Annotated in this window: 86 protein-coding genes, 1 tRNA gene and 1 pseudogene (1 of these 88 cut by a window edge); 53 read left to right on the forward strand and 35 right to left on the reverse strand. The window is 44.3% G+C overall.

All coding sequences use genetic code 11. From position 1 onward, the window contains the following. The 3 genes in view from DB520_RS02500 to DB520_RS02510 are tightly spaced (at most 12 nt apart) and all read left to right on the forward strand, a layout consistent with a single transcriptional unit that may run on beyond the window. A protein-coding gene (locus DB520_RS02500; RefSeq protein WP_114748067.1) for an amylo-alpha-1,6-glucosidase crosses the window boundary here: on the forward strand, positions 1-1,863 show its 3' portion. The gene continues 54 nt to the left of window position 1, outside the view; 1,863 of the gene's 1,917 nt are visible here — the last part of the coding sequence; the start codon falls outside the window, past its left edge; the stop codon is at positions 1,861-1,863. A gap of 12 nt (positions 1,864-1,875) precedes the next feature. Beyond that, entirely contained in the window at positions 1,876-3,156 is a 1,281-nt protein-coding gene (locus tag DB520_RS02505; RefSeq protein ID WP_114748068.1) for a glycosyltransferase family 4 protein, read from the forward strand. Between the two features lie 3 nt (positions 3,157-3,159). Then, positions 3,160-4,350 carry a glycoside hydrolase family 57 protein gene (locus DB520_RS02510; RefSeq protein ID WP_114748069.1) on the forward strand — a complete coding sequence of 397 codons (1,191 nt, stop codon included), beginning with the start codon at positions 3,160-3,162 and terminating at the stop codon, positions 4,348-4,350. Between the two features lie 53 nt (positions 4,351-4,403). Here the strand turns inward: DB520_RS02510 and chrA are convergent, their stop codons facing one another. Together chrA and DB520_RS02520 are read right to left on the reverse strand one after the other, a co-directional pair. Continuing rightward, entirely contained in the window at positions 4,404-5,615 is a 1,212-nt protein-coding gene (gene chrA, locus DB520_RS02515) for a chromate efflux transporter (RefSeq protein ID WP_114748070.1), read from the reverse strand. Between the two features lie 45 nt (positions 5,616-5,660). Further along, entirely contained in the window at positions 5,661-6,641 is a 981-nt protein-coding gene (locus DB520_RS02520; RefSeq protein WP_114748071.1) for an isopenicillin N synthase family dioxygenase, read from the reverse strand. Between the two features lie 154 nt (positions 6,642-6,795). Here DB520_RS02520 and DB520_RS02525 point away from each other — a divergent pair, with 154 nt between their 5' ends. Continuing rightward, entirely contained in the window at positions 6,796-7,476 is a 681-nt protein-coding gene (locus DB520_RS02525; protein WP_232834804.1) for a hypothetical protein, read from the forward strand. A 58-nt stretch (positions 7,477-7,534) separates the two neighbouring features. Continuing rightward, positions 7,535-8,215 carry a DUF2461 domain-containing protein gene (locus tag DB520_RS02530; protein WP_114748072.1) on the forward strand — a complete coding sequence of 227 codons (681 nt, stop codon included), beginning with the start codon at positions 7,535-7,537 and terminating at the stop codon, positions 8,213-8,215. A gap of 77 nt (positions 8,216-8,292) precedes the next feature. Here the strand turns inward: DB520_RS02530 and DB520_RS02535 are convergent, their stop codons facing one another. From DB520_RS02535 to DB520_RS02555, 5 genes are all read right to left on the reverse strand, one after another. Beyond that, the gene (locus DB520_RS02535; RefSeq protein ID WP_114748073.1) at positions 8,293-8,529 is read right to left on the reverse strand and encodes a Kazal-type serine protease inhibitor family protein; all 237 of its coding nucleotides are present in this window, start codon (positions 8,527-8,529) and stop codon (positions 8,293-8,295) included. A 379-nt stretch (positions 8,530-8,908) separates the two neighbouring features. Then, a complete protein-coding gene (locus DB520_RS02540) occupies positions 8,909-10,117 on the reverse strand; it encodes a redoxin domain-containing protein (RefSeq protein WP_114748750.1) in 1,209 nt (402 codons plus the stop codon). A gap of 62 nt (positions 10,118-10,179) precedes the next feature. Then, on the reverse strand, positions 10,180-11,217 hold the full coding sequence (locus DB520_RS02545; protein WP_114748074.1) for an ABC transporter ATP-binding protein: 1,038 nt from the start codon (positions 11,215-11,217) through the stop codon (positions 10,180-10,182). Further along, entirely contained in the window at positions 11,214-12,872 is a 1,659-nt protein-coding gene (locus tag DB520_RS02550) for an ABC transporter permease (protein ID WP_114748075.1), read from the reverse strand. The genes DB520_RS02545 and DB520_RS02550 overlap by 4 nt, the downstream gene beginning before the upstream one ends. A 43-nt stretch (positions 12,873-12,915) precedes the next feature. After that, a complete protein-coding gene (locus tag DB520_RS02555; protein WP_114748076.1) occupies positions 12,916-13,950 on the reverse strand; it encodes a Fe(3+) ABC transporter substrate-binding protein in 1,035 nt (344 codons plus the stop codon). 135 nt (positions 13,951-14,085) lie between these two features. Here DB520_RS02555 and DB520_RS02560 point away from each other — a divergent pair, with 135 nt between their 5' ends. The 4 genes from DB520_RS02560 (at position 14,086) to DB520_RS02575 (ending at position 19,905) form a co-directional block, all read left to right on the forward strand. Beyond that, positions 14,086-15,018, forward strand: a complete 933-nt coding sequence (locus DB520_RS02560; RefSeq protein WP_114748077.1) for a hydrogen peroxide-inducible genes activator — start codon at positions 14,086-14,088, stop codon at positions 15,016-15,018. 52 nt (positions 15,019-15,070) lie between these two features. Further along, positions 15,071-16,471: a dipeptidase gene (locus DB520_RS02565; RefSeq protein ID WP_114748078.1), complete on the forward strand. Its 1,401-nt coding sequence runs from the start codon at positions 15,071-15,073 to the stop codon at positions 16,469-16,471. An 89-nt stretch (positions 16,472-16,560) separates the two neighbouring features. Further along, entirely contained in the window at positions 16,561-18,567 is a 2,007-nt protein-coding gene (locus DB520_RS02570; protein WP_114748079.1) for a protein-disulfide reductase DsbD family protein, read from the forward strand. A gap of 3 nt (positions 18,568-18,570) precedes the next feature. Next, positions 18,571-19,905 carry an apiosidase-like domain-containing protein gene (locus DB520_RS02575; RefSeq protein WP_114748080.1) on the forward strand — a complete coding sequence of 445 codons (1,335 nt, stop codon included), beginning with the start codon at positions 18,571-18,573 and terminating at the stop codon, positions 19,903-19,905. Between the two features lie 61 nt (positions 19,906-19,966). On the opposite strand, the gene DB520_RS02580 is transcribed toward DB520_RS02575, so the two are convergent. Continuing rightward, the gene (locus DB520_RS02580) at positions 19,967-20,395 is read right to left on the reverse strand and encodes a secondary thiamine-phosphate synthase enzyme YjbQ (RefSeq protein WP_114748751.1); all 429 of its coding nucleotides are present in this window, start codon (positions 20,393-20,395) and stop codon (positions 19,967-19,969) included. 107 nt (positions 20,396-20,502) lie between these two features. Here DB520_RS02580 and DB520_RS02585 point away from each other — a divergent pair, with 107 nt between their 5' ends. Together DB520_RS02585 and DB520_RS02590 are read left to right on the forward strand one after the other, a co-directional pair. After that, entirely contained in the window at positions 20,503-20,976 is a 474-nt protein-coding gene (locus tag DB520_RS02585) for a GlcG/HbpS family heme-binding protein (RefSeq protein WP_114748081.1), read from the forward strand. 83 nt (positions 20,977-21,059) lie between these two features. Further along, positions 21,060-22,196, forward strand: a complete 1,137-nt coding sequence (locus DB520_RS02590) for a methionine aminotransferase (RefSeq protein WP_114748082.1) — start codon at positions 21,060-21,062, stop codon at positions 22,194-22,196. Between the two features lie 85 nt (positions 22,197-22,281). On the opposite strand, the gene DB520_RS02595 is transcribed toward DB520_RS02590, so the two are convergent. The 4 genes from DB520_RS02595 to DB520_RS02610 form a co-directional block, all read right to left on the reverse strand. Continuing rightward, on the reverse strand, positions 22,282-22,854 hold the full coding sequence (locus DB520_RS02595; protein ID WP_114748083.1) for a pyridoxamine 5'-phosphate oxidase family protein: 573 nt from the start codon (positions 22,852-22,854) through the stop codon (positions 22,282-22,284). Between the two features lie 89 nt (positions 22,855-22,943). Further along, the gene (locus DB520_RS02600; protein ID WP_114748084.1) at positions 22,944-23,561 is read right to left on the reverse strand and encodes a thioredoxin family protein; all 618 of its coding nucleotides are present in this window, start codon (positions 23,559-23,561) and stop codon (positions 22,944-22,946) included. A 4-nt stretch (positions 23,562-23,565) separates the two neighbouring features. Then, positions 23,566-24,051 carry a TlpA family protein disulfide reductase gene (locus DB520_RS02605; RefSeq protein WP_114748085.1) on the reverse strand — a complete coding sequence of 162 codons (486 nt, stop codon included), beginning with the start codon at positions 24,049-24,051 and terminating at the stop codon, positions 23,566-23,568. A 158-nt stretch (positions 24,052-24,209) separates the two neighbouring features. Continuing rightward, positions 24,210-25,067: a sugar phosphate isomerase/epimerase family protein gene (locus DB520_RS02610; protein WP_232834805.1), complete on the reverse strand. Its 858-nt coding sequence runs from the start codon at positions 25,065-25,067 to the stop codon at positions 24,210-24,212. 126 nt (positions 25,068-25,193) lie between these two features. On the opposite strand from DB520_RS02610, the gene DB520_RS02615 reads away from it, so the two are divergent. After that, positions 25,194-25,934 carry a 1-(5-phosphoribosyl)-5-[(5-phosphoribosylamino)methylideneamino]imidazole-4-carboxamide isomerase gene (locus tag DB520_RS02615; RefSeq protein WP_114748086.1) on the forward strand — a complete coding sequence of 247 codons (741 nt, stop codon included), beginning with the start codon at positions 25,194-25,196 and terminating at the stop codon, positions 25,932-25,934. On the opposite strand, the gene DB520_RS02620 is transcribed toward DB520_RS02615, so the two are convergent. After that, positions 25,935-26,306: a hypothetical protein gene (locus tag DB520_RS02620; RefSeq protein ID WP_114748087.1), complete on the reverse strand. Its 372-nt coding sequence runs from the start codon at positions 26,304-26,306 to the stop codon at positions 25,935-25,937. Between the two features lie 190 nt (positions 26,307-26,496). On the opposite strand from DB520_RS02620, the gene DB520_RS02625 reads away from it, so the two are divergent. From DB520_RS02625 to DB520_RS02635, 3 genes are all read left to right on the forward strand, one after another. Then, positions 26,497-28,971: a bifunctional UDP-N-acetylmuramoyl-tripeptide:D-alanyl-D-alanine ligase/alanine racemase gene (locus tag DB520_RS02625; protein WP_114748088.1), complete on the forward strand. Its 2,475-nt coding sequence runs from the start codon at positions 26,497-26,499 to the stop codon at positions 28,969-28,971. Positions 28,972-29,108: 137 nt separating this feature from the next. After that, complete coding sequence (locus tag DB520_RS02630) at positions 29,109-29,777, forward strand: hypothetical protein (RefSeq protein WP_114748753.1); 669 nt, start codon at positions 29,109-29,111, stop codon at positions 29,775-29,777. Continuing rightward, positions 29,774-31,492: a capsule assembly Wzi family protein gene (locus DB520_RS02635; protein WP_114748089.1), complete on the forward strand. Its 1,719-nt coding sequence runs from the start codon at positions 29,774-29,776 to the stop codon at positions 31,490-31,492. The genes DB520_RS02630 and DB520_RS02635 overlap by 4 nt, the downstream gene beginning before the upstream one ends. Here DB520_RS02635 and DB520_RS02640 read toward each other — a convergent pair whose 3' ends face one another. Beyond that, positions 31,493-32,392, reverse strand: coding sequence for a M28 family peptidase (locus tag DB520_RS02640; RefSeq protein WP_114748090.1), 900 nt, complete (start codon positions 32,390-32,392; stop codon positions 31,493-31,495). Between the two features lie 73 nt (positions 32,393-32,465). On the opposite strand from DB520_RS02640, the gene DB520_RS02645 reads away from it, so the two are divergent. Then, entirely contained in the window at positions 32,466-33,461 is a 996-nt protein-coding gene (locus DB520_RS02645; RefSeq protein ID WP_114748091.1) for an NTPase, read from the forward strand. Positions 33,462-33,819: 358 nt separating this feature from the next. Here the strand turns inward: DB520_RS02645 and DB520_RS02650 are convergent, their stop codons facing one another. The 5 genes from DB520_RS02650 to DB520_RS02670 all read right to left on the reverse strand — a co-directional run bounded on the left by DB520_RS02650 (position 33,820) and on the right by DB520_RS02670 (position 37,624). Further along, positions 33,820-34,077: a DUF6952 family protein gene (locus tag DB520_RS02650; RefSeq protein WP_114748092.1), complete on the reverse strand. Its 258-nt coding sequence runs from the start codon at positions 34,075-34,077 to the stop codon at positions 33,820-33,822. Next, entirely contained in the window at positions 34,058-34,372 is a 315-nt protein-coding gene (locus DB520_RS02655) for a thioredoxin family protein (protein ID WP_114748093.1), read from the reverse strand. The genes DB520_RS02650 and DB520_RS02655 overlap by 20 nt, the downstream gene beginning before the upstream one ends. Before the next feature lie 87 nt (positions 34,373-34,459). Beyond that, the gene (yjjX, locus tag DB520_RS02660; protein WP_114748094.1) at positions 34,460-35,029 is read right to left on the reverse strand and encodes an inosine/xanthosine triphosphatase; all 570 of its coding nucleotides are present in this window, start codon (positions 35,027-35,029) and stop codon (positions 34,460-34,462) included. Between the two features lie 24 nt (positions 35,030-35,053). Beyond that, complete coding sequence (locus DB520_RS02665; RefSeq protein WP_114748095.1) at positions 35,054-35,761, reverse strand: YebC/PmpR family DNA-binding transcriptional regulator; 708 nt, start codon at positions 35,759-35,761, stop codon at positions 35,054-35,056. A 120-nt stretch (positions 35,762-35,881) separates the two neighbouring features. Beyond that, positions 35,882-37,624 carry a GMC family oxidoreductase gene (locus DB520_RS02670; protein ID WP_114748096.1) on the reverse strand — a complete coding sequence of 581 codons (1,743 nt, stop codon included), beginning with the start codon at positions 37,622-37,624 and terminating at the stop codon, positions 35,882-35,884. 376 nt (positions 37,625-38,000) lie between these two features. Between DB520_RS02670 and DB520_RS02675 the strand changes: the two genes are divergently transcribed. The 6 genes from DB520_RS02675 (at position 38,001) to DB520_RS02700 (ending at position 46,427) form a co-directional block, all read left to right on the forward strand. After that, on the forward strand, positions 38,001-39,716 hold the full coding sequence (locus DB520_RS02675) for an IlvD/Edd family dehydratase (protein WP_114748097.1): 1,716 nt from the start codon (positions 38,001-38,003) through the stop codon (positions 39,714-39,716). Between the two features lie 11 nt (positions 39,717-39,727). Further along, positions 39,728-40,513 carry an SDR family NAD(P)-dependent oxidoreductase gene (locus DB520_RS02680; protein ID WP_114748098.1) on the forward strand — a complete coding sequence of 262 codons (786 nt, stop codon included), beginning with the start codon at positions 39,728-39,730 and terminating at the stop codon, positions 40,511-40,513. 193 nt (positions 40,514-40,706) lie between these two features. Further along, entirely contained in the window at positions 40,707-42,815 is a 2,109-nt protein-coding gene (locus DB520_RS02685; protein ID WP_114748099.1) for a bifunctional aldolase/short-chain dehydrogenase, read from the forward strand. An 8-nt stretch (positions 42,816-42,823) separates the two neighbouring features. Continuing rightward, positions 42,824-44,107 (forward strand): TIM barrel protein, encoded by a 1,284-nt coding sequence (locus tag DB520_RS02690; protein WP_114748100.1) that lies wholly within the window; start codon positions 42,824-42,826, stop codon positions 44,105-44,107. A gap of 47 nt (positions 44,108-44,154) precedes the next feature. After that, complete coding sequence (locus DB520_RS02695) at positions 44,155-45,507, forward strand: FGGY-family carbohydrate kinase (protein WP_114748754.1); 1,353 nt, start codon at positions 44,155-44,157, stop codon at positions 45,505-45,507. Further along, complete coding sequence (locus DB520_RS02700) at positions 45,504-46,427, forward strand: alpha/beta hydrolase (protein ID WP_114748101.1); 924 nt, start codon at positions 45,504-45,506, stop codon at positions 46,425-46,427. Before DB520_RS02695 ends, DB520_RS02700 begins: the two co-directional genes overlap by 4 nt. Position 46,428: 1 nt before the next feature. Here DB520_RS02700 and DB520_RS02705 read toward each other — a convergent pair whose 3' ends face one another. Beyond that, positions 46,429-48,117, reverse strand: coding sequence for a cation:proton antiporter (locus DB520_RS02705; protein ID WP_114748102.1), 1,689 nt, complete (start codon positions 48,115-48,117; stop codon positions 46,429-46,431). A 427-nt stretch (positions 48,118-48,544) separates the two neighbouring features. Between DB520_RS02705 and DB520_RS02710 the strand changes: the two genes are divergently transcribed. Then, positions 48,545-49,306: an alpha/beta fold hydrolase gene (locus DB520_RS02710; protein ID WP_317047736.1), complete on the forward strand. Its 762-nt coding sequence runs from the start codon at positions 48,545-48,547 to the stop codon at positions 49,304-49,306. Here DB520_RS02710 and DB520_RS02715 read toward each other — a convergent pair. Next, a complete protein-coding gene (locus DB520_RS02715) occupies positions 49,269-50,483 on the reverse strand; it encodes a Na/Pi symporter (protein ID WP_114748104.1) in 1,215 nt (404 codons plus the stop codon). The genes DB520_RS02710 and DB520_RS02715 overlap by 38 nt on opposite strands. Before the next feature lie 313 nt (positions 50,484-50,796). On the opposite strand from DB520_RS02715, the gene DB520_RS02720 reads away from it, so the two are divergent. The 12 genes from DB520_RS02720 to DB520_RS02785 all read left to right on the forward strand — a co-directional run bounded on the left by DB520_RS02720 (position 50,797) and on the right by DB520_RS02785 (position 67,817). Beyond that, positions 50,797-51,927 carry a hypothetical protein gene (locus DB520_RS02720; protein ID WP_114748755.1) on the forward strand — a complete coding sequence of 377 codons (1,131 nt, stop codon included), beginning with the start codon at positions 50,797-50,799 and terminating at the stop codon, positions 51,925-51,927. Positions 51,928-51,959: 32 nt separating this feature from the next. Further along, entirely contained in the window at positions 51,960-52,403 is a 444-nt protein-coding gene (locus DB520_RS02725) for a nucleoside deaminase (RefSeq protein WP_114748105.1), read from the forward strand. A gap of 115 nt (positions 52,404-52,518) precedes the next feature. After that, positions 52,519-53,124, forward strand: a complete 606-nt coding sequence (locus DB520_RS02730; RefSeq protein WP_114748106.1) for a superoxide dismutase — start codon at positions 52,519-52,521, stop codon at positions 53,122-53,124. Between the two features lie 222 nt (positions 53,125-53,346). Further along, positions 53,347-55,773 (forward strand): outer membrane beta-barrel family protein, encoded by a 2,427-nt coding sequence (locus tag DB520_RS02735; protein ID WP_114748107.1) that lies wholly within the window; start codon positions 53,347-53,349, stop codon positions 55,771-55,773. A gap of 160 nt (positions 55,774-55,933) precedes the next feature. Then, entirely contained in the window at positions 55,934-56,734 is an 801-nt protein-coding gene (locus DB520_RS02740) for an alpha/beta fold hydrolase (protein ID WP_114748108.1), read from the forward strand. Further along, on the forward strand, positions 56,731-57,864 hold the full coding sequence (locus DB520_RS02745; RefSeq protein WP_114748109.1) for a sensor histidine kinase: 1,134 nt from the start codon (positions 56,731-56,733) through the stop codon (positions 57,862-57,864). The genes DB520_RS02740 and DB520_RS02745 overlap by 4 nt, the downstream gene beginning before the upstream one ends. Positions 57,865-57,926: 62 nt before the next feature. After that, a complete protein-coding gene (locus DB520_RS02750) occupies positions 57,927-59,003 on the forward strand; it encodes a Gfo/Idh/MocA family protein (RefSeq protein WP_114748110.1) in 1,077 nt (358 codons plus the stop codon). Between the two features lie 477 nt (positions 59,004-59,480). Continuing rightward, the gene (locus tag DB520_RS02755; protein ID WP_114748111.1) at positions 59,481-60,323 is read left to right on the forward strand and encodes a sugar phosphate isomerase/epimerase family protein; all 843 of its coding nucleotides are present in this window, start codon (positions 59,481-59,483) and stop codon (positions 60,321-60,323) included. A 1,010-nt stretch (positions 60,324-61,333) separates the two neighbouring features. Next, entirely contained in the window at positions 61,334-63,301 is a 1,968-nt protein-coding gene (locus DB520_RS02770; protein WP_114748113.1) for a CASTOR/POLLUX-related putative ion channel, read from the forward strand. Between the two features lie 17 nt (positions 63,302-63,318). After that, a complete protein-coding gene (locus DB520_RS02775) occupies positions 63,319-64,029 on the forward strand; it encodes a hypothetical protein (protein ID WP_114748114.1) in 711 nt (236 codons plus the stop codon). A 464-nt stretch (positions 64,030-64,493) separates the two neighbouring features. Beyond that, positions 64,494-65,579 (forward strand): helix-turn-helix domain-containing protein, encoded by a 1,086-nt coding sequence (locus DB520_RS02780; RefSeq protein ID WP_114748115.1) that lies wholly within the window; start codon positions 64,494-64,496, stop codon positions 65,577-65,579. A gap of 153 nt (positions 65,580-65,732) precedes the next feature. After that, entirely contained in the window at positions 65,733-67,817 is a 2,085-nt protein-coding gene (locus tag DB520_RS02785) for a glycoside hydrolase family 3 protein (protein WP_232834806.1), read from the forward strand. 55 nt (positions 67,818-67,872) lie between these two features. On the opposite strand, the gene DB520_RS02790 is transcribed toward DB520_RS02785, so the two are convergent. The 4 genes from DB520_RS02790 to DB520_RS02805 form a co-directional block, all read right to left on the reverse strand. Then, on the reverse strand, positions 67,873-68,670 hold the full coding sequence (locus DB520_RS02790; RefSeq protein ID WP_114748116.1) for an alpha/beta hydrolase: 798 nt from the start codon (positions 68,668-68,670) through the stop codon (positions 67,873-67,875). 282 nt (positions 68,671-68,952) lie between these two features. After that, positions 68,953-71,952: a PVC-type heme-binding CxxCH protein gene (locus tag DB520_RS02795; protein WP_198675221.1), complete on the reverse strand. Its 3,000-nt coding sequence runs from the start codon at positions 71,950-71,952 to the stop codon at positions 68,953-68,955. A 31-nt stretch (positions 71,953-71,983) separates the two neighbouring features. Continuing rightward, a complete protein-coding gene (locus DB520_RS02800) occupies positions 71,984-73,510 on the reverse strand; it encodes a neutral/alkaline non-lysosomal ceramidase N-terminal domain-containing protein (protein WP_114748118.1) in 1,527 nt (508 codons plus the stop codon). Further along, positions 73,503-75,092, reverse strand: a complete 1,590-nt coding sequence (locus DB520_RS02805) for a hypothetical protein (RefSeq protein WP_114748119.1) — start codon at positions 75,090-75,092, stop codon at positions 73,503-73,505. Before DB520_RS02805 ends, DB520_RS02800 begins: the two co-directional genes overlap by 8 nt. A gap of 133 nt (positions 75,093-75,225) precedes the next feature. Between DB520_RS02805 and DB520_RS02810 the strand changes: the two genes are divergently transcribed. The 6 genes from DB520_RS02810 (at position 75,226) to DB520_RS02835 (ending at position 83,642) form a co-directional block, all read left to right on the forward strand. Further along, positions 75,226-79,347 (forward strand): hybrid sensor histidine kinase/response regulator transcription factor, encoded by a 4,122-nt coding sequence (locus DB520_RS02810; RefSeq protein WP_114748120.1) that lies wholly within the window; start codon positions 75,226-75,228, stop codon positions 79,345-79,347. Between the two features lie 436 nt (positions 79,348-79,783). Further along, a complete protein-coding gene (locus DB520_RS02815; protein WP_114748121.1) occupies positions 79,784-81,193 on the forward strand; it encodes a hypothetical protein in 1,410 nt (469 codons plus the stop codon). Positions 81,194-81,422: 229 nt separating this feature from the next. Then, positions 81,423-82,613: an ATP-binding protein gene (locus DB520_RS02820; protein ID WP_114748122.1), complete on the forward strand. Its 1,191-nt coding sequence runs from the start codon at positions 81,423-81,425 to the stop codon at positions 82,611-82,613. 3 nt (positions 82,614-82,616) lie between these two features. Then, positions 82,617-82,862 carry a Dna2/Cas4 domain-containing protein gene (locus tag DB520_RS02825; RefSeq protein WP_114748123.1) on the forward strand — a complete coding sequence of 82 codons (246 nt, stop codon included), beginning with the start codon at positions 82,617-82,619 and terminating at the stop codon, positions 82,860-82,862. 191 nt (positions 82,863-83,053) lie between these two features. Further along, positions 83,054-83,278: a DUF2191 domain-containing protein gene (locus DB520_RS02830; RefSeq protein ID WP_114748124.1), complete on the forward strand. Its 225-nt coding sequence runs from the start codon at positions 83,054-83,056 to the stop codon at positions 83,276-83,278. Then, positions 83,265-83,642: a PIN domain-containing protein gene (locus tag DB520_RS02835; protein ID WP_114748125.1), complete on the forward strand. Its 378-nt coding sequence runs from the start codon at positions 83,265-83,267 to the stop codon at positions 83,640-83,642. Before DB520_RS02830 ends, DB520_RS02835 begins: the two co-directional genes overlap by 14 nt. 357 nt (positions 83,643-83,999) lie before the next feature. Here DB520_RS02835 and panB read toward each other — a convergent pair whose 3' ends face one another. The 4 genes from panB to DB520_RS02855 form a co-directional block, all read right to left on the reverse strand. Continuing rightward, positions 84,000-84,821 (reverse strand): 3-methyl-2-oxobutanoate hydroxymethyltransferase, encoded by an 822-nt coding sequence (panB, locus tag DB520_RS02840; RefSeq protein ID WP_114748126.1) that lies wholly within the window; start codon positions 84,819-84,821, stop codon positions 84,000-84,002. 11 nt (positions 84,822-84,832) lie between these two features. Further along, positions 84,833-85,336 (reverse strand): phosphoribosyltransferase family protein, encoded by a 504-nt coding sequence (locus DB520_RS02845; protein WP_114748127.1) that lies wholly within the window; start codon positions 85,334-85,336, stop codon positions 84,833-84,835. Positions 85,337-85,404: 68 nt separating this feature from the next. After that, positions 85,405-86,328, reverse strand: coding sequence for a ribosome small subunit-dependent GTPase A (gene rsgA / locus DB520_RS02850; RefSeq protein ID WP_114748757.1), 924 nt, complete (start codon positions 86,326-86,328; stop codon positions 85,405-85,407). Continuing rightward, on the reverse strand, positions 86,328-87,575 hold the full coding sequence (locus DB520_RS02855; protein ID WP_114748128.1) for a 3-deoxy-D-manno-octulosonic acid transferase: 1,248 nt from the start codon (positions 87,573-87,575) through the stop codon (positions 86,328-86,330). Before DB520_RS02855 ends, rsgA begins: the two co-directional genes overlap by 1 nt. 197 nt (positions 87,576-87,772) lie before the next feature. On the opposite strand from DB520_RS02855, the gene DB520_RS02860 reads away from it, so the two are divergent. From DB520_RS02860 to DB520_RS02870, 3 genes are all read left to right on the forward strand, one after another. Beyond that, entirely contained in the window at positions 87,773-90,940 is a 3,168-nt protein-coding gene (locus DB520_RS02860) for a DUF1553 domain-containing protein (RefSeq protein ID WP_232834807.1), read from the forward strand. A gap of 6 nt (positions 90,941-90,946) precedes the next feature. Next, complete coding sequence (locus tag DB520_RS02865) at positions 90,947-92,434, forward strand: DUF1501 domain-containing protein (protein ID WP_114748129.1); 1,488 nt, start codon at positions 90,947-90,949, stop codon at positions 92,432-92,434. Positions 92,435-92,790: 356 nt separating this feature from the next. Further along, a tRNA-Pro gene (locus tag DB520_RS02870) sits at positions 92,791-92,865 on the forward strand. 44 nt (positions 92,866-92,909) lie between these two features. Here DB520_RS02870 and DB520_RS27160 read toward each other — a convergent pair. Next, positions 92,910-93,143, reverse strand: a pseudogene (locus DB520_RS27160) (hypothetical protein); the annotation flags it as partial. 667 nt (positions 93,144-93,810) lie between these two features. Between DB520_RS27160 and DB520_RS27165 the strand changes: the two are divergent. The 4 genes from DB520_RS27165 to DB520_RS02890 all read left to right on the forward strand — a co-directional run bounded on the left by DB520_RS27165 (position 93,811) and on the right by DB520_RS02890 (position 99,002). Further along, complete coding sequence (locus DB520_RS27165) at positions 93,811-94,338, forward strand: carboxypeptidase-like regulatory domain-containing protein (RefSeq protein ID WP_232834808.1); 528 nt, start codon at positions 93,811-93,813, stop codon at positions 94,336-94,338. Further along, the gene (locus DB520_RS02880) at positions 94,314-96,875 is read left to right on the forward strand and encodes a SusC/RagA family TonB-linked outer membrane protein (RefSeq protein ID WP_232834809.1); all 2,562 of its coding nucleotides are present in this window, start codon (positions 94,314-94,316) and stop codon (positions 96,873-96,875) included. Before DB520_RS27165 ends, DB520_RS02880 begins: the two co-directional genes overlap by 25 nt. Positions 96,876-96,894: 19 nt before the next feature. Next, positions 96,895-98,397 carry a RagB/SusD family nutrient uptake outer membrane protein gene (locus DB520_RS02885; RefSeq protein ID WP_114748130.1) on the forward strand — a complete coding sequence of 501 codons (1,503 nt, stop codon included), beginning with the start codon at positions 96,895-96,897 and terminating at the stop codon, positions 98,395-98,397. 113 nt (positions 98,398-98,510) lie between these two features. Continuing rightward, complete coding sequence (locus DB520_RS02890; RefSeq protein WP_157971908.1) at positions 98,511-99,002, forward strand: hypothetical protein; 492 nt, start codon at positions 98,511-98,513, stop codon at positions 99,000-99,002. A gap of 21 nt (positions 99,003-99,023) precedes the next feature. On the opposite strand, the gene DB520_RS02895 is transcribed toward DB520_RS02890, so the two are convergent. The 5 genes from DB520_RS02895 to DB520_RS02915 form a co-directional block, all read right to left on the reverse strand. Next, positions 99,024-99,515, reverse strand: coding sequence for a VOC family protein (locus DB520_RS02895; RefSeq protein ID WP_114748132.1), 492 nt, complete (start codon positions 99,513-99,515; stop codon positions 99,024-99,026). Positions 99,516-99,552: 37 nt separating this feature from the next. Further along, positions 99,553-102,324, reverse strand: coding sequence for an alpha-L-rhamnosidase (locus tag DB520_RS02900; protein WP_114748133.1), 2,772 nt, complete (start codon positions 102,322-102,324; stop codon positions 99,553-99,555). Continuing rightward, the gene (locus tag DB520_RS02905; protein ID WP_232834810.1) at positions 102,321-103,925 is read right to left on the reverse strand and encodes an MGH1-like glycoside hydrolase domain-containing protein; all 1,605 of its coding nucleotides are present in this window, start codon (positions 103,923-103,925) and stop codon (positions 102,321-102,323) included. The genes DB520_RS02900 and DB520_RS02905 overlap by 4 nt, the downstream gene beginning before the upstream one ends. Then, positions 103,903-106,386 carry a glycoside hydrolase family 95 protein gene (locus DB520_RS02910; protein WP_114748134.1) on the reverse strand — a complete coding sequence of 828 codons (2,484 nt, stop codon included), beginning with the start codon at positions 106,384-106,386 and terminating at the stop codon, positions 103,903-103,905. Before DB520_RS02910 ends, DB520_RS02905 begins: the two co-directional genes overlap by 23 nt. 108 nt (positions 106,387-106,494) lie before the next feature. Then, entirely contained in the window at positions 106,495-107,355 is an 861-nt protein-coding gene (locus tag DB520_RS02915; RefSeq protein ID WP_157971910.1) for a PKD domain-containing protein, read from the reverse strand. Between the two features lie 379 nt (positions 107,356-107,734). Between DB520_RS02915 and DB520_RS02920 the strand changes: the two genes are divergently transcribed. The 5 genes from DB520_RS02920 to DB520_RS02940 are packed head-to-tail and all read left to right on the forward strand — an operon-like array spanning position 107,735 to position 115,341. Continuing rightward, positions 107,735-108,406, forward strand: a complete 672-nt coding sequence (locus tag DB520_RS02920; RefSeq protein ID WP_114748136.1) for an aspartate/glutamate racemase family protein — start codon at positions 107,735-107,737, stop codon at positions 108,404-108,406. Further along, complete coding sequence (locus DB520_RS02925; RefSeq protein WP_114748137.1) at positions 108,403-109,542, forward strand: glycoside hydrolase family protein; 1,140 nt, start codon at positions 108,403-108,405, stop codon at positions 109,540-109,542. The genes DB520_RS02920 and DB520_RS02925 overlap by 4 nt, the downstream gene beginning before the upstream one ends. Then, a complete protein-coding gene (locus DB520_RS02930) occupies positions 109,539-111,887 on the forward strand; it encodes a DUF5703 domain-containing protein (RefSeq protein WP_198675223.1) in 2,349 nt (782 codons plus the stop codon). The genes DB520_RS02925 and DB520_RS02930 overlap by 4 nt, the downstream gene beginning before the upstream one ends. Before the next feature lie 6 nt (positions 111,888-111,893). After that, on the forward strand, positions 111,894-113,924 hold the full coding sequence (locus tag DB520_RS02935) for an aceric acid hydrolase (RefSeq protein WP_114748138.1): 2,031 nt from the start codon (positions 111,894-111,896) through the stop codon (positions 113,922-113,924). A 7-nt stretch (positions 113,925-113,931) separates the two neighbouring features. Beyond that, the gene (locus DB520_RS02940) at positions 113,932-115,341 is read left to right on the forward strand and encodes a hypothetical protein (RefSeq protein WP_157971911.1); all 1,410 of its coding nucleotides are present in this window, start codon (positions 113,932-113,934) and stop codon (positions 115,339-115,341) included. The last annotated feature ends 2 nt before the right edge of the window (positions 115,342-115,343 follow it).

The raw sequence follows: 115,343 nt of genomic DNA on the forward strand, positions 1-115,343 counted from the left end.
GAGAAGGAAATTATTCGGTCTAACAGGTCCGGATCCTATACCAGCACCACTATAATAGGCTGCAACACTCGAAAATATCATGGCTTATTAGTCACCCCCCAGCCTCAAATTGACACCCAATTGCATGTGTTGCTTTCCAACGTACACGAAACCGTTGTACAAAAAGGAGCCAGTTTCAACCTGGGTATTGCCAAATACCCGGGTAACTATTCTCCAAGGGGGCATAAATACATAGAGGATTTTGATTCCGAGCCTATCCCCAAACTTACCTACAGGGTAGGAAACGTGGTATTGGAGAAGGAAATTATTCTGGACACCCATGTGGATAGGGTAAAGATTAAATATACCATGGTGGATGTTTATGTGCCCACGAAAATCCGTATCAATCCTTTTTTGGCCTTTAGAAGCTACCATTCCCTATCCAAGGCAAATGACAGAATCAACAAGGAGGCTGTAAAGGTTAAGCAGGGGATGCAGTTTAAGCTGTATGAGGAATATTACCCGCTTTCGATACAACTGTCGAAACCCAACGAGTTTCATGCCTCCCCGGACTGGTATTATAACATAGAATATATACGGGAAATCGAAAGGGGATACGAATATCAGGAGGATCTATTTGTTCCCGGGTATTTCGAATTCGAAATGGAAAAAGGGGAATCCGTAATATTGTCGGCAGGATTGGAAGACACAGAGCCGGAAAAGCTGATGGAATCCTTCCAAAAAGAAATTGCGCGGAGGATACCCAGGGACAATTTTGAGAATTGCTTGAAGAATTCCGCGGGACAGTTTATCAGCCGCAGAGGAGGGGAAGCCAGGTTGATTGCCGGATATCCCTGGTTCGGATGGTGGGGAAGGGATACTTTTATTGCCCTTCCTGGACTTACCTTGACCATGGGAGACACCCAATCCTTCTTAGAGGTAATGGACACCATGTCCAAGGACCTTATAGGCGGACTCTTCCCCAATGTGGGTAGCGGTGTTATGACCAACATGAACTCCATTGATGCCCCATTATGGTATTTTTGGTCTGTTCAGCAATATTTGATTTATACCGGGGATGAACAGACCATCAAAGAGCGGTACCTGGCCAAACTCAAGGGTATAATTGATGACTTCATCCAAGGTACTGAATTTAACATACATGTACTCGAAAACGGGTTACTCTATGGTGGGCAGGAGGGGGTAGCATTGACATGGATGGATGCGGTAACCCATGATGGCCCTGTGACCCAACGAAAAGGCTGCCCTGTTGAGATCAATGCCCTATGGTACAACGCCTTGTGCTTTTATAATCAACTTACCGGTGATGAGGAGGTAAAGGCCCTCTCGGAGAAATTAAAGTCCGCATTTGTGAAAGAGTTTTGGGACGATAAAAAAAGGTACCTGGCCGACGTGGTGGATGGAGAGGAAAAGGATTGGGCCATAAGGCCAAATATGGTTTTTAGTACCTCATTGCCTTACAGCCCACTAAATGATGAGCAAAAGTCTGAGGTACTGGAAATGGTACAGAGCCACCTGCTAACCCCTAGGGGGCTGAGGACATTGGCTCCTGACGATCCAGGTTACAAGGGTTATTATATGGGAAACCAATATGAAAGGGATAATGCATATCACCAAGGAACAGTCTGGCCTTGGCTGATGGGGCATTTTGCAGAAGGGTACCTGAAGCTGCATGGCAAATCAGGGAAAAAGTTCGTGGAAAATATGATCAGTAATTTCGATGGAGTGATGACTCAATATGGAGTGGGGACAGTTGCTGAGATATATGACGGTGAACCACCGCATAGGCCTAAAGGAGCCATTTCGCAAGCTTGGAGTGTGGGTGAGCTATTAAGGATGAAATATTTAGTGAGCAAAATTTAAATTGGATTTTTCATGAAAGTATTAATGTTTGGTTGGGAGTTCCCACCCCACATCTCTGGAGGTTTAGGTACAGCTTGCTACGGCTTGGTAAAGGGCATGGCCCATCACAACCAGGAGCTGATTTTTGTGGTTCCAAAACTTTGGGGCGATGAGGATCCCTTAGCGGAATTTGTAAATGCCAGTGATGTGGAAATTGACTACAGAGAAAGGCGGTTTCGCCAAATCTGGAAAAACCTGACCTACCTGGAAGTTAGCTCCTTTCTCATCCCCTACCTGGATCCCGAAGAATACCGGAAGTACACCCAGCGTCTGAAAGAAGACAATGAAGGCCTTGATGAAAGTGTGCTCTCCAACAAGTTTAGCTTTAGCGGAAAATACGGGAAAGATCTCATCATGGAGGTGTCCAGGTATGCTTTAGTGGCTGGGCAAATCGCAAAAAACAAGGACCATGACCTTATTCATGCTCACGATTGGCTTTCTTTTCCTGCCGGCATAGCAGCAAAAAGCATAAGTGGAAAACCATTGATTGCCCATGTTCACGCCACCGAGTTTGACCGATCTGGCCAAACGGTAAACCAACAGGTGTTTGATATAGAAAAAGCTGGTATGGAGGCCGCTGACAAGATCATTGCGGTGAGCCAGCTCACCAAGAATACGATTGTGCAAAAATACGGTATCCCAGAAAGTAAGGTGGTAGTGGTTCACAATGCGGTTTTGGATACCAGTATAATAAAGAGTAAAGAAGAAAAGAAGGTGCCCGAAAAAATTGTCACATTTTTGGGTAGGATAACTTTCCAAAAGGGACCGGAATATTTTGTGGAGGCTGCCTCCAAAGTCCTAGGGAAGGACGAAAACGTACGGTTTGTGATGGCAGGATCGGGAGATCTGCTCAACAGGATGGTGCAGAGGGTGGCAGAGCTGAGGATTGGTACAAAATTCCATTTCACCGGTTTTTTGAAGGGCGATGATGTGGACAAAATGTTTGCCCTCAGCGATGTGTATGTGATGCCCTCCGTGTCGGAGCCCTTTGGGATCTCCCCTTTGGAAGCCGTGAGGCACAATACCCCCGTAATCATATCCAAGCAATCCGGAGTGGCAGAAGTGCTTCAAAACGCTGTGAAGATAGATTTTTGGGACATTGATGCCATGGCAGATGCCATTTTCGCCCTACTTCATTATGAAGGGATATCTAGGATGTTTAAAGAAATGGGAAGGGAAGAATTGAAAAGACTGAAGTGGGAGCATGTGGCAGAAAGAGTAATCAAAATTTATAAGGAAACCATTAAAAAATAACTTATGAGGACCATTTGTTTTTACTTTCAGGTGCATCAGCCTTTCAGGTTAAAGCCTTATCGTTTTTTTGAAATCGGGGATGACCACTATTACTGGGATGACTTTTCGAACAAAAGCATCATTAGAAAAGTGGCGGAAAAATGCTACCTCCCTATGAACAACCTCCTTTTAGAACTAATTGAAAAGCATCAGGGAAGATTTAAAGTGAGTTTTTCATTGTCAGGAACCTTATTGGAACAATTGGAGGTTTACGCACCGGATGTATTGGAGAGTTTCCAGCGGTTGGTGGCAACAGGAAAGGTGGAATTACTTAATGAAACCTATGCCCATTCCCTTTGCTCACTAAAAAGCAAGTCGGAATTTGAAAGCATGGTAAATAAGCATCAGCAAAAGATCAAAGATCTATTTAATGGCTATACCCCTAAGGTTTTCCGGAATACAGAACTGATCTATTCGGATGGTATCGGTAAGATGGTCCATGAAATGGGATTTGATGCTATCCTTACGGAAGGAGCCAAACATATCCTGGGCTGGAAAAGCCCAAACTACCTTTATGAAAATGCATTGGAGCCGAAGCTGAAGGTTTTGCTCAAGAATTTTCGGCTTAGCGACGATATAGCCTTCCGTTTTGGGGAGAAAAAGTGGTCCGATTACCCCCTTACCACGGATAAGTTTGTGAAATGGATAAATCAGATTCCTCACGAGGAAGAAGTGTTGAACCTCTTTATGGACTATGAAACCTTTGGGGAGCACCAATGGGCGGAAACCGGGATTTTCGAATTTATGAGGCACCTTCCGGAAGCCGTATTTTCTAAAACCAATTTTGGGTTCAATACTCCTTCGGAGGTAGTGGCACATGCATCCCCGGTAGGCAATATAAACGTACCTACCCCCATCTCTTGGGCAGATGAAGAAAGGGACCTCACTGCTTGGTTGGGCAATGACCTTCAGGATGAGGCTTTTGACCGCTTATATGAGTTGGAAAATAAAGTAAAAAAATCAAAAGACCCTGAAATTCAGAGAGATTGGAATTACCTACAGACCAGTGACCATTTCTATTACATGTGTACCAAGTTTTTCTCAGATGGGGATATTCATGCCTACTTTAGTCCTTATGAGAGCCCCTACGATGCATTTATCAATTATATGAATGTGCTTAGTGATTTCATTTTGAGATTAAAAAATGAGAAATAGGAAAATTTAGGTGCATAAATAGGAATCGAGTACCTTCTTCAGCAATTGTTTTATTAGGATCCAACTAGATTGGCTACCCACTGATATCCAATACCTGCTATTACACCAATCACAATAATAAGCGGTGATGGTATCTTGCTAAACCTTAAAAAGGCATAGGTAGTGATGATGGCGAGTATATTGAACAGGCTGCTCTCCAGAGGCTCGAATAGCAAATAGGCGGCTGCCATTAGCATGCCACAGCTCACCGCATTTATTCCCTCCAATGCCGCCCGTACAGGTCGGTATTTTTTTAATCCATCCCAAAAACGAATCACAAAAAATATCAAAAATGTTCCAGGAAGAAATATCCCCGCTGCAGCCACCAACCCTCCTATAAGGAACCCACTAAGGCCCCATTCCCGCATAGATAGTGCTCCTATATAGGAACTGATACTAAAAGTAGGCCCAGGAATTCCCTGCTGAATGGCATACCCTGTAAGAAACTCCTCAGAAGTAAGATAGCCCTTGAATTCCACAAATTCCGTGTAGAGATAGGGGATAAGAACCTGTCCACCTCCAAATATCAGGCTCCCATTTCTGTAGAAATTCTCAAAAAGACGTATAGGAAGTGCCCTGGTATAATGTCCCAATATCGCTGCAACCACTAGCACCCCTGCCCAAAGGATAAAGTTCCCCCAGTCAATGTTAATGCCCGGTTGGTCTTCTATTTTAGGTTGTTTATGATAATTATGGGTGGTGATAAGCCCACCAACAATCAACATAACCGGAAAAATAAACGGTGAATTGTAAAAGAAGGCTACAAATGCCGCAATCATCATCAGCACTGCCGCTTCCATAGTCTTGATCATTTTGCCTATGGTAACCTGAGCAGCATACAGCAAATATCCTATGGCCATGGGTTGGATGAATTTGGAAAAACCCAATGCCCCAGGAGTATTGTCCTGCAAGTAATCAATTAATATGGCAGTACTAATCATAAGAATAGTGGCCGGCATTACCCACACCAACAGGGACAGGTAGGCCAGCATAGGCCCACCTACCCTAAACCCGATGGCTGAAATTGTCTGGGTGGAGGTGGGGCCGGGCAATACAAGACATAAGGCATTTAGCTCAAGGAGGTCTTTTTCATTAATATAACCCCTACGCTTCACCATCATATCAATCACCATGGCCAAAAATACCTGTGGCCCTCCGAAAGCAGTTAAGGACAACAGCAACACATCCTTGAGATACAGGTAATATCTTACTGTCCTTACTGTCATATCATCTTATTAATTGCCACAAGGCAAAGTGGACGGAAGAGAAAATCATTTCCTTAGGCCCAGTTCCTTAAGTCTTTCTTCCAGAAACTCTCCTGCCGTAATATCCTCGAACAGTTTAGGATTTTGCTCATCCACACAACTATCCAAGCAGGACAAATTCATGCCGGATCTTGGATGCATGAAAAAAGGAACAGAGAAACGGCTGCTGTTCATGTATTCCTTGGGAGGGTTCACCACCCGATGTATAGTGGATTTCAACTTTTTGTTTGTAAACCTTTCCAACATGTCTCCTACATTTACCACCAACTGGTCAGGCAGGGCAGTAATGGGAATCCATTTGCCGTCTCTACGGAGAACTTGTAGCCCATCCGCACTTGCCCCCATTAAAAGAGTAATAAGATTAATATCACCATGTTCCGCTGCGCGAACCGCATCTGCTGGAACTTCATCTGGATTTTCTATTGGAAAGTAATGTATGGGTCTTAATATAGAGTTTCCTTTCTTGACCTTGTCTTCGAAATAATGCTCCTTGAGTCCCAGATATAACGCGATTGCCTTTAGCATGTCCTTACCTGCCTGTTCTATGGTACGAAAAACTTCCAAAGCCACAGGTTTGAAGTCAGGAACTTCGGAAGGCCATACGTTTGGGGGATAGTTCTCCTTTACCGTATCGTCTGAAGAAATCCCGTCTAAATCTTGGCCTACATGATAAAATTCCTTCAGATCTCCCGTATTTCTGCCTTTGGCATGTTCCTTTCCCTTGCCAGTATACCCTCTTTGGTAACCTATATCCGGTCTTTCATATTTTGATTTTATGGAGTCATCCAAACTAAAAAACTCCTTTATGACATCATAAAGTTTATCACATAATTCCTGACTCAACCCATGATTTTTAATAGCCACAAATCCGATATTTTGGTAGGCATCCCCCAACGCGGCAACAAATGCAGCCTTCCTTTGGGAATCCTTGGAATTGAAATCGGCCAGATCTAGTGAAGGAACTTCTTGATATAATATTTCGCTCATTTCCAATTAGTATTTTTGCTGCAAGGTAATTTTTTTTGGCTTAATTTTGAAATACCTTTGTCCGCAAACTCCTAATAATATACCTATGCGAATTGGTCTTCTCGCTTTAACGACTGTCTTTTTGTTATTTTCTTGCGAACGTAGTACCAGTAAGATGGAAGACGAGGTCGACAAAGAAACCGAAGACCCACTTGTTCCTGAAACAGAAAAGGTGTTGAAAGTGGGAACCCTAACTGTGGATTCATCGCCGGATGCCAGCCTAGAATTGTACCGTCCATTGGGAAATGAGCAATTTGAGCCCGGTAAGGTGCCTTTTGAATTCAACATAAAAAACTACCGATTCGGAAAGGAAAATCCGATAAGTATGGTGGTGAACAGCGGCAACCCGGTTTCCTACAGTCAAGCCATATTCTCAAAAGAATTTAATACTGGCACATACAGGGCTGTGGCTTTTTTGACAGATAGAAGAGGCCTTGCCCTAAAGGAATATGGAAATTACGTGGATCGCGACTTCTTGGTAGGTAATTCTCGTCCTATCCCCGCCGGGGATGAGCCTTATATCATGCTTAATTTACCAAGGGATGGCCAAGAACTGGCAAAGGACGAGCAGTTAATAGTGGATTTTCTAGTGATAGGTGGAGAAATGGAGGCCGACCAACTTGAAATTGAAATAGAAATCGGTGACTTTAAACACAAGACCAGCCAAATGGAAACCCTTACTATCGAAGGGCTTAATGAAGGTGAACATGTTCTATATGTACATTTGCTTCGCAAGGACGGAAAATCACTGGTAAACATATTCTCCTCAGTGCGAAGGCTTGTGATTGTAAAATAAGTGCAAGTAGTGGTCAAACAAAGAAGATTGAAGCCAGTTCTAAAGTAAATTATCAATCATGTCGCGAAACACACTGCAATTTTTGAAGGAGCTCTCCGCAAACAACCATAAACCATGGATGGATGCCAATCGAGAATGGTATGATGAGGTAAGGCAAGATTTCTTGTCGGAAGTGGAAGGACTTTTAAAAATGCTATCCTTAGTGGATCCTTCACTTGGAATTTTAAAACCAAAGGATTGCGTTTTTCGGCAAAACAGGGATATCCGGTTCAGTAAGGACAAACGACCCTACAAGGAAAATATGGCAGCCTATTTCTCTCCTAAAGGCAAAAAATCTGCTGGTCCCGGTTTTTACCTCCATATACAACCTCAAGGAAGCTTTTTAGCTGGAGGGGTTTGGATGCCCCCAAGTGAAGAACTAAAAAAAATAAGGCAAGAAATTGATTATGCAGGAAAGGAACTCCATAAGATTTTAAGTGAGCCTACTTTTTCCGGCTACTTTGGTGGTCTGGAAGGCGAGCAGCTAAAGACCAGTCCCAGGGACTACGAACCTGATCATCCCTATATTGATTTACTGAATTTTAAAAGTTTCATCGTTTCAAAGAAGTTGGAGGATAAAGAAGTCAATTCCGGGGCTTACATACGAATGGCTGAAGAGGCTTTTGTCAAAATGCAGCCTTTCCTTGAATTTTTATCCAGGGCATTGGAAGATGTAGAAGATGGGTCAGGTACCCTATAAAAAACCCACCCCGGCACACTAAAAAGTAAGGATGGTGCCGGGATGGGAGCCTGAAAACACACTACCAGTCCGCTACCTCATGGACACTCTCCCTCAGTCCAGCTAGTTAGGCCTGCATTAGTGGCGGCACAGGCATTACCATAGGTTTTCCCGTCACATCCGCATACAGGCCTATAGTCCATGGTGCATACCCCTTCAGGATTAATTTTCTCACTATCAATACAACCGTCCCTGACGATTTCCCTGGGGCTGTGGTCCTCTGCGCAAGTGAAGGACATCAATACGATCAAATAGGCAAAAACATATCTTTTCATGTGTTTATAATTGATTTTTATTTGCCACATGGAACCTCGCAATCTTAATCATCCCTCCGTGCGTCGCTTGCGTCATGCCCTGACTGCCGTCAGGACAGGCTCGATTTCATGTGTTTATAATTGTTTCTTAATGGTCACATAGCCTGCCCCGAACTTGCTTCGAGGAACTCGTTTCGGGGGAATCCCGCAATCTTAATCATCTCTATATGAGATGTCCTGCCCATGCTCGATTTCATGGTGTTTTTCTTCTTACTTCAATACCAAGACGAAAAGTGAAGAAAAAGTGCTACAACAGCTACAGGATTTTTTTAACTTTTTGGACAAAAAAAAACCGGAAACAAATTTCCGGTCTTCCTTTATGTGCGCTTATTTATTATGGTTAGTAATATCTGCCTATCATTGGATGGTCCACAATAGTACGTCTCAAGGCATAGGGTTCAATGGTACCGGGAACCTTATGGTAAACCTTGCCTCCTGGCTCTATCAAAAGCGTAAGTGGTAGGCTCCCATCCCAATCGTTTCCTACAATTTCAATGGAGGCATATTTATCATCACTGTCCACTAGGTAATTTGGAGTGGCACTGTTTTTCCCTTTAAGGAACTTCAAGACTTTTTCCTCGGCATCTGGGCTGTCCAAGCTCACGGATACAAACTCGAAATCCCTTCCACTGTACATACGGTGTAACTCCACAAATTCTGGGTATTCCACTATGCAGGGTCCACACCAAGTGGCCCAGAAATTTACCAGCCTAAGGTTATCGCTATCATTTGCCAATAGCTCCTCCAATTCCCCAGGCTCGATTTTTTCCAAGGTAACCTCCTTTTCTTTCCATTCTGCATTCACCTTTATCGTGAATTCGTTTTTCCAGGCCCACTTTATAGAACAACCAAAGGCAGGTGTGGTGGCTCTATCCTCTGCCAAGGCCTGACCCTGCAAGGTTTGCTCTATAGCATGCGTTAAGTCCTCTGCTTGGGCTGTTCCTGGTTTCTCCGATTTATCTATCCTGCCCTGATAGGTGAGCTTTCTGTCCTTATCGAATACAAAAACATGAGGGGTTGCAGTGGGACCATAGGCAGTGGAATAGTGGTGCTCATCCCCATCATAAAGATAAGGGTAGTTGTAGTTCTTGTCCTCGGCACGGATCACCATGCTCTTAAAATCGTCGTTGAGATCAGAATATCCCAATTCCTCCGGCAATACAGCGATCGGGCTGTTTGGGGATATTGCAACAAAATCCACTCCTTTGTCACTGTACTTTTCTACCACATCATAGAATCGATCTTCGTATGCCTGAGCAGTAGGGCAGTGGTTGCATGTAAAGTTGATCACCAGAACCTCCCCATCAAAGTCCTCCAGAGTATAATTCCTTCCATCTATTCCAGGAAGGTCAAATGGAGGAGCCTCTTCTCCGATTTTTAGGGTTTCGGTTGGTTTTTCCGCCACCACTTTCGGGTTGGGTTTGAAGCCTTCTGACGCGACCTCCTCATCTTCGGATTTGTCCGTTTCTTGAGGGCCACATGACATAGTCAAGGAGAGAAATAGAAGGGATGGTATAAGGATAAAGCCCTTTACATTTCTGATTTTCATCTGCATAGGTTTTTGGTTTAAGTTCAAAATTAAGAAAAAATTGGTAGAAAATGGGGCTTCAATCAGAAAGCTTCCTCCACCCCGAACTTCTTCACAGTAAAAAACACGCGTTCCTGCTCCGTGAATTCTTTGTAGGGATTGGCTCTAACATAAATGAATTTCCCCTCATCATCACAAATATGCAAAAGCTGATGGTCCCCAAAATAAACTCTTTTCACAAGCCTTCCGCTCATTGGTTGGAGGGGATTTTTTTTCGCCTGAGCCTGTTCCGGTCGGAATAGGAGCTTTACCTTTCCTGAAAAGTTCTTTGACCTTTCGTCAGGAATAAAACCGAAATTGGAATAAAAGCCATCATTAGTAGGGGTGGCAAGCACTTCATTTCTTCTTCCAAAAAAATTGGCAACGTAGCCATTGGAGGGTTTTTCATACAGGGCTTTTGGCGTGTCTATTTGCTGTAGGTATCCCTTGTGCAATATGGCTATTCTATCGGAGGTGGACAGAGCGTCCCTGGTGTCGTGTGTCACGAAAATAGCAGTGACCCCGGTAGTTTTGATGATTTGTCTAACCTCTTCCCTCACCTGGTCCTTTAGCATGGCATCCAAGTTACTGAACGGCTCATCCATGAGCAATATGGAAGGACTGGGGGCTATGGCCCTGGCCAAGGCCACACGTTGTTGTTGACCGCCGGATAACTGATGAGGATATTTTTGGTAATTTTCAATAAGCCCTACCAGATGTAAGGTTTCCTTGGCTTTTTTTTCCGGGTTGTTTTCCTTGCCTTTGAGCCCAAATTTTACGTTGTCAAGAATGCTCAGATGGGGAAACAAGGCATAGTCTTGGAATACCATCCCTACGTTTCGTTTATTGGCAGGAACGGACTTTTTACCTTCTACAATGATTTGTCCACCCAGCTTAATATGACCTGCATCCGGATGTTCTAACCCGGCAATCAGCCTAAGGAGTGTTGTTTTGCCTGAGCCACTTTCTCCAACTAGGGAAAGGATTTCCCCTTGATTTACTTCAAAGGAAACATCTTTTACAGCATATTGCTCAGCTTCAGAATATTTTTTATCGATGCAGTGAAGTGCTAAAATCGTCATTCAGAATTACCCACTTTTCCTAATAATCCTCGCTTACGGATCAACCTGTTTAGGAAAATAATTGGTATTATTCCCGTTAAAATTATGATCAGCGAGGCATTTGCCGACTCAGCTATCATTTCATTTGTGGCCATATCAAAAGCTTTGGTGGCCAGTGTCTGATAGTTGAACGGACGAAGGATCAAAGTTAATGGTAATTCTTTTAAAACATCTACAAAAACAAGCAATATACCACTAAGAACACTTGTTTTTATCAAGGGCAGATCCACTTTAGCAAGGGTTTTGCAAGTTCCCCGGCCTAGAAGCCTGCTAGCTTCATTCACATGTATACCGATTTTTTGGAAACCCGCCTCTATGGGATTGTAGCCTACTGCCATAAACCGCACCACATAAGCAAAAGCCAGGGCCAATAAAGTACCTGATAGAATAAGCCTCCCAGTACCTACCGGAAAACTGTCTATGATCCAATGGTCCAGGCTCAGCAAAGGAATCATGATACCTACTGCAATCACCGCACCGGGTACAGCATATCCTAGGGTGGAAACCTTGGTAATGTTTTTTAGCCATTTGAATGGGCTAAGACGCAAGCTATACAATAAAATTACGGATAAAAAGGCAATGATTAAGCCGACCCCAGCAGCAAGCCCGAAGCTTCTTCCTACTAAAAGAAAGAAATGCTGGTCAATCACTTTCTCATAGGTAAGCCCAACCCACTGGCAGATTTGTAGGAAAGGAACAAAAAAACTCAACAAAAATATGCCTGTACAGATTAAGGTCAAGGTCCACCTTTTACCCAAGCTAAGCTTTGCTCTTACCAAAGGTTTTGTCATTGAGTTATTGGCGGAAAAACGACGGTTTCCCCTTTGAAGCCCTTCTAAGTATAGAATCACGAAAACTAATACCATGAGGATGGCCGCTAAATATATGGCAGTGGCCGCATCACCCATGGAAAACCATGCCCTGAAAATTCCTGTGGTAAAGGTATTCACCCCAAAATACTTTACCGTACCATAATCATTAAGAACCTCCATGGATGCCAATGCAATTCCCCCCACGATCGCGGGTCTGGCCATAGGTAATGCCACTTTAAAGAAAGTATTCCAACTGTTTTTCCCAAGTAAGGAGGAGGCCTCCTGCAAGGTTTTGGACTGTTGCAAAAAAGAGGCTCTTGCCAATAAAAACACATAAGGGAATAGGGTGATAGAAAGTATGAAAATTGCGCCGGGGATATTCATGATGTCCACGAGCGACCCCTTAACCTGAATACCAAAGCTGTTTCTCAAAAAAGTTTGGATAGGCCCGGTATAATCCAACAGCCCCACATAGGTGTAAGCCATTATATAGGCTGGAAAGCCCAATGGCAAAATAAGCAACCATTCAAAATATCTTCTGCCTGGAAATTGGTAATTGGTCACCATCCAGGCGGTACTAACACCAAGGAGGAAAGTAAAAAAAGATACTCCAGCAAGAATGAATAGGGTGTTTTTGAAATATCCAAAGAGTAGGTTTTCTGCCAGGTGTGCCCAACTGGCTCCGGGGGCTTCGAATATCTTGAAGAAAATGGTGAGCAGTGGAGTGGCAACCAAAATCAATATGAGTATGGTTCCGGTCATCCAGTGGTTCCACCAATAATATTGTTGCTTAGTAAGTTGCAAGCTCTTTGAGTTTATGTTAAGACCTTAAGTATTGTACTTTAATTTATTTCCAGCCTACCCTATCGAAAATGACGACTGCATCTCTGTTGTTTTCTCCCAATAAGGATAAATTAATGCGGTCAGCCTTAAAATCCCCCCAAGATTGCAAAAGGGATGATGGGGAAACTTTTTCATTCACTGGATATTCATAATTAGTTTCAGATAGGAATTTTTGGGCCTCTTCCCCGGAGAGAAACTCCAATAGTTTGACAGCATTTTCTTTATTTGGAGAATATTTGGTAACACCGGCTCCCGAAATATTGATATGGGTTCCCCTGCCATCTTGATTAGGGAAAAACAACCCAACCTGCTCTGCCGCCTTCACCTCTTCGTTGTTGCTGTCGTTAAGCATTAATCCTATATAATAACTGTTGACAATAGCGATGTCACCTTCACCTGAGGCAACAGCTTTCACCTGATCCCTGTCGCTCCCCTTTGGACTTCTCCCCATATTGGCAAGTAGTTTTGCGGCCCATTCCTGGGCACCGTCACGCCCATTGGCAACAATGATAGAAGCAAGAAGAGATTGGTTGTAAATGTTCTCTGAAGAACGGGTGAGCACCCTTCCATTCCATTTTTCATCCGCGAGGGATTCATATGAATCAAGTTCATCAGGACTTACCCTTTCCTTATGATAGGCTAAAATCCTCGCCCTGTAGGTAAGCCCAAACCAGTGACCTTCTGGCTCTCTCAAATGCGCAGGTATGTTTTGATCCAGCACCTCTGATTGTATGGGTTGCAATAGGTTTTTTTCCTGTGCACGATGTAGCCTTCCTGCATCTACAGTTATCAAGACGTCAGCTGGTGATCCCTGCCCTTCTAGTTCAAGTTTCTGTATCAACTCATCCGCAGAGGCATTGACCACATTCACTTTTATACCTGTTTTTTCCGTGAAGGTGTTAAACAATTGCTGATCTGCCTCATAATGTCTATGGGTATAAATATTGACCACTTCCGACCCTCCTCCCTCACAGGAAAAAAGGCCAAATGCCAATAACACGCTAAAACTTACTAAAAACAGTTGACTGATTCGATCCATTACCTTCACTTTAGTTAGTATTGTAGAGGCAAAATTAACTATTATTTAAATCAAATCTAAATAAAAAGAAAAAGATTTTTACCTTTGTATTGAATTTCCCAAACAAGAAAAAAATATGGGGAAAAACGCTTAACCATGACCATTCAGCAATTGGAGTACATTATCGCTGTGGACAAATTCCGCCATTTTGGACATGCCGCAGAAGCCTGCTTCGTTACTCAGCCTACGCTTAGTGCCCAAGTCAGCAAGTTGGAAAAGGAGCTGGACGTGGTTATTTTTGACAGGAGCAAAATGCCGGTGATTCCTACGGAGCTGGGGAGCCTACTCATCGCCCAAGCAAAACGGGTAGTGGCAGAAAGCAAGGCCATTTACGAAACGGTTGCACATCTGAAAGGGGAGGTAGGTGGCGTTTTGAAACTGGGAATTATACCCACATTAGCTCCTTATTTGCTTCCCCTGTTTATCCGTGGTTTCATACAAAAATACCCCAGCGTAAAACTTCAGGTGGATGAGATGGTCACAGAAGAGGTGCTCAAAAAACTCAAGAACGATGAGTTGGACCTGGGAATCGTGGTTACCCCACTGGAAGAGGCAGGCATCTTAGAAAAACCTATATTCTATGAAAAATTTTACGCCTATCTTTCCAAGAGTCATGCTTTGCTGAAAAGGAAGGAAGTTAAGGTGGAGGAGATCATAAGCGAAGACCTCTGGGTACTTCAACAGGGGCATTGCTTTAGGGATCAGGTATTGGCCTTGTGTGACCAAAACAAATTTGACAGGATAAACTTCCACTACGAAAGTGGATCCCTGGAAGGCTTAAAAAATCTTGTAAACCGCTATCAGGGAATCACTCTTTTGCCAGAATTGGCAACTATGGAATTAAGTGAGGAAGAAAAAAGCCGTATTCGTCCCTTTAGTGGGACACCTCCTACACGGGAAGTTAGCCTGGTCTTGACTAGGGGTTTCTTAAAAAAGAGGCTTGTGGAGCTTTTGTTCGCAGAAATCGCAAATGCGATACCCAAAGAAATGACCTCCAGGGAGCATGGCGTGGTAGTAAAGTTCAGGTAAGGGGGAATTCTGGTTAAAATGACTTAATTTTGGGGAAAACTAAAAAGTTCCCATGAGTTCAGTTCAAGACTATATCACTTCCAATAAAGAAAGGTTTTTGGAAGAATTGATGGATTTATTAAGGATTCCTTCCGTTAGTGCAGACCCTTCCTTTAAACAAGATGTACACAGGGCGGCAGATTATGTCAAATCCCAGCTAGAAAAGTCAGGGGTTGATTATGCAGAAATTTGCCCCACAGATGGGTATCCTATTGTATATGCAGAAAAAATCATAGACCCCAAGGCCCCCACCGTTTTAATTTATGGCCATTATGATGTGCAGCCAGCCGACCCCTATGAGTTATGGGAATCCCCCCCTTTTGAACCGGTAATAAAAACAACAGACATTCATCCAGATGGTGCCATCTTCGCCCGTGGGTCTGCCGATGATAAAGGGCAGTTTTATATGCATATTAAGGCATTGGAAGCCATGACATCCCTGGGGGACCTATCTTGCAATGTGAAGTTTATGATAGAGGGTGAGGAAGAAGTGGGCTCCGAAAACCTGGACAGGTTTGTACGTTCCAATAAGGAGAAGTTAAAAGCGGATGTGGTGTTGATTTCCGATACCAGTATGATAGCTATGGAACATCCTTCCGTGACCGTGGGTCTTAGAGGACTTGCTTACTTGCAGGTAGAAGTAACCGGCCCCAATAGGGATTTGCACAGCGGAACCTATGGTGGTGCGGTGGCCAACCCCATCAATATCCTTTGTAAGATGATTGCTTCCCTGCAAGATGAAGATAACCGTATTAGTATTCCTGGCTTTTATGATAAGGTGGAAAATTATGACAAGGAATACAGAGAGGAATTAAATAAGGCTCCATTCGAGGAGAAGGATTATCGCAAAAAGCTGGAAATAGCAGAGACTTGGGGTGAAAAGGGATTTACTACTATAGAAAGAGTGGGAATAAGGCCAACCTTGGATGTGAACGGCATTTGGGGTGGGTATATAGGTGAAGGGGCCAAAACTGTTCTCCCCTCAAAAGCTTATGCAAAGATTTCAATGCGTCTGGTTCCCCATCAAGACCACAAGGAAATCGCCAAACTTTTTGAGCAACACTTTATTAGCTTGGCACCTCCGGCCGTGAAAGTCAAGGTTATTCCCCATCATGGAGGACAGCCTGCCGTGGTGCCCACAGACAGTGCCGGATATTTTGCAGCCGAGGCGGCCATTGAGGAGGCTTTTGGAAAAAAGGCCATCCCCACCCGTGAAGGTGGATCCATCCCAATCACTTCTCTGTTTCAACAGGAATTGAAGCTAGACCCCATACTAATGGGATTTGGGCTTGACACAGACTCCATTCATTCCCCAAATGAACACTATGGAGTAAAGAACTACCTGCTGGGTATAGAAACCATTGCACTGTTTTTCAAGCACTTCAAAAATCAATTTGAGAAAGCAAACTCGTAAAACCAAAGTACCGCAAATGTAAACCTTGGTCATGAAGGAACTTATATGTACTAAGGTGTCTTACTAAATAGTTGAAAAATAAAACTACTATGGCTTCAAGGTTTCGCAGCATTTTGCTGTTCACATCCCTTTTATTCTTTCCTTATCTTTTATTCTCCCAGGTTGTAAATCCACCGAAATGGGATATAACCCTATCAAATGCAAACCTTCAGCCAGGAGAGGAAGTGGAGCTGGTTTTCAAGGCAGAAATACCCAGGGATTGGTATATTTATACCAATGACTTTGATCCAGACCTTGGTCCCCTCCTAATGCTTTTGATAATGGAAGAGGCGGAAGGTGTAGAAACTGAGGGGGAATTGAAGGCAATAGACCATAAGACAAAATATGATGAAATTTGGGAAGGAGAGGTAAATTATTTCGATGGAACAGGAGAATTCAGGCAAACTTTGCGGGTTATAGAGGAAAGCCCTTTGATTCGTGGAAGCCTGGAATACCAGATGTGTTCTGATATTACCAATCAGTGTATCAATTTTGAGGAGGAGTTTGAAATAAGGCTAGCTGGGGATAATCAGGAGGATGTAGAGAAAACAGCGCCTGAACCAGAAGAGGAATCCGAGGAAGCCACATTCATACCTACCGACGATGAGGCCAAGGAATCGGTGATCACTTTTATGATATTGGCTTTCCTTGCAGGGTTGGCAGCCCTGCTTACTCCCTGTGTTTTTCCTATGATACCCATGACAGTCTCTTTCTTTACCGGGAGATCCAGCTCTCGGGCACATGGGATAAAAAATGCCCTGATTTATGGGTTTTCCATTATTGCCATTTATACCATTGCGGGAACCATTGTGGCAGCCGTTCAGGGGCCTGAATTTGCAAACTGGCTTTCCACCCATTGGGCACCGAATATTTTCTTTTCGGCGGTTTTTTTGTTCTTCGCCTTGGCCTTCCTTGGGTTGTTTGAGATTACCCTACCAAGTGGTTTAGTAAACAAAATTGATGCTAAGGCCGACCAAGGGGGCTTAGCGGGTATTTTCTTTATGGCCTTTACCCTGGTTTTGGTGTCTTTTTCTTGTACTGGACCGATTGTAGGTTCCATTTTGATCAGCTCTGCGGGGGGTGAGCTGATCAAGCCCATTGCGGGGATGTTTGCCTTCTCCCTAGCATTTGCCTTGCCTTTCGCCTTGTTTGCGGTTTTTCCGGAGTGGCTCAATTCCCTCCCAAAATCCGGCGGATGGCTTAATTCTGTTAAGGTAGTACTTGGGTTTTTGGAATTGGCCCTAGCCTTTAAGTTTTTAAGTATAGCAGATCAAGTATATCACTGGCATATTTTGGACAGGGAAATTTACATTGCTGTATGGATTGTCATTTTCGGCCTACTGGGTCTTTACCTCCTTGGCAAAATCAAACTCCCCCATGACAGTCCCTTGGAATACATAGGTGTACCAAGGTTAATGTTGGCCATTACTACCTTTGTGTTTGTGGTCTATCTTATCCCCGGTATGTGGGGAGCTCCACTGAAAGCGCTAAGCGGATACCTTCCTCCCATGTCTTCTCATGATTTTGACCTGGTGAGAATGACCCGGGAAGGTGGGGGGACTAGTGGGGAAGAAAACACCATGGACGAGCCACCTATGTTTGGGGAGTTCCTACACTTCCCGCACGGGATTCAGGGATACTTTGACTTTGATCAGGCCCTTGCCGTAGCCAAAAGAAATAACAAGCCCCTTTTCATTGACTTTACTGGCCACGGGTGTGTGAATTGCAGGGAAATGGAAGCAAGGGTTTGGTCAGATCCCAGGGTACTTCAGAGGCTCAAAGAAGATTTTGTGGTAGTGGCACTTTATATTGACGAGCGCTTTACATTGCCTGAATCCGAATGGTATACCTCTACTTATGATGGGAAGGTGAAGAAAACCATAGGCAAGCAAAATGCTGACTTTCAAATTACCAGATTCAACAACAATGCCCAACCCTACTATGTGATCTTGGACCACAATGAAGAATTGCTTGTTAAACCAAAGGCCTATGATACCAATATTCAAAATTTCGTCGAATTTTTAGATGCTGCCAAGGCGGAGTTTGCAAAAAGATAGGATATGGAGCCCAAAAAACTTCCCTTACTGAAAATTAGTGATGACAAACGTTACCTGGTGGGAGAAGCGGGTCGCACTCCATTTTTTTGGCTTGGGGATACCGCTTGGGAGCTGCTACACCGATTAAACATAGAGGAGGTAAAAAGCTATTTTGAAGACAGGTCGAAAAAGGGTTTCACAGTGATTCAGACCGTGATATTGGCTGAATTAGATGGCCTTCAGACCCCAAATGCCAATGGAGAAATACCCCTCCATGATCAAGACCCAGATTCCCCCAATGAAAAGTATTTCTCCTACGTGGATAAGGTACTTGAAGAAGCTGCAAGGCTTGGTTTATATGTGGCTCTTTTACCGACCTGGGGAGACAAATACCAAAAAGCTTGGGGAGTGGGTCCTGAAATTTTCACCCCTGAAAATGCCAGAAAGTACGGAGCTTATCTGGGGAAGCGGTATGGGTCCTTTTCGAATATTATATGGGTTTTGGGAGGAGATAGGGTGCCCAAAAACAAGACCGAATACCAAATAAATGAAAAACTCGCAAAGGGAATTAAAGAGGCGGGTGCCGTCCAACTAATAACAGTGCACCCAAAAGGGGGCAACATTGCCAGTGATATTTTTGGCAAAGAAACCTGGTTGGATATAGATATGTTTCAATCCAAACACCTGAAGGGGTGTCTGGAGTACAAATTTACCCAAAGGGCTATGAGAAACCTACCTGTACGACCTGTGATCGATGGAGAACCCGGTTATGAAAACATCCCTAATTATTTAAATAAGTGGGGCAAAGACCGATTAGATGCTTATGATGTAAGACGTTCTGCTTACTGGAATATGCTGAGTGGGGCAGCAGGGCATACGTATGGATGCAATGAAATATGGCAGATGTACTCCCCTGGAAGGTCACCGCTTCACGGGGCGCACCTTACTTGGACTGAGGCCATGAGCTTGCCCGGTGCTTTCCAGATGGGAATAATGCGGCGTTTATTCGAACAGTTTCCTTGGCAGCGTTTGAGGGCTATAAAAGGATTCGTGAGAGGAATAAATTGGCGGAATTCAGCCCACACTGTAGGGATGGTGGATGTAGAGGGACAATTCGCCCTTGCCTATTCCCCTTCTAGAAAAAGGGTGAGATTAGACCTTAGCTTATTAAAATCCCAACACCTGTCCGGGTATTTTCTGGATCCTGAAAAAGAAATAACCTATCCAATCCCCTCTAAATTGTATCCTAAAAAAACAACTTTTAAATTCCCCCGGGTTCCAGATACGGAAAAAACTTCAAAAGACTGGTTGATCGTTCTTTTGGACGAAACGTTTGGAAGTGGCTTAAGGGAGTCTTGAGGCCTAGGGGGGGTGGAAAATTTGTGGATAAGCAAAAAAATCCCGTTCCTCACCTAAATATTTAACTGCCAGTACCAAAAGCCGTAAGCACGAGCTTTCTACTTCCTCCATGATTTCTGAATTCGCAAAGATAGATCCCTTGCCAGGTACCAAGATTTAGTTTTCCATCGGTGATTGGGATTTTCAGATCAAAGCCCAACAAACTTCCCTTTAAATGGGCTGGCATATCATCTGGGCCTTCATAGGTATGAATAAAGTTAGGATAGTCCTCTGGGACCAGGTCGTCAATAAAGGCTCCAAAATCCCTGCGCACACTTGGGTCTGCATTTTCATTGATGGTGAGCCCTGCGGAAGTGTGCTGGATAAAAACCTGTAGCAACCCTACGTTCAATTTCTTGATTTCCGGAATGTTGTCCACAATTTCATTGGTTATGAGGTGAAATCCCCGCGGATAAGGAGAGAGTTGTATGGTTTTTTGGAATAACTGCATGAACATAAATTTAGGTACAACTTAAAACAAATAGGTTCTGCTTTCGTCCAAATTTATTTATCTTTAAGGAATTACCATAAATCATTTAACCCTAAAATCTTTCGAAGATGGAACAGATAAGCTTGATATTCCTTATGACTGTACTTGGTCTAGGATTTTTTTCCACCACCCAGGCCCAGGGCCTTAGTGCAAAAATAATTTCCCTTGAAGAAGCCCAAAAGATTTCCGATGCTGCAGAGGCCAAAGCCAGGGCTGAAAATTGGAATGTTGTCATTGCCATTTTAGATGCCGGGGGTCACTTGATTGCCCTTAGGAAAATGGATGGCACACAAGTGGGCAGTGTGGAAGTCGCCCAGAAGAAGGCAGAAACTGCCTTGAAATTTAAAAGGCCTACCAAGGTGTTTGAGGAGGCCGTAAAAGGCGGCAACGTTCACATCATGAGCTTGCCCAACGTGGTGGCAGTGGAAGGTGGCTTGCCAATCGAACATGATGGGATGGTCATAGGTTCTATTGGAGTCAGTGGAGTCACCTCTGCCCAAGACGGTATAATTGCTGAGGCTGGGCTTAAGGCTTTCCCCTAATTCTCAACCTATAAACGTTAATGAAGGCCCTGGGGAGCAATGCGCTACCCAGGGACTTTTTCCAATAATGCCAAAATAAAGATATGCCCTCCAAATTACCTTACGCAGGTACTACCATCTTCACCGTTATGTCCAAATTGGCAGCAGACGAAGGTGCATTTAACCTTTCCCAGGGATACCCGAGTTTTGATTGCTCACCCAAACTCACAGAATTGGTTAACCACTACATGAAACACGGCTTCAACCAATATGCCCCTATGAGTGGTATTCCTGAACTAAGAGAAAGCCTTTCCGAAAAAACTTCCAGGGTTTACAACGTACACTATCATCCCGAGGAGGAGGTCACCATCGTTTCTGGAGCCACAGAGGCCATCTTTTGTGCGGTAACAGCCGTGGTTTACCCCGGAGATGAGGTAATCCTACTTGAGCCTGCATACGATAGCTACAGACCCGCCGTGGACTTGAATGGAGGAAAACCGGTTTATGTGACCCTTAATGCTCCCGATTTTAAAATCAATTGGGACAAAGTAAAGGAAAAAATAACTCCCAAAACCAAGGCCATCATGATCAATTCTCCTCATAACCCCGTGGGTACAGTCCTGAGCTCACAGGATTTGGAGGAACTGGCGGCCATCGTACGGGATAAGGATATTTATATTATCAGTGATGAAGTTTATGAGCACATCGTATTTGATGGGGAAAAGCACCATTCTATGATGACTCACCCAGTGCTTAGAGAGCGTTCCTTTGTCTGTGGTTCCTTTGGAAAAACCTATCACATGACCGGGTGGAAAATTGGCTATTGCCTAGCACCCAAGGCACTTACTGCTTCCTTTAGGCAAATCCATCAATTTATTACCTTCAGTACCGTTACACCTATGCAACATGCATTGGCTGACTTTCTTAAGGAACCGGAACATTATGAGAACCTAAGCCAATATTATCAACAGAAGAGAGACCGGTTCATTAGGGCCATCAAGTCCTCCAGGTTCAAGTTCCACCCTTCCAAGGGTTCATTCTTTCAAATTGTTTCCTACAAGGAGATTACGGATGAGCATGATTATGATTTAGCCGTTAGGCTCACTAAGGAAATAAAAGTAGCATCGATCCCCGTATCTGTTTTTTATAAGGACAAAATAGATAATAAGTTGCTTAGGTTTTGTTTTGCCAAGGACGATGAAATGTTGGACAGGGCTGGGGAAATCCTGTGCAGCCTATAACCCGAAGGAATCCGGCATTTGAGCATCCAAGAACTGGGAATCCTTTTAAAAACGTAACCACTTGGGTTATTCTGGACCTCTTTGGTTAAGGAGCCAACCAGGAAAATTCCCAGCCCCCATTTTTTTTGTTAAAAACCGCCCTTAAATGCTCTACACCATTAAGTTGAAGCAACTCCACACTTCTGGGGTTGATGGCCAGGATAGAAAAATACCTGGCATCTAGATTTTCAGACCATTGATGTGCTTGTTCGGGAGAATCGATTTTGGTTCCGGGTTTATGAATCGAGCAATAGGCTTTTCTTGCTTCCCCCTTCACCTTTTTCCAATGGTAGGCCGTGATCTCATCCATGGTATGAACAGAAGCCTTACCCAATATTTTGGCTTGGACCTTCTTTTCCGGGTGATATAAATGTAAGGAGACGGCTGGGTTTTTTTGAATTTCAGCAATTTTCTGACTTCTTGAATCGGTATAAAAATAAACTTTAAAGTCTTGGTTTATCGCTCGTAACACCACATAACGGCTATTTGGAAATTCAGTCCCGAAAGTACTTAGGGTAATGAACCGGAATGGGTGGTTGGGATCAATTACTGCCTTGGAACATTCAGCCTGGAATAGCTCAAAAACCTGGGAAAGCTCAGTTTTTTCAGTGAATAGCATGACCTATGACTTTTACTCTGATCCACAAAAAACCTCCCTTCCACTCTTAATAGCCAGTGAAAGGGAGGAACTATCAACATCTATGGTGATTAAGATTTTCTCCATTTAATGGTACAACCCACTGCCTTGGTCTTTTTCTCCGGCACTTCATCCCCTGTGAGCACTGCTTCCATGGCATCTTCCACATATTTTTTAGTCACGGAGGAAGCGTCTTGGTAATTGTTGTCTATGGCTCCCACGTATTTCACGATATAGTCATTGCCATCCTTTTCTAGTAGATACACCTGCGGTGTATTGGTGGCTCCGTACTCTTTCGTGGTTTCCTGCGTTTCGTCGTACACATACGCAAAAGGGAAATTTTTTGCATCTGCCCTTTCTTTCATCTTCTCAAAACTATCTCCTGGACTGGCACCGTCATCATTTGGATTAATGGCAATGACCGGGTAACCCTTGGGAGCAAATTGGTTGTGTAGTGCAATCATCCTGTCTTCATAGGCTACCACATAGGGACAGGTATTGCAGGAAAATATTACCAAAAATCCCTCTGCATCATCATGATCGCCCATAGACACATAGGAACCATCCACATTTTTTAGCTTAAAATCGCTGGCTTTGTCACCAACCTGGTAACCATCTTGCGCCTGAATTGAATGGCATATCAAGAAGGCAAATAGAAAACCGAATAAATGTTGTACTTTCAATTTCATGATTTTATTGTTTTAGTTGGCTAATAAAATTTCTCAAACTTTCTTCGTCCATATCTCCTTCGTGAAAGGCCCTTTCCCCGTTGGGTTTCACAAATAGGGTGGCTGGAATGGCACCGGACCAATTTTTACTCACCTTATCTATCCAACTATTGAAATCCACGTCATCCAATAGAAAGACCGGTGATTTTACCCCTCTTTTTTCTATAAAATTTGTCACCCTTTCTGGCTTCCTTCCATCATCCATCGAAATAAATATCAACTCTACGGAGGGATCTTCCGCATTCACCTTTTCAAAATCTGGCATTTCCCTGATACATGGGGCACACCATGTAGCCCAAAAATTGTAAATTTTGATCTTATCCGAGGATTCCTTCGTCATCTCCTCAAACTCATCGAAAGAAATGACCTTAAATGGAGCAATATCCTCATTATCAATTTTCAAAAATAATGTGAGGAAAATCACCAATAATGAAACATGGAATTTAACCATAATTGCTATTCAGGCTATTTTACTATTTTTAGGGGTAACACAAATTAACTTACGGCTCGGAGACCATTTGCTTACTAGAGAACATGATTTATAGTAACCTAATAACCAGTATTTTTGTTCCAAAAAGGCAACAAACCCTCTATACGAGAGTGATTAGGTTATTCATCCAGAATTTGTCTAATATAATAAACGCTTTGGGGGATTTGGGCCACCGACCTGGACGATTCGTCTTCAATGATTAGGTACTCGGCATTATTGGCTTTTGCCTGGCGGATGATTCCTGCAATATCAATATCCCCAGTTCCCAATACCACATTGGTTTCCACATCACCAGTGCCATCATCGGTCCCTTCTGTTCCTTTTTTTCTGTCCTTAAGATGCAATAAGGGAAACTTGTCCGGATGAGCTTTTAACAACGCCAATGGGTCTCCTCCCCCCATCTGCACCCAAAAAACGTCCATTTCAAAGTCGAAATGGTCTGCATTTGCCAACATATAGTCAAATAGTGTACCCCCCTCATACGATTTAAATTCATACCCATGTGGGTGATAGCAAAAAGTCAATCCTGCATCTTTGATTTTTTTACCCGCCTCATTAAACACCCTAACAGCTTCTTTGGCATGAGTTTCTCCAAATTCCCCGTCGTGAGGAATCCAAAATGTGACAATATATTTTGCACCGAAAGCTTTGGCATTATCGATAAATTGTTGGGGATCTTTTTTAAGCTGTTCGTAGTCAGCCCCTACTGCTACCATCTGTAAACCTAAGTTGTCGAGCATTTCCAGGTATTCATCCATAGACATCCCATAGGTGCTTCCTCCCTCGATATACTTGATATCCCATTGGTCTATGATCTCATGGTACTTCTCCACATCCATTTCCATTTGATTTCGGAGACTATACAATTGCAGACCAATTTTTTGGGCAAAAATCCCAGTGCTGAACAGGGTGAGCCAAAAGAATGTGGCAACGCTAATGATTTTAGAGTAACGGGTCATATTATTAAAGGGCTTCATGTGTCTAATACGGTTTTTGGAAAGTTAAAGATAAGGTTTTGACAATGGATATAAAAAAACTTCGCATTTCATGTCAATGCTTTGACACATAAACCTTAAATTTAGTCTTAATTATACCAGCCCAACATGTTTGAAATTATTCCCTCTATATGGTTGATCAACGGAAAATGCGTGCGTTTAAAGCGGGGAGATTTTTCTACTGAGGAGGTCATTTCTGATAACCCCCTTGAAATAGCCCAGGCTTTTCAAGATCACGGCATTTCCAAACTTCACCTTGTAGATTTGGACGGAGCAGTAAGAGAATCTCCGAAAAACTACCATATTTTGGAGGCAATAGTACAATACACTTCCTTGAAAGTTGATTTCACAGGCGGGGTGTCCACAGATGGGGATGTTATTAAGGCTTTTGAGCATGGTGCCTCCTCCGTAACTGCTGCAACAGTGGCTGTCCGTTTCCCAGAGCGTTTTGCCCAGTGGTTGATTTCCTACGGCAGGGAAAAAATAAACCTCGCAGCAGATTCTGACAGCAGGGACCTCAGCATTAAAATCAAGGGCTGGCAAACAAAAACCACTACACAGCTTTTTGACCACCTTACTTTTTTCTTCGAGAGGGGCTTGAAATATGCAAAATGCTCAGATATCAGTAGAGATGGCCTTATGGACGGGCCTAATTTTGAGCTATACGAAGAGTTGGCAAATAAATTTCCATCCTTACATATTTTGGCAAGTGGAGGAGTAAGGGATATTAGCGACTTTAACCGATTAAAGGATTTGGGCGTGAGTGGTGTGGTATTCGGCCGCGCTTTTTATGAGAAAAAGATCACGTTGAAAGATTTGGATAATTTTTTAGCAACTACAACCAATTGATTAATTTTCCTTGAATCGGTCTAAAACATATAGAAAAATATTGAAGGATACGGAAGGTTTTTCACCGTCCTTAGCTTCAAAGGACTCATTTTCTTCACTGTAACTAGAGTGATAATTTCCCGACTCTTTTTTCTTGTCATTTCGGAAACTTGAATCCTCCTTATCCTTGGGAGAATAGCTGTTTTCTTCAGTAACCTCCTGCTTTACTTTTTTCTCTTTGGCCTTTTCAGAATGTTCTACCTTTTGCCTTTCCTGAATGACAGTTTCCCGGTCAGACTGGGCAAATACTTGGCTGTGAAAGAAAAAACAAAATATCAAACCGACAAAGCCGATGAATTTTGTACCGGGGAGAATATTGTTTTGAAGATACATTTTTTTGGGTGACCTTAAATCAAATGAAATGTTCTTGTTTATTTTACCTATACTCCAAATATACTGAAAATATCCCTTTTATCAAAAAAACACAGCTCCCCATTACAGATTGAAACCCAAAATAGGAGAATATTTTTCTTTAGTAATGAAATCGTATTTTTGGAAAATATTTTGAAAGAAAACAGGTTCAATGTACCCATTTACTCTAGATACACTATTTTCACTACTGAGCGGTGAATGGATAATGAAGGGTGAACCTACCGCCATCCAATCCGTATTCGTCGATTCAAGAAACATCATCCAAGGTAGGGGTTCATTGTTTATTTCCCTAATGGGCAATCGCAGGGATGGTCATGATTTTATGGAAGCCGCATACAAAAAGGGAGTTCGTAATTTCATTGTTCAAAACCCCGAGAAGGTAAAGGCTCTCCAGGCATCACTTTCCGGTAGCAATATAGTAATGGTGAAAAGTTCCTTGGAGGCCCTGCAAACCATTGCCAAGTGGAATAGAGAAAAATTTGAGGGGATAACCATTGGTATCACCGGAAGTAATGGAAAAACTATCCTTAAGGAATGGCTAGGACAGATACTGTCCAATGATTACCGAGTTGCCAAAAGCCCAAAAAGTTACAATAGCCAAATTGGAGTACCACTTTCACTTTTTGGCCTTGGCAAAAACTACCAAATTGGGATTATTGAAGCAGGCATTTCCCAGCCCGGTGAAATGCAGAAGCTGGAGCAAATGATTCATCCCGATATAGCCATTTTTACCAACCTTGGCTCAGCCCATGACAGCAATTTTGAAAACAGAAAGCATAAACTGAAAGAGAAAGCTAAATTTCTCAAAAATGCCAAGTATGTGGTTTATTGTGCCGACCAGCCTTTGGTAAGTCGGTTTTTGAAAAGTGAGATTCCCGAAGACAGACTCATAGGCTGGTCCAATTCAGGACCTGCAGACTATGTGCTTTCCACCAAAAAAAGGCAAGGGACTTGTAAAATATTACTGATGAAACCCGACTTGGGTATTTTTACCTTTAGCACTGAATTTACGGATGAGGCATCATTAGAAAACCTTAGGCATGTGGTTGCAACTTGCCTAACCTTGGGCATTTCTCCAGCTAAGATCCAAGGCTACCTCCCTCAGCTAAAGCCTGTAGATATGAGGCTGACTTTAAAGCAAGGCATTAACCATTGCCTCCTTATTGATGACACCTATAATAATGACCTAGCTGGACTTGAAATAGCGCTGCAAATGATGGAGGAGCAGCCCTTGGATATAAACCGCACCCTAATCCTATCCGATTTACTTCAGACCGGGGATGAGGGTCATGCCTACCAAAAGGTGGCTGACTTGATACACCATTATAAGATAAAAAAATTAATAGGCATCGGGGACTCCTTATCCAGGTATCGGGATATTTTTGGCATATATGGGGAATTTTATCCTTCCACTTCTGAATTTTTGGCCGATTTCAAAGCAGAAAACTTTAACAGGGAATTGATCTTGGTGAAAGGTGCCAGGAAATACTCATTCGAATCCATTGTAAAGCAGTTGGAGGAAAAGATTCATGGTACGGTGCTTGAAATCAACCTTAATGCCCTTACCTCCAATTTCCAGCTCTACCGATCGCTGCTGCCCGAGGGCACCCGACTAATGGTGATGGTAAAAGCTTCTGCCTACGGGGGTGGTTCCACAGAAATTGCTAAACAATTGCAGGTATTAGGAGCCGAATACCTCGCGGTGGCATATACCGATGAGGGGGTGGAACTGAGAAAGGCCGGAATATCACTGCCAATTATGGTCTTGAACAGCAACAAGGAAAATTTTGAACAATTGGCAAGGCATAAATTGGAACCAGTGGTTTACAGTATAAATATACTGAAGTCCATTTCTACTTTTGCCTCAAGCATCCCCACATCAATAAGAATACACCTTGATATAGATACTGGCATGAAAAGACTGGGGTTTGAAGAAAAAGAACTTGACAGCCTATGCGCTCTATTGAAAGAGTCCCCTTTGCTTCAGGTAGCCAGTATTTTCACCCATCTGGCGGCCGCTGATGACATCGCCAAAGATCCGTTTACCAGCTTACAACTTAAGAAATTTGTCGACTATGCAGATACCCTTTGTTCGGTGTTGGAAAATAAACCATTGTTACATGTGCTGAACACCGCCGGGATCCAACGGTTTCCTAAGTATGCCATGGATATGGTTAGATTGGGAATTGGGCTTTATGGGGTAGATCCGGTCGGAGGCGAAGCTTTGCCATTGACCCAAATTGGCACATTGAAAACCCCTATTGCACAAATAAAAACCATCCTGCCGGAAGAATCCGTAGGGTATGGCCAAAAAGGGAGGCTAATAAATGGGGGTAAAATAGCCACTTTGAATATCGGTTATGCGGATGGATTCGACAGACGGTTTGGAAATGGTGTCGGTTTTGTGCTTATCCATGGACAAAAGGCCCCTGTAGTGGGAAATGTTTGCATGGACATGTGCATGGTTGATGTAACCCATATACCTTCCGTAAAGGAGGGCGATGAAGCCTGTATATATGGGGAGGGTGTGGAGCTCTCGGAACTCGCCAAGACCATTGGCACCATCCCCTATGAGCTGCTTACAAATATTACCCATAGGGTAAAAAGGGTCTACTTTTGGGATTAAATATCAATTTTGTAAATGTGCGAAGGATTTCTCCAAGATTGCCAAATATTTCGTTTATTTGTTCGATAATTAATTTCAGGGTTTTGGTGAAGGACAATTACTCCATATGTGGACCTATTTTAATAAACGGTTATGAAATGAGGGCTATTTTGAATGACTTCATCCAAGGAATTAAATCTTTTGCGGCTGGGATCTTAGTTGTATTTTTCTTCTCTTGTGAACAGGTATTGACAGAAGAAACATTAATTTATTCCAATGACTTTTCAAATTCTGATTTGTCAAATATTCAAGAGGGAAGGTTGCATGTTTTTAATGGGGATACAGTAATGGGTTATTTTCATAATGAAGAGATAAAGCTTACTTTGCCAAATTTACCTACCCATAACACCATTCAAGTTACTGTGGAATTGCTGGTTCATGACAGTTGGGACGGAAATCCGGACAACGTCGGAGGGCCTGATTTTTGGTACATGCAGTTGGATGGCATAGAAGTTTTGCGTACTACGTTCTCCAATAGTCCTTGCGAGTCTTTGTTTTGCCTATACCAGTCTTATCCTGATAACTTTCCCAGGCTAAACGAACCTAAATCGGGAGCCTTGGAAACAGACCTTCCTGGTAGGTGTCAGTATGAGGGTCAATTGGGATGGACCACAAAATACAGAATTTCCAAGTACATTTCACACAGTTCCTCCTCTATTGAGATCGTGTGTGGGGATGAATTAAAACAAGAAAATGCTTCCGACCCGGTCTGTGATGAAAGCTGGTCTGTAGCTAAGATTGAAGTGACCACTATGACATTAAAATGAAAAAGAACCTAGGAAAAAGTTTATTGAATGCCACTGCTATACTGGTTCTATTGGCAGGCATGTGTCTTCCTACTTTTTTAGTGGCGCAAAGCGTGTCCCTCAATTTTCCCATATTCGAAGACTATATGAGGCGGCAGCAGTTATTAGGGGAACTCGACTCAAGTGTGAGCTTTATGATTCGCCCTCTCTATCCCAGTGAGTCCTTCAACAAAGAAAACGGAATAGACCTAGACGGAACTTTTACCGACGAAGACCTTTCGGAGTTCAGTTTTTCTTCAAAGGACAGCAAGGGGAAGTTCATGTTGTTGCCTGGTATGCTCAGGACCCAGTACAACTCCAATTACGCTTTCGGCATCAACAATGGCCCAATGATCCCAAATGCAGGCATGCAGTATCTTGCCAGTTTTGGCATTTATGCAGAATATGGGGGGTTGACCCTGCAAATACAACCTGAATTTCTCTATGCTGCGAACAGGGATTACATGGGCTTTCCCCTGGAGCATGACCCCAGTACCTGGGCGCAGTATTATGACTGGCTTAATACCATTGACAGACCAGAGCGGTTTGGGGAAAGGGCCTATGTCAGTTTATTAATGGGGCAATCCAGTATTAGGTATAACTACAAAGAATGGTCTGTAGGAATATCTACCGAAAACCTGTGGTGGGGGCCTGGGCGCAGGGCATCCCTGCTTATGAGTAACCACGCTCCAGGTTTCTTGCATGCCACCATCAATACCAGAAAACCCGTTTCCACTCCCATAGGTAAATTCGAAACCCAATTGATAGCAGGAAGGCTGGAAGCTTCTGGCTTTGGCCCGCCAAATACGGACGTGACCTTTCGGACCACCCCTCCTTATGCGCCAAAGAGAGACAGAAGTGATTGGAGATATTTGGCAGGATTCGTAATGACCTACCAACCGGAATGGGTACCAGGGTTGTTTTTGGGATTTAGTAGTGTGTCCCAAATGTATAATTCGGACATGGAAACCTTCAGGGACTATCTGCCCATGTTCAACAGCGAAAAGGGCCCTCAGGCCATCAGTAAGCCTGCCGTGGACAGAAGAAACCAGATGAGCTCTGGGTTCTTTAGGTGGATAAGCCCTCAAGGCCATTTTGAATTCTATGGGGAATATGGCTCTAATGGAAACAGTAGGACCATGTATGATTTTCTGATCAATCCCGACCTAAACAGGGCATTCACCTTTGGGTTCAGCCACCTGATAAAGCTAAAGAAACAGAGGGAATTCATACAGGTAGGCATGGAAATGACACAGACGGGTCAGACCGTGAGGGAAAACATACTGGCTAGAAACAGTTGGTACACTCATCCCCACGTGAGGCATGGCTATACCCATAGGGGCCAGGTTTTGGGTTTTGGTTATGGGCCTGGGAGTAATGTCATTTCTGCGGATATTGCCTGGGTGAAGGATTTTAACCGAATCGGGTTTCAACTGGAATACATCAATCACAACAATGACTTTTACTATAAGCGATTTGAGGATATCAAAGATTGGCGAACTAAATATGTGGACATAGTCCCCTCCCTCATTGGCGAATGGCGATTTGATCAAATATTGGTATTTGCTAACCTCCAATTTGTCAACACCTTGAATTACCACTGGTATATAGAGAATGATCCAACTACCTATTTTGTGCCAGGCCTCGACAAAAACAACGTAACCGCAAAATTCGGAGCTACCTATGTTTTTAAATAACTAAAGCTGGCTGCTGTCAAATTTTTCCATAACCCGGAAAATGGTATCAATGGCCTTGAGAAAGAATGCTTGATCTATATTCTCAAAGGTATCTGAAGGTCTGTGGTAATCTTCATGGTCATCCACCCCAAAATACAGGAATGGAATTCCCTCAGCATGGAAGGGAGCATGGTCAGACGCCTTTGACCAGTCCTTTTTTCCAAAACCTCCGTCGTTGCCGATGAACAATTCTATAGGGGCTGTTTTGGATACCTCCTCCAATAAAGGTAATAAATGAGGATAATGTCTGGATCCTACTGCATACAAGCGGTCATTATCGCTTCTACCTATCATATCCATATTAACAACCAATGCAATTTGATCTTGGGAAAAGGGAAAGTCCTCTAGTAGTGCCTTTGCTCCTAAAAGACCCATCTCCTCTGCATCTAAAGCCGCGAAAACCATGGAATGAAGGGGCCTATGCTTTGCATAATGGGCAGCTAAGGAAAGTAGTCCAGCCACTCCCGAAGCGTTGTCGTCAGCACCATGGTAGATTTCACCGTCTTTAACTCCGATATGGTCATAATGCGCCATCACTATTATTATCCTATCGAGTTCAGAACCGGGAACGAACCCTACTATGTTTTTGGCTTTACCTTCCTTTTTGGAAATTGAGGAAGGAAGGGAGAAGGGCTGAGTGAAGTCTTGAAATTGAGAACCAAGGCCAAGTTCTCGGAACCTTGCCCTGATATGGTCTTGCGCAAGTTGGCTTCCCTTGCTGAGGGGTTTCCTTCCTTCCAGCTTTGGGGATGAGAGGTATTCCAAATCCTTTAGGGATTGGTCAGTGGAGAGTTGTTGGGCATTGATCTCATAGGAAGCCCAGAGCAGAAAAAATATTATGATAGATTTGGCCGTTCTCATAGTAATTGGGAAGCTTATGCGTTGTGATTATCCGTGAAAATACTAAACTTTAGCGTTTGCAATAATTTTGTTTATGAAATATATACACATGCTGGTCTTGGTCTGCTTCGTCCAGGCTTTGGTTTTTGGTCAGCAACAACCCGTTGAGGGCTTTTTATCCGGTAAATCAGCTGTACTGATCTCTTGTTCGCCGGCAGCTCAGCCCTCACTGACCTGGGAAGAACTAGCAGAAAAGGTTCATTCACCTTTGGTGGATGCCGGCGGTGATCCTGTGGGATATTTCGAATTAGAAGAAGTAGCCCTGTCGGAAGAAACCCTACAAATCTATGCCAATGCTTTTCAGAAACGATTAATCAACAACATCATTGTGGTGACAAGGACTTCCAACGGCAATTTTCATTTACATATTTTTCCTTTTTCCAAAAACGAGAATATCATATCACCCGGTGAGCATATATCCGTCAGTGCCACAAGTCTGGATCAGTTTTTTGAAGATGTGAAATCCATAGGAGTTAATAAGCCATCCGAAAATTTTTTGGTTATAGAGATTCCTGAATTCCCTCAAGTGGAAGAAGGTCAGGGAAGGACTTCTGGAGCGAGTAACTTCCTAAGAAGAAAACCACTTAACCTCGATGTGTTTAAAATAGGGGTTTTGCTCTCTGGAGCATCTGGGGACTCTGGATACCTACTTACCTTTAGGCATGATTTGTTTGGCAAAAGTGAAGCGCAAAGGCTAGCCGAACAACGGGAAGAAAGGGAAGGGTTAGAATCCGTATTTGAGGAGGTTTATCCCTACCAGGTAGAGTTTATTAACACAGCCAGAAGCAACCAGGAATTAATCCGGGACAGGGTTCAATTTATGTTGATGAGAATCGAAGGTAGAGAAGGGGACATCATGGAAAACATGGGATTAAACGTTCCCCCAGAAGTGGATCCCAACCGGATTGTGGTCAAGTATTATGTCAAGTTTTTGGTGAGAAATGAATTGTACATCGGGGAAAAATGGGATGCATCTCCCAGTTGGAAGGAAGCGCTATCTTCCTTTTTGAGGCAAATTAGCGAAAATTAACGATGGATACCTTTCTGCTCATTAAAGTATTTAAGGTGTCGAATTACCTTTGCCCCATGCATCTTATACTATTTCCTGTCCTGTTTTCCTGAATACCTATCGGAAGCTTTTCTGTCTTTCGCATAGGCCCGTAAGAAAAGGCCCCTAAATGTGGGGAGATTTAACGCATACAGAAGCAATTAGTATTTATTAAAACTGGGGTCTCCTTCTTTAGTAAAAACCCCTAAGGCCTTTGGCAAAAGATTACAACCCTTGTTAATAAAAAAAGGCATGTCTTAAACGACATGCCTTACACTATCAGTAGGTAATTGGTGAAAACCGGGTGATTAACAACTTTCTACCCAATCCAGCGTAATCTTTATTTATCGATCGAACCTACTACCCTTTTCATAAAAGAGTTCATAGCTTCCTTTTTGTCCATTCCTTCTTTCATCATTTTGTTAACCTCCAAAGTGCCATATAAGTTTGAAAGTAGCTCCCCAATCACATCCAATTCATCGTCCTTCAGCGAGCTTATTTCGGTGATGGATTCGAGAAGTTCGATGGTCTCGTTTACCCAATCTTCATCATTCTCCTCAATAAAATTTAGGACGTGTTTAATTATTGGTAATCTCATCGATCAAAGTTTTCAGTACTTCCTCCTTGTTAGTTTGAACTTGGTTTACCAGTTTACCAGACTTAAACGTGGCAAAGGTAGGTAAATTGGACACCTCGGCTAATTTTCTTGATTCAGGCAGTTTTTCGGCATCCACATATAAAAACTTAACTGTATCATGAGTTTTGCTTAACCTTTTCATTTTTGGTTTCATGATCCTACAGTTTCCACACCAGGTTGCTCCGTACTGAACCAACACCTTTTCGTTACTAGATATGAGCTCTTGTAAATTGTCTTGTGCTAATTCTTCTAACATATTAAAACGCTTTTTTGAATGAATGCGCAAAGATAAACCCTAAGAAAATCATAAACCAATAGATAATGTCTATGGGGCATAGTAGAATTAATACAGGTCTTGGTTCAAAAAGGGAATGAGGGCAAGTAAGACCGCTTGTTCGTAATAGGATTTTCTATTCACCACTCCGTGGGTGAGCAGGCCTACCGAACCCCCGCCCTGTTTCGAATTGGTTTGCCGGAAAACCTTGTCGTCCGCTTCCCCAAGTTCTATACCTTCATCGATTAGATTTTTGATGGAAGAAGGAAGAAAAAAAGTGCCAGTTTTAGCTTTCCCTATCACCTGGCTGCCATTTAGGACAACTATCCAGGCAAAAGCCACCAATTGTTCCCCAACCTCATCTACACCTCCTTCGATTCCCACCCAAAAATCCGCCTCCGGGAAGGCTCTTTTTGCGGAAGAAGCTCTATTATAGGCTCCAGTGTAGGTTTCTACGTCCCCTCTGGGTTGATCCGACACCTGGGAGTCTACCTCTAGTCCCTGAACGATAAATTGCTCCTCAAATGCAGCTAGAAAGGCATCTTCTGCACTTTTTATTTTCACAGGATTTCTACTGCCTACTACAATTAATTTTTGTCGGGTTTGTTCCCGGAGATTTTTTCTTTTTGGAAATGCCATTGGTTAAGTTAAAATGGAGAAAAACTACGCCATGTTGTGGTAAACATGGTTTACGTCGTCATCTTCCTCAATACGTTCTATCATTTTATTGACCTCTTCCTCTTGTTCAGGGGTAAGTTCGGTCAAGGACATGGGAAAACGTTGAAAATCAGCACTGATGACTTCAATGTCTCTATCCTCTAGGGCTTTTTGCATATTGCCGAAATTCTCAAATTCCGTGTAAATAAAAATCTCCCCTTCGTTTTCGTCTATATCTTCAAGCCCGAAGTCTATCAATTCCAGCTCCAGTTCTTCCATGTCCCAATTCCCTTTGGAAAAACGAAACACGGCCTTTCTTTCAAACATGAAACTTACGGATCCAGAAGTACCCAGAGAACCTCCTGCTTTGGTGAAATAATGCCTGATATTGGCTACCGTCCGATTGAGGTTGTCGGTGGCAGTCTCCACAATCACTGCCACTCCATGGGGCCCATATCCTTCATAGGTGATTTCCTCGTAATCCTTCTCTTCCTTATTGCTTGCACGAGCAATGGCAGCCTCTATCCTGTCTTTAGGCATGGAGGCACCTTTAGCGTTTTGAATTACAGTCCTAAGTTTGGCGTTAGTGTCGGGATCTGGGCCACCTATTTTCACCGCCATCACTATTTCCTTACCCAAACGGGTAAAGACTTTTGACATCTTACTCCATCGCTTGAATTTCCGTTCCTTTCTGAATTCAAATGCTCTTCCCATAGGTGTTATTTTCTGGCACGTAAAAATAGCTATTTTTTTTATTTGCCCTAAGCATTAGCCTACCTATAGAGCTATTATTTCTAATTTCAAGGCTGGATCAGCTAAACATGGCAGGGTTTCCTACCCTATGTTTTTTTGTTTGAGCTGCTCCACTATATGCTCTGATGCCCTGATGGACAAGGCCATTATAGTCCATGTAGGATTTTTGTCTGCCTGTGACACAAAAGATCCCGCATCCACGACATACAGGTTTTTGCATTCGTGGGCCTGGGAATATTTGTTGAGAACGGAGGTTTTAGGGTCATTTCCCATTCTGGTTACCCCTACTTCGTGGATAATCCTTCCTGGTGCAGCCAAACCATAATTGCTTTCGGCTCCTGGCTTATCCCCCAAAATGGTGGCACCCATAGCTTGGAAAATCTCTTCAAAGGTCTCCTGCATGTGCTTGGCCTGTTTTACCTCATGTTCCGTCCAATTGTAATGAAAACGAAGCACGGGAATGCCATATTTGTCTACGGTGTAGGGGTCAATTTCGCAATAGTTGTCATATTGGGGCACACTTTCTCCTCTTCCCGAAATACCGATGGTGGCCCCATAATAATTCCGGATGTCCCTTTTCAACCCTGCACCATATCCTCCGTTTGGTTGTGGGTTCCCAAACTCATCCTTGAAATGTTTCCGGATGGAGTCCAAGCCGAATCCGAAACCATAATTGGGCATACGCATCCCTCCCCCAAATTCCAAATGGTATCCCCTGGGGAAATCTAATTTCTTGTTATCCAGCCACCAAGGAGTGTATACATGCATGGATCCCACTCCGTCCTCGTTGTATTTATCCCTACCCAACATGGAGGGGATAAACGCTCCTCTACTTGCCCCAGTGGAGTCGTGAAGGTACCTGCCCAGCATTCCGCTGCTATTGGATAAACCGTCTGGATGCTGAGAGGATTTTGAATTGAGCATAATACGAGCCGTTTCACATGCTGAGGCACCCAGCACCACTACTCTTGCCTTCAATTTGTATTCCTTCATGTCGACTTTACTCACATAGGAAATCCCAGTCGCCTCCCCTTTGTCATTGGTGGTAACTTTCCTAACCATAGCATGGGTATAAAGGTCTACGTGTCCCTTTTTCATAGAAGGCTTCACCAACACGGTGCCGGCAGAAAAATCGGCATAAACCTGGCAGGCCCTGCTGCATTGGGCACAGAAAAAACAGGTGCCCCTATCGTTGTTTACGGGGCGGGTGAGCACCGAAATCCGGGATGGAATAACGGGAATGTTCGCTTTTTTCCCTCCCTCCATAAAGGCCAGTTCATGCAATCGTGGCTTTGGCGGGGGCAGGAAAAAGCCATCAGGTTCATTGCGAATGCCTTCTTTGCTCCCAAATACGCCTACAATTTTATCCACCCTGTCATAATACGGTTGGATGTCCTCATAGGAGATGGGCCAGTCATCCCCGAGGCCGTCTATACTTTTCCTTTTGAAATCATCCGGGCCAAAACGCAGAGAAATCCTCCCCCAATGGTTGGTCCTTCCCCCCAACATCCTGGATCTGAACCAGTCGAACTCTGTCCCACCCTTACGGGTGTAGGGCTCTCCATCTATCTCCCAACCTCCATAAGCAGCGTCAAAATCCCCAAAAGCCCTTTGTGTATTGGCTCCTCTTCGTGGAGATTCCCAAGGGAACCTCATTTGCGTTCTATATTCTTCCAGGGCGGGGTCAAAATCACCTCCCGCCTCCACTACCGCCACACTCAAACCGGCCTCTGAAAGTATTTTACTGGACATGCCCCCTCCTGCTCCCGAACCCACGATGATGGCGTCATAGGTGTCTTTTGGTGAATTGATTTCAAAACTCATGGTAAATTATTTTGTAGTTAATTGATTTTCCAATATAGGGTAAGGCATGCTATAAACACAACTGATTTAGAAGAAGATGCTGTATTATGTCGTGAACGGGTAAATTTGAAGCATTTCTTTTCCCTTCCTCATTTATGACCTTAACAAATACCGGGAATCTTCAATTTGGACTATTCCGACAGAGTATCCCCACTGGGGCAATGGTATTGGGAAAAAAGAAATCCAACCTTCCGAGGTTTCACATATTTTGTATATTTGAATTATACTATGCTGGATGTTCACCATAGGTACCTAGGATCATCTTTTTAGCATCCCTTGGAAAAGTGCATATTTAACCCAGCTAACTTAATTAAACGCTTAAAATAACCTTCGAAAAATGGAAAAAAAGGAACGACGGAGCCAAGGATGGTTCGGTAAAACAGGAAAAGATGGACTCATCTATAGGTCTTGGTTTAAGAAGCAGGGCATACCTACCCACGAATTGAATGGCAAACCGGTAATAGGTATCTGCAATACATGGTCTGAACTTACTCCATGCAATAGTCATTTCAGGGAGCTAGCGGAATTTGTGAAGCGGGGGGTGTATGAAGCAGGAGGACTTCCTGTGGAATTTCCGGTAATGTCCTTGGGAGAAACCTTGATGAAGCCCACTGCTATGCTTTACAGAAACTTGGCTAGCATGGATACCGAAGAATCCATACGTGCAAATCCTTTGGATGGGGTAGTGCTGCTTTGTGGTTGTGATAAAACCACCCCATCTCTAGTAATGGGAGCGGCAAGTGTGGATTTGCCTACCATAGTGGTTTCGGGAGGGCCTATGCTAACCGGAAGATACAGAGGTACTTCCATCAGCACCAGTGATATCTGGAGGTTTAGTGAAGAATCCAGGGCAGGACGCATGTCACAGGAAGAATTGTACATCGCGGAGTCAGGTTTATGTAGAAGTGATGGACACTGTGCGGTAATGGGTACGGCAAGCACCATGGCATGCATGGTGGAATCCCTAGGGCTTTCCCTGCCCGGAAATGCTGCTATTCCAGCACCGGACTCGGCCAGAAAAGTGATGGCCCATATGTCGGGGATGGAAATCGTAAAAATGGTGGAAAACGACCTCAAGATTTCCGAAATATTGACTAGGGAGGCCTTTGAAAACGCAATAATGGTGAATGCAGCAATAGGCGGTTCCACCAACTTTGTGATTCACCTTTTGGCCATTGCAGGCCGCATAGGAGTTGACCTCAGCTTGGAAGATTTCGATAAATTCTCCGCGAATATCCCCCTCTTGGCCAACCTACAGCCATCCGGGAAATATTTCATGGAAGACCTTTACTATGCAGGCGGACTGCCGGCTATAATTCGACAGCTTAAGGATCACTTGCACAACGATTGTATAACTGTCAATGGCAAGAGTATAGGTGCCAATGTTGAGATTTTTGAAAATTTCAACGAAAAGGTTATTTCGGCCATCGATAATCCTTTTAATAAAACTTCTGGAATAGTAGTTTTAAAGGGAAACCTTTGCGAAACAGGTGCCATTATCAAGCCTTCAGCAGCCGCACCAGAACTGATGACTCACACAGGAAGAGCGGTAGTTTTTGAGGACATTGACGATTACAAGAATAACATCGACGATCCGGAACTAGACATAGACGAGACCTGCATAATGGTGTTGAAAAATGTGGGGCCAAAAGGATATCCTGGAATGCCCGAAGTAGGTAACATGGGCTTGCCTCCCAAGGTCTTGGATAAAGGGGTTACCGATATGATCCGAATTTCCGACGGCAGGATGAGTGGTACGGGTTTTGGCACGGTGGTGCTCCACGCCTCCCCAGAAGCAGCGGAAGGAGGCAACTTTGCCGTAGTCAAAACCGGCGATAAAATCACCCTAGATGTTCCAAACCGTAAACTGGAATTGTTGGTTTCCGATGAGGAGTTGGCTGAAAGGAAGAAGGCATGGAAAAGACCAGAGCCAATCGCTGACAGAGGGTACGTCGGGTTATATATCAAACATGTGGAGCAGGCCAATCTGGGGGCTGATTTGGATTTTCTAAGGGGAGGTTCGGGTAGCGAAGTTTCCAAGGATAGCCATTGATTCTAGATCATATGGATAGCTATTTGTTCAATCCATCCACTTCTACCCCGGTGGCGGTTGTCACCGGGGCAGGGGTGGGAATAGGACTTTCCATTTGCAAGGAACTAGCAAGAAACGGCGTGAAGGTGGTGCTGAATGATGTTGAGGTAAACCTCTGTCAATTGGCTGTGGAGGAGGTAAACAGGCTAGTGCCTGGTAGTTGCTTAGCTTGGCCTGGAGATGCTTCGGATCCGGATTTCCTTGCGTCTATGGTAAAGGAAGCAGTATCCCATTTCGGAGGTTTAACCATTGCCATCCCCAATGCGGGCATCACCCTTTTCGGGCCTTTTTTGGACTATGCCAGGGAAGATCTAAAAAAAGTAATTGACCTGAATATTCAAGGAAGTTTTTTCTTGGCCCAAGCGGCAGCACGGCAAATGGTAAAGCAAGGGAAGGGTGGTTCTATCTTGTTCATGTCCTCCGTAACGGGTCATCAAGCCCACAAGGATCTTGCGGCTTACGGTATGAGTAAAGCCGCATTGGAAATGTTAGCCAAAACACTGGTGCTGGAGCTTTCTCCACACAAAATAACAGTAAATGCCATAGCACCTGGGGCAACATTGACAGAGCGGACTTCGGCAGAAGAGGGGTATGAAAAGACATGGGCAGACATCACCCCTATTGGAAAGCCCGCCTTACCAGAGGATATTGCCAACGCTGCTGTCTTTCTGGTATCGGACAGGGCAAGGCATATAACCGGCCAAAGTCTGGTAATCGACGGAGGATGGACTTCTACAAGCCCCTCTCCCTATCGCTAACGTGATTTTTTTTACCTTAACGAATAACCCTTAACTTTACAGTTACGCGAAATATCCGACAATTCTGGAATTTTAAATTGCTGAGTTAGGATAAATAGCCTTATCAGCACAGCACAGGATGGTTAAAGAATTGCAGTAATGTATATTCGCTAAAGTTCAATGTTGAAATCAATAATTAATAATTTTATTTAATATGTCAGTTGCAGAAAAAACATTCAAGCATGTAGATTATCTCTGGGATCATAAAAAAGAAAAGGAACTCGGTGATGATCAGGTAGCCTTGTTGCTATATCGTTCAAACATTTTGGGAGCTGACCTCCGCATCACCAATTATGGTGGTGGCAACACCAGCTGTAAAACCATGGAAAAGGATCCGCTTTCTGGTAAGGAAACTGAGATCATGTGGATCAAAGGTTCGGGTGGGGATATAGGCACTTTGACCAGAAGTGGTCTTGCAGGTCTTTACCAGGATAAGTTGCACGCTTTGAAGAACGTTTACAGAGGATTGGAATTTGAAGATGAGATGGTGGAACTTTTTAATCACTGCATCTATGACTTGGATTCGAAAGCCCCTTCTATAGACACCCCTTTGCATGCCTTCCTTCCTTTTAAGCACATCGACCATTTGCACCCAGATGCTGCCATAGCCATAGCGGCTTCCAAGGAAGGTGAAAAAATCACCGAGGAGCTTTTTGAGGGACAAATTGCATGGGTGCCTTGGCAAAGACCGGGGTTTGACATTGCACTAAAGCTGGAAAAAGCTGTGAAGGACAATCCGGGAATACGGGGGATAATGCTGGGAGGCCATGGGCTTTTCACCTGGGCAGATACTTCCTATGAGTGTTATGTAAACAGCTTGGAGATTATCGAAAAGGCCTCACAATATTTGGAAGAAAACTACGGTAAGAAAAGACCGGTATTCGGAGGACAAAAGGTGAAGGCCTTGGCTCCGGAGGCTAGAAAAGACCAAGCAGCAATCCTTGCACCACTTCTAAGGGGATTAGCATCCAGCTATAACCGAATGATCGGTCATTTCACCGACAATGAAAGTGTCTTGGAGTACATCAACAGCAACGATCTGGAAAAGTTAGCCCCATTAGGAACCAGCTGCCCAGACCATTTTTTGAGGACAAAGATAAGGCCTTTGGTGTTGGATATTCCTGCAGACAAAGACCTGAACGATACGAGTTCCATAAAAGAATATTTAGAAAAGGAGTTCCAAAAATACAGAGAGTACTATACAAAGTACTATGAAGATCACAAGAGGGACAATAGCCCCGCCATGAGAGATTCGAATCCGGTGGTAATTATTTGGCCGGGGGTGGGAATGTTTACCTATGCCAAAAACAAACAAACAGCAAGGGTAGCCAGCGAATTCTACCTCAATGCTATTAATGTAATGAAAGGAGCAGAGGCTATTTCCGAATATGTGGCCTTACCCCTACAGGAGGCTTTCGATATAGAGTACTGGTTACTTGAAGAAGCCAAGCTACAAAGAATGCCAAAAGAAAAGCCATTATCCAGAAAAATTGCCCTTGTCACAGGTGGTGCAGGAGGTATCGGAAAGGCAATAGCGGACCGCTTGGCTAAGGAAGGTGCCTGCGTTTTTATTACGGACATTAGTAAGGAGAGACTGGACGAAGCAGTAGCCACTTACGACAAGGATACAGGACATGGTGTGGTAATGGATGTTTCGAAGGCTGATCAGATTACAAGCGCCACCAAAGCGGTCTCTTTGAAGTTTGGAGGATTGGATATTGTGGTCAATTGTGCGGGATTGGCTATTTCCAAGCCAATTTCTGAAACCACTGATGAGGAATGGGATCTTCTTCAAAACGTTTTGGTGAAGGGACAGTTTGCAGTCAGCAGGGCGGCCGTGGAAGTACTTAGGAAGCAAAACAAGGGTGGCGATATCATCAATATTGCTAGTAAGAATGCCTTGGTATCCGGGCCCAACAACGTTGGCTACGGAACGGCAAAAGCTGCCCAGGTCCATATGAGCAGACTTCTTGCAGCTGAGCTTGGCCCAGAAAAAATCCGCGTAAATGTGGTGAATCCTGACGCAGTCATAGAGGGAAGTAAAATATGGGAAGGAGGCTGGGCCGCCGGAAGAGCTAAAGCCTACGGAATCAAAGTGGAAGAATTGCCAGCCTTCTATGCGAAGCGTACCATCATGAATGAAATAATCTCCACCGATGACATTGCCAGTGCGGTGTTTGCTTTTGTAGGGGGTGATTTAAGTAAGAGCACAGGTAATATTTTGAATGTAGATGGCGGTGTGGCAGCTGCTTTCGTGAGATAAAATTGGATATGCGGATAGATGACCAATTCATCCAATCGCACAATGACAAAACTCTCCCAGCGCATCGGGAGAGTTTTGCTCATTTAAAGCAAAGATTGGAGAGCAAAAATGTAGAAGTAGCGACCCTCATCGAAAAAATCAAAAAGTTTCAAATAGCAATTCCAAGTTGGGCATTGGGCACGGGAGGGACACGGTTTGGGAGGTTTCCTGGAGGTGGAGAACCTAGATCCCTGGAAGAAAAAATTGAGGATGTGGGGTTACTGCATGCTTTAAACAAAGCTTCAGGAGCCATCTCCCTACACATTCCATGGGATATACCTGCCGATGCGGATGCGATTAAGGCACATGCAGCTTCCCATGGATTGTTGTTTGATGCCATGAACTCTAACACCTTCCAAAACCAGCCGGGGCAGTCCCACTCCTATAAGTTTGGCTCACTATGCCATACCGACAAGGCAGTAAGGGATCAAGCCATTGCGCATAACAAGGAAGTTATTCACTATGGCAAACAACTCGGCTCAAATTCTTTGACCGTCTGGTTGGCGGATGGATCTTCCTTTCCCGGCCAAATGAATTTTCGAAAAGCCCTGCAACGCACCCTGATGTCCCTACAGGAGATTTATGCCGATCTCCCGGATGATTGGAAGATGTTTGTGGAATACAAACCATACGAACCTTATTTCTACCATACGGTTATTCAGGATTGGGGGACTTCACACCTCCTTGCCAGGGAGCTGGGAGACAAAGCGTTTACATTGGTGGATCTGGGCCATCATCTCCCCAATACCAACATCGAGCAGATTGTTTCTACGCTTATGTGGCAGGGGAAACTAGGTGGCTTCCACTTCAACGATTCCAAGTTCGGAGATGACGACCTTACCGTGGGGGCCTTAAAACCCTATCAGTTGTTTTTGATATTTAATGAGCTGGTGGAAGGTATGGAAAACGAAGAAGGAAATAACCCGGCACCCGCATGGATGATAGATGCCAGCCATAACCTCAAAGATCCCTTGGAAGACCTACTTCAATCGGTGGAGGCCATTCAACTTGCCTATGCTCAGGCACTCCTGATTGACCGGGATGCATTGGAACAAGCTAGGGAAAAGAATGATGCTGGACTTGCACAGGAAATTATGCAAGATGCCTACAGGACAGATGTAAGGCCTATGGTAGCTGAAGCAAGAAGGCAAGCTGGTGCTTCCTTGTTGCCTGTACAAGCCTATAGGGATGCTCAGGTCAGGAAAAACCTAATCAAGGAAAGAGGAAGTAAGACTCTTTCTACTGGACTTTAAACTACAATTCTGCCCTGACAGGTACGGGGCTATTAATGATTAAAAAAATGGCCATACCCGTAATAGCAATCTTTGATATTGGTAAAACAAATAAGAAGTTCTTTTTATTCGACGAAAACCTAAAGGAGATCAAAGAGGAATATGTAAAATTCCCCACAATCACCGATGAGGATGGGGAAGAGTGCGATGATTTAAGGAAAATCTCCAATTGGGCCAAAGAAAAGGTGGAAGCCCTTTGCAGGGATTCCAATTACAGGGTGATGGCCTTGAACTTTTCCACCTATGGGGCTTCTTTCGTTTCTGTAGATGACAGCGGCAAGCCCATCACTCCCATTTACAATTACCTGAAAAAATTCCCCCAAGACCTCCATGAGGAGTTTTATGGGAAATACCCAGAGGAGCAAATAAACACCATAACAGCCTCTCCCACATTGGGAATGCTGAACTCCGGACTTCAACTGTTATGGTTAAAGCGAAAGCGACCCGAGGTATTTAAGAGGATAAAATACAGTCTTCATTTGCCTCAATATATTTCCTACCTATTTACAGGGGAATTTGTGGCAGAACCTACCTCCATCGGTTGTCATACAAAGCTCTGGGATTTCCCCAAGGGAGACTATCATTCTTGGGTTTATGAGGAGGAAATTGCAGAGAAATTCCCCAAAACAGTTCCCACTAGCAATTATTTTGAAAAAACCATTTGTGGTCAAAGAGTAAAGGTGGGAGTGGGTATTCATGACAGTAGTTCTGCCTTGGCCTCTTATTTGTTGAAAATAAACGAGCCTTTTGCATTAATTTCTACCGGAACTTGGAGTATTACACTAAATCCCTATCCGGTAGGGGAACTAACCTTTGATGAACTGAAAAATGACTGTCTGAACTTCCTTTCCATTCAAGGGGGCACGGTGAAGGCCAGCAGGTTTTTATTGGGCTATGAGTTGGATCACCAAATTGAGAAATTGAACCTGCATTTCAAAAAAGAGGCAAAGTACTACAAGGATATAGAGGCAGATGAGGAGTTGCTCCAACAATTTTTATCTGGGGAAATCCCCTCCAAATTTTATCCTGAAACCATGGTAAGAACCCCAATGATTCAAAACATGTTTCCAGAAAACAGGTGGGAACTCAGTGATTTTGACACCTTTGAGTCGGCCTATTATCAAGTTAATTGGGGCTTGGCAAAGTTGCAAAAGGCCTCCCTTTTATTGGCCTTGGGCAAATCCGAAACCAAAAAGGTTTATATTGACGGCGGTTTTGTACACAACAGCGTGTTTATCCGTATGCTTGAGGAACTATTGCCTGAATTCGAACTTAAATTCTCTGATTTCCCCCTTGGTTCAGCATATGGTGCTGCCCTTATGTTGGGACATTCCGAAAAATTTTCTAAACAAAATTTATGAAGCCATTTCTCTTTTTCGTTTTAATGGGACTATCCATGACCACAATTGCGCAAGAACAACCCATTCGAATGCCTCTTTATGAAGGTGAAATCCCTTATGCCAAAACTTCTGAGATGAAGGAGGAGGTAGATAAAAATGAAATCGTGGTGGTAAGGAACGTGGTGGACCCAATGGTTGAGGTTTTCTTGCCGGCCAGACGAAGTTCCACCGGTCACGCGGTAGTAATATGTCCCGGTGGGGGTTATGGCGTATTGGCTTATGATTGGGAGGGCCTGGATATGGCAAAGTGGCTCAACAGCCATGGAATCGCTGGCATAGTGCTTAAGTACCGCTTACCTTCTGGCATTAGCCAAACTGAGCCCCACTTGGTCCCTTTGAGTGACGCCAAGGAAGCTATTAAGCTGGTAAGGGAAAATGCGGATGCCTGGGGAATTGCCAAGGATAAGATAGGGGTAATGGGCTTTTCGGCTGGAGGCCATTTGGCCTCTAGTTTGGCTACTCACTTTGATGATAAGGAAATTGGTGCCTTGGATTCCAGGGCAGGGGTTTCCACAAGACCTGACTTTGTACTGCTGGGGTATCCAGTAATTTCCTTTGACCCTTCATTTACACATTCCGGATCTAGAAACAACCTCCTTCAAGAAACCAAGGAGGCCAAATGGGTGGACTATTTTTCCAACGAAAAACATGTTACCGAATCCACTCCACCTACTTTTCTATTTCATTCACAGGATGACGCAGGAGTGCCTGTGGCGCATAGTCTCCGTTTCTATGAAGCACTGACTGAGGCAGGGGTGCTTGCTGAAATGCACCTTTACCCAAAAGGGGGACATGGGTATGCCCTTTCCATCAATAAGGAAGGAACCCAAAAAGGGTGGATGGAAAGCTGCATAAAGTGGATCAAGTCACTAGAAGATTAAGTCAATCCTCATCGGGCAATTCACTTACTTTGACTTTTTCACTTTGGTCAATATGTTTATGCAACAACCTATCCGCAATATGGTACCCAGCATCGGCATAGGGGTAAAGGAAATGCTTTGCCCCAAGTTTTTGTAGGCTTTCTGCCTGTGAAGCCCTATGGACGGTGAAATAGGCACTCCCTTGATAATTTTTCTTTTGCAAATAAGACCATAGCTTGGTGTCGGAATCGGTCACCGCCAGAGTACTTACAAAGAACTTACTTTCGCTGAGTGGCAACTGTTCCAACAACTCTGGATCCTCCGCATCCCCATAATACACCTTTATTTCACTTTTCTGCCACTCACTTACTAATTGAGGGTCAAAGTCCACCCCCATTACGGAAAGCCCCTTTTTGTCAAAACTCTTCAAAAGATTTGACCCAAACCTTCCAATCCCAAAAACGATAACATCCACCTTTTTGGGGTGTTCAGACAGCTTTACGTTCTGCTCTGCAAAGGGTGCCTTTTTCTCAAAAATGCTTAGGAATGGAGATAGCTTTTCAAATATCTGGTGACTGTAGATGATCAGATAGGTAGATAGGCCTATAGTTATTAAACCCACCAAAGTAACTAACCCCATTGTGGCTTCATCTATGTGGCCAAGACTTAATCCCAAACTAACCAAAATCAATGAAAACTCACTGATCTGTGCCACTGTGAGCCCTGCCAGAAACCCCGTTCTTTTTCGGTAACCTAAAAGTCCCATAATTACCATCACAATGATGGGGTTTCCGATAAGCACAAACATAGAAAAAATAACTGCACTGCCTAATGCAGCCCCCATCAAGGAGAGGTCGATTTGCAAACCCAAATCAATAAAGAAAAACAACAAGAGGAAATCACGAATGGTCGTTAACCTTCCACTTATTACTTCCCGGAAAGAAGTGGAAGCAAGGGAAATCCCTGCTAAAAAAGCACCCACCTCTTGGCTAAAACCAATAATATCCCCCAATGCGGCGAAGGTTACTGCATAGGCGATGGCAAACAATACCAGGAGTTCTTGGGATTTTGCCATTAATTTCACAAGACTTGGCATGACATATTTCATCAGTAGAAAGGTCAATGCCACCATTCCTAGGGCCTTCACCACTACCCAAACCACCTCCATACCTGGACTAGCCCCAGTACCTTCAGCCCCAAGGGCAGAAAGAATAATCATTGCGATGACTACTACAATATCCTGAACGATCAAAAACCCTATGGCAATTTGGCCGTGTAGAGCATCTATCTCCTTTTTGTCGGATAAAAGCTTAACGATAATGATGGTGCTGGAAAAAGTAAGGGCTACAGCAATATAAAGTGAAGTTATGGGCTCAAAACCTAATCCCAGAGCTATAAGAAAACCAAATACAGATGTGAAAATCACCTGCCCTAACCCTGAAAACAAGGCTACCTTTCCAGTTGATTTAATTAAGCCAACATCCAGTTTGAGCCCTACCACAAATAGTAATATGGAGATACCTAGCTCCGCGAGAAGATAAACATTCTCCTTACTCTGTACAAGATCAAAGGCAGAAGGGCCCACCAATATTCCCACTGCGATGAAGGCGACGATCAGGGGCTGTTTAAGCAACCTGGCCACTAGCCCTGCCACAGTAGCAATCAGCAAAATGACAGAAAATTCAATGAAGATATTATCTATTTCGAGCACAGCCTAGAATTTTAAATGACTCAAATATAATTGATATGAAATCGAGCCTGTCCTGACGGCAGTCAGGGCAAGACGAGCACTTCACACGGGGGATGCCCCGTATTCTATCCGGGGCGTTGCGAGATTCTTTGTACCCATTAAGAAACAAATATAAACACATGAAATAATTTTCTGCAATATACTTTCATGGTAATCCCGCTGAAAGCTATAAACTGAACCCATTAAAATGGATTTAGAAACATACAATTTGGGAAAGGTTTTAGGGTATAAGATTGCAATAATTCCACCCAGGTAAGAATAGCATGGAAGTGATGTCCCTTTTTTACCTATATTTATCCATTGATTCCCCCAATCAACTAATAATAAGATTTTAAACCTTTTCTATTGGGGGTGCGTTTTGTTTCAAATGTTACATTATACCACATACGTGTTAGATAAAAGTGCAGACTGGGTTACCTTCATTCACGGAGCCGGTGGCAGTAGCGCTATTTGGTACAAGCAAATTCGGGATTTCAGGAGAGCTTTTAATGTGTTGCTCATTGACCTTAGAGGGCATGGGAAATCAAAGAGCCCGAAATATGATAGGATGCAAAAATATTCATTCGACCTTATCGGGGATGAAATAATCGAAGTACTAGACCACCTGGCCATAAAGCACTCCCACTTTATTGGCATTTCCTTGGGCACCATTATTATTCGCGAAATTAGTGAAAGATACCCCGACAGGATAAAAACCCTGATAATGGCAGGTGCTATCATGAAAATGAATACGCGCGGACAAGTCTTGATGAGACTTGGGTTCATTCTGAGATCCATTATACCCTACCTATTACTCTACAAACTTTTTGCCTTTATCATTATGCCAAGGAGTAAGCATAAAGAAAGTCGCTATCTTTTTATTCAAGAGGCAAAGAAATTGTACCAAAAAGAATTTATCCGATGGTTCAGCTTGGTGGCTCAGGTAAACCCTTTGTTGTCACTGTTTAGGATTAGAGAGACAGGCATCCCTACCTTGTATGTGATGGGACAGGAAGATTATATGTTTTTGCCTTCCATTCGCAAACTAGTGACTAACCATACGTCCAGTAAGCTGTCGGTAATTCCTGATTGTGGCCACGTGGTGAATGTGGACAAGCCAGAAGAATTCAATGCTATTGCCATGGCATTTTTAAAGGCGCGGGTTTATTGACATTCGCTTCGCCTAATTCCTTTTTCTCCGGAGCTTCTTTTTCTTTTTCGGTAGTTTCGCTTGCTTCCCCCTTGCTAAAGAAGATAAGAAAGAATGGGATAATGAAAAAAGTCAGCAATATATAGAGTAACCCCACATACCTGGTTTTTACAGTCTGCTTTCCAAACAAGGAAGCAAGTCTGACTGGAATATCCCTGATATTGGGAAAGGGAAGGAAAATCAGGGTGCCTATCCCGTTGAAGAGGAAATGTACAATGGCGATGCTTATGGCTGCCTCTGTTTTGTAGAGCGCAGCAATCCCAGCAGTAATGGTGGTGCCAATATTTGCCCCAAGGATAAACGGAAATACTTTTTGCAGGCTCACCTTTCCGTTTGCCACAAAAGTGACAATAAGGGATGTGGTAATGGTACTGGATTGTACGGCAGCAGTGGAAAAGACCCCATAGGCGAATGCCCTGGCAGGCAGTTGAAAAATATGCTTGCTTACCTTATCGAATTGGGGCGAAATCAATGATTTGTAAGTACTGGAAGACAGCATTTTTATGGACAAAAACAATAATAAAACACCCAGTATCAGGATAAGTACTGGGTACCCTATCTGTCCAGCTAGTCTTAACGTGAGGGGTCTAAGAAATATCCCCTGAGTACCATACCCTTGTCCGGTAGATTCAAACCCTACGAAGAGAGCCTGGGAAATATAGCTGGCTAGGTTGCTTAAGAACCCAAAATACACCTCAAGCGGAAACAGAATAATAGCAGTAATGATATTAAAGAAATCATGTAATACTGCAGCAGAAAGGGCCTTTTTAAAGCGCTTCTTGTTCATGATAAAACCCAAGGCCACAAGGTTGGAAGTCAAGGTGGTGCCAATGTTGGCACCCATGATCAAGGGGACTGCCTGTCCAAGCTCTATGCTACCTGAAGCTACCACTGCCACCACCATGGCCGAGGTGGTGGAGCTGGATTGGATGAGGGCAGTCATCAAAATACCTACAAAAAGCCCCACAAAAGGATTTTTTGTTGCCAAAAATATTTCATTGGCAACTTGGTTGTTCATCCGGCCAAGGGAATAAGTCATTAAATCTATGGAAAGCATAAATAGTAGGACCCCAACTAACACCGTCAAAATCACTTTTCCATTAACTTGCCACCCTTTTTTTGGCCTTGTTTCAATCATCCTATTTGGTTTAGGAATTTAGCATAGGTAAAATTTGCGCAAATTTCTTATAGATAAAAGGAATTATCCTCATTTGTGTGTAAAGGTTCTGTTAAGTGTGAAAAATCCATGATTTCTTAAAAAGGTTGCTCGTATTTCCTTGAAAGTTTTTTAATATGTTTATCTTTATTTTTTATAGTAAATAACAGGTCCAGGCAGGAATTTCAAGATATTTTAACCCCTTTCTTAGTGACCTGCTTAACAATTTGTTAACATTGAGCTCTGGTTTTCTTATTTAACTTTGTGGTTTAAAATCACCAGCCGCACCACCGACATGGCAAAACTCAAAGATCAAAACATCAATCAAGATGCACTGTCAAAGGCCGCATACTCCCTTTTTGATTTCACGAAAAAACAAAAAACCTTTTTATTAATCGTCTGCATATTAATTTCAATAGCAGGCATCATTACCCCATATACTTATGCGGCCATGTGGTTTGGCTTTGCCTTGGCAGCCTATTCTGCTATAGCCAATGACAGTATTCAAACCATCGGCACTTTCATCGCTTCCAATTCCCAACGGAAATGGTATTACCTGTGGTTGTTCATGGGTTTAATTTTTGTGGGAACTGTAACCTATAGTTGGTTCATATACGATGGAGATGTGAGCTACCAGAGGTTAAGGGTTGATGGGCTGGACCAAGCCCCTCAAAATTTCGTTTTTCTACAATTAGCTGCTCCAATAGTGCTATTGGTAATGACAAGGTTGAGGATGCCAGTGTCCACCACCTTTTTGTTGCTGAATGTGTTCACTTACAAAGCTGGTACTATCGTAGGGGTGATGCAAAAGAGTTTCGTGGGTTATTTGTTGGCGTTTGTGGCTGCAATCATCATTTGGTTTACCTTGGAAAGGTTTGTCAAAAACTACCTTAAAGGCAAACCTAAACCCTATTGGTATATCTTACAGTGGTTGACCTCGGGCTCCCTTTGGGCAGTGTGGATCATGCAGGATGCGGCTAATATCGCTGTTTTTCTTCCAAGATCATTAAATGTTTGGGAGTTTGTAGCCTATACTGGTTTTGTGTTTTTGGGCCTTGGTTTCTTGTTTTATCTGAAGGGGGACAAGATTCAAAGTATTGTAAACGAGAAAACCAGGGTTACCGATGTAAGGGCAGCCACCATTGTGGATTTGGTGTATGCAGTTATTTTGTTTTATTTCAAGGGATTAAACAACATGCCCATGAGTACAACCTGGGTGTTTATAGGGTTGCTTGGGGGAAGGGAATTGGCCATTGCATTAGCCAAATCCAAAAAGCTGAAGAAAAGAAAAGCCCGATTGGTTAGGGCTTACCGCATGGCCAGCAACGACGTGATCAAGGCAGGAATTGGACTTCTGATTTCATTGATACTAGCTTTGATCATTAATGATGGGGTAAGGGAAGAAATATTCAGCCTGATTTTTTAGCCCCTTACCTCACAAATTCATAATTTCATGGCATGGATGTATACACCGACGAATATTTCATGCAGGAGGCCCTGAAACAGGCAAGTTACGCCTTTGAGGAAGGTGAGATACCGATTGGTGCTGTTATAGTTTGCAATAAGAAGATCATTGCTAAGGCGTATAACCAAACTGAAAAGTTGACGGATGTTACTGCTCATGCAGAAATATTGGCACTGACAGCAGCGAGTAATGCATTGGGGGCAAAATACTTGCCGGAATGTAAAATGTATGTGACCTTGGAGCCCTGCGTGATGTGTGCAGGAGCCCTATTTTGGGCACAAATCGGTGCACTTTATTATTCCGCTCCCGACCCTAAACGGGGTTTCAGCAAAGTTTCCAATTCACTTTTACACCCCAAAACCAAGGTCAGTACAGGGTTATTTTCGGAAAAATCATCCACCATGATCAATGAATTTTTCAAAAAGCTAAGAAATTAGAGTTATCTGCAATAAAGAGAACCATTTTTGTGGGTATTTGGTTAGTTTAACAGGTTTTTAAAATACCTAACACCAACAACTAAATTTTATGTTCAACTTTAAATCTCTATAAAAAATGGCTTTTGAACTTCCTGCATTACCCTATGAAAAAAATGCGCTAGAACCGCATATTGACGCTAAGACCATGGAAATTCACCATGGCAAACATCACAATGCCTACGTAACCAACCTTAACAACGCTGTTAAGGGCACTGATCTGGAAAATAAAAGCATAGAAGAGATCATGAAGAATGTTTCCTCAGCCTCTGGTGCTGTCAGAAACAACGGAGGCGGACATTATAACCACTCTCTCTTTTGGACCATACTTTCCCCAAAAGGTGGGGGAGAACCCAGTGGAGAGTTGGCCGATGCCATAAAAAGCAAGTTCGGCTCTTTCGATGCTTTCAAGGAAGAATTTGGCAAAGCAGCAGCTACCAGATTCGGTTCTGGTTGGGCTTGGCTTTGTATAGATGGGGGCGAACTGCATGTATGTTCTACTCCCAACCAAGACAATCCCCTGATGGATGTGGCGGAAACCCAAGGTACCCCTCTATTAGGATTAGACGTTTGGGAACATGCTTATTACCTAAATTACCAAAACAGAAGACCAGATTACATCAGTGCCTTTTGGTCTGTTGTGAATTGGGATGAAGTCAGCAAGCGATATGCATCCGCAAAATAATTGATTAGATAGTGTGATTAATATCCCCCAGGCCCTTTGGTTTGGGGGATTTTTTTTGGTCTTACCAAATGTTGTACGGGCAACGTACAGTCAAAGTGTACGAATTTGGTACAATGTCTCTTGTTACAATATTTTCAATGTGCTGATTACTAGTATTTTAAAGGATTTTTTTCATTTGGCACTGCTTTTTCATTGGAAGGTTCTAAACATAAAAGCGTTACTATGAAAGCTGTTCCTTTCTTTTTTGCATGTTACTTTGCATTCTTTACACAAATTTCCTTTGCCCAAGAAACCACCCAAACCGTAAGTGGGCAATTAATCTCTCCTTTGGGTGAACCTTTGCTATTTGCCAATATTTCTCTTAAACTCGAAGAAGGTGGAGACCTGGTAGCCGGAGTGGTAAGTGACGAATCTGGGCTTTTCCTTATCCGCACCCAACGTACGGGTAAATTCTTCTTAAGCATCAGCAGCATGGGATACGAAACCATCGTTACACCCCAATTTGAACTTGGTGAAGGAGAAAATTTAGACCTTGGGGAAGTGACTATGGAAGAAATAGTCAGTGATTTATCTGAAGTGACTGTGCAGGCCGCCCGGGCACAAATTAGCATAGAAGCGGATAAAACTGTAGTGAATATTGAGGGGTCGGTAATGGCTGAAGGGAACACTGCCCTAGAGGTATTGGGACGTTCACCCGGTATTTTTGTGGATGCTGACGGAAATATCAGCTTGAACGGAAGAAGTGGTGTAATTGTGCTATTGGATGATAGGCAGACCTATATGAGTGCAGAGGATCTGGCTAATTTCCTGAGGGCGATGCCAGCGGATAATATCAAGAGCATAGAAATAATCAATAATCCACCCGCTAGGTATGACGCCGAAGGCGCTGGTGGTGTCATCAACATAAAGCTCAAGAAAAACACAGTGAATGGCACCAATGGCAGTTTAAACATGGGTACTGGGTATAATGGACTCCATGCCCCATTTGGTGGAGCAAATATCAATGTAAAACGTGGAAAATGGTCTACCTCCGCTAGCCTGAACTACAGCGACTGGGCACGTTACCAGGATATTGAAATCTTTAGGAGGTTTCAGCTAGAGGAAGGGCTTTCGGCTTTTGACCAGAATGCCAGACTTAAATTGGTCAGGAGCAACTATTTCTTTAATGGGGCCGCAGACTACCAAATCAATGACCAACATAGCGTAGGGTTTAACTTGCAGGCCTCCATGCAAGACGGCAAAGAAGATGGCCTTTCCGAAACATTGATCAGCAACCCAACCACCTCAGCCCTAAACAACCTGGAAGCCCTTAACGACAGCAGGTCGGGAAACAACCGCAATTTTGGAAACCTCCACTACGTAGGCAAACTGGATACCCTTGGGACCAAAATTACTGCAGACATCGACTTTACCCGAATGGACGCGGACAGCAGAAGTATGCTGAACAACCGCTATTGGATCAACGACGACACTGCAAATGTAGATAGGGATCGGATTCTGACCAACAACTGGATGAACTATTCCATTTTTACTGCTAAGGTAGATTTCACCAAACCACTTGGCAATGGCGGGACCCTAGAGGCAGGAGTAAAAGGGAGTTGGGTGAAATCAGATAATGATTTGGACATAGCAAAAAGTGCTGAGGAAGGCCCCTTTTTGCCTGACCCATCCAGCAATCACTTTATCTATCAAGAGAATGTTCTGGCCGCCTACACCAACTTCCAGATGCCCCTTGGCGATAAGTTTAACCTCCAAGCTGGGCTTCGTGCTGAATATTCTGACATCCTTGGCAATTCTATTACCATGAATCAGCAGAATGTGCAACAATATTTGGATTTTTTTCCTAATTTAAACCTTCAACACAAAATCAGTGACAATTACCAAATTGTTTACAATGCAAATAGACGAATCACCAGGCCCAATTACCGTCTGCTTAATCCCTTTGTTTTCTACATTGACCCCTTGACCATGGAGATAGGAAACCCCAATCTTACTCCACAATATGCAAATAACTTTGAAATGAACCATATCATTAAAGGTGCTTATCAGGTAGCTTTAAGTTATGCCAGAACCTATAACGCATTTGGCCAAATCCTGACCCAGGAAGAAGATACCCGTATGTCTTTTATTCAAATGCAAAACCTTGATGTCACCCAGCACCTAAATTTGAGGGTGGTCTTCCCCATAGAGGTTTCCGACAGCTACAGCATCAGCAATATGGTTCAAGGTAACGCCAATACCTTCCAAGCGCAGCTTGGTGATGAATTGTTAGATGTAAGTCAGTTGTCCATGATGGCCCGAACTCAACATAATCTAGTATTACCTGATGGATGGAAAATGGAATTGACCGGGATGTATTTGAGCCCTTTTAGGGAGGGGCAATTAAAGTTAAAAGCAGTAGCCTGGGTGGATGCAGGGGTAACCAAAACATTCAAAAACAACTTAAGTGTAACCGTGAATGGTACCGACTTGTTGAGGTCACAGCGGTTCAGGGGAAACATATTATTTGATAACATCAACACCGATGTAGCTCAGTATAACCATATGCAAGGGGTGAGGCTTACCCTTAGGTGGAAATTCGCACAAGGAGAGAATTTCCGGGTGTCACAAAGAAGCGGTAGCACCGAGGAAAGAGACAGACTTGAATAGCCATTAAGATAAGGTTTTTTAACAATAGTAAAGGCAATGTCCAGTGGGCATTGCTTTTTTTATGGCAAACTAACATTGACTCAAAAATTGTGCAGAATAATATTGGTAAATCAATAATCATTTACTAACTAAGCAGGGGTATACCCAACTATGGAACAATATGGACATATTGAAACGAAATAACATCATCCGCTTTGGAAGGGGGGCCGTCCCTATGCTTTTTTCCCATGGGTATGGCTGTGACCAGAATATGTGGAGGTACATAACCTCGGCCTTCGAGGAAGATTATGAGGTTTACCTATTTGACCACGTGGGGTCGGGAAGGTCTCAGGAAAATGCTTATGATCCGGAAAAATACAGTTCTCTTGAAGGTTATGCATCCGATGTTGTGGAAATTTGTGAATGCCTGGGATTAAAAGACACTATTTTCGTGGGCCATTCCGTCAGTGCCATGATTGGGGTTTTGGCAAGTATCAAAAGGCCTTCCCTTTTTAGCCAACTTATAATGGTGGGCCCTTCAGCTAAATACATTAATCAAAACGGTTATTTTGGAGGTTTCAATGAAAGCGACATTATGGAATTGGTTGAAACCCTAGAAAGCAACTACCTAGGTTGGGCTAGTCACATAGCACCCGTTATTACAGGTAGACCCGATAAACCGGAATTCAGCGACGAACTAAATAATAGTTTCTGCAGTATGAACCCCGACATTGCAAAACAATTTGCAAAGGTGACATTTTTGGGGGACAATAGAAAAGACTTACCTAAAGTGACTATCCCTAGTTTGGTGATACAGAGTAACCCGGACACCATAGCCCCTGTTGAAGTGGGAAAATATATTCAATCCGAAATCCCAAATTGTGAATATATTGAACTAGATTCACCTGGGCATTGTCCCCATTTGACAGAACCCCAACAAACTATTGCAGCGATTAAATCTTACCTTAACCTCTCAAAGTGACTAAGCCCACAAATTCTGCACTTCTTGAAGATTTTTTTGAATTTGCGCCATGTGGTTTTGCCACCATTGACGCCGGAGGGTTGGTGCATAGGGTCAATCACACCCTATTAGGTTGGCTGAACCAATCTAGGGAACAAGTGGAAGGCAAGCAGAATTTCAGAAATTGGTTTGAAGTGGGGAACAGGATCTTTTTGGACACCCATTTCTTTCCTTTATTGAAAATGCAAGGAGAGCTTAAGGAGGTGAGCCTTGCCCTGAAAACCATTGATGGCAGAAAAATTCCCGTATTGGTAGGTGCCAATAAACTGAACCATCCTCAGAAACCTTTAGGAGAATACAGGGTTACTTTGCTGGATATAAGCCAACGAAAATCCTTTGAACAAGAGCTTATCAAGTACAGGAAATCTCTGGAGCAAAACAACCAAAAGCTAAAGCAAATTAACGAAGGGCTGGAGGCATTTACCCGGGCAGCCTCCCATGACCTGAATGCTCCCCTCAATACCATTGCAGGATTGGTAGGACTGTTGGGTCAAAATATCCCTACAGGTTCGAAGCATTCCTATTTCCTTGAACTAATTCATAGAAACATCCACCGGATGAAAATTACCCTCAAGGATTTATTGGACTATGCCAAGCAGGATGGCTACAGTTCAACTCTGGAAAATATCCCCCTACAGGAAGTGGCGAGAGAGGCAATGGAATTAATAAGAGAGGAAATTGAGAGAAGCAAGGCCTCCATCAATATTGCAGAACTACCGATGGCACGTGGCAACCGCATACAACTCACTAGGGTATTTCAAAATTTGTTTTCAAATGCCATAAAATACAGATCAGAAGATAGCCCCGTCATCCATGTTTATGGAGAAAGCTCGGATAATACCCATACCATTCATGTAAGAGACAACGGAATAGGATTTGACATGTCCTATGCCGATAAGATTTTTGGGTTTCTGGAGCGGCTCCACAGCCATGATGATATAGAGGGTACAGGAATAGGGCTGGCTTTGTGTAAGAAAATTGTGGAACAACATGGTGGTAAGATTTACGCTTACTCTCAAGTTGGAAAGGGGAGCACTTTCACCTTTCAACTCCCAAATATAAGCCGTGGGCATAAATTGGATAATAATTAACTTTCAATGGGTAGGGAAAGGAAAAATTAGCCCTACCTGAATGCATATTAAGGTTTTAAACCATGGAAAAAACCGACAACATCCTACAGGTTGGGGTACTTGGCTGTGGTCCCATTGCCCAATTTGCGCATCTGGAAGCTTGCCAGAAAGCACCCAATGTAAAATTATATGCGGTATGTGACCAGGCAGAGAATTTGGCCAAAAAGATGGGGAACTTCTACGGTGCCGAAAAGGTGTATACCGATTACGGGGAGATGTTGGCTGACCCCTCCCTGGATGCGGTAATTGTTGCCACCTCGGATCCTTTCCACCTTAATGCCGCCCTCCAGGCCATACTTGCCAGGAAACATGTGCTGGTGGAAAAGCCACTGGGAACCGATTTGGAAGAGGCAATTGCCTTGGGCGAGGAAGTGACCCGCTCCGGGCTTCATATGCAAGTGGGGCATATGAAAAGGTTTGACCCTGGCATCGTTTCTGCCAAGCAGTTTATCCGTAAGGATTTGGGCACCATTGTGGCGTACAAGGGCTGGTATGCCGATTCTACCCACCGGTACGACATGACCGATAGCACCCAACCCTTGCCCCATACCAGTACCATTTCCAAAAAACCCAGTATAGATCCCAAAGCCGATTTGGAGAAATATTACATGCTGGCCCATGGCAGCCATTTGCTGGATACGGCCCGATTTTTGGCAGGCCCCATCAGCAGTATCCACGCTAGACTCAAAAGGGAGGGTGACATGTATTGTTGGTTTATGGATACGGTGTTTGAAAGTGGTGCTAATGGGCATCTGGACCTTACTGTGGCCGTGCGCATGGATTGGCACGAGGGCTTCCACCTCTACGGCACAGAGGGCAGCGTATTGGGTAAGATTTATAACCCATGGTATTTCAAAACCAGCGAGGTAACTTGTTTTTCTGCAAAACAAGGAGAATACCGGCAAGTTTTGGACAACAAGGCACATTTCTTTAAAAACCAGCTAGGTGCATTTGCCCAAAGTATTTTGACCGGAGACCCCAATCATGGATCGAACTTGGACGATGGCATCGCCTCCATAAAAGCCATGCTGGCCATTCATAAGTCGGTGGTCAAAGGGGAGCGGATTTGGTTAGATACCATCAAGCAAGGAGTGTTATAAAATCGAGCATGCCTACCGGTTTACCAGTCGCAGGCATGGCCAGGCATGCATGACGCGCACGGGAGACACCGGGATAATTATTGTAACGGGACAGGCTCCCCAATCGATTCCGATGGCTATCGGGACGGGGCAAGCTACCTGCCGACGTTACCAACCTTCTGGCAGGTGTGAAAACTGAAAAATAATTACAAACATATGAAATCGAGCCTGTCCTGACGGCAGTCAGGGCATGACGCAAGCGACGCACGGAGGGATGATTATCATGGCGAGATTCCATGTGGCCATTGAAAAGAAAATATAAACACATGAAATCGAGCCTGTCCTGACGGCAGTCAGGGCATGACGAGCACGTCACACACTGGGATGCCCCGATAGCTATCGGGGAGATGCGAGATTCCCCCGAAGCGAGTTCCCCGAATCAAGTTCGGGGCAGGCAGGGGCAGGCTATATGGCCTTTAAAAAACAAATTATAATCATATGAAATTAGGAATATTTGCCAGAACCTACCATACCCAAGACCTGGAACAATTATTTTCCAGTATTTCCAAAGATGGTTTGTCTGTGGTGCATTTTAATATGTCCTGTGCCGGGCTGGATGCACTTCCCGAAACCGTGCCGGAAGGATTTCCAGAGTATATCAAGGGGTTGGCAGAAATGTTTCGGGTAGAGTTGGGGGGCATATCGGCCACTTATAATATGATCCATCCAGATCCGGCCATACGACATGCCGGTGCTAGATCATTACAGGAATTGGCTGCGGCAGCATCCAGCATGCAGGTAAAGCTAGTTAGTCTTTGCACAGGCAGCAGGGATCCGGACAAGTGGAAATGGCATCCAGAGAATTCAAGTAAGGCATCATGGAAGCAGCTTTTATTGTCCATGGAAGAGGCGATCAGGGTTACCGAAACGTTTGGAACCCTTCTCGGCATTGAGCCAGAGCAAGAGAACATCGTGAAAACACCAGCATTGGCAAAGAAGCTCCTAACGGAACTTCAGGAACCCAGGCTGCGCATTATCCTGGATCCCGCCAACCTGTTTCAGACCGCCTCATCCAGGGAGGCAGTCACCCGGGCTATGGATTCCGCCATGGATTTGCTGAAAGGACACATTGCCATGGCCCATGCCAAGGACAGGACCTTGGAAGGAAAGGTGGTAAGACCTGGCAAGGGGGCAGTGGATTTTGGGTGGTTTTTGCAATCCTTAGTAAGGACTGGGTTCCAAGGCCCGTTGATTATGCATGGTTTGGACGAGGCAGAGGTTCCGGAGGCTAGTGACTTTTTGCTGGATTTAATAAATGATGGCAAAAACAGAGGGTACTGAGGCACCTAAAATAAGCCAAAGGAAAAAGAAATGAGTCTCCCGCAGATTCCGCTGATACCCGTTTTCGCAAGTAAACTGGATTAACAATCAGTGCAAAGAATACCCTTTCGTGTGGTTTACCTTTTTTTATGGTAAAATCACCTCTGCGCCAATCTGCGAAATCCGCGGGCAACCCTTTTCCACCAAGATCCAGGAATTCTCACCTTTTTTGCAGGAACCTGTTTCCCCAATAAATTGGATGAATAGAGATTTTAGGAATATTAATCCCTAACTTGAATAAAATTTACGTGTTATACGATCTGGATCCCCATTTTCTCGATAAATTTTCTGGTATGATTCGGGAACTCATTTAGGTACCATTCCTCATTGATCCTTTTTTTTTATAAGCTAGGGTTTAACAAAACAGCCTAGAGGGAATTCCTTGTTATAAGTTCACCCAATAGTAGTCTTTTACAGGACTTAAATTGAAAATAATATCGGGACGCTATTAGGAACCATTTATGGGTAGAAAAAGCATAAAATCTAGGGCAACGCACTGCCTTTAGGTACGGAATATGCTTGACGGTACCAGTGCAATCGGCAATTTGTAATGCCTAATCAAGCGGTGTAATCCAGCTTTTTTGGACAAATTCTGTTAAATTCAGCACTTACACCTTTTCTGACACTTAACTGATATGGATTGTATCCTGAATTGAACCTCAACTAAATGGACTTATGCAAACGAATACTGGTATGGAAACCTGGCTTAGTGATTCGGTTCCGGAGATCCCGATCCTGCTGCAACCAGTGGCCCCAGCACTGACCCAATCGACAAAGGAGGGGACTGCTTATTTGGAAATTTTAAAAAGACACCGGAAGAAAACCTTAAACCACCAGGGACGGTCGGATAAAAAAAAACTGCTCCACTGTTTTGGGCCTCTTCTTTCATGCCACCGAACATTATCAAAGACATGTTGGGCAGTTATTGGTAACGTTGAGTGTGGTGAAAGCGGAAAATTAAAAGGATTAGAATGAACAAATATAAAATCAGGCTTAAACAGCGTCTTAAGTTTTTTTTGGAACGGCAGTTTATAAAAGGTGCCCATTATCAACTGTTGTTTGTTGCAGCACTTATCGGTCTGATATCGCTTATAGGTGGCGTTTTAGTCTTACCCTCAGGGGAGCCTACCAAATCTTTAAATGAAGCCATCTGGTGGGCATTTTTAAGGTTGTCTGATCCAGGTTACCTAGGGGATGATGAAGGGGTTTGGAGGCGTTTTGTCTCTACCATTCTAACGGTCCTGGGCTATGTAGTATTTTTGGGCTCCTTGGTGGCAATCATCACCGCCTGGCTAAACCGGAAAATAAGGATCCTTGAACAAGGTTTGACGCCGGTTACGGCAAATAACCATGTAATCATCCTGGGCTGGACCAATAAGACCATCCATACCGCAGGGGAGATTTTCAGTTCTGTGGGCCGTTTACGAAGGCTCCTGAAGTTCTATGGCGCTAAAAGACTCAATATCATTATCCTGTCTGAAGATGTGACCCCTAGGCACATGCAGGAATTACGGGATGCCCCCCTGATAGGGAAAAGAGCAGATGAAATCATCCTGCGTTCAGGCATACCCATAGACCGTGAGGACTTGAGAAGGGTGGACAGCTTGAACGCTGCCGTTATAATTATTCCGAGTTCCTCAAGCTTTGAAAATGAATTCATTACCCCCGATGTGCAAACCATCAAAACCCTACTTTCACTCAATGCAGAAGTCCTCAACGCTTCAAAAAAACAGCGTTTTCCCTATATTGTCGCTGAGATCCAGGATGAGAATAAGGTCAAAGCAGCATATCGCGCATACTCCGGCCCCTTGGAAGTAATTGGAAGTAACACCATCATAAGCCGCTTACTTGCCCAGAATATCCGACATCAAGGGTTATCCGCTGTATATAATGTGTTTTTATCCCGCAGTGTCAGCCATAATATTTTTTCTCGTGAGTTTCCCGAAGCTGAGGGCAAAACATTCCATCAATTAAAGACCGCTTTTCCCAAGGCCATTTTATTGGGAGTGGTGCGGATGGAGAAAAATGAGCGGAGGCCCTTATTGAATGTTCCTCAGGATTTCTTGTTGGAACCCGGGGATCATCTCGTCTTGCTTGCCAGAAATTCCAATGATATTCAATTTGAAGGCATCGACCACCGAAAAAATACGCCGGTAATCAATCTCAAACCCCAATTAAAGGTGGAGGAGCAGGAAGGGATCATTAAAATCCTAATTCTAGGATGGAACCATCACATACCAGCCTTGATCAGGGAGCTTTGCAGCTACGAAGAAGAGCAATACCACATCACTATAGTGGCCATGTACCCGAAAGTGGAAAGACAAAGAGAGTTGGAAAGGTTGGAGAACCTCACGGATAGGGTGAAATGGGAACTTGTGGAATCGGATTATGTTCGGGAATCGGAATTGAAAAAAATTAATCCCTCGGCATTTGACAATATTTTACTCGTCAGCAGTGACTTTATAATGGAGAAGGAAGAAGCCGATGCGAGGACAATCGTAGGCTATGTGTTATTGGAGGAAATGCTCGAAAATGCCCGAAATAAGCCCCATATCTTACTGGAACTTGCAGACCCCAATAATGAATCCCTTCTAAGAAAATACAACAGTGAGGTGATTATAAGCCCCTTGGTGCTTAGTAATTTGCTGGCAGGAATCGCCTTGCAAAGAGAAGTCAATAGCATTTACAAGGAGCTATTTACTGCCGGGGGAGCAGAAATAATTTTCAGGGATCCAGAGGAATATGAGATTTCACCTGGGGCTATATCTTTTCATGAACTCGAAAACCAAGCGGCGGAATTTGGGGAAACAGCCCTAGGTATATTTAAGGTCAACGGAGATCCCAGAAAGGATGAGGACCTTATTTTAAATCCCGGCCGATTTAAAAACCTTGAAATAAAACAGGGCGTTCGCTTGGTGGTGCTTACGACGGTATATTAAACTTTAAATTTGGTCCCATGCTTAACTATTTGAATGTTTTCTTCCTGTTCTTTTTAGTGCTATTATGCGGGTGTGGTACATTTAAGACTACATCGAGGACAGCATTAACGGATGATTTTTATACCATTAAGAACAAAAAAAGAAATGAAAGGGTCTATGTGAAAAAAGATGAGGAAGTCATCATGATTTTTCCCACCAAACCAAATGAAAATAAAAAGGCAGACACCAGCAATTTGGTAGGGGTTTATAAGGAAATTTCCCTAAGGGGTCACAAGGATATTGTATTGCTGAGAAGGAACAGCTTTGATATTGATTTTTTGACCATTCCCTTAAAATTCCGTCCTATGACAAGTGGCGTGCCGGCCCAACTGAATACAGAGATAAATGCTTCCGCCTATTTTGGGCTCAGAACTGACCGCTTTACCATTGAATATGAACAAAATCCTTCGGGTATACAAGAGAGGGTGGTCAAGCATTTCGGTTTTTCTTTTGGGGGGTTGACGGGCATAGGAAGTACGCTGGTCAGCCCTACCACAACAAATGATCAAACGGAGCAGGAATATGACGGCATTGTATGGACCAAAGGGGTTGCCGGAATATTCGCCCTGAACTCGGTTACTATTGGCATATCTCTAGGCTTTGACAATTTGCTGGATCAAAACAGGAGCATTTGGATTTATGAATCTAAACCATGGATCGGGTTCACCTTGGGGTTAAATTTAAATTAAGAGACCTTGGCTATGAGTTCGGGGAAATCCCCTTTTGAATTTATGGCTGAACGTCAAAACAATTAGTTTTCCTGATCAAATTGAATTGGCAAGGGTTGTTTGAGGGTATGAATTCGAAACAACGCTCCTTTTCCCTAAGCCAAAAAAAACCTATTGTAAAGGTTTGAAATTATAATAAAAAGCGACCATTTCCTTTTTTTCACTTATCCAGGCATTTGTTTTTTCAAACAATCTACTTCAGATAAATTGTGGAGAATGTATAGCCTTGGTTTTTTATTTTGAATACCATGGTTAATTTTGGAATGATCATAGAAAAATAGGCTTCCTTTGGCCATGTAGTTTTCCAATTAATGTCACGCATCGTTAAGTTTGTAGCCATGCCAGAACCGATTCCAGGGAAATGAAGCTGTATAAATACTACCTCTCAGTATTTTGGGGTAAGGTTCAAGCAAGATCATAGTAAGGTGTCTGAAACTATTGTAATCATCGGAGTTGTCCAAGCTCTTTTCGGAATGGTGATTTTTATGACCAAACGTCCGACGCATAGGAGTTTTTCTTTTTTAGCTGTATGGTTTGCTGTCATTGCTATTTTTTTAGGCTCATTTCTACTACCTTTTGAGGTTGTGGATTACTTTAAGCCAGGTATTTTCCCCTTATTGTTTTTGTTCGGGCCGTTACTTTATTTTTATGTAAGTTCATTGACACTTGAAAACTTCAAGGTTACCTACCGACAGCTTTTTCACCTCCTGCCTTTTTTGGCTATATCTATCCACCGGTCTACCATCAATGTGGTTCCCATAGTGAGCCCGGCTGAAAATCCACAATATGTATATAATAAGGTCTATTATTTTATCTTAATTCTTACACTCCTTTTTTACTGGGTGTGGAGCCTTGATTTGATTTTAAAACACCGGAAATTGATTCCATTACATTTTTCAAATTACACAAGGAACAACTCCCTTTCCTGGCTTATTTTAGTCCTGACACTTTTTATGGTGCTCTTTATGGTTGATTTTTTACTTTATTTTATAAAAATTGTTTGGGATATCGATTTTAGGGGAATTTCCCTGCTCCCTTTAAACCTCACGGCATTTGTTTTTATCATGATATTTTTCGGAATAAACCAATCGGTTATTGATCTACCAACCACCGTTAAGGAGAAAGATAACGATGCCGAAAAAAAACCAACCCGATCAGCCATTCAGGCCGACGAAGTGAATGCATTGAATGAAATCATAGTGAGTTACCTAAAAAATAAAAAGCCCTACCTCAATCCTGAGTATAGTCTTCAAATGATGGCTGTTGACCTTGCCATTTCAAAACATAAGCTGTCAAGAGTGATCAATACAGGCCAAAACAAAAATTTTTATAAGCTGGTTAACGAATATAGAATTCAGGAAGTGAAAAAGAAGCTTGTAGATCCTGCTTTTAACCATTTTTCGGTATTAGGGATTGCTTATGAATGCGGTTTTAATTCAAAGACAGCTTTTAACCGAATATTCAAAGAAGAAACGGGACTCACCCCAAGTGAGTATAAAGGTACCATTTGAGGTATTAAGGGGTGCCAACTTATCAAATGGGACTTCTAAGCGAAAGGTTTCCTGTAAGTTTGGGTAATGCAAGTGGTCAAGCTTAAATAAAGGTACCAAATACACCATGTAAGTTGAGCCAATCCAATTAACCAGATATTCTTAAACTAAAGTATGAAACTGTTACTCTCCTTAATTCAAAAGCAAACTAAAACTACTTCCTTTAAAACGGCTATGCTGAAGGCACCGGTTGGCATCATTCTGCTTTTAATGATAACGTTGGCATGCAATGAAAAAAACCGGCATGAACAGCCAGAGTTGGGCATCAGAAATGTTGAAATTATAGATGTGGATGGTCTACAATTTAAAGACCTGAATAAAAATGGCCGGCTCGACAATTATGAAGACTGGCGCCTATCTTCCGAAGAAAGAAGTCAGGACCTGCTTTCCAAAATGTCTCTTGAAGAAAAAGCAGGCTTTATGATGATAAATTCACTCAGTATGCTAGGCAGCAAAAAAGCCCAAGCATCCGATGGACAATTTACCCCCAGTGACCTGGATGAAGGTCAAGTAGCCGAGGATACCACTGCCCAAGCGAACAGACCAAACTTTATTGGAGGGATGAATGCCGCAACAAGTACCAACCAACGGGTAAAGGAATTTCACAACCGGCATTTTATCCTCAGGGCTAACGAAAGTGCCAGGGTAGTGGCCGAGTGGAACAACAAACTTCAAGAGCTTTGTGAAAGCGAAAACCTTGGTATTCCGGCCATCATTACATCCAATCCGCGAAATCACATCACCTCCAATGCGTCGGAGGGTACTGCACTTGACGCTACTGTTTTTACTGCTTGGCCAGGGGAGCTAGGGTTGTCTGCTACACGAGATCTTACTTTAATAAGAGAATTTGCAGATTACTCCCGTCAGGAATGGCGTGCAGCAGGCATCAGAAAAGGATATATGTATATGGCCGATTTGGCAACAGAGCCAAGATGGTCAAGGGTAAACGGCACCTTTGGGGAGGATCCTGAATGGGTGGCGGAAATAATAAAGGAGGTAGTTCTTGGTTTCCAGGGTGATAAGTTGGGACCGGAATCCATAGCCCTTACGATGAAACATTTTCCTGGAGGAGGGTCTGGTAAAGGAGGCCAGGATTCCCATTTTGATTGGGGAAAGGAACAGGTTTTTCCCGGCGGAAGGTTTAATGATAACTTATTGCCTTTCCGTGCGGCTATTGATGCCGGTGCTTCTGCCATCATGCCCTATTATTCCATGCCGGTAGGTACAGAATATGAAGAGGTGGGTTATGCTTTTAATAAAGATGTACTTACCGATTTGTTGAGAGGGCAACTGGGTTTTAAGGGGATAATCAATACCGATACAGGGCCACTTACACGTATGGTATGGGGCGTGGAAGACCTTACCTTGCACGAAAGGTATAAAAAGGCGCTTGAGGCTGGATCAAATATTATTTCCGGGGTTTCTGATCCTTCAGACCTTATTGAGGTTGTCAAAAACGGTATGGTGGATATGGACCTAATTGACCATTCAGTGCTGCTTTTGTTAAAAGAAAAATTTGATCTGGGATTATTTGAAAACCCCTATGTGGATGCAGATGCGGCAGATCGAACTGTAGGCAGCGATGGCTTCAAGGAAAAAGCGGACCTGGCGCTGAGAAAGTCGATTGTTTTGCTATGCAATGAAAACAGTTCCCTTCCCATACAACCCAAAACAAAAATCTATTTCAAAACTTTTAAAGCTCCGGGCAGAGGGGATCAGGAAGGAGAACAAAAAGTATTGATGGAGAACGATGCCAACTACGACCTGGAGTTTGTGGCCTCCCCTTCTGAAGCCGATATCGCGGTTCAGTGGATAATCCCCAGCCAATCCCTATTCAATTCAAATGGGGCCCCTATATCCATTTCGTTGTCAAAAACTGCCATAGATGTGGGGCAAGTTAATGAAGTCGCAACTGATCTACCTACGATCCTCGTTATTGACTATTCAAACCCATGGGTCATCGATGAAATTTATAATGAGGAAAACAAGGGGAATATTCAAGGTGTTCTCGCCACTTTTGGAACTACCCCCGAAGCCTTGCTGGATGTACTAACAGGGAAATTCAACCCTCAAGGAAAGATGCCATTTTCGACGCCCGTTTCCGACCAGGCAGTGGAAAATAATTTGGAAGACGTACCGGGTTACCTGGAAGAAGATGGATATGCCTTATTCAATTATAAGGAAGGGTTAAGCTATTAAAACTCGAATTATCCTCTCATACTTCAATTTCAGGGACATAAAATCAAAAATGTAACTAATCACCATTTAGAATTCTCTTGATGTTCTTTTTATAAATTGGGTGAAAGGTCATCCCGTTGTGTCCCTGGCCGGGAAGGGGGATAAATTTCTTTACCCTTTCCAGGCTTTCTTTTAATTTGAGGGAGGAGTCGAAGGGAATCACTGTATCTGCTTCCCCGTGAAAAATGATGATGGGCACATCAGCCTCCTGTAGCCAGGACTTATTGTCCATGTCATACCGAAGGAGGAATCCCGGGAAAATGGGGAAATACCTGCGCCTTAAATCCTGAAGACTTATAAACGGGGCCTGCAGGATAAGTAACTCCACAGGATTGTTGGCGGCAAGATAACTAGCTGGTCCCGTGCCAATGGAGTAACCCAGAATGACTATACGCTCGTAGTTGTTTGTAAGGTGATCCAGACATAATTGCATGTCCCTGAAAAGCTGCTTCTCATTGCGGATGCGGCCGTCACTTTTGCCATACCCTCTGTAATCCGGCATCAACACATCGTACCCCAAATCATTATAGGTGGCCGCTGCCTGGCCCCAGGACCTCAAGGATCCGGCATTCCCATGTAAATACATTATTACCCCCTTTTTCTCTTGTTTCGTTTTGAAGAGTATGGCATGTAGTTGCCCTTTATCAATAGGAAGGTAGATCTCTTCAAATTTTCCATCAAAGGAGAACAAATAATTGTGGGGTAATTTCTCAGGGAAAAAGATCAGCTTTTCCTGAATGAAAAATAGGATTAAACAAACTAGCATGTAAAGGGGCACCAGGTAAAGCAGGAATTCAAGTAGGCCGTTTTTCATGTGTTTATATTTGTCTTTTCAAGGTCATATAGCCTGCCCCGAACTTGTTACGGGGGAATCTCGCAACGCCCCGGATAGCTATCGGGGCATCCCCCCGAGTGTCGCTTGCGTCATGCCCTGACTGCCATCAGGACAGGCTCGATTTCATGTGTTTATATTTTTTTTTAAATGGTCATCCCGATGGCTATCGGGAGGAATCTCGCAACGCCCCGGATAGCTACGGGGCATCCCCCCGTGTGTCGCTTGCGTCATGCCCTGACTGCCGTCAGGACAGGCTCGATTTCATAATTTTTTAAGGAAAGCCAGTAGGTCCGCCATTTCTTGTTTAGAAAACTCATCCCCCAAGGGTGGCATCAGTGAGCTGTTCAGGGCTTTGATACCCTCAATCTCCTGCCTCATAATTTCCTGCTCCAAGCCTGGGGATACCCTTAAGCTTATGGCTGTTGAAGTTTCGGCCAATATCATGCCCTGTAACTTTCTGCCATCGATTAGGCTAAGCTCCCATAGATCAAAGCCCGGTGCTATGGATAAATCAGGCACAACTATATTAGCCATTAAGTCCTTTGGCAACCAGTGATGAACAGTTCCCAAGTCTGGCCCAAAACTCAGCCCTAGGCCACCATTTACTTGATGGCAGGACGCACAATGAGTCATATACAGGTTTTTACCGGATTGGCTATCCCCCTTTAGGGCTAAGGCACCTTCAAATTCTTCCAGTTGCTCATGGGGGTTTTCCATGGTCAGAATCTCTCTTGCCCTCTTCCGTAGCTGCTCATCCGTGCTGTTCATCAACTGTACTTTCCTTTTCCATGCGATCAGTTCAGGTGCGATTTGTCGGTTTTCTAAGGCGTTAATCAGAATTTCCATGGAAGCGTTGTTTTCTAAAAACAAGCCAATAGCCACTTCCCTTGTTTCCTGGGTTAGGTTTTCCCATTGTCCCAGTAAAAATTCAGGTACCTGAGTCCCGCTACTTTTTCCCAATGCCTGTAAGGCGGCAATCTGTAGGGGAAGGGGGGTTCTGCTATCCACCAGTACCTTAATGGCATCTACATGAGGATCCATATTTCCTAGGGCCAATAACCTTAAAGCCATCACCCGTTCTCTTTCCGGAAGGGAAGGGTCAAGTGCACGGTCCAGGTAATCTTGGGTATAGGTTGCCGGGAATTCCTTTAGAGGTATTTGCTCCAGTAAATGTACCATCGCCAATTGGATTGCAGGCTGTTGGATCTCAAAAAATGACCCAAAGAGTTCCTCAAAATGACCGGAAAAGTACTGTCCCAAGGCTTCGTTTCTCCTTAAGCCACCCGCTACTCCAATAATGAGATCCCTTTTCCACGCGGGGCTTTTTTGGGGATTCACCCGTACCATAGCCAGCCATCTTTCCCGATTTTCGGGCGCTTCCCTGGCCACCATCATGGCCACAAGTTTTTGTGTAAACCGGCCCAGGGCATCCTCTTCCCTCTTAAATCTCTCCAAGACCCTTTCAAGCGTTTCATAAGTAGGAGATGCGGACGCGGAAAGGGCTGCGGCCTGCACCCAATCATCTTCCAGATCCATAAACAAGATATGGTCCCTGGCCTGAGCAGCTCGATTTATTTCCCATTCCCCAAGCGTACACAAAAGCTGAAAGCGAACCCTGGGATGGGGATCATCCTTCATAAGAAGTAATTTATCCACGATCTTGGGAAAACCATCTGCATACTTTTCAGCGAGCAATAGGGCATTTTCACGTATTTCCGGCAGAGGATCATCCAAAGCAGCTTCTAAGATTTCCTCCTGGATTAACCCCAGGCCATCCAGCGTCCAAAGCGCATGCAGTCTTCCATAGGCACTTTGGGAATTATTGGCCATTTCAATAAGCTGAGCAGCAATTTCTTCATGTTGGCCAGACACCAGAAGTCGCTGCGCATGTTGCCGCCACCAATGGTTGGGGCTGGTAAGGTGTTGCACCCACTGTGCTGGGGTCTGCTGTCCCAAGTCTAACCCCTTTACCCATTCGGGGTCAACGGTCCCTTTGGGTACGATGCGATAAATCCTGCCCTTATCCACCCCGTCATATAAGCCACCCGCCTCAATGGCCTCATCGGCCATCCATTCGGGATGTTCTATGATGCGCCTGTAGTAGTCCAAAACGTACAAGGCTCCATCGGGGCCAACATACATATTCACCGGTCTGCTCCAGGAGTCCTTGGAGGCCAAAAATTCCCTTTCCGGGTTGTGTCTGCTGGCCTTATAGCTGGCGCCATCCTCCTTTAGCAAGTCCACATGCACTAGATTGGCCGCGGATTCAGTAACGAAAACCGCCAGGGAGTCAAATGGAGCAGGGAAAATCCCCCCTAGGTAAGCGGTAATCCCACTGGAGGAAGTGGTAAGTCCTGGGGTGGTGAAAAGCTGTCTGTCCGGCGTGGTGGTTCGTTGAAATATGGCGGTTTCATTACCATGGTCAGAAATAGAAGCCGAGGCCTGGGTCAACAAAAAATCCGGGTTTCTTTTTACATAATTCGCCTTCATTACCTCCTGGTAGATATGATTTTGGTTGTGGGTGAGCAGGTACCTGCCCCAAGCATCAAAAGTATGCCCAAATTGTGTCCTGCCGGCATTCATTTCCATTGCCACAGGATCAAGTTGAAACCTCACCGAAAGGCCATTGGCGTTTTTGGGGAGTGTTGGGCTACCTTCTATACCATGAAACCGAATTTCATCCCCTCTATCCCCGAATTCTTCCTCGTATTTACGTGTGCCAATATGCCCCATATGCGCCAGGTAGATCCAGTTATCTAGACCATAAACCGGGTTGTTCACATTTACGTGTGGGTTGGAAAGGGAAAACCCTGTCAATAGCGTGTCCCTGACATCGGCAATGCCATCCCCATTACTGTCTTCCAGATAGAGGACATTAGGCGCATCGGTCACGATCACCCCATTTTTCCATCGCATGATGCCATTTGGAAACATTAGGTTGTCTGCAAACAAGGTGCTGTTGTCAAACTCCCCGTCTCCATTGGTATCGTGTATGATTTTTATCCTTCCAGTAGCCGATTTGTCCAAAGGGTAGCCAGGCATCTCTACCACATATAGCCGCCCAAACTCATCAATCTCCATATCCACCGGATCCATGATGAGGGGTTCGCTAACCAAGAGCTGTATTTCAAATCCAGGTTCCAATTCGAAACTTTCCAATGCCTCTTCCGGACTCAAGGGATTCATTCTTTCTCGATCCTCTTTTCCTTCCGAACAGGCGAAAAGCAGAAAACAGAAGATAGCGGGGTATAGGAAAGCCATTTTCAATGAATTTCTTCCACTTACTCTCTTGCTACTCTCCATCCCAAAATGCATTGATGCGGTTTACTGTTTCATTTACCAATTCCTGTCCGCCCTCGGCACCTACCACGCTGCTTTGGATCACGGCACTGTACCCTCCCCGATCAATTGCTGTAATAGTGGGAAGATAGGAGCCCGATCCGGCAACCTGAATCACAAATGTTTGTAAAGCAGGGCTCCTGGCCTGAATTTGAATGCCATAATCGGTAAACAACTCAAACTGATTGGTGCAGATGGCAATATCACCTAATCTCACTATATGCATAAAGCTTTCAAACCCATTTTGGGAACCAGCTTGCTGCTCCTTATACCTTTCCACCACAGAAGCATTCCAGGTTTTTCTGGCGTAGAGATTTGCTGTTGTTTCCGGTTTTTCGCTCATCTCTTTCTCCAAATTTTCTACATTGGTCTTTGCCTCCAAGTACTCATCCTCCTTGATTTTTCTTTTTGTCAATGAAAGGGGAACAAGGCTATGGGCAAGTGCAAGTGATTCATAGGTGTCCTTTTTTACAGTTTCTAGAGAAGTAGATAAGGTGGAAACCACCTTCTCCGCGATTGCCTCCTCTAAGGTGTAACCCGATAGCTTAAGCATACGCTCAGAGGCTTTTTTCCGGTAAATAGGTCTGGGAGAGAGATCTCCGGATGCGCCTATCCATCCTAGCACAAGCACTTGCTCTCCGAATTTGGCCTTCGCCTTTTCCCGGACATGGTGCCAATAATCGGCGTTTACACTGGAAAGGTGTTCCAATACCTGTGCGGGACAGGCCACCAATGCACAAATAGCAATCAGCTCACCCTTTGCGTTCCAGAAAAATAGGCTTTGGAGGTCATGGTCTTCGTAGCCTTCCAACTCTCTGAAATTATCCTTGGCTGCATTTCCATACATTTGGGTGGTACCATCGGCATAGCTTACCCGGCGGTTATGACCAATGGCGGTTCTCTGAGTGGCCCATGAAACCTTGGCGGGTTGCATATTGGCATAGGCTTCCTTGATGGCTGGAACCACCTGTCGGACGAAAAGCTCCCTGTACGCCTTTACCGGAACCACCTCTTCTTTTGGAATGGGATAAATAAAGGAGGAGCGCTCGGGGTCATCTTCCAGCACTGGTGCTGTATGGGTGTGTGTTGCGGTTAGAATGACACGGTTTGAGTCAATTTCCGGTGCTGCACCTTTTAGTGCGGTCACTAGTTCCTCCCTAAGGATATCTGGCACAAAGATCAGGTCACAGGCCACAAAAATTACCGAGGATATTTCCTTCTCCTGTTCAAGTGTAGAAATGGCCAGTACATTCGCCAATAGGGGCGTATCCACCTGCTCAGCTATTCGCAGATAGAATTGCCCCATCAAGGCAACAGGTAACTCAGGGGTGATATCGGCACTTGCCTTCCCTACATATAGCTTCCCTAGGACGGGAGGCTCCGCAAGTGAATGATTCAATGTGCTTCCGAACAGGAAAAGCCAGAAAATTAGTTTAATTGAAAGTTTGACTGATTGCAGAGGCATAGTAGTTCTATTCATTTTTATCAAAAAGTGTATGAATGAGGTTAAGTGACTCCTCCACCAACATATCCCCTCCTTCCGGGCCGATCAAAGTACTGGCAGGAACAGCCCCATAGGCACCCCCGGCAATGGATCTTCGTGTAGGCAGATAAGATCCAGCCCCTGTAAGCTGTGCCACAAAAGTTTGAACAGCGGGACTCCTGGCCTTCATGCGCATCCCATAGTCCAGATAAAGCTCAAAAGGGTTGGTCACCATGGCGATTTCCCCTATGCGTAATGCGTGAATTTCCACCGGAAGGGTGGGGTTGGTTTTTTCCAGCTCATACCTTTCCTCCACTACTGTTCCCCTTCTCATCCTGGAAAAGCTAGTGGTGGCATCCCTGTACCATCTTGGGTTATGAATCATCTCGGGATCATCTATGAGTAGATCTTTAACTGCTTGGTATTTTTCTCCCCATTCTTTGGCTTCTTGTTGGGCAGTCTTTACATCCTCCTCCCCAAGTAGTCTTCTTGGTAACTCCAGCACCTTCGCCTGGTGAAGAACCACTGGTGCGAAATCAATATTTTTTTGCATCACCGGGAAAATGGAGGCTATTCCTTCGGTGATTCTATTGGCGATTTGGTGCCGCTGGGCCATGCTGTTTCTGCCGGTGCCCAGTTCCTCCCAGCCCATTAACCGCTGCATTCTTTCCTCTGCCTTTCCATCAATCATCACATGTGGGGATAGGTCTCCGGCTGCACTTACCTGTGGAAACAGATGCACTTGCTCCCCAAATTCCTTTTTTATTCTAATACGTGTTTCATGCCAGAAATCTGCGGATAGCTCAAAGGAGTGCTCACTTACCTGCGAAGGGGCAGGAATGTTGATCAGTATCCCTTTAAGCTCCTCCTCCTTGTTCCAGGTAAAGATCAAATTCAAGGCATGGTCTTCATACCCCTCAATATGTGAAAAATTGGGGTCATTGGTATTTCCATACATGGTTGAGTTACCTTCATTCTTGGCTTGAAGCCTATTTCTGCCCACCACGGCATGGCTAAGGCCAAAGCTAATGCCGGAAGGTTTCTTGTTTTGCCAAGCCTCTATAGCTGCCTTGGCCAAGGTTTCCGACAGTTCCTCCAAATAATCCGCCGGGGGCATCACCTCCTTATCGGGGGAGAGCTGCTCCATGGGAAACCCGTAAATCTCTTCTATGGGCTTTAGGGAGGCCACCAAAGGGGCTGCATGGGTATGGGTGGCGTTGATGATGATCTTTTCTGGGGAAAGCTCGGGCAGGGCTTCTATGACCAGTTTCCTGGTGGCGTCCCTGAGATTGGCACCGTCACGCATGCCATCACTGATGCCTACCACATCCACACTGATCATGATGATGTTTTCTTCGGCACCGCCATCATTGCGGGTGCTTATGGCCAGGGCTGTGGCAGTGATGGGGTCCATGACACCCTCCGACACCCTTGCGTAAAACTGCCCTGCCAGCAGCACAGGTTTATCGGGGGTGATGTCCACATTGGCCCAACCTATGGCCAGAGGGGCAGATTGCCCGAAAGCAAAGGATGAATATAAAAAACAGCTTAGAACGGTGGTAATTAATGGGTTATTCATTCAAGAATTCAATGTTGAGAATTTTAAAAATAACTGGAAATCCGCTAAATACAAAGAAGTTTTTTAGGGCTTTGATCTTGAAAACTTAATAAAAATAGGTTAAATTGACCTTTTCCCCTACTATACTTTCACTATGTCTATAAAGGTTGTCCTTCGGCTTATATTGGGGTTTGGCTTTTTCATTTTATTTCTGGTTTCCAGCCAAGCTCAAGAGGTCCGCTTTCAGAAAGTTAATTTTCCTGATGATTTTTATATTAATTATATCATTGGCATGGCTGAGGACAAGGATGGGGTGATTTGGATGGCCACCTCCGTCGGATTAGTAAGATACGATGGATACCATTTCAAAAGTTATAGTGTCAATGATTATAAGGAAAACGGACCTATAAGCAACCTTATGGAAGCTATATTTATTGACAGTAGAGGGAATATTTGGTTAGGCTTCCATAGGAGCGGTCTATGTAAATTTGATCCTACCACCGAGATATTTACCAACTACCCTTATGAACCTGAGAATAAGCGGGGGCCCTTAAGCAGGAAGGTGGTTTCCTTTTTGGAGGATAGCAAAGGGAATTTATGGGTGGCCGACCGAAAAGGTATTCTAAAATACAATCAAGAGACTGATGATTTTAGGCAGATAAAATACGATCCCGAGAATAAGAATGGCCTTAGCCAAGAATCTGTGAATCAGATTTATGAGGACAGTTATGGGAGAATTTGGGTGGCCACAGGTCCCTTTTTTGCTCCTGAGGGAAATACCGGTGGTCTAAATTTATTTGATCCTGAAAAGGAGACCTTTACCCACTATTTTCACGACCCAGAGGATTCCACCACATTGTCCCATAATATAGTCACGGCACTATTAGAGGATAGCCGAGGTAATTTTTGGGTGGGCACCGACAAAAATGGCCTTCATCTAATGGACAGGGAAAATGGCACCTTCCGGCGTATGGAATATGACCCTAAACATCCTGAAAAATTGGCCGCGGCACCGGGTAGTGGGGGGATGTTCAATGGAGTCCGCTTTATCACTGAAGACTCAGGAGGGAAAATCTGGATAAGCTATTTATTCCAAGGCCTTTCTGTTTATGACCCTGAAACGGAGAAAATGACGCATCTGATTGGAGAAGAAAAGGAAAGGGCAGGTATAGAAGATTATGGCCTACACGGATTTTGTAACCTTTCTTCCGGGGAACTTTTAATCAGTAGTGGGGAAGGCAATATTTATTCGTATCACCCCAAGAAAAACATCACTCAATTAGGCAAAACTGACAAGTGGGTTTCTTGCATATTGGAGACCAGTGAAAATGAAACCTGGATGGGCACCCAAAATGGGGTGTTGATCTATGAATTTGATGAGAAAGGATATCACCCGGTAAAGAAGGATAATCCTTGGCCGGACAAACTGCAAAACAGCCCAATTTATCATATGGTAGAAGATGAGGAACTGGTCTATTGGCTGGGTACCTATGAAGGTTTGTGGAGGTTTGACAAAAAAACAATGGAATTTGAGTTTTTCGAACATGCCACCTTACTACCCAATGATACCATCAGTGGTCCGGTATTTCACTTATTTCTGGATAGGGATAATAATTTATGGACTAATACATTGGACGGGTTATTCCTTTTTGATAAGACCAATAAAACCTTTAAGCTGGTTGAACTAGGCCCCAATTCCTCAACAAGAGGTTTTCGGATTATGACTGCTTTTGAAGATAGCCACGGGAATTTTTGGGTACCTACAATTACCCGAGGACTTTATCTCTTGGATAAGAATACCCTTTCTGTAGATAGGAAAATCCCTGAAATGGAATATTTTATTGATATCACCGAAGCTCGAGATGGAAGGGTTTTATTTGGCACCTATGACAATGGGATTATTGTTTATGACCATGAAATGGATGAATTCTATCCACTCGAAGATCCTATTTCTGGGGTTAGGCAAGACTACAGGGTAAACAGTTTTCACAACATAGGAGATCACATTTGGGTCTATCACGCCAAGGGCATTGTGATTTATGATCAGGATTTAAGGATGATACAAAGTTTGGGAGAGGAAATTGGGATACCCACCAGCAAAATGGGTAAAATAACACACCTGGACAGGACCGGCCATTTGAACTTTATGACGGAAAAAGGGATAGTGCAACTGGACACCAAAATGCCCTTTCCCGTACCCTATCCCCCAAATCTAATATTTAGTGATTTCAAGCTCTTTGGGAAGTCGCATAAAAACGGTTTCAATGGAACGGATGGAAAGCCCATCAATGAGGCCGAATCCATTGTGTTGCCGCATGACCAAAATTTTTTCACCTTTGATTTTGCGGGCATTCATTATTTGAAGCCAGAAGATAACAGGCATTTCTTCCAGTTAGAGAACTACGATTTGGACTGGAGGGAAACCGAAACCACCAATTCGGCCAGTTACTCTCAGGTATTACCCGGTGAGTATGTGTTCAGGGTGAAGGCCATGAGTAGTGACGGGATGTGGGCGGAGCGGGCCATACCCATCACCGTGTTGCCCCCATGGTGGAAGACTTGGTGGGCATATGTAAGTTATGGGCTTTTGGCAGTAGGGATGGGAGTTGGCATCAGAAAGTACACCCAAGGGAAGGAAAGGCTCAGGCATGACCTGGAGATACAGCGTCTGGAGGCGCTCCGTGCTAGGGAACTTGATCAAACCAAGTCCAGGTTCTTTGCCAATCTTTCCCATGAATTCAGGACTCCCCTCACACTCATTAGTGGCCCCCTTCAAAGGTTCCTTCAGCGTACTCCAAAAGCTCACCCAGATCACAGGGTTTACCGCATCATGCAAAGAAATGTGGAACTTCTCCTAAACCTTATCAACCAGTTGCTAGACCTTTCTAAATTAGAGGCAGGCCATATGCAGCTCCGGTCACAAAAAGTGGTTGTGAGAGATTTTTTACCCTCTATATTTGCCCCTTTTTTGTTATGTGCTGAGCAAAAAAGGATTGCCTTCGTTCAGAATATTTCCTGTCCTGGCGCCATGATTAGTACTGATGCCGACAAATTGAGTAAAATCTTGAATAACCTACTTTCCAACGCTTTCAAATTTACTCCTGAATCGGGGAAGGTAGAGGTGTCAATTTGGATTTCTCGGGCCTCGTTTCCCGAAGCCAAGGGAAACTCGAAAAACCATTTCCTTCATCTTAGGGTAAAGGACAATGGCAAAGGTATCCCTAAGGAGCAGCAAAAATTTATTTTTGACCGTTTTTTTCAAGTGGACTCTTCACATACCCGGGATCAGGAAGGAACGGGAATCGGGCTTTCTTTGGTGAAAGAGCTTGTCCAGCTTTTAGGGGGTAATGTGGAAGTAGAAAGTAGCCCTGGACAGGGAAGTACCTTTGAGGTGAATATGCCCATAGAACTGCTGATCAACATAAAAGAAGCAACTATGCAGCACAATTTCCACTACCCCAAGCTTGAACTAAAAGAAACAGAAAAGCTCGAAAATCTCCAAGGCGAAGGAAGGGAACAACCCAGCCTGTTAATCGTGGAAGACAATGCAGATCTGCGAAAATTCATTGCGAAAATTCTTCGGGATGATTTTTTGGTTCTTCAGGCCCAGGATGGCGAAAATGGTCTAGAAAAAGCCAAAAAGCATATTCCAGATATCATCCTGAGTGATGTGATGATGCCCAAGATGGATGGCATCAGCATGTGTAAATCCCTAAAACAAAACCAACATACTTCTCACATTCCCCTACTACTACTTACCGCCAAGGCCGACAAGGCCCATAAAATCGACGGCCTGAAATCCGGTGCAGATGACTATCTGGTAAAACCATTCGACATGGATGAGTTGCTGCTTAAGGTGAGCAACCTTGTATCGAGAACAAAGGCCATCAAGGAAAAGTGGAGAAAGGAAATAGAGGAGGGCAAGCCCATTGAAGCGGAACCAGCTTCTAAGGATCAATCCTTTATAAAAAGAGCTAAAACCATTGTCGAGGAGCATTTGCATAGAGAAGATTTTAACCTGGAATTCTTTTGTAGGGAGCTGGGGATGAGCAGGACACAAGCATTCAGAAAGTTTCGGGGTCTGGCAGATATGCCCCCGGGGGATTTCATCAGGATGGTGAAATTGCAAAAAGCCAAGTCCTTATTGAAGGAGGGTAAAAGCTCCATTGCAGAAGTGGCTTATCAATTAGGGTTTCAAGATCCTTCTTATTTCACCAAAGTCTTTCAAAAACACTATGGAACCACGCCTTCCGCTTATTTAAATCAGGATTCCTAGGGTTGTTTTTATGAGGAATCTAAAGAAGGAGTTAGTTTAAATATTCCTGAAGAATTCTTATCATTGAAGTTGAAAATATTAAGAGTCTTTGATCATACCTCAACGATCCCTCATCAGGAAAATCAAATGAATAATCAGCCATCTACCGAAACAAATTAGAAGCGCTTCTTTGCCTCCGCCTTGTTTTTCACACCTTGCGTTATGTAAGGTTCCATAACGCATATTAGGAGATATTGGAACAATTGCCAATCCATTTATCCAAACCGGCTATCAGAGTCCGACCTAATTCCGCCACCGACAGGAAAAAATGGATTGCCCGTAAAAAGTTATTTGATAGATCAATACGTACCAACTATACACATCCTAAACAATTGAAAATTCATCTTATCACTATTAAAAAGGTGTCAAGCCATTTATTTATTCCGACCTTTATCTTATGTTTGACCAGTTCTACCAACAGTCCAGTGAGCAGCTAAAGCTGGCTTTCCTTCAGAAAGTCTTCCAAAAATACCCGGATCTAAAAGAGGATTTCCTGGATTTTTACTTGAAACCCCCAGCCAAAAACTTGAAAATGACCGTCAGTGATCCGGATGATTTTATATCGGCAAGTACGGATTTGGTCAAGGAGGACCTTGAATCCATCAATATCAATGAGCCCGATTGGCAGGATTATATACCTCGTCACAATGGCTATATTCCGGAATATGAGGCTATGGAACACATGGCCGAAGACGAGGTCAACAGGATCATCGGATTTCATGTGGCAGAGGTAGAAAGGTACTGTACAGAAAAACATGGTGACCTGGCCTTTTTATACATGATCAGCCTATACCAAGCCTGCACGGAGGCTGTGCTGGAGGATGAGTATGAAACATTGCCCGATCCTACCCGTACCATGCTCGATCAACTTGAGCAACACCTACAGGATTGTAGTTCCCTGTTCAGCGTCATACAACTTTCCGAAGATCAACTTTTCACCATTGCCTCCGTGCTTTTCGATCGTAACCAGAAGTTCCATAGCGATGATCCAGGATTTCTAACCTTTTTCGAAGCCTTTCTTTTTTCCGTCATCCACTCTGGAGCAGAGGCCAACATCCTTCTCGATGTGATCGAGAAAAAAAATGCTACCGATGCTGTACCCTGGTTGGTTTCAGAATTGCACAGGAAAACTGGCGGCTTGCTCGCCTGGGAACAATCGGCTCTACAATTTTTTAAAAAGAATAAACATGTCGCAAGTTCCCTGCTGGAGCAGTACAAAAATGACAATAAACAGGAGTTTGTCCGGATTGCCAATGCGCTATGGTCTGATGGTCTTTTTCAGGAAGAATTCGCCAACCTGTATTTCGAAGTATTGGAGCCTTCAGACGACCCCGAATTGTATCAACAGGTGACCATCCGTCTGAACGAAAGAAAATTTTCGGAAAGCTATTACAGGGTACTTCAGGAATTGATGGATAAGGAAGAAAGGATGCGCTATATTGAAAGATTCCATTGGGATAAGCCGTCCTATGTCCTAGCTTTGTGTATGGAAGGGAATCATGTCGAGGCAATAAATTATGCCCGGCAGCATACCGACAGGTGGAATATTATCGATATCATGACTCCTTGTATTCAAGCGAATCCAAAGGCTGGTTTGGACCTTTTGGATCAAAAAATAGCCGAACTTCTCGTTGATGAACGTGGGAGGAATTTTTACGAGAGGATCGCCCGAATACTGAAGGTGGCTGCTGATATCACCGAACTTCAGAAGGATGCAGAAGTGCTTGCAAAAAAAATCTATTCCGTGTACTCAAGGTTAACCGCCCTCAGGGCTGAATTGAGATCAGCTGGTTTAATCAGACTTTAGGAAATCTTCGGTGTGTAAAAGGTGCTATTTCCTGTATAACAGGATACCAGCTCCGAATAAAAAACGAGATTAATTAACCAATTTTCATTGTGATTACAGGAACCCATATCGCCTACCTCCACACCCGCCACCGCACCAGTGGCATGCAGTTAAACACTATAAGAAAAAATAAAAACGTTTTTTTGAAACAACATTTTTTACTTATAATTGTTTTATGTAAAATACGATAATGGAAAGACTGCTTAAAAAATACTATCAAAAGCTAGACCGTACCCAACTTGGAAAGGTTAGGTCATTTATGGATGAAATTGATTGGTCCAACCGATTTATAGGAATAAAAGGTGCGCGAGGTGCCGGTAAAACCACCCTTCTCTTCCAATATATCCTTGTCAAACAACTGCCTCCCAGTAAGACGTTGTATGTGAGTTTGGACGATCTGTACTTTACTGAAAACACCCTTTACAGTTTGGCCGAACAATTTGTAAATGAAGGAGGAAAACACCTCCTAATTGACGAGGTGCACCGCTATGCCAATTGGTCTTCCGAACTCAAAAACATATATGATGACTTTCCTGACATACAGGTAATATTTACAGGATCCTCCCTGATTCATATTGAAAAAGCCCGGGGTGATCTGAGCCGTAGGGCTGTGGTCAATGAACTATTTGGATTATCTTTTCGGGAGTTTCTGGCTTTCAATGAAATCAGCAGGTTCGAAAAAGTGACATTGGAAGATGTATTGACCCATCATGTAGAAATCGCAAGGTCCATCGTCAGTAAGATAAAACCGCTGGCTTATTTCAAGGATTATCTTACTTTTGGTTATTACCCCTATTTTCTGGAAAATAAGGATGCCTACCAGCAGAAATTGATGGAAACCATGCTTATTGCCATGAGCACTGACCTTCCTCCCACCTATAACTTAAGCTATGCCAGTATAGAAAAAATCAAGCAGTTGCTATACATATTGGCGGAAAGTGTTCCTTTCAAACCTAATATTACCAAGCTGAGCGAACGTATGGGAGTGTCCCGCAACAGTTTACTTGATTTTTTGCGCTATCTGGAGGAACTACGGATCGTTAAGCGCCTGTATGCAGATACAAAAGGCATCGGTCTTTTACAAAAACCGGAGAAACTTTACCTATATCATCCCAATATTTCCTATGCCCTTGCATATCAAGATGCGGACATAGGAAGCATACGGGAAAGCTTTTTTATAAATCAGCTATCCGTAAATCATCCTATTGAATATTCAACTGTCGGTGATTTCAGGGTAGGTAGGCAACTATTTGAAATCGGAGGAAAGGCTAAATCCCAAAAACAAATTAGTCAAGAAAAAAATGCCTATATAGTAGCAGATAACATTGAAATCGGCTACAAAAATAAAATACCCTTGTGGCTATTCGGGTTTACCTATTGAAAAATGAACATCACCGGCACCCATATCGCCTACCTCCACACCTGCCACCGAAAACTCTGGCTCTTTGCCCATGGCATACTGATGGAGCATACCTCGGATATAGTGGCGGAAGGAAAACTAATCGGGGAAACCACCTTTCTGGATAGGGCCAGAAAATATACCGAACTGGAACTGGACTACATTAAAATCGATTGCTGTGAAGCCAAAAACAGAGTAATCCATGAGGAAAAGAAGGCAGATAAGGTTTGAAGCGTCGCATTTTGTCCAAATGAAGTAGTACCTGTGCATTTTGATAAAAGATATACTCTCAAGTACCACAGCAATAATTGATTATCCCATCAAAATAGGAATAAATCATAACTTATCGTATATAGTTTTCGTATACTTTAATAATATCCTTGAGACCGATAGATACTTGGAATTCTAAATAGTTGAAAACTATGAAAGTGACTGCAATATTGCCCGATGATATGATAGAAGATGTGAAAGCATTTACCGGAGGGAAAAATATAACTGACAGCCTGAAAAAAGCACTCAATGACTGGCTGTATCTGAAAAGGATAGAAAAACTGAATGCCAAGTTATCCGATTGTCCTGTTACTTTCGATGAAGGGTATTCTGCGGAGAAAGTGAGAAATCTTAACAACAGGCATGATCGTTCCTGACACCAGCATCTGGATAGAATTCCTGAAGCAAAATGATCCGGTGACCTCCCGGTTTTTGCCTTTACTTAAAGCCGGAAAGATAGCAGTTATTGAACCCATCTTTGCGGAGCTTCTTTACGGGGTCAGAAAACCCAATGACAAAGAACTTGTACTTTCTTATTGGCAGATATTGCCAAAACTGGATTTTGAGAATGGTTCCATGCTGAGGGCTTCCGAATTTGCCAATAACCAAAATTTTCATAGCCTGGGGGTAGGCCTGATGGATGCGGCAATAATGCAACCGGTGATAAACAGTGGGTATCAATTGTGGACATTGGATAAAAAAGTTTTGGGTGTGCTGGATACAACTAATAGGTTTGATTAAGGGGTGAGGGAAAAGGGATGGTTGAAAAATGATTTTATTTATGAATTTGCTAAATAAGATTGAAGCGGTTAAAAACCGAACAAAGTTATTTGCGTTGGCTGTTATTCAGTTGTTTCTGACGATGCTGAAAACAGAAGAAGTGAGGATAATGGGAAGGCAGCTTTGATGAAGTTCTACCTCTATTGTCGCTTGTCACGCAGATCACGACCTTAATCGCACCATGCTGGTATTGAAATCCCTCTATTTCACACCTCAATCCTCAACCCTTAATCACACCATGCTGGTATTGAACCTCAAAAAATTCACCACATCACCAAATCACTACATCACAGATCACCACATCCCCCTCTCACTCCCTCAATAACTCTCCTTCTCATTCGGGAAATCCTTCGCCTTGATGTCCTTGATATATTCCCCTACAGCCTTTAGCATGGTCCCCCTAAGATCGGCATATTGTCGTAAGAACCTGGGCTGGAATTCCTGGGTGATGCCCAGCAGGTCGTGCAGCACCAATACCTGACCATCCACATGTGGTCCTGCCCCAATTCCAATCACTGGGATCTTAACAGTGGCAGCGACTTCCTTGGCGAGTTTGGCGGGAATTTTTTCAAGTACCAGGGAAAAGCAGCCACATTCTTCCAAAACCTTTGCATCTTCCAACAGCTTTTTGGCCTCTTCCTTCTCCTTTGCCCTTACGGTGTAGGTCCCAAATTTGTAAATGGACTGTGGGGTGAGCCCGAGATGACCCATCACAGGCACACCGGCGCTAAGAATCCGAACCACGGACTCCTTGATTTCCGCTCCTCCTTCCACCTTTACGGCATGGGCACCGGACTCTTTCATGATCCGGATTGCCGACCTCAACGCTTCAGAGCTGTTTCCCTGATAGGAGCCAAAAGGAATGTCCACTACTACAAATGCCCTATTCACTCCCCTTACCACCGAGGTGGCGTGGTAGATCATCTGGTCTAAAGTAATAGGCAAGGTGGTTTCATGACCTGCCATCACATTGGATGCAGAATCCCCCACCAGAATCATGTCTATTCCTGCAGTATCCACTATACCTGCCATAGAAAAATCATAAGCAGTAATCATGGATATTTTTTCCCCACGCTGCTTCATTTCCTGCAAAATATGGGTAGTGATCCTTTTAATATGGGAAGAGTTATGGGTAGACATTTAGATTGGGTTTAGTGCAGGTGAACGGTAGATTGTCCTTTTTCCAGGGATACGGTGATGTGCTCCGTCAAGGTGGTGGCCAATTCTAGCCCTGTATAATCCGGTGAGACAGGAAAAAGTTTATGGCTTCTGTTGACCAATACAGCTACTTCTATTTTTTTTACTTCCTCCTTTAAAAATGGAATCATTCCAAAGGCCAAGGTTTTACCTGTGTTCAAAACATCGTCCACTAAAATCACACATTTGCCCTTGAATGGACCCTTGGCTGTACAAGTGACCTCGTCCATCTTGGGATTAGCCTTGTTTAATTTTACCTCCATCATCGTAATCTCAATAGGACTGATGGACTTTAGTTGTTCAGCTAAAAGACCTGCAAATTCATGCCCCATTCCCGTAAGTCCTGCAAAAATCAATTCCTTTTCCTGGACATTGCGCTCATAAATCTCATGGGCAATGCGAATGATCTTCTGTTGTATTTGTCGGTGGTTCAACACCAAATTTCTTGTCAGGCTCATGCTTATCGTCGGAAATAAAGAGGAAAATTACGGTAAAAGTAATTGTTTTCAAAACCCGGTGCAGGGGACTACCTGTAGCTGTCCTCCTCATGGAGTATCTTTATATAGCTATCATACCTGTAGGGGTGTATATACCCTTCTTCCAGTACTTCCAGGACCTTGCATCCCGGCTCGTTGATATGCTTGCAATTATTGTATTTGCATTGACCTAGGTATTTCCTCAACTCCACAAAATAGTGAGACAGTTCCTGGTCCTCTATATCCAAAATGCCAAATTCCTTGATACCCGGTGTATCTATTAGGTAAGCGTGTTCCTCGAAAGCAAACATCTCCGCAAAGGTGGTAGTATGCACCCCTTTGGAGGTAAACTTCGATACAGGTCTGGTGCTTTGACTGGCAGTTGGAACCAATTGATTGAGAAGGGTTGATTTCCCTACACCGGAATGTCCGGCTAGCAAGGTGGTTTTTCCCTTGAGCAAGGGCCTTAAATCCTCCTTGAGGTTTTCCTCATGAAGGGAAGCCATCAAAAGGACGGGGTACCCTAGGGGGGCGTAAATTTCCTGTATCACCTCCAAGTACTCAAGGTCTTTATCTTTTGTCCAGGTATCCGATTTGTTGACCAGGATAAAGGCTGGGATACGGAAGCTTTCGGTACTTACCAAGAACCGATCTATAAAACCGAGGGAGGTCCTAGGGTTGTTTAAGGTTATCATCAAAAAGGCCTGGTCCACATTAGAGGCCAAGATATGCGAGAAGGTTTGCTTTCTTGTGGATTTTCGGATGATATAGTTCTCCCTAGGCAGTATTTCCGCAATCACTGCTGTTTCCTGGTTTTCTTCCAAGCTCAGCAGCACCCAGTCCCCTACTGCCACAGGGTTAGTGAGCTTGAGATCATCCTGCTTAAATTTACCCCTGAGCCTACACTGCAGCATCCCCTTCTCGGTACTTACCTGATACCAGGATCCGGTGGATTTAATTACCCTTCCTTTTATCATTGTTCAATGAATTTGCTCACTTTCTCCATAATTTTTGCAGCACTTCCCAAATTGTCAGAAACCAGTTTTTTTGCAGCTTTGCATGCTTTACCGTAGGCCTCACCTGATTCCAGCCCATTAAAGGCTGCTGAAAGGGCCTCTGGAGTATTCACCGCAATTCCACAGCCATATTCTTGACTTATGGCAGCTTCCAAGAATTTATTTTCTCGCTTTACCTTGCCAAACACCACAGGAACGCCAAAGGCCAATGCCTCCAGGATATTGTGAAGGCCCTTTCCTAAGGCCCCGCCAACATAAGCCACCCTAGCAAATTGGTAAAGGGAAGAAAGCATTCCTATATTGTCTATAAATAGAACCTCCCAGTTTTTTTCTAAAGTGCCGGAGGAGACTAATTCGGAGTAGAGCAGGGATGGCCTGCCAATGGCCTTTTCCCATTCCCTAATCTTATCCGGACGTATCTCATGTGGAGCAATAATGACCTGGTAGGAATTGTCCTCTTGGAGAAAAGGCAAGAGGATATCCATGTCTTCCTGCCAGGCACTTCCCACAACCAAAACCGGGTGCCTGGGTTGAATTTCCGGAAAATGTTTGGGGGCAAGGGCTATGGCCGTCACGTTATCGTACCTTGGGTCTCCTGCACGACTAAGCTGCATGATCCCAATAGACCTTGCCAATGCCGCCTGTTCTTCTGTCTGCGTAAATATCCAATCGAATTGCTGGAGGGCATTTCGAAAAAATCCCCCGTACCACTTAAAATAAACCTGATCCTTTCGAAAGGCTGCTGCCACCAGGAAAAGGGGAATATTTCTCCTCTTTGCCTCCATAATATGATTAGCCCAAAGATCGTATTTCACGAAGAAACCCACTTGAGGATTAAGAATTTCAACAAACCTTTGCGCATTTCCCTTACTGTCAAAGGGTAGGTACTGGATATGGTCCACCCATAGTTGCTTTTTTTTGACCACAATTTCATATCCGGAGGGACTAAAGAAAGTGACGCATATGGCCCAAAAGGGATGTTTTTCCTTAAAGGCCCTGATGACGGGCTTGGCTTGCTCATACTCTCCCAGGGAGGCCACATGAAACCAGGCCAAAGGGCTAGGGTGCGTTTTGCGGAACTTTTTCATGGATTCGAAGAGGTTTTCCCTTCCCTTTAGCATTTTTTCCCATTTGGGAGAAAAGCCCTTTCCGAATTTCAACACCACTTGCATCAAAAATATACCCAGCTGATAGAATATGCTCATAAAAGGTAAAATTAAACAACATCGCTCAATTCAAGGCAAGGATTACCCATCCATTTGTACCCTCATTTTACCTGCAAAGGCAGAAATTGACTATTTCTGTTAATCTTGTGGGAATTGGCGGTTTATCTTAATAAATTTAAAGTTACTAATGACACCCCAAGTTGAACCTCAGAGTTTTATACATAGTGTTAATATGCTTGCTTTTAGGATGCGAGAGACCCCTTCCTGAAGAGGTGGAGGTGGCTATGGAAGACCTTCCTGAAAAGCTGGATTACAACCTGCACATAAAGCCAATTCTTTCCGACAAATGCTTTGCCTGTCACGGGCCGGATAAAGCCGCCAGAAAGGCAGGATTAAGGCTGGATATGGCGGATGCTGCCTTTTCCACTTTACCGGATAACCCCGGCAAAGTGGCCATAAAACCTGGAAACATCAGAAAAAGTGAACTCATAAGCCGAATCTTGTCGGATGACCCTGACTACAAAATGCCCAGCCCCGAATCCCACCTAGTCCTCACTCCCAAGGAGAAAGCCATGTTGGTGAGTTGGGTAAAAGAGGGAGCTGAGTACAAAAAACATTGGGCATTTATCCCGCTGGAAAAAGTAGTGGCCCCTTCCATGGAACAGCAGGATTGGATGGAAAATGAAATTGACCTATTTATAGGCAATACCTTAAAAGAACAGGGACTAACTCCCAATGCACGGGCCGATAAAGCCACTCTCCTGAGAAGACTGAGTTTCGATCTCACTGGATTACCCCCTACCTTGGAGGAATTAGACCAGTTTTTAGCCGATGAATCAGAAGATGCCTATGAGAAGCAGGTGGACAGGTTGCTGGCTTCCCCGCACTATGGGGAAAAAATGGCCATGCACTGGATGGATGTGGCCAGGTATGCGGATACCCATGGTTATACCGTTGATAGGTTCAGGGACATGTCCCCGTACAGGGACTGGGTCATTAAAGCCTTTAATGAAAACCTTTCCTACGACAAGTTTGTGCTCTACCAATTGGCAGGAGACCTATTGCCAAACCCCACAAAGGAACAAAAGCTAGCCACTGCCTTTAACCGCATCCACCCTCAAAATATGGAGGGTGGAATTGTGGAAGAGGAGTTCAGGGTAGAATACGTGGCAGACCGTACCAATACCATTGGCAAGGCCTTTATGGCATTGACCCTGGAATGTGCCAGATGCCATGACCATAAGTACGATCCGATTACCCAGAAGGAATATTTTGAATTGAGTAGTTTTTTCAACCAGGTAGATGAGGCAGGCCAAATTTCATGGGACAATGCCATGCCTGTACCTACCATGCTTTGGGCAGATGAAGAAAAGGAGCAGCTTCTGGAGATGTTGAAAAAGGACGTGGAAAAAGAGGAAGCATCCTTGGTCCAAGAAAAAACAGCCGCGGAGGAACGCTTTCAAAATTGGTTGGCTCAGGAAAAATACCAGGAGCTAAAACGGAATATCATAGGCCTTGTGGGCTATTTTGACTTTGAAAAGAAGCCAGTGAGAAACCTGCTCGAACAAGGCCAAAAGGTAACGATGGAAAGCAACGAGGTAAAGAAGGAGGCCCCACAATTGGTAGAAGGATATAGGGGCAAGGGAGCCTTGCTGGATGGGGACGCCTGGCTGGACATGGGAGGTGTAGGGGTATTTGGCAAAAGTGAACCCTTTAGCGTAAGCTTATGGGTAAACCTTCCCAAGGAATTAAAAAATGGGGCGATTTTCCATACCGGTACAGGAGCAGTTCTTTACAATAGAAGGGGTTATCACCTTTACCTGAAAGACAACAAGCTGGAGCTAGTATTGGCACACACCGCACCCTATAATGCCATCATAAAAGAAACCCTGGAGGATGTGCCCCGAGAAAGGTGGATCAACCTTACCTTGACCTATGACGGTTCCGGAAAAGCAGATGGGCTAAATGTATATTTGGAGGGAAAGGTTCAAGCCGCGGAAACCAAAAAAGACAATCTTTACAAGGATATATTGTTTGTAGGTCCTTCACAGCCCGGTTTGCAGATTGGGGCAGTGTGGCGCGGAAGGGGACTGAAGGGTGCCCAAGTGGACGAATGCAAGGTGTTTGACCGACAACTCACCTCCCTGGAGATAACCTCCTTGGTGAGCCCGGAATCCTTCGAAAAGTTTATCGATCGCCCCAAATCCTCCCTTACAGAAGAGGAGCAGCATGAGCTTCGCAATTATTTTCTTCATGTATTGGATGTGTCCTATAGACAGGCTTTAGACCAACTCAAGCAGGTTAGAAAAAAACAGGCCAAGGAAGTGGAACCTGTACAGGAGGTAATGGTAATGGAGGATATGCCTCAATCACGGCCTACCTTTCTACTCGAAAGAGGCGAATACCACGCTCATGGAGATGAGGTTTTTGCCAATACCCCAACTAGCGTATTAGCGCTTTCCGATGATTTACCAAAAAACAGACTGGGGCTGGCACTGTGGCTCACAGATCCTCAGCACCCCCTTACAGCCAGGGTAGCAGTGAACCGGTTTTGGCTGTATTTGTTCGGTAGAGGCTTGGTGAGCTCAGCCGGTGATTTCGGCAACCAGGGTGAACTGCCTTCTCATCCGGAGTTGTTGGATTGGCTGGCATTTCGATTTATGGAAAGTGGCTGGGATATAAAGTCCCTACATAAAGAGATTGTAATGTCTGGCAGCTACAGACGGTCTTCCCATGCCACCGAAAATCAAAGGGAAATGGACCCGGACAATACCTGGTTGGCACGAGGGCCTTCAGGACGCTTACCTGGAGAAATGATGCGTGACAACGCCCTATTTGCAAGCGGATTGCTTAACCTTAAGATAGGTGGCCCCAGCGTGAGACCCTATCAACCTGAAGGGCTATGGAGGGTGAATGGGGCACATTATGAAGAAGACAAGGGGGAGAACTTGTACAGAAGGAGCCTTTACACAATATGGAAGAGATCTGTGCCTAATCCCTCCCTGCATATATTTGATGCTCCCGAGCGAAGTGAGTCTGTGGCAGTAAGGCAAAAAACCAACACACCTCTTCAGGCATTGGTACTCCTCAATGACCCCACCTATGTAGAAGCGGCCAAGGTGCTTGGCCATTGGATGGCAGAACAGGATAACGTAGAAGATGGAATCGTAAAGGCCTTCCGAAAGCTTTCTGCAAGGCCTCCCAACCCAAAGGAGCTTGAGGTGCTGCTTTCCTTGCAGAAAAAGGAAAAAGAAAAATTTGAGACGGATCCAGGTAGATCTTTGGGATGGCTGGCCTCTGGAGAATATGACTTGGCCAATATCCCTAACCAAGCGGCTGTAGCGGCTGCCGCAGTGGTTGCCAGTACCATAATGAATTCCGATGCCGTCATTACCAAAAGATAAAGCTATATGTGTCATCACCTAAATACCCCTAGATTCTATTGGCATAAGGAGCTTCGTGACATCGAAAAAAAGATGGATCGCAGGCATTTTTTGAGCAAGACCGCCATGGGTATGGGTTCATTGGCATTGGGCACTCTATTTATGAATGATGGCTTAATGGCGGCCCCAAACCCACAGGAGAAGCTTTTTGCTAGCATTTCCAACCATGCCCCAAAGGCCAAGCGCATCATCTACCTATTCCAAAGTGGAGGTCCTTCGCAATTGGACCTTTATGAATACAAACCCAAACTGAGGGATATGCACGGCAAGGACCTGCCACCCTCTGTAAGGGGTGAACAGCGACTTACGGGTATGAGCGCCAACCAAAGCATTTTCCCCATAGCCGATTCCCTTTTTAACTTTAAGCAGTACGGAGAAAGCAGAAAGTGGGTCAGTGAGTTGATGCCACATACTGCTGAGGTGGTGGATGAGCTTTGTTTTATCAATTCCATGGTAACCGAACAAATTAACCACGATCCCGCCATTACATTCATGCAGTCCGGACATCAATTGCCCGGTAGGCCTTCCATAGGGGCCTGGATGTCCTATGGCTTGGGTACGGACAACGAGAACCTGCCTTCCTTTGTGGTGATGGTGTCCAAAAATGCCGTCCAGGATCAGCCATTATATGCCCGACTTTGGGGAAACGGCTTCCTTCCTTCTCAGCATCAAGGGGTGCAATTCAGGTCAGGTAAGGATCCTGTGCTCTTTTTGGGAAACCCGGAAAACTATGATGGGGAGGATAGGAAGGAGATGCTGGAGCATCTAAAGGCCTTAAACGAAGTACAGTTGGACATGCACGGGGATCCGGAGATCAGTGCAAGAATTGCTCAATATGAAATGGCCTTTCGTATGCAAACCTCCGTCCCTGAGATCACGGATCTTTCCGACGAGCCTGATGCTATCTTCGAAATGTATGGGGAGGAAAGCAGGGATCCAGGCACCTATGCCGCCAACTGCCTAATGGCCCGTAGGCTGATTGAAAAAGACGTAAAATTTGTACAGCTATACCACCAAGGCTGGGACCAGCATGGCAATCTACCTGGAGGAATCCGGAACCAGTGTGCGAAAACCGACAGGGCTACTGCAGCACTTATCCGGGACCTTAAACAAAGGGGCTTGCTGGAGGATACCTTGGTAGTCTGGGGAGGGGAATTTGGCCGTACGGTTTATAGCCAAGGTACACTTACCCCGGACAATTACGGAAGGGACCATCATCCCCGCTGCTTTACTATGTGGATGGCCGGTGCAGGGGTGAAGGCAGGCTATTCCCATGGGGAAACCGACGAGCTCGGATACAATGTGGTGAAAGATCCCGTTCACGTACATGATTTCCATGCCACCCTCCTTCACCTATTTGGGGTAGATCATGAAAAACTGGTGTTTAAACACCAAGGAAGGCGGTTCAGGCTAACGGATGTGGCAGGGGAAATAGTGAAAGGCATTCTCACCTAAAAAATTTAACCACAATAGTTTTTGATATCTAAAAAAACCCTTACTTTTGCAATCCCGTAAGGTAATACCGAGAGCGGGGAACTATAAATAAAACTAGAGTGTACTCTAATAGCTATGGGGATTAATTATCCAAATAGTTGAAAAAACAATCATTCGGGGTGTAGCGTAGTCCGGTTATTGCGTCCTGACTCTCGTCAGGAAGGTCGCAGTAACGAAATCAGCTATCGGTGGTGAAGAGCACCAAGAAACAATTCTTCGGGGTGTAGCGTAGCCCGGTTATTGCGTCCTGACTCTGGTCAGGAAGGTCGCAAAAACGAAGTCAGCTAATGGTGGTGAAGATCACCAAAACAATTCTTCGGGGTGTAGCGTAGCCCGGTTATCGCGCCTGCTTTGGGAGCAGGAGGTCGCAAGTTCGAATCTTGCCACCCCGACAAGAGCCAGTTCTAAATTGAACTGGCTTTTTTTATTCTAAGGCTCAGTTATGAATGTGTAATAGAGGGAAACTACAATTGATATAAGCAAAGGTATCTCCGATTTGGGTTTTACTCTCCGCATCCCAAATGATGGCCTTCCTCCAATCGGCTCCACCTTCTGAAATAAGGTATCCAAAAAGGGCTCCATCCTTGGAAAAAAAGGAGCCCGCCAAAGAAATTGTGCCATCTTCCTTAAATTGGTTAGGGTCTAAAAATACCTCTTCCTGCCCATCTTCCCCCTTTTTTCTGTATCAAACGGATTGGTTTTGCAATCCATCATTTTTGGTGAAATAGAGGTAATCCACGTGTTTGGAGGGTGCGCCGAAGCGTCCAAAGTTATAAACCCCATTAATCATCCCCCGTGTGACGTGCTCGTCATGCCCTGACTGCCGTCAGGACAGGCTCGATTTCATGTGTTTATAATTGATTTTTATTTGCCACATGGAATCTCGCAATCTTAATCATCCCTCCGTGCGTCGCTTGCGTCATGCTCGATTTCATCTGTTTATATTTTTAAGGGTAAGCAATTGGATTAAATTTAAGCAAGACTCTATACAGTTTTATAATTCACCAAAATATTTTCAATATCGTGACAAGTTTCGAATAAAACTATACATCCAATGAACGCTCGATTTGCAGGGATTAATTGCTCCATGATAAAAAGAGATGTTTAGTTAAAGATTCCCTTTAGGAATTAAAAGAATAAATTAATCCTTTTAAAACAATACTTTTCTTACCATTTTAGCATTTGTATTTTTTTTACAATAATTTAAAAATTATTAATTAGTCCCTATTAAATTTTTCAAAAGCAGGACACTACAGGATACAGTTTTAACTTTATTGATTTTTTTTGAACGAGATTGTGCCCTGTATGGGCAATTGTAAAACCCAAATCTCAATCTTATGTATAAAGAATACACATGTAAGATCCCATTGTTAATGGGATTTTTTTATTTATTTAGTCTGACCTTCGGCTTTGCCCAGGAGGCAGGAATGATTAACGGAACGGTAATTTCTGCTGAGGATGCAGAGCCTTTACCGGGAGTTTCTGTATTGGTGAAAGGTACTAATAGAGGAACGGTCACCAATATCGATGGGGCATTTGAACTGGAAGCCTCCCCGGGTGAAACTTTAACTGCAAGCTTTATCGGATTCGAAACTACCGAAATTAGCTTAAGTGCAGGTCAGACTGTATATGAAATAGCCATGCAACCCTCCTTAGGAGATTTAGGGGAAGTGGTGGTAGTAGGTTACGGATCCCAAAGAAGGGCAGATATCACATCAGCGGTTTCAGTCATTAATATGGACAATATTGGTGACGTTCCCACCACTAATGTTTCTAGACTCCTCCAGGGACAGGCTGCGGGTGTTCAGGTAAGGCAAATTCAGGTAGGCCCGGAGAAGAAATGGAGGTTACCGTTAGAGGGTTAGGTTCCCTGGGGGCTGGAAGCCAGCCCTTGTACGTGGTGGATGGTTTTCCTATTGGCACCACTCTTGGGCAAAACCTCAACCCTGCAGACATTGAAAGCATTACAGTACTTAAGGATGCCGCCTCCACGGCCATCTATGGTGCAAGGGGATCCAATGGAGTGATTCTGATCACCACCAAGAATGCGGAAGAGGGAAAGGTAGGGCTAGAATTCGTGGTCAACCATGGGATGACAAATGTTCCGGATGGCCGAAGGACCAGAATGATGGACGGCCCTGAATTCGCCAGATTCAAGCATGAAAGCTTTGTGGACCGTATCCGGTATTTCGAGCAGAGGGAACCCTCTCTGGAAGAAATCCCAGAGGAATTTAGGTTCCCGGACCAAACCCAAATCAGTACAGACTGGTTTCAGGAAATCATGAACCAGAATGCGAGGTTTTCCAACTACAATGCCACTCTTACCGCCGGTACAGGAGACATTAGGTCCCTGGTCTCCGTAGGGTACATCAACCAGGAAGGAGCGGTTATTAATACCGGATTCGAACGGTTTAACGTACGGGCAAACATCGACGGAAAAATAAATGATTTTTTGACCATGGGCTGGAATATTGCTGCCTCTCATTCCAGAGAAGATTATGCGCCAACCGACGGTCGAGATGCCCTAATCGGCAGGTCACTCTGGGCAGATCCCAGGTTCCCCGTATATAACGAGGACGGCAGCTTCAATACCTTTATTGGAGGTACACATGGAGTATTTGGGACGGCAAATGTGGTGCAGGAGCTACATGAAATGGAAAGGACACTAGAAATCAACAATGTGCTGACCAACGGGTTTCTAGAATTCACTTTCTTGAAGGATTTCAAGTTCAGGTCACAGATAAACGCCACATTAAACCAAGCTGGAAGAAAGGAATTTAGGCCTTCCACATTAGCAGGTACAGGATTTAACCAACCACCGCCAAGGGAGGCAACCTTGATGCAGAACAACAACGAATCCCTTAACATTGCCACCGACCAACTATTGTCCTATAACAAATTTGTGGGTCCCCACAGAATAGAGGGGTTGCTGGGATATTCCGCCCAGGAAGAAACCACCAAAATATTGCAGGGAAACGGGAATGAGTTCCCGAATGATCAGACTCGCTATCTTTCTTCGGCCATTCAGCAAACTTCCGATTCAGAAGAGTTTGGATGGAGCTTGCTGGCCTACTTTGCCAGGGCAAATTATTCCTACAACGATAAATACTTGTTTTCCGCCTCTTACAGGAGAGAAGGAAGTTCCAGATTCGGAGCAAACAATAAATGGGGGAATTTCCCGGCGTTTTCGGCGGGTTGGCGTATCTCTGAAGAGGAATTTATGCCTCAGACCAACTGGCTTACAGATCTTAAGGTAAGAGCCTCTTATGGGGTTACGGGAAATAACGCTATAGGCAACTACTCTGCCCTTTCTAACCTACAAATTTCAAATTACGTCTTGGGCGGAAACATTGCCAACGGACAAATTCTTTCGAATTTTGCCAATGCCAATCTGGGCTGGGAATCCTCCCAACAGACCGATATAGGTATTGACCTTGCAATGTTTGACAATAGGCTGATCTTTACGGGTGAATATTACAACCGGCTCACCCAGGACATGCTGCTTTCGGTAGAGATGCCAGTCATTTCGGGATTCACCCAATCGCTGGACAATGTGGGGATGGTGCGTAACAGGGGGGTGGAACTAGCCTTGGATTACAGAACCAGGATCAATCAGCTCAACCTGAGAAGTAATCTAAATGTAACCATTAACCGAAACAAAGTACTGGAAATACGGGGTGAGGCAGATGCCATCTGGACAGGTGGGTTCTACAGTACTTACAATGTTTCCGCACCAGGCCGTCCTATGGCCATGCTTCATGGGTTTCGAATGATGGGAATATTCAATACGGAAGAAGAAATCGACAATTGGCCTACACAAGATGGGGCAATCCCGGGAACCTACAAATACTATGATGCGAATGGAGATGGGGTCATCAGCTATGACCAACAGGACATGGTTGAAATAGGGAACCCACATCCAGCCATGGTCATAGGATACACACTAGGTGGGGATTACAAGAACTTTGATTTCAATTTTATGTTTACGGGGGCTTTTAATTATGATGTTTATCGGAATATAGAGGCCACTACTTTGAATATGGATGGGGTTTTTAATATCCTTCAAGTCGGGGCTGATCGTTGGAGATCCCCTGAGAATCCTGGAAATGGCTGGATCGCCACCAGCAATACCTGGCAATGGCAACGGGAATCCAACTCCAGGTATGTGTATGATGCCTCCCACGTATGGTTGAGAAATGTGACCCTTGGCTATACCATTCCTCCAAACCCTATCATCCCAAGTGCACGCTTGTTTTTCAGTGCAGAAAACCTGTTTCTCTTTACCTCATTCCCAGGCTCAAACCCTGAAGTCAACCAACGAGGAGGTATCAATATTGGGGTGGACGACGAAGCTTATCCCATACCTAGAACTTTTACTTTGGGAGGTACAATCAGGTTTTAACCAAAAAAATAATAAAGTCATGAAAAAAGGAACTATATATATACTTACCTCAGCCCTGATCTTTACACTTTCGTGTAGCGATGAATTTCTCAACAAAACAGATCCCACTGTTTTGGTAGCCGATGAGTTTTATGCAACGGAAGAAGACATGGAGCAGGCGGTAAATGGCGTTTATGGCCAATTGCGGGGCTACTTTGGCAATCAATGGCAATTCACCGAGTTCATCACGGACAATACTACCCTTCATTTCAATCCCGGTAACCGGGGGCAAGGGCCCGCATTGGAGGCATTGGAGTTTTGGCAATACAATGCTGGAACACCAAACATCAACAGCCTTTATAACAACATTTACAGTATTATGGTAAATGTAAATACCACCCTGACTCGTATGCCAGAGGCCAATGCTCCCGAAGAGGTCAAAAGCCGGGCAGAAGGGGAAATGAGGTTTATCAGGGGATTTCTTTATTTTGAGTTGGTGCGGTATTTTGGGGATGCTATCATCATTACCGAACCGGTTCAAACTCCGGCGGAGGCTTTCGAATACGAGCGTTCCCCCGCTGAAATGGTTTATCAACAGGTGTTCGAGGACCTAAACGCAGCAGTGGAAGCACTCCCTAATTCCTATCCATCATCCCTAGTGGGAAAAGCCACAAGAGGTGCAGCTCTTACCTTGCTTGGAAAAGTTCACCTTACCCGACATGAATATACCGAGGCAATCGCCACCCTAAATCAAGTCACCCAACTTGGGTATCACTTACTTTCGGATTATGGGGATATCTATGACCCCCAAAACAAAAACCATCAGGAGTCCATTTGGGAAATCCAATACCAAGGCGACAACCTTTTTGGAGTACATAGCAGCTTCATTTATACCTTTGCCCCAAGGGAGTCCTTTGGAGCAGTTATCGACTTCTCCGGACAGGAAGGGGGCGGCTGGAATACACCTACCCTGGACATCATCAATTCCTATGAAGAGGATGATTTGAGAAAAGAGGTGTCCTTGAGGGAAGGCTATACTAGTCTAGAAGGGGATTGGGTACCCGTTCCCTTCATAAACAAATACCATAACCCCCACTCCATTAGAGGTATAACCGACGACAATTGGCCAGCACTTCGGTATGCAGATGTACTATTGATGCTGGCGGAGGCCATCAATGAAGTAGAGGGCCCTACAGGAGAAGCATATATGCATTTGAATGAAATAAGGGAAAGAGCAGGGCTTAGCCCCATCAATGGACTAAGTCAGGATGCCTTCAGAAATGCCGTGCTTGCAGAGAGAAGATTGGAACTTGCCTTTGAAAACCACCGGTGGTTTGATCTAAAGAGGACCATGACCGTGCCCCAGCTCGTCAATTTCCTTAACGATTACGGGCTCCGGGAGAGAGCAGAACCCACCACCTCAAGGGAGGGAATTCCTTTCTCCAACAACGACTTTATCTTCAATGAACATCAAGTCCTATTTCCTATCCCTCAAGACCAAATCAGAATCAACCCTGATATTGCCCAAAATCCGGGATACTAATATTAAAACAGCACAGATTGCCCAAAGGTGGTGAATACTACTTTTGGGCAATTTTTTTGGATTGTAGCAAAAGTGCCAAATACTTCGTCAAGAATAAAAACAACCAGATACTAATGGCACTCCTATATCATTATGGAAAAACGCTTTGGCTATTTCTGGCACTTTCAGGTTTGTTGAATGCCTGTATGATAGACAATGACTACGACTTAAAGTGTCCAGTTCGAAAAGTGAATAAAAACCTCCCCAAAATTTATGGCAGATGGATTTTGATTCAGGGAATTACTTACGGGCAAGGAACCAATATTCCGGATGAAGATTATAGTTGCCATAGAATTAGCTATGAATTTCGAAGAAATGGAACTCTAATCGTCAACAGTAATTTGACGGATTATATTGGTTTGCCAAGGGGTACTTTCACTTTTGAATGGGAAGCTCAGGAAACCTTGGACGAAAGGCCACTATATATCCTAAGGATAGGTGGGGATGAATTTGGGGCCATGATGAGGGAGGGGGAATTGGAAATCGATTTTTTTCCAAGAGGGGGGCGGCCAACCGGACCCACAAGACCTACACGCCCGGTATCTATGTTGATCAGAAGCCACTAGGGGATAAAGGCAATTTAAGAATCAAATCCTCAGCTCCCTTAATAGCCCTTCCAGATCCAACCGCCTGGTGTACATGTCTATAGAACCATCTTCTTTTCTCGGCCACTCCTCCTTGGGCCTGTCCCAATAGAGTTCGATACCATTTCCATCCGGGTCGTCCAGGTAGAGAGCTTCCGACACCCCATGGTCTGCCGCTCCGGTAAAGGGGTAGGATTGCTGGTTCAACCGGTTAAAGAGAAATGCAAGTTCTTTTCGGGTAGGTAATAGAATGGCAGTGTGGAAAAGGCCCACTCCCTTTTTTTCTGCCTTTGGGGCACCTTTGCTTTGCCAGGTGTTTAAGCCTATATGGTGGTGATATCCCCCTGCCGAAATAAAGGCCGCTTGGTCCCCATAGGTAGTGATCAACTCAAAACCCAAAAGGCCACAATAAAAATCCAATGCCCGCCCTAAATCGGAAACCTTCAGGTGAACATGACCTATCCGGGTCTGTGCTGGAATCCTATATTCTTCCATCTAATTTCCTTTATAAGTTATCAACTAGCATGATTTTTCAATCCAACTCTAGTTCAAACTTCCCTGGCCCCACCAAAAGTTCAATTCGCTGTTCTTCCTGTTCAATTGCAAAGTCCCTTCTTGCCTCATTCAATGGTTTTCCATTTAGCTTGACTGTTTGGGGATTGGTGGTGGGAAGGTAAACTTTAGCAGTAGTATTGGCAGGAATGTGGATTTCCCATTCGAGTTCTCCTCCCTCATTCCGTTTCCAATAGCTTCTAATTTGTCCATAAGGAGAGGTAAAGGAAGCATTCACATGATCCAATTTTTCTGGAAAAGAAGGGCGCATTAGGATCCTCTTAAAGCCAGGCAGGTTGGGGTCACTTTTGATGCCCGCCAAATCCTCAAAATACCATACCAATAAATCACCCAGCAACATGACGTGATTTTGGGAATTCATACCGGGATTAGCGGTGTCCCCATTCCAAAGCTCCCAAATGGTGGTGGCGCCCTGCTTCACCATATAGCCCCAGCTTGGATAAGTAGTGTTCATGGCCAACTTTAAAGCCAGGTCCCCATATCCAGAACGGGTAAGGGTACGCATCAGCCACTGGGTACCGATCACCCCTGTACTGATATGGCCGTGGTTTACTTCTTCGATGGCATAAACCACATGATCCAACACCCGCTCTGCATCCTTACCCTTCACCAACCCAAAAGCCAAGGGCAATATGTTGGCGGTTACGGTGCCATTACTAAAATGGCTTTCCTCCGAATTCCAAAAGGCGGAGACAAAATGGTCTTTTAGGGTTGACGCTGTTTCTTGGTAGGTGGAAATATCCTGAGTATTCCCGGAAACTTTTGCAAATTTCTGCATTAAGCCCAAAAGGTAATAATAATAGGCAGAAGCAATTAGCACTCCATCCGTTTGCCGGCTGGGATCCCTGGAATGGATAAGCTCCTTTGACTCCGGAGGCACACACCAATCTCCGTACTTATCACGGGTCATCAAACCCTCTTTCATATAGTTGGAGGCCATATAATCCATCCATTTTTTCATATGGGGATAATGCTTGGTCACAACACTGGAATCGGCAAATTGCCGGTGCAGCATATCGGCTACGAACAGATAGGTGCCAGGCCAGGTCACATTGTCCCCGTAGTATCGCCAAAAGGCCGGGGCAACGTCAGGAATACCACCATCCTGGGTCTGGGACTGCTGAATATCATCCATCCACTTTTTGTAGAGTGGGGCATGTCCAAATAAGAAACTCTCCCCATATGCGCCAACGGTCCTATCCCCTAACCAAGGTTGTCTCTCGTTGCGTTGGGGACAGTCCACAGGCATCCCTTTATAGTTACCCCTTATACCCCAAAAGGCATTTTCGAAAATACGGTTCAACGTCGTATCCGATGATTCGAAAGTACCTACAGTAGGTAAATCATCATTCACCACCTTACCCTTGAAATCAGTAAGGATCGGTTCATGGGGATATCCCGTGATTTCCACATAGCGAAACCCGTGATAGACGAATCGGGGTTCCCAGGTTTCCAATTCATCCCCTTTAAGGATATACTTGTCCGTCACTTGAGCATCGCGTAGATTTTCGGTAAAGATGCTGCCGTCTTCGTTCAACGATTCCGCAAACCGCAATTGTACCGTGTCACCTGCATTCCCTTTTACCCTTATTTGCACCCAGCCTACCATATTTTGTCCCATATCCAAAACATACTTGCCGGACTCCAATAGACTAATGCCTACAGGATCCAATTCTTCCACCACCCTCATGGGAGGGGTCATTTGTGCCTCAAAAAACCCTTCAGGCTCCTGCACATAAGATGCCTGAAGCCAGTCGCTATCCTCAAATCCCACATCGTTCCATCCTGGCATTTCCTTTCTGGCATCGTACTCCTCACCATCGTATTCATTGTTGGTGAGGATTGGGCCTTCAGCGGTAAGTTTCCAACTTTCGTCAGTCCGTATCACTTCCTTAGTTCCGTCTTCCAATTCTATATGCAATTGCATGGCCATCTTAGGGTACCCAAAAGTTTTGATTTTGTAAGGTTTGTAATCTTGCCGCATGGTATAATACCGTCCATTGCCTAAAATGGTACCAATTGCATTTACCCCCTCCTTTATCCTATCGGTCACATCAAATACATTGATTTTGACCCCTTGGTGATAATCTGTGGGCAAGGGGGCAAGCACATGGTCACCCACTCTTTCGCCATTGAAAAATAACTCATACAGCCCCAAACCAATGATATGTACCTTGGCCTTTTTAATGGGCTGATCTAATTCAAATTCTGTTCTTAGGTACCTGGCGGCAAGTCTGGAAAATTGCCCTTCCTCTTCCCAATCGAAGGATTGATCTTTGCCAATCCACCGGGTGGACTTCCATTCGGCATAGTTAAGGATACCCATACTCCAAAAGGCCGGTTCACTCCAGTCCAATTCCCCATCTTCTGTCCATACTTTCACCTTCCAATACACTTCCTGCCTGCTGTTCAATAGTTCTCCCTCGTAAGGAACCTGCTGACTCTGGCCGCTTTCCCTTTTTCCGGTATCCCATAAGTCGCCCTCATTTGCTGCAAGCTTTTCGGGAGAACTGGAGGCAATAATTCTATACGCCTCCTGAGTAATTTCGGGTCCAGCCTGCTGCAATTTCCAACCTAAGAGGGGATTTTGCTCATCAATCCCTTCCGGGTTTTCTAGGTAAGCCACCCTCAGGTGGGTAGGTCCCTCCTTTGCAAACAAATTGGTGAGCAACAAGGTGAGCAACAATAAACTAAGAAAAAAAGCACCACAATGGATCCTTGAAAGTATCATAGGGTAGCTGAGATTTTTTCTAAGTTAGGGGAGTGAGCAACAGGCTCTCCGTCCACCATTAGGGTGAACCCCTCTCCATTTTTATATTTTTCGCCTGTTTTATCCCAAATTATGGTGAGGTACTTTCCTTGGTACTTGACATTATCCAGACAAAACCAATCCCATTTCTCCTGAGGAATCAGGGGATTCACCTCCACCTGCTCATCGGCACTTGGCCTAAGCCCCACCAAGCCTGTAATGATAAGGTCATTAAAGGTTGAATGGTTGTAATACCTGCTTCTCTCCTGATCTCCTTTTAGCCAAAATCCAGTGGTTTCATCCAGGTACTCGCCTATATAAGGCCTTCCTCTATAGTATTGGGATTCCACGTATTTTTCCAAAAGGGTGAAATAATCGGACCTGTCCACATGGCTTTGTTCATAGTCATTCATCAGGTTGGCCATGGCAGTCATGGTCTGTGAGGTGGCGAAAGGCCATATAGCACCATCCCACTCGCAGGAACAACAACCATGGGTGCGGAAGTCCGGATGCCTACATTCAGCTGTAGTCAACCCAAAAGGGGCAAAAAAACCCTCCTCATCCATTACTTGGGACCAGGCTTCCTCATACCCTTGATCAGGAAGATTAAAATACCAAGGGATAAATCCAATGGCTTCCCTAGCCAAAGCAAAAGAGCCATCCTCCAATAAAGTCTCAAAAAAGGAGGATTCAGGGTTCCATAAATTATCCTGAACGAGCCTTTTTATCGTATCTGCCTTAGCCTCATAATAGTTCACTTCCTCTTCCCGGTCCTTTAGAGCGGCCATTTTTGCAAGAGCCTCTGCATTCCCGAACATATAACTATTTATGGTAGGCCTTGCGTTTTGCTCCCTTCTGCCTCCGCTTATGGACTCTTCCATACCATCTTTGACATCATGTTGCCAAAAGAGCCCTGAGGGTAGCCTTCTGTCCTCCTCCCATGCTTGGTATTCTTGGGTAAGGTCAGGATACATGTCCAGCAAATAATCCCTATTGCCATCCACCATGTACTTGTTCCACAAAGCATTGGCCGTCCAACTGCTGAATGCCCGTAATTTATCCATAGGCTCACCCTCATTTCCCCTGAACCATACATGTACATATTCCTCCAGGTATTGAGGGTCGTGTAGCCAACGGGATTCGTAAATATGGTGCCCCAAAGCACAACTAATAAGGTTATACTTGTCTGCGTAGGGCCTATCCACCAAAAATTCCGTCATGGCATATCCCACTGGGGTTTCTTTAATATGCTTTCGTAGTGTCCACCAGCGGTAGTAAAAAATCTCCTCAAAATTCTTTTGGGGTGCCTCAAATAGGGGGATGTTTTGTTGCATCCATTCCCAGGACTCTTCGTTGGGAATCGCCTGTGCGATATTTTCATCTTCCATGGCATTGAAGTACTCTACATAATGCCTGAAATCCTCTTTGTTCAGGATAGTGGAACCTGACTTTTCGGGCCTTTCCTTGCAACCCACCATCCCCGCCAACATAAGGATGAAGGAAAGGATGTAAGAAGCTGTTTTTTTTATTCTGTTAATATGCATGGTTATTTTTTCCGGGTTAGGGTCTAGCGAAAAACTCATAGGTTTCTCCAGCCTGGGTGGAAATATCGTACTCATAGAAGCGTGGCAATTCGACTTCATTTAGTTTAGCCTCTGGAGAGATAATAGGGGTCTGGATGGGCATTATTTCAAAAAGAGGGTTTTCGTTTTCCCTTCTTGCCCTTTTCATGGATATTCCTTTTCCGGCTCTTAACCTTTCCTGCGATCTAAGCCTAAGATTACCGCCAATCCTAGAGCGTATCACTGCTTTTTCGATCTTATTATCCTTCCATGATATAGATTCAATTTCAAAACCCCCTCTGGCCAAGAGCCCTTCCACCTTTCCATCTTCCCATACAGTTGGCAGGGCAGGCAATAGGTGCACGGCACCATCATGGCTCTGCACTAACATCTCTGCTATACCCGCTGTACACCCAAAATTCCCGTCTATCTGAAAGGGGGGATGAGCGTCCAATAGGTTAGGGTAGGTCCCTCCTCCACGTTTATCGGGGGTTACCAGAGTAAGTTGGTCGTTCAAAAGCTTATAGGCATGATCCCCATCAAGGAACCTGGCCCAAAGGTTTACCTTCCATCCCATGGACCAACCCGTAGATGGGTCGCCCCGGAATTTCAGTGAGGTTCTTGCTGCATCAAAAAGCTCCGGTGTACGAATGGGAGAAATTTGATTGCTTGGTGCTGCCCCATATAGATGGGACACGTGCCTGTGCTTATCATCCGGCTCGTCCCAATCATGCATCCATTCCTGTAACTGGCCTAGCCTTCCTATTTGCATAGGAGGCATCCTTTCCTTCGTCTGTGCCAAGGTGGCGGCAAAATCCTGGTCTTGGTCCAAGTAGCGACTGGCACGTATTAAGTTACTGAAAAGATCAAAAACCAGTTGGTTATCAATAGTAACACCTGCGGCAGTGGTGGCTTTTCCGTCGCTGCCAGCATGGGTGTTTTCCGGGGAGTTGGAAGGGGTCACCACCAGCCAGTTGTTTTCTGGTTCTTCTATCATAAAATCAAGAAAAAATTCGGCAGCACTTTTCATGATGGGGTATGCCTCTTCGAGAAACTCCCCATCCCCGGTAAATAAGAACCTTTCCCATAAATGTTGGCATAGCCAGGCAGCAGCGGCCGGCCACATGCCCGAAGGGGCCTTGTCTACAGGCCCGGTAATTCTCCAAATGTCCGTGTTGTGGTGCAAGACCCACCCATCCGCGTCGTACATCTTTCTGGCGGTCTCCTTTCCAGTTTCACTTACTTCACGAATAAGTTGCAAAAAGGGTTCGTGCATTTCAGATAGATTGGTGGTTTCGGCCGGCCAGTAATTCATTTCCGCATTGATATTGACTGTATATTTGCTATCCCAGGAGGGGAACAACCTATCGTTCCAGATTCCCTGTAGGTTGGCAGGTTGTCCGCCTGGTTGTGAGCTACTGATTAATAGGTATCTGCCAAATTGAAAATACAATGCCGCAAGTTGAGGGTCAAAATGGTCTCCGAATTTTTTGACCCTCTCATCTGTGGGAAGATCCATGGCCGCTGTAGTCCCTAGGTCCAGCTTCACTCTACCCATGTACTTCTGGAAGTGATCAATATGTGCATTCTTTATTTCTTCAAAGGATTTGGGATAAGCCTTTTCCAGATATTCTGCGCTTTTGGCCATTTCGTCTCCACTGATGTCCTTATAATTTTTAAAGTTGGTGGCCAAGGACACAAATAGGATGGCTTCATCCGCTTCTTGAATATTGATCAATCCATCCTTGACTTCTACTTTTCCCCCTTTGGTCTTGGCTTTTACCCTGCCCAAGAATTTTACCCTGCCGGGTTGACCCTCATGCATACTAGATACCCCAGCCAGCATCAATTGCTCCTCCTCGGTAAAGGGATCGGCGTTATCATGGGGGCTGTTGAGTTGCACATTGCAATTGATTTTACCTGGCTCGCTTGCGGTAATTTTTATAAGCAACACCTGGTCTTCAAAGGCCGTAATCATCTCCCTTTTAAATTTCACCCCGTTTGACTCATAGCTCACCGATGTAGTGGCATTGGAGATATCCAGCTCCCGTTGATAATTAGTGTATTGAATATGCTCAGGAAAAGAAATAAAAAGATCTCCAAAAGTTTGGTAGGGCATACCATGGTTGGTTTGGGACATTATTCTTTCCGTGGCAAGAGTTTGTGCCTCAAGGTATTTTCCCTCAAAAATCAATCTTCTTACCTCTGGCAATGCCTCCAAAGCTGTGTCATGTGCATTGTTGTTGGGAGAGCCTGCCCAAAGGGTTTCCTCGTTGAGTTGAAGACGTTCCAAAGCAGGTACGCCAAATACCATAGCACCCAACCTACCGTTGCCTATGGGCAAAGCTTCGTTCCAAATTGCTGCTGGTTTATCATACCACAATTTTAGGAGAGGCTCTTCTTGCTGAGCCGCGGCAGTAGTCCAGAAAAGTACCAGGGTCGTGATACTTGCCAAAAGAAAGGAAAATAGTTTCATGGACATTTTTGGAGGTTCTGGTATTAGTATATTTTGGTAATAGAATAAAATAAAACCACAACACTACTTTCAGTATTCCCAAAAACAGTGCCGTGGCTAAATCAATTATAGCTATTAATCAAGTTCGTCTGCAGGCATAAGGCTCATTTCAGAGATGGTGATTCCATCCGGGCCTAAATTCCCCTGCCAACTACCGGCCTTTATCACGACATAGTGTGTTCCACCTGTTTCGAAGGTGATGGTACCATCATTTTCTCCACCTCCGTCGCAACCAATTTCTACAATATTACCGGAATAGGGGTCCTCTCCGCATCCTGCCCATGTATTTATTGCGTATAAATTATTGGCACCATAATCATCTCCATCTTCCGGTTCTTGGTCGCTTAAATGAAATTCCAGCCAGGACTGATGCATTCCTCCACCTGAAACTTCAGCAGAGAAAACATATTCTTTACCGCCTTCCACTTCAAATGCCTGCCAGATGACCACATTGGTTTCCACGTCGTCCTCTCCATTGGACAAAACGAGTCCTTCTTCCGTGAAATCATGTCCAGTGAGCAAATCATCCCCACCATTATAAACCGTCCAAGCACTTTCATCCTGAAAACCATTGTCTTCAATTCTTTCTCCTGCCAGGCTGGGGTCAATCACACGTATTTCCCTACGGATCTCTTGTCCGGTTCCTTCTCCTTGAATGGCCAGAACAATCGTATAGGTACCAGCTCCCGGAAAGGTATGGGAAGGGGAGTCCTCCGTGGAATGATCCGATCCATCCCCAAATTGCCAATACGATGAATGGTAGTTTTGGGAAGTATTCGTAAAATGGATGAGCATGGGATTTTCCTCATCGGGCTCAAAGCTAAAATCTGCCGATGATGCCGGCCCTGTTTCGTCATCCTGACAACCAGTGAGAAATAGAGCAGAAATGCCCATCAAGGTTGAGAAACACAATGTTGCTATTAAATTTCTATTCATTTTGATGTTTTTTTGGTTATTCACTTTTGGATCAGAACACAAATTAACGCTGCCTATAGAATTAACTTTCCTTTACTAACAGGCACTTACCTGTACCTTCCTGCCTGGCAGGTAAGATCAGGACAGTATCTTTAATCTGTGAGCTTAATTTTAGGCATAGGTTTAAAATTAGGTTAAATTAGGTTTTGAAATGGGACGGGCCATGCCCGTCTTATTTCCTTTTTACATACCTGCATCCAAACCCCAACCCATGAAACCGAGCCTGTCCTGACGGCAGTCAGGGCATGACGAAATCAACACCCTGAGGGATAATTATTATGGGGTGTCCACCCTGCGGTGCAGCGCAAATTATGGCCTACGGAAAGAAAATTACAATCATATGAACCAAAATAAGAAAATCGGATTTGTACACACCTCGGCTACATTAGTCCCTGGATTTCAACAACTTTTTAAGGAGCATTTCAAGAACAGCGAGGTCAGTTACTTCAACATGGTGGATGATAGTCTCATCAAGGAAGTCATTCAAGAAGATGGCCTCACCCCGGCCATAAGCCGCAGGGTAGTCAATCAAGTAGCCGCAGCACAAGCTGCGGGGGCGGACCTGATTATGGTGACCTGTAGCTCCATCGGACCCGCTGTTGAGATGGCAGCGGGACTAATGGACGTTCCCGTGCTCCGAGTAGATCAACCTATGGTGGACGAAGCCATCAAGATGGGTAAGAGGATTGGTGTAATCGCCACCCTCACTACCACGCTAGGACCCACCAGTGATCTGTTAAAGCGAAGGTCCCTTCAGTTAGAAAGAGAAATTGAAATTGAAAACCGTCTTTGTGATGGTGCTTTCGAACACCTCATGTCAGGAAACCAAGAGGCGCATGATAAGGCGATAAGGAATGCCTTGATGGAACTACAAGAGGAGGTGGATGTGATCATTTTAGCCCAGGCCTCTATGGCTAGGGTGGTGGATCATTTAAGTGATTCGGAAAGGAAAATCCCCATTATCAGCAGTCCCACACTTGCGGTTAAGCATCTTCTTAAACTATGTTCATGAGAGCAAATAGTCAATTAATTAGTTCGCTTTTATTGACGTTCCTATTGCTGTCAGGACTGTATTCCTGTTCTAGCCCTGACAAAAATGCCCTAAATAAGCAAGTCACGGAAGAGGTGCTTCAGGAAATTTACGAGGAGGTAAAAACACCGTATAAGTATGGCCTTGTCATGGTTCCTCCCAGCGATGATCTGAAATTGGACTGCCCAAGCATATTCAAGGATGGGGATTCCTGGTATATGGTATACATCATTTATGGAGGTAGAGGCTATGAAACCTGGCTGGCAGAGAGTCCTGATCTCCTAAAATGGGAAACTAAGGGCCGCCTAATGTCTTTTTCTGACACCACAGATTGGGATGTCAACCAAAAGGCAGGTTATACCGCCTTGCAAGAATTTGCGTGGGAGGGGGATTATAAGTGGCAACCCTATGAAGGAAAATATTGGATGAGTTATATAGGAGGGGATACCCAAGGCTATGAGGCGGGCTTGCTTTCTATTGGTCTTGCCCATACCGAAAAGTCCCCCATCGAGGTGCATGAATGGAATAGGCTGGACGAACCAATTTTGATGTCCACCGATGAGGATGCCAATTGGTGGGAAAACGACGTAATGTATAAAAGCTCCATAATTTGGGATAAGGAGGAGTTGTTGGGATATCCCTTTGTGATGTACTATAATGCCCGTGGAGACAGCATCAATCCAAAGCGAGGGGCTGAAAGGATCGGTCTGGCGGTATCGGATAACATGATAGAATGGCAACGCTACCAGGAGGAACCTTTGATCAACCATCACAAAGGTATTTCGGGGGATGCTGTCATACAGCAAATCGAGGATTGGTACGTGATGTTTTACTTCGGGGCTTTCTGGCCGGATAGGGAGGATGCCCAGGCATTCAACCGATTTGCGGTCTCTAATGACCTGCTGAACTGGAAAGAATGGAAAGGAGAAGACCTGATCCACCCATCAGAACCCTATGATGAGCGCTTTGCTCATAAATCATTCGTGCTTAAGCATAAAGGAGTGGTTTATCACTTCTATTGTGCAGTGAACGACCAAGACCAGAGAGGTATAGCCGTTGCCACTTCAAAGGATTTGGGAAAAAGTGAATTGTCTTTTACTACTCAAGAAACAAAATGAAAACTTCCCTCCTTTTATTTTCCTTTTGGGCGGTTTCCCAGTCTGTGCTTTTTGGCCAACAGGAAGCGGACATCTCTGCTTACCATCTCACTTGGGAGAGCCACAGCCAAAACTCTTCCGCATCCATGCCACTTGGAGGTGGGGATATTGGGCTTAACGTTTGGGTAGAGGACGGGGAACTTTTATTTTACTTCTCCAGAAGCGGTACTTTTGATGAACACAACACACTGCTCAAACTGGGAAGAATGAGGATAGGATTAACCCCTAATTTACTTTCGGATGAAGATGAATTCCAGCAAATCCTTCATTTGGAGGAGGGCAAGATCCTGATCAGGGGATCTCAGGGTCTGGAAATGGTACTCTGGGTGGATGTGGAAAAGCCCGTCATCCACTTGGAATCAAAGGCAGATATCCCTCTTGAAGTTTCCGCTTCCTACGAGAGCTGGAGACATAAAGACCGGAAAGTAGAAGGGGCAGCAAACAATGCCAATTCCTATAAATGGGCTCCTCCACAGGAAGTCATTACCTATGCAGACAGCATCCAATTTGAAGATTCCGGGGTACTCTTTTATCATCAGAACCGAGAGGAAACTGTATTTGATCTTACCGTTGCCCTGCAACAATTAATAGCTGTAAAAGACGAGTTATACAACCCCATAGGCTCCCTCATTTTTGGGGGATGGATCGAAGGAGATGGGTTTTTACCAAATGGGGAGTCATCCGGAGTGTACGAAGACACCGATTTCAATGGCTGGCGATTGAAAAGTGAGCAAGCAAGAGAGAATCATCATATTTCCATTCACCTGCATACAGACCAACATATCGCCGCTTCCCAATGGAAACAAAAACTGAGGAATGAGGCTGCTTCTTACGAAAGGCATACCGGAAAGGAGAAAGCTTTAGCATGGTGGAAGGAGTTTTGGGACAGAAGCTATATCATTACAGACCCGTATCGCAGGTATGTTTCGGACAGTGTCTGGCGATTGGGTAGAAATTATCAACTTTTTAGGTTTATGCTGGGGGCCAATGCCAAAGGGGACTTTCCCACAAAATTCAACGGGGGCCTGTTCACTGTAGATCCGGTACATACGGACAGTAGTATGACCTTCACCCCGGATCACAGGAATTGGGGTGGAGGGACCATGACTGCCATGAATCAGCGCTTGGTGCATTTTCCCATGATAAAAGCAGGTGACTTTGACCTGTTAGCACCCCAATTGCAGCATTACCTACGGTTACAAAAAACCGCAGAGCTAAGATCAAAAGTATATTGGGGGCACGAAGGAGCGGTATTTTCGGAACAACTCGAAAATTTCGGATTGCCCAACCCTACCGAATATGGATGGAAAAGACCGGAGAATTTTGACCCCGGCTTGGAGCACAATACCTGGCTCGAATACCAATGGGATACCGTTTTGGAATTTTGCCTTATGATGTTGGATGTTTACCACTACCAAGAAGAGGACATTAGCCAATATATTCCTTTTATCAAAAGTTGTTTGGTGTTTTTTGACCAGCATTATCAGTATAGGGCGGCATCCCGGGGGATCAAGGAATTGGATGGGAAGGGTCACCTTGTCCTTTACCCTGGAACGGCCAATGAGACCTATAAAATGGCCTATAATGCCAACAGTACCATATCTGGATTAAAAGTCATTACAGAGCGAATGCTTCAGCTCCCAGATCAATTTGTGGATACAGAACTTAGGGAATATCTAGAGGGCTTCATTGGCCGGATACCCCCCCTCAATTATAGGGAAATCAAAGGTGCAACAGCCCTGGCACCTGCAAAGCTTTGGGAAAGGGTGAACAATACAGAAACCCCTCAACTTTACCCGGTTTACCCCTGGGGGATTTATGGGATAGGAAGACCTGATCTGGTTACAGCCATCCACACTTACCAGGAAGACCCGGATGCCATCACCTTCAGAAGCCATGTGGGGTGGAAGCAGGACAATATTTTTGCGGCTAGGTTGGGCCTCACCAGAGATGCCCGTAACCTGACTTTAAGGAAAATGGCAGATGCCCAACGAAGGTTTCCGGCATTTTGGGGGCCTGGCTTTGATTGGGTACCCGACCACAATTGGGGAGGCAGTGGTATGATTGGCATGCAAGAAATGCTTTTGCAGGATGTGGGCGACACCCTTTATCTATTTCCAGCATGGCCAAAGGAATGGGACGTGAGGTTTAAGCTTCACGCGCCACAAAACACCCTAATCCAAGGAGAGGTGTTAGGTGGTGAGCTTTTGCACCTAGAGGTAACACCCTCCTCCAGGGAAAAAAACGTGGTCAACCTTCTGGGGAAAGGCCTCAGAGAGAAACTACAATTGGACGCTACAAATTAAACTCAAATGACTGATAGGATAACGTATTTACTATTGCTGCTAGGTATGGGGTTGCCACTAAGCCTTTTGGCCCAAGACCGTGGGTTGACAAATACCGTAAAAAGTCCCCATGCCCAACTAAGAAGCGTGAACCTGGAAGACGTACAATGGACAGATGGATTCTGGGCAGAGAGGTTTGAAGTAGTGCGCAATAGGACTGTCCCATTTATGTGGGAGCTTTATCACGAGACCTCCACCCATGCCGTATTGAATTTTGAAATAGCGGCAGGAAAATCAAAAGGGAAACATAAAGGTCCCTCCTTTCATGATGGGGACTTTTACAAGGTTTTCGAGGCAATGGCCTCCCTCTATGCCATCACCAAAGACCCGGAGCTAGACGAGGCCATGGACCAAGCCATAGCACTGATTGCAGCCGCACAACGTGGAGACGGCTACCTTCATACCCCGGTGATCATTGAAGAGCGGTGGGGAACATTAGGCGATGAGTTGCTCCAAAAGCAGTTGAGTTTTGAAAAGTATAATATGGGCCATCTTATGACGGCGGCATGTGTACATTACAGAGCCACAGGAAAAGAATCCTTCCTCCAAATTGCAAAAGGAGTGGCTGATTTCCTCTATGATTTTTATAAGGAAGCCTCTCCGGAGTTGGCCCGCAATGCCATTTGCCCCTCCCATTATATGGGGGTAACCGAGATGTACCGAACCTTGGGTGATTCCAACTATCTGGAACTTGCCCAAAACCTGATCGATATCCGGGGTACCACGGCAGATGGAACGGACGACAATCAGGACCGGGTACCCTTCCGGCAGCAAACAGAGGCAATGGGACATGCCGTAAGAGCAAATTACCTGTATGCAGGAGTGGCAGATCTCTATGCAGAGACAGGGGAGGATATCCTTATGGAAAACCTGAAGTCGATTTGGAAGGATGTGGTGTATAGGAAAATGTATGTAAATGGAGGTTGTGGGGCATTGTATGATGGTGTTTCCCCAGATGGAACTTCCTATGATCCTTCAGAAATACAGAAGATACATCAAGCCTATGGTAAGCCTTACCAACTTCCACATGCTACGGCACACAATGAAACCTGTGCCAATATCGGCAACGTACTTTGGAATTGGAGAATGTTTCAGTTAACTAAAGAAGCCGAATACACCGATATCATCGAGCTTAACCTATACAACAGTATCCTTTCCGGAATTTCCCTCGAGGGCAGCACTTTTTTCTACACCAACCCCTTGAGTGCAAAAGAGGATTTACCCTTCAACCTGCGCTGGCCCAACGAAAGGGAACCCTATATAGAAATTTCCAACTGCTGTGCCCCGAATGTGGCCAGAACCTTGGCCCAGGTAAACAATTACGCCTATAGCCTCTCCGAAGAGGGAGTATATGTGAACCTCTACGGAAGCAACGAACTATCGACCAAACTTTGGGATGGAAAAGACATTTCCATTAAGCAAAGCTCCCAATACCCCTGGGAAGAAACAGTTAGCCTTACCATTGAGGAATCTCCAGAACAGCCATTTGGGATATTTTTACGCATTCCAGGTTGGTGCAAGGGAGCAACCATCAAGGTAAATGATAAAGAAATCAATGCCGAAAAACTCCCGGGTTCCTATTTAGAGGTGAAAAGGAATTGGAAAACAGGGGATGTCATCAGCCTCACCCTGCCCATGCCTGTCAATTACATGGAAGCAAATCCCCTAGTGGAAACCACCAAAAATCAATTGGCAGTGAAAAAAGGCCCCCTTGTGTACTGCGTGGAATCCATAGACCTACCGGAAGGAGAAAAAATTGATAATTTGGTCCTCTCCCTAGAAGAAGCCTTAACCCCGGAATGGGTGGATATATATGGATCAGCCCTACTTTCTCTTAAAGGTAAAGCCCTTTTCCGGCCTTCTAAGAACTGGGAAAGCTCCTTGTTCCAGCCCTACGAAAAAACCGAATATACCTCAATGCCCATTTCATTAATCCCCTACTACGCCTGGGCAAACCGGGGAGATGGGGAAATGGCAGTTTGGTTACCTTATAAATAAGCATATCATGTACTTGAAGAAACATTTCACATTAACGATCCTATTTTGTTGTACCGTTTTTGCCGTTCTGGCGCAATCCGTCATCCAGCCTTATAAAGAGAATAGCAGGTATTGGCAATACCAGGGGTCTCCTATTTTCCTTTTTGGAGGGAGTGACAATGATAATTTATGGCAATGGAAGGGTGAAAAACTCACCAAGCACCTTGAGCTTTTAGCCAGCCTAGGGGGAAATTATGTAAGAAATACCATGTCTGACCGGGATGAGGGCGACATTTATGCCTTTAAGCAGCTAGAAGATGGAAAGTATGATTTGGAGCAATGGAACGAGGCCTATTGGGAGCAGTTAGAGTTTTTTCTAGAGGAGACTGCCCAAAGGGATATCATCGTTCAGCTCACGGTATGGGACTGGTTTGATCTTTCCGGACCCAATTTTGACAGGCACCCTCTAAATCCATCCAATAATGTGAATTGGGAAGCTGGGTTGATCAAGGAGCGGGAGGACTTCTACGGAGGCTCCCTGTATGATAATAATCAACCGGTGTTGGACCTACAGCATAAATACGTGGAAAAGCTGCTATCCATTAGCTTTGGCTATGACCATATTCTTTACAATGTGGGAAATGAAAGTAGCCTGGGTGCCGAGTGGGAAAATTACTGGGCTGAAACCATGAAAAACCAGGCAGCATCCGCAGATAAGCAAATCTATTTAACCAGCATGCAGCTTGTGCCTTCCAACGGGGTGCGACATGTTCTTACTTATAGATCCTTATATGATTTCGCGGAGATTTCCCAAAACAACCAGGATTCAAAGGGTGCTAGGGGAAGAAAACACTATGAAAACGTACTGGCATGGGGCCGACTTCTGGAATCAGACCCAGGGGGGATCATGCCTATGAACAATGAAAAAATCTATGGTTCTGCCGATGGCAGGAATTACTCGGCAGGGCATGGAAAGGAAGCTGAAGACAGGTTTTGGAAAAATGTGTTTGGTGGAGCGGCATCGGTGAGGTTCCACAGGTCAGAGGGGTATTGGGGCATTGGGTTATCCGAGAGAGCCCAAAAGAACATCAAGGCAATGAGTATGTTTCTGGATTCCTTCGATGTGTTCCGTGCTAAACCTTATGGAGAAATAAAATTTATAGGGGATTCCGAGGCCTATGCTATGGCAGAATTGGGCAAGACCTATGCGGTATATTTTCCGGTTGGAAGACAGTCCATAGAATTGGATCCTTATCTTTTTGCCAAAAAGGTGAGTGTGCGGTTTTTGGATATAGACGATGGAGAATGGATGGAGGAAGAGGTAATAGACCTGGAATGGGAGGAAGAGCTCAGTGATATGTTTGGGTTCCAAAAGGGGATTAGCCTCACCACACCGGAAAATAAAGCCTGCGTCGCCATTGTTAAAATCCTTGAATAAAT

Origin of the sequence: Pleomorphovibrio marinus (genome assembly GCF_003347495.1) — a bacterium.
Taxonomy (GTDB): domain Bacteria; phylum Bacteroidota; class Bacteroidia; order Cytophagales; family Cyclobacteriaceae; genus Pleomorphovibrio; species Pleomorphovibrio marinus.

Excerpts from the sequence above, each read along its gene's own strand:
- DB520_RS02505 (WP_114748068.1), top strand. The coding sequence starts at position 1,876 with ATGAAAGTATTAATGTTTGGTTGGGAGTTCCCACCCCACATCTCTGGA.
- DB520_RS02510 (WP_114748069.1), top strand. The coding sequence starts at position 3,160 with ATGAGGACCATTTGTTTTTACTTTCAGGTGCATCAGCCTTTCAGGTTA.
- chrA (WP_114748070.1), bottom strand. The coding sequence starts at position 5,615 with ATGACAGTAAGGACAGTAAGATATTACCTGTATCTCAAGGATGTGTTG.
- DB520_RS02520 (WP_114748071.1), bottom strand. The coding sequence starts at position 6,641 with ATGAGCGAAATATTATATCAAGAAGTTCCTTCACTAGATCTGGCCGAT.
- DB520_RS02525 (WP_232834804.1), top strand. The coding sequence starts at position 6,796 with ATGGAAGACGAGGTCGACAAAGAAACCGAAGACCCACTTGTTCCTGAA.
- DB520_RS02530 (WP_114748072.1), top strand. The coding sequence starts at position 7,535 with ATGTCGCGAAACACACTGCAATTTTTGAAGGAGCTCTCCGCAAACAAC.
- DB520_RS02535 (WP_114748073.1), bottom strand. The coding sequence starts at position 8,529 with ATGAAAAGATATGTTTTTGCCTATTTGATCGTATTGATGTCCTTCACT.
- DB520_RS02540 (WP_114748750.1), bottom strand. The coding sequence starts at position 10,117 with ATGAAAATCAGAAATGTAAAGGGCTTTATCCTTATACCATCCCTTCTA.
- DB520_RS02545 (WP_114748074.1), bottom strand. The coding sequence starts at position 11,217 with ATGACGATTTTAGCACTTCACTGCATCGATAAAAAATATTCTGAAGCT.
- DB520_RS02555 (WP_114748076.1), bottom strand. The coding sequence starts at position 13,950 with ATGGATCGAATCAGTCAACTGTTTTTAGTAAGTTTTAGCGTGTTATTG.
- DB520_RS02560 (WP_114748077.1), top strand. The coding sequence starts at position 14,086 with ATGACCATTCAGCAATTGGAGTACATTATCGCTGTGGACAAATTCCGC.
- DB520_RS02565 (WP_114748078.1), top strand. The coding sequence starts at position 15,071 with ATGAGTTCAGTTCAAGACTATATCACTTCCAATAAAGAAAGGTTTTTG.
- DB520_RS02570 (WP_114748079.1), top strand. The coding sequence starts at position 16,561 with ATGGCTTCAAGGTTTCGCAGCATTTTGCTGTTCACATCCCTTTTATTC.
- DB520_RS02575 (WP_114748080.1), top strand. The coding sequence starts at position 18,571 with ATGGAGCCCAAAAAACTTCCCTTACTGAAAATTAGTGATGACAAACGT.
- DB520_RS02580 (WP_114748751.1), bottom strand. The coding sequence starts at position 20,395 with ATGCAGTTATTCCAAAAAACCATACAACTCTCTCCTTATCCGCGGGGA.
- DB520_RS02585 (WP_114748081.1), top strand. The coding sequence starts at position 20,503 with ATGGAACAGATAAGCTTGATATTCCTTATGACTGTACTTGGTCTAGGA.
- DB520_RS02590 (WP_114748082.1), top strand. The coding sequence starts at position 21,060 with ATGCCCTCCAAATTACCTTACGCAGGTACTACCATCTTCACCGTTATG.
- DB520_RS02595 (WP_114748083.1), bottom strand. The coding sequence starts at position 22,854 with ATGCTATTCACTGAAAAAACTGAGCTTTCCCAGGTTTTTGAGCTATTC.
- DB520_RS02600 (WP_114748084.1), bottom strand. The coding sequence starts at position 23,561 with ATGAAATTGAAAGTACAACATTTATTCGGTTTTCTATTTGCCTTCTTG.
- DB520_RS02605 (WP_114748085.1), bottom strand. The coding sequence starts at position 24,051 with ATGGTTAAATTCCATGTTTCATTATTGGTGATTTTCCTCACATTATTT.
- DB520_RS02610 (WP_232834805.1), bottom strand. The coding sequence starts at position 25,067 with ATGAAGCCCTTTAATAATATGACCCGTTACTCTAAAATCATTAGCGTT.
- DB520_RS02615 (WP_114748086.1), top strand. The coding sequence starts at position 25,194 with ATGTTTGAAATTATTCCCTCTATATGGTTGATCAACGGAAAATGCGTG.
- DB520_RS02620 (WP_114748087.1), bottom strand. The coding sequence starts at position 26,306 with ATGTATCTTCAAAACAATATTCTCCCCGGTACAAAATTCATCGGCTTT.
- DB520_RS02625 (WP_114748088.1), top strand. The coding sequence starts at position 26,497 with ATGTACCCATTTACTCTAGATACACTATTTTCACTACTGAGCGGTGAA.
- DB520_RS02630 (WP_114748753.1), top strand. The coding sequence starts at position 29,109 with ATGAGGGCTATTTTGAATGACTTCATCCAAGGAATTAAATCTTTTGCG.
- DB520_RS02635 (WP_114748089.1), top strand. The coding sequence starts at position 29,774 with ATGAAAAAGAACCTAGGAAAAAGTTTATTGAATGCCACTGCTATACTG.
- DB520_RS02640 (WP_114748090.1), bottom strand. The coding sequence starts at position 32,392 with ATGAGAACGGCCAAATCTATCATAATATTTTTTCTGCTCTGGGCTTCC.
- DB520_RS02645 (WP_114748091.1), top strand. The coding sequence starts at position 32,466 with ATGAAATATATACACATGCTGGTCTTGGTCTGCTTCGTCCAGGCTTTG.
- DB520_RS02650 (WP_114748092.1), bottom strand. The coding sequence starts at position 34,077 with ATGAGATTACCAATAATTAAACACGTCCTAAATTTTATTGAGGAGAAT.
- DB520_RS02655 (WP_114748093.1), bottom strand. The coding sequence starts at position 34,372 with ATGTTAGAAGAATTAGCACAAGACAATTTACAAGAGCTCATATCTAGT.
- yjjX (WP_114748094.1), bottom strand. The coding sequence starts at position 35,029 with ATGGCATTTCCAAAAAGAAAAAATCTCCGGGAACAAACCCGACAAAAA.
- DB520_RS02665 (WP_114748095.1), bottom strand. The coding sequence starts at position 35,761 with ATGGGAAGAGCATTTGAATTCAGAAAGGAACGGAAATTCAAGCGATGG.
- DB520_RS02670 (WP_114748096.1), bottom strand. The coding sequence starts at position 37,624 with ATGAGTTTTGAAATCAATTCACCAAAAGACACCTATGACGCCATCATC.
- DB520_RS02675 (WP_114748097.1), top strand. The coding sequence starts at position 38,001 with ATGGAAAAAAAGGAACGACGGAGCCAAGGATGGTTCGGTAAAACAGGA.
- DB520_RS02680 (WP_114748098.1), top strand. The coding sequence starts at position 39,728 with ATGGATAGCTATTTGTTCAATCCATCCACTTCTACCCCGGTGGCGGTT.
- DB520_RS02685 (WP_114748099.1), top strand. The coding sequence starts at position 40,707 with ATGTCAGTTGCAGAAAAAACATTCAAGCATGTAGATTATCTCTGGGAT.
- DB520_RS02690 (WP_114748100.1), top strand. The coding sequence starts at position 42,824 with ATGCGGATAGATGACCAATTCATCCAATCGCACAATGACAAAACTCTC.
- DB520_RS02695 (WP_114748754.1), top strand. The coding sequence starts at position 44,155 with ATGGCCATACCCGTAATAGCAATCTTTGATATTGGTAAAACAAATAAG.
- DB520_RS02700 (WP_114748101.1), top strand. The coding sequence starts at position 45,504 with ATGAAGCCATTTCTCTTTTTCGTTTTAATGGGACTATCCATGACCACA.
- DB520_RS02715 (WP_114748104.1), bottom strand. The coding sequence starts at position 50,483 with ATGATTGAAACAAGGCCAAAAAAAGGGTGGCAAGTTAATGGAAAAGTG.
- DB520_RS02720 (WP_114748755.1), top strand. The coding sequence starts at position 50,797 with ATGGCAAAACTCAAAGATCAAAACATCAATCAAGATGCACTGTCAAAG.
- DB520_RS02725 (WP_114748105.1), top strand. The coding sequence starts at position 51,960 with ATGGATGTATACACCGACGAATATTTCATGCAGGAGGCCCTGAAACAG.
- DB520_RS02730 (WP_114748106.1), top strand. The coding sequence starts at position 52,519 with ATGGCTTTTGAACTTCCTGCATTACCCTATGAAAAAAATGCGCTAGAA.
- DB520_RS02735 (WP_114748107.1), top strand. The coding sequence starts at position 53,347 with ATGAAAGCTGTTCCTTTCTTTTTTGCATGTTACTTTGCATTCTTTACA.
- DB520_RS02740 (WP_114748108.1), top strand. The coding sequence starts at position 55,934 with ATGGACATATTGAAACGAAATAACATCATCCGCTTTGGAAGGGGGGCC.
- DB520_RS02750 (WP_114748110.1), top strand. The coding sequence starts at position 57,927 with ATGGAAAAAACCGACAACATCCTACAGGTTGGGGTACTTGGCTGTGGT.
- DB520_RS02755 (WP_114748111.1), top strand. The coding sequence starts at position 59,481 with ATGAAATTAGGAATATTTGCCAGAACCTACCATACCCAAGACCTGGAA.
- DB520_RS02770 (WP_114748113.1), top strand. The coding sequence starts at position 61,334 with ATGAACAAATATAAAATCAGGCTTAAACAGCGTCTTAAGTTTTTTTTG.
- DB520_RS02775 (WP_114748114.1), top strand. The coding sequence starts at position 63,319 with ATGCTTAACTATTTGAATGTTTTCTTCCTGTTCTTTTTAGTGCTATTA.
- DB520_RS02785 (WP_232834806.1), top strand. The coding sequence starts at position 65,733 with ATGAAACTGTTACTCTCCTTAATTCAAAAGCAAACTAAAACTACTTCC.
- DB520_RS02790 (WP_114748116.1), bottom strand. The coding sequence starts at position 68,670 with ATGAAAAACGGCCTACTTGAATTCCTGCTTTACCTGGTGCCCCTTTAC.
- DB520_RS02795 (WP_198675221.1), bottom strand. The coding sequence starts at position 71,952 with ATGGCTTTCCTATACCCCGCTATCTTCTGTTTTCTGCTTTTCGCCTGT.
- DB520_RS02800 (WP_114748118.1), bottom strand. The coding sequence starts at position 73,510 with ATGAATAGAACTACTATGCCTCTGCAATCAGTCAAACTTTCAATTAAA.
- DB520_RS02805 (WP_114748119.1), bottom strand. The coding sequence starts at position 75,092 with ATGAATAACCCATTAATTACCACCGTTCTAAGCTGTTTTTTATATTCA.
- DB520_RS02810 (WP_114748120.1), top strand. The coding sequence starts at position 75,226 with ATGTCTATAAAGGTTGTCCTTCGGCTTATATTGGGGTTTGGCTTTTTC.
- DB520_RS02815 (WP_114748121.1), top strand. The coding sequence starts at position 79,784 with ATGTTTGACCAGTTCTACCAACAGTCCAGTGAGCAGCTAAAGCTGGCT.
- DB520_RS02820 (WP_114748122.1), top strand. The coding sequence starts at position 81,423 with ATGGAAAGACTGCTTAAAAAATACTATCAAAAGCTAGACCGTACCCAA.
- DB520_RS02825 (WP_114748123.1), top strand. The coding sequence starts at position 82,617 with ATGAACATCACCGGCACCCATATCGCCTACCTCCACACCTGCCACCGA.
- DB520_RS02830 (WP_114748124.1), top strand. The coding sequence starts at position 83,054 with ATGAAAGTGACTGCAATATTGCCCGATGATATGATAGAAGATGTGAAA.
- DB520_RS02835 (WP_114748125.1), top strand. The coding sequence starts at position 83,265 with ATGATCGTTCCTGACACCAGCATCTGGATAGAATTCCTGAAGCAAAAT.
- panB (WP_114748126.1), bottom strand. The coding sequence starts at position 84,821 with ATGTCTACCCATAACTCTTCCCATATTAAAAGGATCACTACCCATATT.
- DB520_RS02845 (WP_114748127.1), bottom strand. The coding sequence starts at position 85,336 with ATGAGCCTGACAAGAAATTTGGTGTTGAACCACCGACAAATACAACAG.
- DB520_RS02855 (WP_114748128.1), bottom strand. The coding sequence starts at position 87,575 with ATGAGCATATTCTATCAGCTGGGTATATTTTTGATGCAAGTGGTGTTG.
- DB520_RS02865 (WP_114748129.1), top strand. The coding sequence starts at position 90,947 with ATGTGTCATCACCTAAATACCCCTAGATTCTATTGGCATAAGGAGCTT.
- DB520_RS27165 (WP_232834808.1), top strand. The coding sequence starts at position 93,811 with ATGTATAAAGAATACACATGTAAGATCCCATTGTTAATGGGATTTTTT.
- DB520_RS02880 (WP_232834809.1), top strand. The coding sequence starts at position 94,314 with ATGGAGGTTACCGTTAGAGGGTTAGGTTCCCTGGGGGCTGGAAGCCAG.
- DB520_RS02885 (WP_114748130.1), top strand. The coding sequence starts at position 96,895 with ATGAAAAAAGGAACTATATATATACTTACCTCAGCCCTGATCTTTACA.
- DB520_RS02890 (WP_157971908.1), top strand. The coding sequence starts at position 98,511 with ATGGCACTCCTATATCATTATGGAAAAACGCTTTGGCTATTTCTGGCA.
- DB520_RS02895 (WP_114748132.1), bottom strand. The coding sequence starts at position 99,515 with ATGGAAGAATATAGGATTCCAGCACAGACCCGGATAGGTCATGTTCAC.
- DB520_RS02900 (WP_114748133.1), bottom strand. The coding sequence starts at position 102,324 with ATGATACTTTCAAGGATCCATTGTGGTGCTTTTTTTCTTAGTTTATTG.
- DB520_RS02905 (WP_232834810.1), bottom strand. The coding sequence starts at position 103,925 with ATGAGTTTTTCGCTAGACCCTAACCCGGAAAAAATAACCATGCATATT.
- DB520_RS02910 (WP_114748134.1), bottom strand. The coding sequence starts at position 106,386 with ATGTCCATGAAACTATTTTCCTTTCTTTTGGCAAGTATCACGACCCTG.
- DB520_RS02915 (WP_157971910.1), bottom strand. The coding sequence starts at position 107,355 with ATGAATAGAAATTTAATAGCAACATTGTGTTTCTCAACCTTGATGGGC.
- DB520_RS02920 (WP_114748136.1), top strand. The coding sequence starts at position 107,735 with ATGAACCAAAATAAGAAAATCGGATTTGTACACACCTCGGCTACATTA.
- DB520_RS02925 (WP_114748137.1), top strand. The coding sequence starts at position 108,403 with ATGAGAGCAAATAGTCAATTAATTAGTTCGCTTTTATTGACGTTCCTA.
- DB520_RS02930 (WP_198675223.1), top strand. The coding sequence starts at position 109,539 with ATGAAAACTTCCCTCCTTTTATTTTCCTTTTGGGCGGTTTCCCAGTCT.
- DB520_RS02935 (WP_114748138.1), top strand. The coding sequence starts at position 111,894 with ATGACTGATAGGATAACGTATTTACTATTGCTGCTAGGTATGGGGTTG.
- DB520_RS02940 (WP_157971911.1), top strand. The coding sequence starts at position 113,932 with ATGTACTTGAAGAAACATTTCACATTAACGATCCTATTTTGTTGTACC.